The 115,343-nt window shown below is 64.9% G+C and carries 83 protein-coding genes, 2 tRNA genes and 2 pseudogenes (1 of these 87 running past the window's edge); 49 read left to right on the top strand and 38 right to left on the bottom strand.

Features of this window, described 5'->3' with window-relative positions:
- Positions 1-547: the 3' portion of a hypothetical protein gene (locus FRC96_RS09765; protein WP_146974306.1), read on the top strand. The gene continues 998 nt to the left of window position 1, outside the view; the window shows 547 of its 1,545 coding nt (coding positions 999-1,545); the start codon falls outside the window, past its left edge; it ends in the stop codon at positions 545-547.
- 114 nt (positions 548-661) lie between these two features.
- Here the strand turns inward: FRC96_RS09765 and FRC96_RS09760 are convergent, their stop codons facing one another.
- Positions 662-1,594, bottom strand: coding sequence for a hypothetical protein (locus FRC96_RS09760; protein ID WP_230470086.1), 933 nt, complete (start codon positions 1,592-1,594; stop codon positions 662-664).
- Positions 1,595-1,638: 44 nt separating this feature from the next.
- On the bottom strand, positions 1,639-2,793 hold the full coding sequence (locus tag FRC96_RS09755) for an LNS2 domain-containing protein (RefSeq protein ID WP_146974304.1): 1,155 nt from the start codon (positions 2,791-2,793) through the stop codon (positions 1,639-1,641).
- 185 nt (positions 2,794-2,978) lie between these two features.
- Between FRC96_RS09755 and FRC96_RS09750 the strand changes: the two genes are divergently transcribed.
- From FRC96_RS09750 to FRC96_RS09720, 7 genes are all read left to right on the top strand, one after another.
- Positions 2,979-5,000 (top strand): hybrid sensor histidine kinase/response regulator, encoded by a 2,022-nt coding sequence (locus tag FRC96_RS09750; protein WP_146974303.1) that lies wholly within the window; start codon positions 2,979-2,981, stop codon positions 4,998-5,000.
- Positions 5,001-5,098: 98 nt separating this feature from the next.
- Positions 5,099-5,449 carry an arsenate reductase (glutaredoxin) gene (gene arsC, locus FRC96_RS09745; RefSeq protein WP_146974302.1) on the top strand — a complete coding sequence of 117 codons (351 nt, stop codon included), beginning with the start codon at positions 5,099-5,101 and terminating at the stop codon, positions 5,447-5,449.
- 43 nt (positions 5,450-5,492) lie between these two features.
- A complete protein-coding gene (locus FRC96_RS09740; protein ID WP_146974301.1) occupies positions 5,493-6,110 on the top strand; it encodes an SRPBCC domain-containing protein in 618 nt (205 codons plus the stop codon).
- Positions 6,111-6,150: 40 nt separating this feature from the next.
- Positions 6,151-6,771, top strand: a complete 621-nt coding sequence (locus FRC96_RS09735; protein WP_146974300.1) for a hypothetical protein — start codon at positions 6,151-6,153, stop codon at positions 6,769-6,771.
- A gap of 102 nt (positions 6,772-6,873) precedes the next feature.
- On the top strand, positions 6,874-7,488 hold the full coding sequence (locus tag FRC96_RS09730; RefSeq protein ID WP_146974299.1) for an inorganic pyrophosphatase: 615 nt from the start codon (positions 6,874-6,876) through the stop codon (positions 7,486-7,488).
- A 39-nt stretch (positions 7,489-7,527) separates the two neighbouring features.
- Positions 7,528-10,902 carry a hypothetical protein gene (locus tag FRC96_RS09725; RefSeq protein WP_146974298.1) on the top strand — a complete coding sequence of 1,125 codons (3,375 nt, stop codon included), beginning with the start codon at positions 7,528-7,530 and terminating at the stop codon, positions 10,900-10,902.
- A gap of 50 nt (positions 10,903-10,952) precedes the next feature.
- The gene (locus FRC96_RS09720; protein ID WP_146974297.1) at positions 10,953-12,401 is read left to right on the top strand and encodes an HAD-IG family 5'-nucleotidase; all 1,449 of its coding nucleotides are present in this window, start codon (positions 10,953-10,955) and stop codon (positions 12,399-12,401) included.
- A gap of 9 nt (positions 12,402-12,410) precedes the next feature.
- On the opposite strand, the gene FRC96_RS09715 is transcribed toward FRC96_RS09720, so the two are convergent.
- Positions 12,411-13,235, bottom strand: coding sequence for an SDR family NAD(P)-dependent oxidoreductase (locus FRC96_RS09715; RefSeq protein WP_230470085.1), 825 nt, complete (start codon positions 13,233-13,235; stop codon positions 12,411-12,413).
- A gap of 94 nt (positions 13,236-13,329) precedes the next feature.
- Here FRC96_RS09715 and FRC96_RS09710 point away from each other — a divergent pair, with 94 nt between their 5' ends.
- The 3 genes from FRC96_RS09710 to FRC96_RS09700 all read left to right on the top strand — a co-directional run bounded on the left by FRC96_RS09710 (position 13,330) and on the right by FRC96_RS09700 (position 16,780).
- On the top strand, positions 13,330-14,718 hold the full coding sequence (locus tag FRC96_RS09710) for a hypothetical protein (RefSeq protein WP_146974295.1): 1,389 nt from the start codon (positions 13,330-13,332) through the stop codon (positions 14,716-14,718).
- A gap of 318 nt (positions 14,719-15,036) precedes the next feature.
- Positions 15,037-15,240 (top strand): hypothetical protein, encoded by a 204-nt coding sequence (locus tag FRC96_RS09705; RefSeq protein ID WP_146974294.1) that lies wholly within the window; start codon positions 15,037-15,039, stop codon positions 15,238-15,240.
- A 217-nt stretch (positions 15,241-15,457) separates the two neighbouring features.
- Positions 15,458-16,780: a hypothetical protein gene (locus FRC96_RS09700; RefSeq protein WP_146974293.1), complete on the top strand. Its 1,323-nt coding sequence runs from the start codon at positions 15,458-15,460 to the stop codon at positions 16,778-16,780.
- A gap of 15 nt (positions 16,781-16,795) precedes the next feature.
- Here the strand turns inward: FRC96_RS09700 and FRC96_RS09695 are convergent, their stop codons facing one another.
- From FRC96_RS09695 to FRC96_RS09665, 7 genes are all read right to left on the bottom strand, one after another.
- A complete protein-coding gene (locus FRC96_RS09695; RefSeq protein ID WP_146974292.1) occupies positions 16,796-17,413 on the bottom strand; it encodes an anthranilate synthase component II in 618 nt (205 codons plus the stop codon).
- Positions 17,413-18,144: an aminotransferase class IV gene (locus FRC96_RS09690; RefSeq protein ID WP_146974291.1), complete on the bottom strand. Its 732-nt coding sequence runs from the start codon at positions 18,142-18,144 to the stop codon at positions 17,413-17,415. The genes FRC96_RS09695 and FRC96_RS09690 overlap by 1 nt, the downstream gene beginning before the upstream one ends.
- Positions 18,134-19,564: an anthranilate synthase component I family protein gene (locus FRC96_RS09685; protein ID WP_146974290.1), complete on the bottom strand. Its 1,431-nt coding sequence runs from the start codon at positions 19,562-19,564 to the stop codon at positions 18,134-18,136. Before FRC96_RS09685 ends, FRC96_RS09690 begins: the two co-directional genes overlap by 11 nt.
- A gap of 8 nt (positions 19,565-19,572) precedes the next feature.
- Entirely contained in the window at positions 19,573-20,730 is a 1,158-nt protein-coding gene (locus tag FRC96_RS09680) for an OmpA family protein (RefSeq protein ID WP_230470084.1), read from the bottom strand.
- 126 nt (positions 20,731-20,856) lie between these two features.
- Positions 20,857-21,303 (bottom strand): hypothetical protein, encoded by a 447-nt coding sequence (locus tag FRC96_RS09675; RefSeq protein ID WP_146974288.1) that lies wholly within the window; start codon positions 21,301-21,303, stop codon positions 20,857-20,859.
- 45 nt (positions 21,304-21,348) lie between these two features.
- Positions 21,349-23,655, bottom strand: coding sequence for a PrkA family serine protein kinase (locus tag FRC96_RS09670; RefSeq protein ID WP_230470083.1), 2,307 nt, complete (start codon positions 23,653-23,655; stop codon positions 21,349-21,351).
- Positions 23,656-23,727: 72 nt separating this feature from the next.
- Positions 23,728-24,237, bottom strand: a complete 510-nt coding sequence (locus FRC96_RS09665; RefSeq protein ID WP_146974286.1) for a hypothetical protein — start codon at positions 24,235-24,237, stop codon at positions 23,728-23,730.
- A 409-nt stretch (positions 24,238-24,646) separates the two neighbouring features.
- Between FRC96_RS09665 and FRC96_RS09660 the strand changes: the two genes are divergently transcribed.
- Genes FRC96_RS09660 through FRC96_RS09650 form a run of 3 tightly spaced genes read left to right on the top strand, consistent with a single transcriptional unit; the run spans position 24,647 to position 28,615 of the window.
- Positions 24,647-27,310, top strand: a complete 2,664-nt coding sequence (locus tag FRC96_RS09660) for an HD family phosphohydrolase (RefSeq protein ID WP_230470082.1) — start codon at positions 24,647-24,649, stop codon at positions 27,308-27,310.
- Entirely contained in the window at positions 27,297-27,728 is a 432-nt protein-coding gene (ybeY, locus tag FRC96_RS09655) for an rRNA maturation RNase YbeY (RefSeq protein ID WP_230470081.1), read from the top strand. Before FRC96_RS09660 ends, ybeY begins: the two co-directional genes overlap by 14 nt.
- Positions 27,725-28,615: an ATP-binding protein gene (locus tag FRC96_RS09650; protein WP_146974283.1), complete on the top strand. Its 891-nt coding sequence runs from the start codon at positions 27,725-27,727 to the stop codon at positions 28,613-28,615. The genes ybeY and FRC96_RS09650 overlap by 4 nt, the downstream gene beginning before the upstream one ends.
- A gap of 97 nt (positions 28,616-28,712) precedes the next feature.
- Here the strand turns inward: FRC96_RS09650 and mnmG are convergent, their stop codons facing one another.
- On the bottom strand, positions 28,713-30,617 hold the full coding sequence (gene mnmG, locus FRC96_RS09645; RefSeq protein ID WP_146974282.1) for a tRNA uridine-5-carboxymethylaminomethyl(34) synthesis enzyme MnmG: 1,905 nt from the start codon (positions 30,615-30,617) through the stop codon (positions 28,713-28,715).
- Positions 30,618-31,156: 539 nt separating this feature from the next.
- Complete coding sequence (locus FRC96_RS09640) at positions 31,157-31,417, bottom strand: hypothetical protein (protein WP_146974281.1); 261 nt, start codon at positions 31,415-31,417, stop codon at positions 31,157-31,159.
- Positions 31,418-31,480: 63 nt separating this feature from the next.
- Between FRC96_RS09640 and FRC96_RS09635 the strand changes: the two genes are divergently transcribed.
- The 4 genes from FRC96_RS09635 to FRC96_RS09620 all read left to right on the top strand — a co-directional run bounded on the left by FRC96_RS09635 (position 31,481) and on the right by FRC96_RS09620 (position 37,481).
- Positions 31,481-33,526, top strand: coding sequence for an ATP-dependent helicase (locus FRC96_RS09635; protein WP_146974280.1), 2,046 nt, complete (start codon positions 31,481-31,483; stop codon positions 33,524-33,526).
- 304 nt (positions 33,527-33,830) lie between these two features.
- Entirely contained in the window at positions 33,831-34,478 is a 648-nt protein-coding gene (locus FRC96_RS09630) for a HEAT repeat domain-containing protein (protein ID WP_146974279.1), read from the top strand.
- Entirely contained in the window at positions 34,475-36,097 is a 1,623-nt protein-coding gene (locus FRC96_RS09625) for a hypothetical protein (protein WP_146974278.1), read from the top strand. Before FRC96_RS09630 ends, FRC96_RS09625 begins: the two co-directional genes overlap by 4 nt.
- A 613-nt stretch (positions 36,098-36,710) precedes the next feature.
- Entirely contained in the window at positions 36,711-37,481 is a 771-nt protein-coding gene (locus tag FRC96_RS09620; protein WP_146974277.1) for a DUF3825 domain-containing protein, read from the top strand.
- 107 nt (positions 37,482-37,588) lie between these two features.
- Here FRC96_RS09620 and FRC96_RS09615 read toward each other — a convergent pair whose 3' ends face one another.
- The 9 genes and pseudogenes from FRC96_RS09615 to FRC96_RS09570 all read right to left on the bottom strand — a co-directional run bounded on the left by FRC96_RS09615 (position 37,589) and on the right by FRC96_RS09570 (position 50,983).
- The gene (locus FRC96_RS09615; RefSeq protein ID WP_146974276.1) at positions 37,589-37,750 is read right to left on the bottom strand and encodes a YqaE/Pmp3 family membrane protein; all 162 of its coding nucleotides are present in this window, start codon (positions 37,748-37,750) and stop codon (positions 37,589-37,591) included.
- Positions 37,751-37,866: 116 nt separating this feature from the next.
- Positions 37,867-40,644, bottom strand: coding sequence for an excinuclease ABC subunit UvrA (gene uvrA, locus FRC96_RS09610; protein ID WP_146974275.1), 2,778 nt, complete (start codon positions 40,642-40,644; stop codon positions 37,867-37,869).
- Positions 40,645-40,717: 73 nt separating this feature from the next.
- A complete protein-coding gene (locus FRC96_RS09605) occupies positions 40,718-44,485 on the bottom strand; it encodes a hypothetical protein (protein ID WP_146974274.1) in 3,768 nt (1,255 codons plus the stop codon).
- A complete protein-coding gene (locus FRC96_RS09600; RefSeq protein WP_146974273.1) occupies positions 44,482-45,594 on the bottom strand; it encodes an ABC transporter ATP-binding protein in 1,113 nt (370 codons plus the stop codon). Before FRC96_RS09600 ends, FRC96_RS09605 begins: the two co-directional genes overlap by 4 nt.
- A complete protein-coding gene (locus FRC96_RS09595) occupies positions 45,594-46,724 on the bottom strand; it encodes an ABC transporter ATP-binding protein (RefSeq protein ID WP_146974272.1) in 1,131 nt (376 codons plus the stop codon). Before FRC96_RS09595 ends, FRC96_RS09600 begins: the two co-directional genes overlap by 1 nt.
- A gap of 1 nt (position 46,725) precedes the next feature.
- Positions 46,726-47,397: pseudogene (locus tag FRC96_RS22755) on the bottom strand (ABC transporter permease); the annotation flags it as partial.
- A gap of 348 nt (positions 47,398-47,745) precedes the next feature.
- Positions 47,746-48,126: pseudogene (locus FRC96_RS22750) on the bottom strand (hypothetical protein); the annotation flags it as partial.
- 10 nt (positions 48,127-48,136) lie between these two features.
- Positions 48,137-49,159 carry an ABC transporter permease gene (locus tag FRC96_RS09575; RefSeq protein ID WP_146974271.1) on the bottom strand — a complete coding sequence of 341 codons (1,023 nt, stop codon included), beginning with the start codon at positions 49,157-49,159 and terminating at the stop codon, positions 48,137-48,139.
- Positions 49,160-49,267: 108 nt separating this feature from the next.
- The gene (locus FRC96_RS09570; protein ID WP_230470098.1) at positions 49,268-50,983 is read right to left on the bottom strand and encodes a peptide ABC transporter substrate-binding protein; all 1,716 of its coding nucleotides are present in this window, start codon (positions 50,981-50,983) and stop codon (positions 49,268-49,270) included.
- A 257-nt stretch (positions 50,984-51,240) separates the two neighbouring features.
- Here FRC96_RS09570 and FRC96_RS09565 point away from each other — a divergent pair, with 257 nt between their 5' ends.
- The 7 genes from FRC96_RS09565 to galE all read left to right on the top strand — a co-directional run bounded on the left by FRC96_RS09565 (position 51,241) and on the right by galE (position 60,948).
- Positions 51,241-52,197 carry a hypothetical protein gene (locus FRC96_RS09565; RefSeq protein WP_146974269.1) on the top strand — a complete coding sequence of 319 codons (957 nt, stop codon included), beginning with the start codon at positions 51,241-51,243 and terminating at the stop codon, positions 52,195-52,197.
- A 235-nt stretch (positions 52,198-52,432) separates the two neighbouring features.
- Positions 52,433-53,533 carry a hypothetical protein gene (locus FRC96_RS09560; protein ID WP_146974268.1) on the top strand — a complete coding sequence of 367 codons (1,101 nt, stop codon included), beginning with the start codon at positions 52,433-52,435 and terminating at the stop codon, positions 53,531-53,533.
- Positions 53,534-54,393: 860 nt separating this feature from the next.
- Entirely contained in the window at positions 54,394-55,908 is a 1,515-nt protein-coding gene (locus FRC96_RS09555; RefSeq protein WP_146974267.1) for a M16 family metallopeptidase, read from the top strand.
- A complete protein-coding gene (locus tag FRC96_RS09550) occupies positions 55,908-57,449 on the top strand; it encodes a M16 family metallopeptidase (RefSeq protein WP_146974266.1) in 1,542 nt (513 codons plus the stop codon). The genes FRC96_RS09555 and FRC96_RS09550 overlap by 1 nt, the downstream gene beginning before the upstream one ends.
- Positions 57,450-57,561: 112 nt before the next feature.
- Entirely contained in the window at positions 57,562-58,824 is a 1,263-nt protein-coding gene (locus FRC96_RS09545; RefSeq protein WP_230470079.1) for a glycosyltransferase family 4 protein, read from the top strand.
- Between the two features lie 10 nt (positions 58,825-58,834).
- Positions 58,835-59,974, top strand: a complete 1,140-nt coding sequence (locus tag FRC96_RS09540; RefSeq protein ID WP_146974264.1) for a hypothetical protein — start codon at positions 58,835-58,837, stop codon at positions 59,972-59,974.
- Positions 59,971-60,948: a UDP-glucose 4-epimerase GalE gene (gene galE, locus FRC96_RS09535; RefSeq protein WP_146974263.1), complete on the top strand. Its 978-nt coding sequence runs from the start codon at positions 59,971-59,973 to the stop codon at positions 60,946-60,948. The genes FRC96_RS09540 and galE overlap by 4 nt, the downstream gene beginning before the upstream one ends.
- Positions 60,949-61,032: 84 nt before the next feature.
- Here galE and FRC96_RS09530 read toward each other — a convergent pair whose 3' ends face one another.
- A complete protein-coding gene (locus FRC96_RS09530; RefSeq protein ID WP_146974262.1) occupies positions 61,033-62,268 on the bottom strand; it encodes a glycosyltransferase in 1,236 nt (411 codons plus the stop codon).
- A 283-nt stretch (positions 62,269-62,551) separates the two neighbouring features.
- Between FRC96_RS09530 and FRC96_RS09525 the strand changes: the two genes are divergently transcribed.
- The 9 genes from FRC96_RS09525 to FRC96_RS09485 all read left to right on the top strand — a co-directional run bounded on the left by FRC96_RS09525 (position 62,552) and on the right by FRC96_RS09485 (position 79,662).
- Entirely contained in the window at positions 62,552-63,169 is a 618-nt protein-coding gene (locus tag FRC96_RS09525; RefSeq protein ID WP_146974261.1) for a DNA recombination/repair protein RecA, read from the top strand.
- Positions 63,147-64,598 carry a DNA polymerase Y family protein gene (locus tag FRC96_RS09520; protein WP_146974260.1) on the top strand — a complete coding sequence of 484 codons (1,452 nt, stop codon included), beginning with the start codon at positions 63,147-63,149 and terminating at the stop codon, positions 64,596-64,598. Before FRC96_RS09525 ends, FRC96_RS09520 begins: the two co-directional genes overlap by 23 nt.
- A 14-nt stretch (positions 64,599-64,612) precedes the next feature.
- A complete protein-coding gene (locus FRC96_RS09515; protein ID WP_146974259.1) occupies positions 64,613-67,708 on the top strand; it encodes an error-prone DNA polymerase in 3,096 nt (1,031 codons plus the stop codon).
- A gap of 281 nt (positions 67,709-67,989) precedes the next feature.
- On the top strand, positions 67,990-71,646 hold the full coding sequence (locus tag FRC96_RS09510; protein WP_146974258.1) for an amidohydrolase family protein: 3,657 nt from the start codon (positions 67,990-67,992) through the stop codon (positions 71,644-71,646).
- Between the two features lie 208 nt (positions 71,647-71,854).
- Entirely contained in the window at positions 71,855-72,517 is a 663-nt protein-coding gene (locus tag FRC96_RS09505; protein ID WP_146974257.1) for a TetR/AcrR family transcriptional regulator, read from the top strand.
- 240 nt (positions 72,518-72,757) lie between these two features.
- A complete protein-coding gene (locus FRC96_RS09500) occupies positions 72,758-73,648 on the top strand; it encodes an acyl-CoA desaturase (RefSeq protein ID WP_230470078.1) in 891 nt (296 codons plus the stop codon).
- Between the two features lie 76 nt (positions 73,649-73,724).
- A complete protein-coding gene (locus FRC96_RS09495; protein WP_146974255.1) occupies positions 73,725-74,279 on the top strand; it encodes a hypothetical protein in 555 nt (184 codons plus the stop codon).
- A gap of 350 nt (positions 74,280-74,629) precedes the next feature.
- The gene (locus tag FRC96_RS09490; protein ID WP_230470077.1) at positions 74,630-77,434 is read left to right on the top strand and encodes a bifunctional diguanylate cyclase/phosphodiesterase; all 2,805 of its coding nucleotides are present in this window, start codon (positions 74,630-74,632) and stop codon (positions 77,432-77,434) included.
- Between the two features lie 248 nt (positions 77,435-77,682).
- Entirely contained in the window at positions 77,683-79,662 is a 1,980-nt protein-coding gene (locus FRC96_RS09485; RefSeq protein WP_230470076.1) for an Ig-like domain-containing protein, read from the top strand.
- Between the two features lie 113 nt (positions 79,663-79,775).
- On the opposite strand, the gene FRC96_RS09480 is transcribed toward FRC96_RS09485, so the two are convergent.
- The 9 genes from FRC96_RS09480 to FRC96_RS09440 form a co-directional block, all read right to left on the bottom strand.
- On the bottom strand, positions 79,776-79,991 hold the full coding sequence (locus FRC96_RS09480; protein WP_146974252.1) for an RNA polymerase sigma factor region1.1 domain-containing protein: 216 nt from the start codon (positions 79,989-79,991) through the stop codon (positions 79,776-79,778).
- 106 nt (positions 79,992-80,097) lie between these two features.
- Positions 80,098-81,354, bottom strand: coding sequence for a bifunctional folylpolyglutamate synthase/dihydrofolate synthase (locus FRC96_RS09475; RefSeq protein WP_146974251.1), 1,257 nt, complete (start codon positions 81,352-81,354; stop codon positions 80,098-80,100).
- Between the two features lie 35 nt (positions 81,355-81,389).
- Positions 81,390-82,022: a Crp/Fnr family transcriptional regulator gene (locus FRC96_RS09470; protein WP_283808915.1), complete on the bottom strand. Its 633-nt coding sequence runs from the start codon at positions 82,020-82,022 to the stop codon at positions 81,390-81,392.
- Positions 82,023-82,085: 63 nt separating this feature from the next.
- The gene (locus FRC96_RS09465; RefSeq protein ID WP_230470075.1) at positions 82,086-82,826 is read right to left on the bottom strand and encodes a TIGR04282 family arsenosugar biosynthesis glycosyltransferase; all 741 of its coding nucleotides are present in this window, start codon (positions 82,824-82,826) and stop codon (positions 82,086-82,088) included.
- Complete coding sequence (locus FRC96_RS09460; protein ID WP_230470074.1) at positions 82,819-83,628, bottom strand: glycosyltransferase family 2 protein; 810 nt, start codon at positions 83,626-83,628, stop codon at positions 82,819-82,821. The genes FRC96_RS09465 and FRC96_RS09460 overlap by 8 nt, the downstream gene beginning before the upstream one ends.
- A 125-nt stretch (positions 83,629-83,753) precedes the next feature.
- Positions 83,754-84,242: a hypothetical protein gene (locus FRC96_RS09455; RefSeq protein ID WP_146974248.1), complete on the bottom strand. Its 489-nt coding sequence runs from the start codon at positions 84,240-84,242 to the stop codon at positions 83,754-83,756.
- A gap of 411 nt (positions 84,243-84,653) precedes the next feature.
- Entirely contained in the window at positions 84,654-85,559 is a 906-nt protein-coding gene (locus tag FRC96_RS09450) for an energy transducer TonB (protein ID WP_146974247.1), read from the bottom strand.
- Positions 85,560-85,581: 22 nt separating this feature from the next.
- Complete coding sequence (locus tag FRC96_RS09445) at positions 85,582-86,013, bottom strand: ExbD/TolR family protein (RefSeq protein WP_146974246.1); 432 nt, start codon at positions 86,011-86,013, stop codon at positions 85,582-85,584.
- Between the two features lie 15 nt (positions 86,014-86,028).
- Positions 86,029-86,652 (bottom strand): MotA/TolQ/ExbB proton channel family protein, encoded by a 624-nt coding sequence (locus FRC96_RS09440; RefSeq protein WP_146974245.1) that lies wholly within the window; start codon positions 86,650-86,652, stop codon positions 86,029-86,031.
- Between the two features lie 165 nt (positions 86,653-86,817).
- On the opposite strand from FRC96_RS09440, the gene FRC96_RS09435 reads away from it, so the two are divergent.
- The 3 genes from FRC96_RS09435 to FRC96_RS09425 all read left to right on the top strand — a co-directional run bounded on the left by FRC96_RS09435 (position 86,818) and on the right by FRC96_RS09425 (position 88,129).
- On the top strand, positions 86,818-87,813 hold the full coding sequence (locus FRC96_RS09435; protein ID WP_146974244.1) for a hypothetical protein: 996 nt from the start codon (positions 86,818-86,820) through the stop codon (positions 87,811-87,813).
- A gap of 145 nt (positions 87,814-87,958) precedes the next feature.
- Positions 87,959-88,031, top strand: a tRNA-Ala gene (locus tag FRC96_RS09430).
- Positions 88,032-88,056: 25 nt separating this feature from the next.
- Positions 88,057-88,129 (top strand) — tRNA-Ala (locus FRC96_RS09425).
- A 174-nt stretch (positions 88,130-88,303) separates the two neighbouring features.
- On the opposite strand, the gene FRC96_RS09420 is transcribed toward FRC96_RS09425, so the two are convergent.
- The gene (locus FRC96_RS09420; RefSeq protein WP_230470073.1) at positions 88,304-89,023 is read right to left on the bottom strand and encodes a Bax inhibitor-1/YccA family protein; all 720 of its coding nucleotides are present in this window, start codon (positions 89,021-89,023) and stop codon (positions 88,304-88,306) included.
- Positions 89,024-89,265: 242 nt separating this feature from the next.
- Here FRC96_RS09420 and FRC96_RS09415 point away from each other — a divergent pair, with 242 nt between their 5' ends.
- The 10 genes from FRC96_RS09415 to FRC96_RS09370 all read left to right on the top strand — a co-directional run bounded on the left by FRC96_RS09415 (position 89,266) and on the right by FRC96_RS09370 (position 104,908).
- The gene (locus tag FRC96_RS09415; RefSeq protein WP_230470072.1) at positions 89,266-90,030 is read left to right on the top strand and encodes a DUF4159 domain-containing protein; all 765 of its coding nucleotides are present in this window, start codon (positions 89,266-89,268) and stop codon (positions 90,028-90,030) included.
- A gap of 24 nt (positions 90,031-90,054) precedes the next feature.
- Positions 90,055-92,388, top strand: coding sequence for a glutamine amidotransferase (locus FRC96_RS09410; RefSeq protein ID WP_146974241.1), 2,334 nt, complete (start codon positions 90,055-90,057; stop codon positions 92,386-92,388).
- 198 nt (positions 92,389-92,586) lie between these two features.
- Entirely contained in the window at positions 92,587-96,228 is a 3,642-nt protein-coding gene (locus FRC96_RS09405) for a hypothetical protein (protein ID WP_146974240.1), read from the top strand.
- A gap of 21 nt (positions 96,229-96,249) precedes the next feature.
- Positions 96,250-96,939, top strand: coding sequence for a hypothetical protein (locus FRC96_RS09400; protein WP_146974239.1), 690 nt, complete (start codon positions 96,250-96,252; stop codon positions 96,937-96,939).
- A 324-nt stretch (positions 96,940-97,263) separates the two neighbouring features.
- The gene (locus FRC96_RS09395; protein WP_146974238.1) at positions 97,264-97,725 is read left to right on the top strand and encodes a hypothetical protein; all 462 of its coding nucleotides are present in this window, start codon (positions 97,264-97,266) and stop codon (positions 97,723-97,725) included.
- Positions 97,726-97,767: 42 nt separating this feature from the next.
- Positions 97,768-97,947 (top strand): hypothetical protein, encoded by a 180-nt coding sequence (locus FRC96_RS09390; protein ID WP_146974237.1) that lies wholly within the window; start codon positions 97,768-97,770, stop codon positions 97,945-97,947.
- A gap of 355 nt (positions 97,948-98,302) precedes the next feature.
- On the top strand, positions 98,303-100,534 hold the full coding sequence (locus tag FRC96_RS09385; protein WP_146974236.1) for a hypothetical protein: 2,232 nt from the start codon (positions 98,303-98,305) through the stop codon (positions 100,532-100,534).
- Between the two features lie 139 nt (positions 100,535-100,673).
- On the top strand, positions 100,674-101,675 hold the full coding sequence (locus FRC96_RS09380) for a galactose-1-phosphate uridylyltransferase (RefSeq protein ID WP_146974235.1): 1,002 nt from the start codon (positions 100,674-100,676) through the stop codon (positions 101,673-101,675).
- Between the two features lie 11 nt (positions 101,676-101,686).
- Positions 101,687-103,222 (top strand): glycogen synthase GlgA, encoded by a 1,536-nt coding sequence (glgA, locus tag FRC96_RS09375; RefSeq protein WP_146974234.1) that lies wholly within the window; start codon positions 101,687-101,689, stop codon positions 103,220-103,222.
- A 135-nt stretch (positions 103,223-103,357) separates the two neighbouring features.
- A complete protein-coding gene (locus FRC96_RS09370; RefSeq protein WP_146974233.1) occupies positions 103,358-104,908 on the top strand; it encodes an acyl-CoA carboxylase subunit beta in 1,551 nt (516 codons plus the stop codon).
- Between the two features lie 212 nt (positions 104,909-105,120).
- Here FRC96_RS09370 and FRC96_RS09365 read toward each other — a convergent pair whose 3' ends face one another.
- Both FRC96_RS09365 and FRC96_RS09360 read right to left on the bottom strand, forming a co-directional pair.
- On the bottom strand, positions 105,121-106,386 hold the full coding sequence (locus tag FRC96_RS09365; RefSeq protein WP_146974232.1) for a citrate synthase: 1,266 nt from the start codon (positions 106,384-106,386) through the stop codon (positions 105,121-105,123).
- A gap of 204 nt (positions 106,387-106,590) precedes the next feature.
- Positions 106,591-108,888: an ArnT family glycosyltransferase gene (locus tag FRC96_RS09360; protein ID WP_146974231.1), complete on the bottom strand. Its 2,298-nt coding sequence runs from the start codon at positions 108,886-108,888 to the stop codon at positions 106,591-106,593.
- 275 nt (positions 108,889-109,163) lie between these two features.
- Here FRC96_RS09360 and FRC96_RS09355 point away from each other — a divergent pair, with 275 nt between their 5' ends.
- Both FRC96_RS09355 and pgsA read left to right on the top strand, forming a co-directional pair.
- Entirely contained in the window at positions 109,164-109,871 is a 708-nt protein-coding gene (locus FRC96_RS09355) for a lytic transglycosylase domain-containing protein (RefSeq protein ID WP_230470071.1), read from the top strand.
- On the top strand, positions 109,868-110,503 hold the full coding sequence (gene pgsA, locus FRC96_RS09350; RefSeq protein WP_146974229.1) for a CDP-diacylglycerol--glycerol-3-phosphate 3-phosphatidyltransferase: 636 nt from the start codon (positions 109,868-109,870) through the stop codon (positions 110,501-110,503). Before FRC96_RS09355 ends, pgsA begins: the two co-directional genes overlap by 4 nt.
- A gap of 28 nt (positions 110,504-110,531) precedes the next feature.
- Here pgsA and FRC96_RS09345 read toward each other — a convergent pair whose 3' ends face one another.
- The 4 genes from FRC96_RS09345 to FRC96_RS21995 form a co-directional block, all read right to left on the bottom strand.
- Positions 110,532-112,127 (bottom strand): DUF58 domain-containing protein, encoded by a 1,596-nt coding sequence (locus FRC96_RS09345; RefSeq protein WP_146974228.1) that lies wholly within the window; start codon positions 112,125-112,127, stop codon positions 110,532-110,534.
- 4 nt (positions 112,128-112,131) lie between these two features.
- Positions 112,132-113,190, bottom strand: a complete 1,059-nt coding sequence (locus tag FRC96_RS09340; RefSeq protein WP_146974227.1) for an AAA family ATPase — start codon at positions 113,188-113,190, stop codon at positions 112,132-112,134.
- Complete coding sequence (locus tag FRC96_RS09335) at positions 113,123-114,535, bottom strand: DUF4350 domain-containing protein (RefSeq protein ID WP_146974226.1); 1,413 nt, start codon at positions 114,533-114,535, stop codon at positions 113,123-113,125. The genes FRC96_RS09340 and FRC96_RS09335 overlap by 68 nt, the downstream gene beginning before the upstream one ends.
- Positions 114,532-115,343, bottom strand: an 812-nt coding sequence (locus tag FRC96_RS21995) for a hypothetical protein (RefSeq protein WP_230470070.1), incomplete at its 5' end; no start/stop codon positions are given. The genes FRC96_RS09335 and FRC96_RS21995, both read right to left, overlap by 4 nt.

The following is a 115,343-nucleotide window of genomic DNA, read 5'->3' as shown; positions in this document are numbered from 1 at the left end:
GCTCGGTGTGGTCTGGCGCCAGAACATCGACCCGGATGGCTACTCGCCGCGCACCTTCTTTCAGACATTTGACGCAGATCTTGATCCCCTCACCACCGAGCCCGTGCTGGTAGGCGACGGCACGATGCGCTCGCCAACACTCACCTGGACCGGCTCCCATTTTGCTGTCGCCGGAGATAACAACGGCTACCACGCCACGCGTCTCTACCAGGCAACCTACGATGCCAACGGCCAACCCGTGCGCGAGGCCGCAGAGATCACGTTCGTAGGTCACGAAGTTCACGGATTTAACGCACTCTGGAGCGGTCAGGACTACCTCTTCTTCTGGCGCAGCAGTCATATGATCCGGGGCCAACGCTTCAGCGAATTGGGAGTGGAGTACGACGCCTCCTTCGAGCTGATGGATTACGGCCGATTCCCCTGGCACCCCGCTTCCACATGGGACGGTGAGCGCGCCCTGGTCGTCTGGAATGTTGGCATCGGCGATGACGGCGAGGGCTATCCCGACCATTACCGCTTCGCGATGCGCACCTACTGCCCGGAGTAAGGGCGTCACGCACGTTCCACGACAAAAAAGCGCCGGCTCCCCCTGAGGGGACGCCGGCGCTCGTAGTGAACGGCATCCTCGGTGAGGCCGTCCTCCGTGTCATGCGTCGCGCGTCTACTTCAACAACCACTCATCAATGAGCATCACCGAGCCGTGATGGCGCTCATCACCGGCGTTATTCGCCACGAGCACCATGTACTCGCCAGGCTCCAGGTTGAGTACGGTGGGCTCGGGCGCCAGCTCCGGGTCCGACTCATCCCAGGTGCGAATGAAGGCAAAGGGCTCCTGGTTTTCGATCTTCGGAAGCTCATCGGTAGAGATCACAAACACGGTGTTCTTACCCCGAACCCCGCGCAAGACGTAAGCGTACCCCTCACGCGCCTCAAACGTCGCACCGCTGGCCTGCCCCGGCCCCAGAAAGCCCGTAAACTCTTCGATCGTCCCCTCATGGTCGGCGACCGTCGCCAGCATCCGCGGGGTCGACGCGATCTTCACCGCCAGATAGTTGTTCACATCGGTGCCTGACGCCCCTCCCAGGTTCTCCAGATAGGCATCGTAGCTCCCGCGCGGAAGCTCCTCGCGATCCCAGCCTGCCTCCGGCCCCACAAAGCTGGCGTCGTTAACGGTCATCACGACCCGCTCATTCTCGGTGTTCTGCACCTCGTTGAAGCCGCGCAGCTCCCGCACCACCAACAACTCCACCGGGGTGGAGAGCTCATCGAGTTCAAAGGGCGTACGCAGCGTCGTCCCCACCGGAAGCGACAACGCCACCCGGTGGAAGTCTTCATAAAACAGCTCGATTGGCGCATCTTCGCCGCCGTCGGGCGCATCGCCTCCGGCATCGGCGTCATCGCCGGCGTCCTCCTCCACATCCTCTTCAGGATCGCCCCCCACGTCCGGCTCCACACCACTGTCCTGATCCTGGCCACCTCCCGCATCATCGGGAATGTAGATCGGAACATCGCTCCCCTGCGGCTCGCCACACCCGGCGCACAACGCAGCTGCCAGCAGGACCGCCGGCAGACCACGGCGACTCACATTCATCATCCACATCATCGTCTCTCTCTCACTCCAGAATCCGAACCTTTAATTTAGGGTGTCCAGACAAAGGGTTGATCGGTCGGGGATTCGCCGCGCACCGCTTCCAGATGCTCGACATAATCTTCACCCAACGCCACGGTCCCCATTTCCCCACCGTGTTGCCCCAGGATGAAGGTCCGCTCCGCCGGGATGCCTGCCTCGGCATACGCGAAGATGTCGGTCGTCGCGTTGCCATACGCCATGACGATCTCGAAACCCAGCTCCTGCAAATAGGCCAGGTACGCCGCCTTATACGCGCCCACCCCGGTATTATTCGGAAGGGACTCGGCATTGGAGCCCGTCAGACGAAGATGGCCATGCGCCACCCCCTGATCTTCGAGCCACCCCCGACTCTGCTCGGTCAACCAGTAGGGCCGCCCGGTGATGTACACCAGCTGATACCCGTGCAGCTCATTGCGCACCCTGGTGATATCCACCGCCCCGGCACGCGCCTCCGGTACGAAGTCGCCGTCGAGCAAGGGCTCAAAGAGATCGTTGAAGATGTCCTGAAAGAGCTCACTGTCCGACGTCGTGAGCGTCGCATCAATGTCAAAGACGATCAGCCGCGTCTGCTGCGGAAACACCCGCAGGTAAGAGCGCACCGCCGTGTTATCGCCCATCACCCGCTGCACCAGCGCATAGGTCCCCACCGGCGGCAAGGCGTCCGGGGCCAGCGTCAACACCGCGCGGCCATCGCTATCGGTCAGCGCCTCCCCCACCCGCACGTACTCCCCGGAGCAATCGTCCATCCAGATCTCAATGCGTTCGCCCTGAAGATCCTTGCTCGTCGGCCCGTAGGTGAACTTCCCGGTGATCAGCGCTTCGCGCTCCGGATGCGTGATCACATCCTGCGCGCTATGCCAGGCGTCCAACGCCGCGATCGCGCCGCTGCCAAAACGCTCCCAATCCACCGTCTCCCCGAAGGTCGGCAGCGGCGCCTGGTTGCAGAACGCAAGCTCCGGCAACTCCTCCCCTCCCTCAACGTCCTCGATGGCCGCATCGGGCTGCGCTCCCGCATCCCCGACATCACTGACCTGCGCGTCCGCATCCGGCTGAGCGACATCGGGCGTCCAGGTCTCCGAGGTGCTGGCGGACGTCCCACAACCCATCAACAACGCGGCCAGCAGCGGCGCGCAGACAGCTCCAACTCGACAGGGGCTAGACATAGACTTCCTCCTTCATCCTGGATCGCTCGCAGAACTCGAACATCCTAACCGGGCATCTTCAGCGCACAGGCTGGCCAGAAGCACGCCGCTTTTCAAGTGCAAACTACCGACGCGTTTGGCGCGTCGGACATGGCGACCACATTTATCCCGCGGGTCACACACGTGCCTTTGCCCTCGGGACCACCATGCCTCGCGAACACGCGCCACAGCCCTTGACCTTCGATCCGAAGGTCCCCGGAGAGACCTTCTGGGCCTACTTCGACGCGACGCCTAACCCCATGAAGGTCCTCAATCTGGAGGGGCGCATCCTGCGCGCCAACCCGGCCTTCTACGCCTACCTGAAGTACGATCACCATCAGATCGTTGGAAAGACCATCTTTGAGTTCATGCACGACGAAAACGTGACCGAAGCCCGTGAGCACCTGCGCCAGCTTGTCTCAACCTCGCCGCCCCCTTTCATCACCTCGGCGCGCGGCAGCTACTACGCGCGGCAGTTCATTACCGAGCGACGCTACAAACGTGCCGACGGTGAACACGTCTGGGCCAACCTCTACCTGATGGTCCTCTGGAACCCCGACGGCTCCTTCCGCCACGTGCTGGGCGAGATGGTCGACATCACCGCACAAAAGCTCGCCGAGCAGTCCCTGCGAGACCGCCGCCGCGAGATTCGCGCCATCCTGGAGACCGCCAGCGACGCCATCATCACCTGCAACGCCCACGGAATCATCGAGATCTTTAACGACGCCGCCGAGACCATCTTTGGCATCACCGAAGAACGCGCCAGGGGCTGCCCTGTCATCACGCTTCTCGACGCCCCCATCGACCAGGCCCGCGCCACACTTCGCTCCATCGTTGACCGCCTCGATAAAGCAGGAGCGTCGGGCCGTGCCTCGATCCACCTTCAAACCCGTGCTCGTCGCTTCGATGGCAGCGCGTTTCCCGTCGACATCGGTGTGGTGCGCACGCGTATCGGCGAAGATCTTATCTTCACCATCATCGCCCGCGACCAGAGCGAGCAGCACCACCTCAAAGAGCGGGTTCGACGCACCGAACGCATGGAGGCCTTCGGACAGCTCGCCGGCGGTGTCGCTCACGACTTCAACAACGTGCTCACGATCGTGCGCAGTTATGCCCAGATCATCAAAGATCACACCTCCGCACACGACGAGCGCACCGAGCTCCTCGACAAGATCCTCGCCGCAGCTGACCGCGGCGCTCGTCTGACCCGTCAGCTCCTCGTCTTCAGCCCGGATCCCTCTAGCGAGCGCAGCCGCATCAACCTCAACGACGTCGTCGCCGCCCTCGACTCCCTCTTCCAGAGCGTGATCGAAGAGGACATCGACCTTAACGTCGACCTCGCCAACGAGCTGCACCCGATCGACGCCGACTTAAGCCAGATGGAGCAGATTATCCTCAACCTGGTCATCAACGCCCGAGATGCGATGCCCGATGGTGGCGCCCTCACCGTGCGCACCCGCAATGAACACATCAGCGAGGAGGACCGCATTGGCCCGGAGCGCCTGGATCCCGGAGACTATGTGGTGCTGGAGGTGGAAGACAGCGGAGAGGGCATGAAACAAAAGCTCGTCGATCGCATCTTCGAGCCCTTCTTCACCACCAAATCGGCCGGCACCGGGCTGGGGCTCTCCACCGTCTACGGCATCGTCAGAGGTCACGACGGCGTGATCCACGTCGACAGCACGCCGGGCCGGGGCACCCGCTTTACGATCCTCCTCCCCGCCTTCGATTCACCCCACACCGCCGAGTCCGATGTCGCGCCTTCTCCGGCCCCCGGTGAGGCCCCCGGCGCCGCGCCCCTTGCCGACGTTGCTCACCACACCATCCTGGTCGCCGAAGACGAGGTCGATATCCGCGACGCCTTAACCCGAAGCCTTCGCGACGAGGGATACACGGTACTCGAGGCCCGCGACGGCCGGGAGGCCCTCGAAATCGCCGGGAAGCTCGACGGCACCATCGATCTGCTCATCACCGACATCGTTATGCCTCACCTCAGCGGCTGGGAGCTCGCCGATACCATCTCGGAGATTCACCCCGATGCTCACGTGATCTTTGTCTCGGGCTACGCCGGCAAAACGCTCCAGCGAAAACGTCTGAGCAAACACGACGTTCGTTTCACCAAACCCTATGACCTCAGCGATCTCAAACGCGTGGTCGCCCGAATGCTCTCGGGGTCATCGCACTCATGAGCCGGCGCGACGACGCCCTGCTTGCCCCTCGGGCTGGATCTCGGGTAACGATCGGGCCTCCTGAACCGAGGCCCATACGATCTTTACGGGAGCACGCGATGACCACGACGATGACCATCTGGCACAACCCTCGCTGCAGCAAATCACGACAGACCCTGGCCCTGCTCGAAGAGCGTGGAGCCACAATCGACGTGCGGCGCTACCTCGACGACGCACCGTCAGCCAGCGAGATCCGTGACGTGCTGGGCAAGCTCGGGCTCAAGGCGGGCGAGCTTGTGCGCAAGAAAGAGTCCCTCTTCAAAGAGCTCAACCTCGCTGACGCCAACGACGAGGCTCTCATCGACGCGATGGCCGCCCATCCCAAACTTATCGAACGTCCGGTCGTGATCACCGGCGCCGACGCCGCGATCGGCCGGCCACCGGAAGATGTGCTGCGTCTGCTAAAGTGATGCCTCGCGCCTGACTCCCGACACACGCGCCCCGAGAGACGCCATGACTTCACCGAAGATGAGCGACGATGCGGTCCAGAAGGCCACCGGCCACGCCTGGAGCCACTGGTTTGACCGTCTTGACGCGCTGGATGCCACCTCAATGAGCCACAAAGACATCGCCCACCACCTGCATACCCGCGAAGGGGTCTCGGGCTGGTGGGCGCAGTCCATCACCGTGGCCTACGAGCGCGCCCGCGGGATGCGGGCAGTCGGAGAGACCACCCGCGGCTTTCAGATCAGCAAGCAAAAGACCTTCCTCCCCGACGCGTCCCGGGCCTGGGAGCTGCTGACCTCCGCCGAGGGGCTCGCTGCATGGCTGGGGGCGGGCGCGCCTCAATCCCTTAAGGAAGGGCAGGCCTTTGCGCTCGATAAGGGCCTGCGCGTCGAGGTCCGCCGTATCCGCCCCGGCGAGAGCATTCGGCTGGGCTGGAACCCACCACAACATGACCCAACACAGGTGGTCATCGCCTGGGTCCAGACCAGCAGCTCGGGCAAGGGAACGATCGCCTTTTCCCATGAGAACCTCCCCGACGCACAGGCGCGAGAAGAAGCCCGCTCACGCTGGGCCGACGCGCTCAAAGCGCTCCACACCATTGCTCGTGAGAGCCCATCGCGCTGAACCTCTTCGCCACATGACGTGCCGTTTCCGATGATGATGTATGCCTGAGCCCGGCCCCCAGACCGAGTCCGACTCGCCAGATCCTTCCGCGGAGCGCTCGTCGCGTCCGGCACGCACACGCAAGCAAGTCGCGATCTTCATCGTCGCGCTGCTCCTTGTGGTCGGTTGGACGCTCTTCTTCATCTACACCGAGCCCGAGGCCGTCATCGCGTGGATGGGCGTCGAGAACAGCTATCTGGTCGGCTTCTTGATCTCGGTCTTCGGCGCGCTGGGCTCCGTCACCCCCTTCTCCACCTACCCGGCGGTCTACGCCATGGCGACCACCGAGGTGAACCTCGTCATCCTGATCCCCCTGGTGGCTATCGGGTTGACCCTTGGCGACGCCCTCTTTTTCTATTTCGGCGTCACCGCCCAGAGCGTGATGCCCCGATGGTTGGAGAACTGGATGGAGCGCGTCTGGCAGTGGCTTCAAACCAAGCCGGAGATCTTCCTGCAGATCTTTATCTTCCTCTATGTCGGCTTCTCCCCCTTTGCCAACAACCTGCTGACCGCTCCGCTGGCCATGGCCGGCTACCGTTTCCGCAAGATCGTCGTCCCCCTGACCCTGGGCAACTGCTCACTCCCCATCGCGGCGAGCTACCTGGCGACCGTCAACGCCTGATTTGATGCGAAGATCCGCCCCGCAGACCTTGACACCTTTGAGGGAGGCGTCCACCATCGCCGCGCTCGAAATCGCGACGCAACCTGACTCTAGGATATCAGAATGAGCAAGCACCCCGACTTTCACCAGTTTCGTCCCCACCCCTGGCATGGTCTCACCGTGGGTGAGAACGCCCCCGAGGTCGTCAACGCCTACATCGAGCTGACCCCCTTTGATTCGGTCAAATACGAGATCGACAAAGAGACCGGCTACCTTCGGGTCGACCGTCCCCAGCGCTTCTCCTCGCAGCCGCCGACCCTCTACGGCTTCATCCCGCGCACCTACTGCGCCGACCGCGTGGGCGAGCTCTCGCTGACCACCGATGAAGGGGACCTCGATCCGCTCGACATCTGCGTGCTCAGCGAGCGCCCCATCACCCGCGTCGAGCTTCTGGTCAGCTGTCGCGTCATCGGTGGCCTGCATATGGTGGATCATGGCGAAGCCGACGATAAGATCGTGGCAGTCCTTGAGAACGACACCGTCTGGGCCGACGCCCGCGACATCGGCGATGTTCCCGAAGTTCTTATCGAGCGCTTGCGCCATTATTTCCTGACCTACAAGATGGTCCCTGGTGAGACGACATCCAACGTCCAGGTCGATACCATCTACGGCGCCGCCCACGCGCAAAAGCTGGTGCGTGCGGCCATGGCCGACTACCAGGAACACTTTGGCAAGTAAGCGCCGGGACGCTCCCGACGCGACACTCGGGAGAGAGACGTGCTTCGCACCCCTTCAACGCTACTCGCACTGGCCGCGCTCAGCCTGAGCGCGGCCTGCTGGCCCACCAACGCCCCCGTCCTGGGGCTGGGTGAGGCCAGCCCTTCGGGAGGCCCCCGGGTCGACTTCGACCTCGATGAGCGGCCCTTCCCCGATATCCCCTTCCCCAACGACCTGGCCACCCGCGCCGACGCCTCAAGCCCCACCGGCAAACGCCTCAACGTCTCCACGCTGGCAGCCAGCGCCGCCGAGGCCAAGGTCCGCAACGCCATCAACGAGCAGACAGGCTTCGCCGTCTTCGCGCCGATGCACGTCTCCTTCGACGCTCCCCTCGACGTCGCGAACCTCGTCACACGCCATCAACAGCTCACCCCCGACTTCGCCGACGACGCCGTCTATCTGGTCAACGTCGATCGCGACAGCGCCAACTTCGGCGAGGTGGTGCTGCTGGATATGGGCCTTGGGAACTTCCCCATTACCCTGGAGCGCGCCAACAACTACTTCTTACTCGACCCGCGCGCCGACGATCGCAACCTGCTCTTCGAGGAGACCGCCGAGCAGGCCACCGGCCCCGGTGGTGAGTTTACCTGGGAGGATGACACCGACGATGACGGTGAGCTTGACCGTCCCAACACCCGCACCCCGGAGGGCGACCCGCTCGCGTTTCGCGAAGTGCTGGACTTCTATGAGCGCGAGACGAACACGCTGATTCTTCGGCCGGTTAACCCGCTGGAGCCCGGCACCACCTACGCCGTCGTGCTCACCGACGCGCTCACCGGCGAAGACGGCCGCGCCATCGACAGCCCCTTTGAGAGCGTCAACCATCTCGACCAGAGCCAGGCGCTGGAGCCCCTGCGCGAGCTTCTCCCCGAGCGCTTCCCCGAACGCTTCGATGAGGATCTAAGCCAACTTCGCTTCGCCTGGAGCTTCACCACCCAGGTGCCCACCGAGGTTCTGGAGGGCGTGCGCGCCGGCCTTTATGGACACGGACCTCTGGCCTGGCTCTCAGAGCGCTTCCCCGCCGAGTTTCTGGCGGTTCACAATGTCAAATCCCCCGACGCGTCCGAGCCCATGACCTTTAAGCTCGACGCACTCCTCTCCTTCATCGTGCCTCTGGCCAGCGAGCAGCTCGGACCGGCCGGTACCCGCGCCATCGAAGAAGCCTTCGAGGACGTCGACTACGTCGTCAGCGGCACCTACCTCTCGCCGCACTTCCTGATCGATCCAAAAGGGCTCGCGCGGCAGGGCAATGAGGCCAACGACGACGCGCTCTTTCAGATCGACCTGGCGCGAGGCCGCGCCGAGGTTCGCCCGGCCGAAGTTCATTTCATCTGCACGGTGCCCACCTCTGAGGGCTCCCGGCAGGCCCCCTTCCCCGTGATCATCTACAGCCACGCCATCGGCTCGACGCGTTTTGAGATGTTGGCCTTCGCCGGCGCGATGGCGAAGTTTGGCTTCGCCACCTGCACCATCGACGCCGCCGGCCACGGCCTGGAGGTCCCCGCCGAATTCCGTGGACTTCTCGAGGGCGTTGGCGAGAGCGAAGGGCTCGACAACCTCGCCAGCGTCATCGGCCTGCACCGCGCGCGCGACATTAACAACGACGGCGCCACCGACTCCGGGGCCGACTACTTCTCGGCCGACGTGCTGCACTCCCGCGACATGATTCGCCAGACGACCATCGATCAAATGCAGCTCATCCGCATCCTGCGCAGCTTTGATGGCCAGCGCCGCTTTGAGGCCGCCGACCCCGAGAGCGACTTCGCCCGCCGCCTCCCCGAGCTCCTCGCCAGCCCGGACCAGGATGGCGACGGCAACATCGAACTTCTAGGTGACTTCAACGGCGACGGCACCGTCGACTTCGGCGGCGATCGCCCCTACGCCGCCTGGGGCACCTCCCTGGGGGGCATCCAGGCCACGGTGCTCTCCGGTATCGAGCCGACCATCGTCGCCGGCGCCTCCAACGCCGGCGGCGGTGGGCTTCTCGACATCGCCACCCGCACCACCATCGGCAATGTGCGCAATGGCGTGATTCTGCGCATGATGGGACCGCTGGTGATCGGCCGCCCGGTCGAAGACGGCGCCCGCACCCGGCTCGACTGGCTCTTTCCTCAGGGCGACAGCTCCGTCTCGTCACCCATCGCGCTTCTGCCAGCCCTCGAAGATGGCGACCGCGTGGTGGTGCGAAACCTCACCCGCGAGGCCAATCCCAACGTCCCCGACGACGAGGCCTACGCGCAGACCTACGTGCGCGAGGGAACCTTCCGCGTGGGCATCGCCGCCGACGCGCTCAGCGCCTCGGCCCGCCGCGCGCTCATCGGCTTCGACAACCAGATCGGCGTCTACGAAGACCTGATGGGGTGTAAAGAAGTTCAGACCTGCGGCCGCAACAACTGCGACGCCGGCCAATACTGCAGCGAAGACGACACCTGCGAGCCCCTCGCCGGCTGCTTCTCCGCCTTTGATCTTCAGCGCGTCTCTGAGAGCGACCCGGAGCGCGCCCGCCTCTTTGAGCACCGCGTCGTCGAGGATCCCACGCGCCTGGGCGACCCCATTGTCATCGAAGTCTATAGCGGCGACGGAGAGCTCAAGCACAGCATCGATAAGCTCGGCTACACCTACACCTCCCAGAACCTCTATTTCCCGGCGGGCGCACCTCTGGCCGCCCCGGCCGAGGGCTGGGGACTGCGCCGTCAGACCCCGCGTTTTCGCAGCTTCATGGGGCTCTCACAGATGCTCCTGGAGCAGGCCGACCCCGCCGTGTTCGCCTCCCATTTCGTCGGCAACGCGCTGCGCTACCCCTACGAGCGCGAAGCGTTTCAGTCGGGCGATACCAACTTCCTGACCATCGGAACCCTGGGTGACCAGGTCGTCCCCATCAACGCCGCGCTCGCCATCGCCCGCGCCAACGGCGTGCTCGAAACGCTCGCGGAAGATCCTCGCTACGGGATGCCCGAGAATCAGTTCCTCATTGAGAACTTCGTCTACGAGGGCATCGCCACACTCAACCGCTTCCCCTCCCACCCCGACACCCTCTTCGACCCGGACAACCTCGACGAGGGCAAGTGGCGACGCACCGACCAGCCCGATAACGACGATCCCAAGCCCGTCGCCGAAGAACCCCTCCGCGCGACCCTGCAGACCGACTCCGGCATCAGCGCGCTGCGCCTGGGCTACCTCGATCCCCGAGGCACCCACACCTTCAACGCGCCTAACCCCGACGCGGCGTTCGATATCCACACCTTCCTCACCAACCAGGTGGGGTGGTTCCTCGCCACCGGCGGTCAGAGCATCTCCGATGACCACTGCCTCGAAGAGATGTCGATGGCCGGCTGCGAGTTCTTTGATAAACAAGATTATGACAACCCCCTTTAACGGGCTGCGACGCCGGCCAACCCGCGCCGGCGCCTCCCGGGAGCACCCCTATGACTTTTGGTATCTTTGAAGCCTACCCCGACGTCGAACCTCAGCGCGGCGTCTTCTGCAACCGCACGCTCAACATGCGCTCGATCAAGGCCATCGGCTACGACATGGACTACACCCTGGTCCATTACCACGTCGACGCCTGGGAGGGCCGCGCCTACGAGCACATCAAGTTACGCCTGCTCGCCGCCGGCTGGCCCGTCGAAGATCTGCACTTCGACTCAAACTGGGTCAGCCGTGGCCTGGTCATCGACCTGAAGCTGGGTAACGTCGTCAAAGCCAACCGCTTCGGCTATGTCTGGCGCGCCGCCCACGGCACCGAGATCATCCCCTACGCCGAAATGCGCGAGGCCTACACCCGCACCCTGGTCGACCTTAACGATCACTCCCGCTGGGTCTTCCTCAACACCTTCTTCTCGATCTCGGCCGGGGTGATGTACGCCCAGCTCGTCGACCTGCTTGACCGCGGCGTGCTCCCGGAAGTGCTCGGCTACGCCGACCTCTACTGGCGCGTTCAGGAGGTCCTGGACGCCGCGCATATCGAGGGGGAGCTCAAGGCCGAGATCATGGCCAACCCCGAGGTCTACGTCGATCGCGACCCCGAGGTTCCCCTCACGCTGCTCGACCAACGAAACGCCGGCAAGAAGCTTGTGCTCATCACCAACTCGGAGTGGGCCTACACCCTCTTCATGCTCAACTACACCATCGACCCCTTCCTCCCCGATGGCGTGACCTGGCGCGAGATCTTTGACCTGGTGGTCGTCTCCGCGCGTAAGCCGGCGTTCTTCTCCGGCTCGGCCCCCATTTTCGAGGTGGTCAACGACGAGGGGCTGCTCAAGCCCTGGGTCGGCAAGCTCGAAGAAGGCCGCGCCTACCTCGGAGGCAGCGCCTCGGATGTCGAAGGCGCGCTGGGCATGTCCGGCGATGAGATCCTCTACGTGGGCGACCACCTCTTCGCCGACGTCAACGTCACCAAGAGCGTGCTGCGCTGGCGCACCGCCCTGGTGATGCGTGAGCTCGAACAGGAACTCTGCGCCATCGAGGCCGCCGCCGAGAACCAGGTCGAGATCCGCCGCATGATGCTCGAGAAGGTCAAACTCGAAGACGACTTCTCCACCCGCCGCCTGGCCCTGCAGCGCCTGCGACAGGGCTACGGTCCCCAGACCGACGCCGACCCGGAAGCCCTGGAAGCCGAGATGTCGCGCATCCGCGAGCAGCTCGTCGACCTCGACAGCAAGCTCGCCCCCCTGGTCATCGAAGACGGCGTCGCCTTTAACCCCACCTGGGGCTACCTGATGCGCACCGGCAACGATAAGAGTCACCTCACCCGCCAGGTGGAGCGCTACGCCGACATCTACACCTCCCGCGTCTCCAACCTGTTGCGCTACTCCCCTTTTATGTTCTTCCGCGCCCCCCGCGGCAGCGTGCCCCACGATCCGGGACATCCCTGAACAACCGGCTCAATCTTCGTGATGATGCTTCGGTCGCAACCGCTCCCCGGCCTTCGCCAGCACCGCCTGCGTGAGGCCGGGGGTGTGGTAGGCCAGAAACGTGGCGATCTTGCCATGACCGGTGATCACGGCCTCGCGTTTGCGCGCGGCGATCGCTTTCAGCATCTGACGCGCGGCCTTATCGGCAGGCCACATCAGCTGCGTTGGTCGGCGATCTTCCCAGTCCTCATGAACCTGGTTCTGGTTATCCACGCGGTTGATGTCGCTGTGCACAAACCCCGGCTGCAAGAGCGTGCAGCTTACGCCGGTGCCGGCGAGCTCGGCGCTGAGCGACTGGGCCATGCCACGGACGGCGAACTTCGAGGCGCAGTAGGCCGCGTTTCCCGGAATCCCCAACGTCCCGGCCACGCTGCCCATCAGCACCGCCCTTCCCGTGCTTGCGTGCAGATGCGGCAGGGCGTAGCGCAACGTCATCGCCGCCCCGGTCACGTTCGTATCAAACTGGCGGCGCCACTCACTGGCGTTGAGCGCCTCCAACCTCCCGCCCACCGAAAACCCCGCGTTGGCCACCGCCACATCCAGGCCGCCAAAGCGCTCGACGATGGCCTCCACGGTCGACTCCAGCTCGCCGACCTTTGTCACGTCACAACCGAGTGCCATCGCCTCTGCGCCCTGGCCGGCAAGCGCGGCGACCACCTCCTCCAGCGGGCCCATCCGGCGGCCGCTGACCACCACGCGGGCGCCCTGCCGGCCAAACTCCTGCGCCAGGGCCGCCCCGATGCCGCTCCCGCCCCCTGTGATCCATATGACCTTTGACTCGAAGACCTCAGCCATCATCGCATCCTTTTGTTCTTCGCGTTGACACGTTAAAACTCACGCTCTGCTGCGCGCCATGAGGCGCCACAAACCTTGTCTCTTGAGATGCGCCATGGTCACCGATCCTCGCCAGACCGTCAAAGATGCCTCCGTGCGCTCCTGGGAGTGGGTCAAACGCAAGACCTTTAACCCGCTGCCCTTCTACCGCCGCGCCTGGGAGATCTTAAAGCTCGACCCCTGGGTCTTCGCCTGGAAGATGCTCGCCGACCTCCTGGGGCGCGCCGCAAATCTGGCGCTCCTGGCTGTGGTCGCCGCGCTCGTGGCGCTCGACCTCCAGCGCTTCGCCGCCGGCGGGGGGGCGCTCTCACAGTGGCTGGATCGCTTCGGGGCCATCGCCTCCAGCCCGGCCTTCATCGCCGGCATCACCGGCGCGATCTTCTGTGTGGCCATCCTCGGCGCCGCGCTCGAAGCCCTGGTCACTGGCGGCATCTGGGGCATGCTGGCGGCCGGCCTGCGTGATGAACCCATCGAGAAGCTGCGCACCTTCGGTCGCGTCGCGCTGCGCCGCTTTCCGGACGTCTTCGCCCTCTTTCTGCTTCGCTTTGCCGTGCGACTGGTCACCATCTGCATCGCCGCAGCCGTGGCGATAGGCCTGGCCAACGCCTTTGCCTCCCCGGAGTTCGCAGCCCTGGGGACCTTCGGAAAAGCCCTGATCGTGGCGCTCCCTGTCAGCTTCATCATCAGCTGGTTCGCGCTCACTCGCCTGGTCCTCGAAGTCATCGGCGCGCCGATGATCATCGACGATCTGGGCCTGGGCGAAGCGGTGCTCGAGGCGGCGGCCTTCGTCCTTGAGAATTTCTGGGCGATGTACCGCCTCTTCATCTACGCGCTGGGCCTCTTGCTGGTCCCGCTGGGGCTCTACTGGGTCGTGCTGATGGTTCAGAACTTAGCCATCACCTGGCCTGCCCTCGCCGCCCCCCTGGCGCTCCTGCGTTTCGCTGGCGAGGTGCTGATGTGGGCGTCGATCAGCGTGCTGGGCGTCTTGTTCTACGGCGCGGTGTTCGCGTTCTACCGCAAAGACGACCAGTTCGTAGAGGAGGAGGAGCGGCGCAGCGGCGCGCACCTCGCGGTCGGCTCCCCGCAAGCGCCAGACGGCTCGACCCCGCCCACCTTTCACGAAGGGGTCACCCTGGCGGAACTTCTCCCCGAGGATGCACCGCATCGCTTCGCGATCGATGAACTGCTCCCCGACGAGCCATCGCCCACCCCGGATGCCACCGAACCCGAGCGCCCGTCCACCGAAGACGCGGCCACCGAAACGGGGCGCAGTACAGCTCAATCCGCTCAGGAACACCCCAGCGAAGCCCCTGGCGGCGACACCGCGTCGCAAGACGCATCTGGCGAGAGCTCCGACGCCTCCCCGGAGGAAGCACAGGGCAGCCAGGACGACGCGAGCCACGACGCCCGGTCCGAGGACGATCTGCCCTCGGACCCGCGCTAGCGCTGCGCCCAAAGCCCCCCTCAAAGCGCCTCTTCCCCCCTCGGTGTCACGTTTCTCTTCGTGACGCGCACCGAATTTCTTGGACGCAGGCGCGTCTCCTCCTATGCTGAAGCCCGCACCATACAAGGCTGAGCCCCTCTTCGGGCACTTTTCTCCGCCGGAGGGTTGGACTTTTATTACAGTCTCCTTAAAATGATTCAGGAAGACTGGAAGTCTCTCGCTCGTTAAGTCTGCGGAAAGGCAAGAGAAGAGGTGACGTTTCAGTACCGCCCGGCCCCCGGCCCGGGCAACCGTATCGAGCACCGAAGGAGTCGCGCCATGCTGTCGGATCAGATCATCTACGACGAACTCAAACGCCAACGCGAACACGACACCAGCTGGCAGCCGGAAGCTCTCCGACTGCCCCTCCACATCCCCCGGCACCACGATACCCCCGATGAGCATGACGAAGACGAGACCGAAGAGTCCTCGCGCGGCGTGATCATCATCGATATGAATGATGGCTACAGCATCATGACCTGAACGCGCTTGAGGAGCATGTCTAAACCGGACGCCCCCCTTACTGCTGGCGCCGGCGCGCTCCACCGATGTGTAAAGCCCCTCCGAAGCTTCGGAGGGGCTCTTTTTTTGCCCGGAGCGCGCCCTGCTCCCCAAAAGTTTGAAGCCCCGGCTTGCCCCGCACCCGATCGCGACGCATACATAATGGCGAGTCCAACACCGCATGCGCCACGAGGAAGAGATGGGAGAGTCGATCAGCGCCACCTGGAACGAAGTCTTTGAGAGCCGTGGGATGGAACTCCACCCGGCCCCGGCCCCGCCGGGCTCAACGCCTGGCACCTCCTGGCACCAGGGCCTCGCGGCCTTTGAAAAGCATAGCTTTGTTCGACTTCTGATCAGCGAGGACGGTGAGCAAGCCACGGCCTTCGTCGAGCTCGCCGCCGGCCCTCCCGAGGGGCAGGAGACCCGCCTGGCCAACGCCGCCTGTCAGTGGCTCAGCCGCGCAACCCCGGCGTCGTGGGAGCTCGTCTCGGCGGAGATGCCCGCGAACCTGCGCGCGACGCTCGCGAATGCCGACGCGCTTTACGCCTCGCTCGACGCGCTGCTCGCGTTTATGGCGCGGGCCTCCGAGGTGAATAGCGCCAACGGGTGGCTCACCTTCTTCGGTGCTTCTGGCGTGCCTCCGAGCGCGTCCGTCGAGGAACAACCCTCCGCTGCAGCAACGTCCGGCTCGCCCTTTGAGACCATTGGACAGGGTGACACCACCCCTCCGAGTACCGACGGCGCCACCGCCAACGCGGCGGGCGCTCAGCGTCTGGAGGTGATCGACAGCGGACAGGGAGCGCTGACGTTGAACGTTCATCTCAGCCATGTGCTGGGTAGCGCCGAGTCGCAGCGGCTGGTCCACGCGCTCTCCCATTTCCTGCACGCGCGCTACGATGTTCAAGCGCAGCAGGCCGCCGATCAATCATCGCCCCACACGCTCTCGCTGGCCATCGAGCCCGAGCGCTACCTGGGCAGCAGGCGGGAGCTCGCCAGCGATCTGGAGCGCTTCTGCAAGCGCCTGGGCGACTACATCGCCGCCGGTGGCGACCTTCAAGACTATCTGGGCATCAATGAGGTCGTGCTCCCCTCGCCGCGACCCACCACGTCCTCGGCCTCTCGACCTGCCCCGGTGCTCGACACCGCGTCGCCCTCCCACCATCGAGCGTCCGAGAGCGCCGACAGCGGTGTGGTCTTCGACCTGAGCAGCGCCAGCGCCTCCACCGCCCGAGAGCTTGTTCAGGGTGACTTCACCGACAGCCGCCTCAAACGCGACGACGCGCAGACCGCCCTGGTCGACCTCGTCTTACGCCACCCTGGCTACTCCGAGCGACGCATCAACCAGGTGCTCACCATCCTCCTCTCCATCGACTACGCCGCCGCCGAGCGGCTCGCCGAGAGCGCGCCCTGCGTCATCGCCTGGGGACTCTCCCGCGATCGCGCCCTCTCCTTCAAAGACGTGCTGCAAAGCGCCGGTGGCAAGGCCCTGCTCGTCGAGCCGGGAACCTTTGGCGAGTCTTGAGTTGTAGCGGCGCTCTCAGCCGGAGATGAGCGCCAGAACGTTGCGCAGCATGGCCAGGCCCGCCGGGCTCAGGATCGACTCGGGGTGAAACTGAACCCCGTGCGTCGGGTGGGCCTCGTGCCGGAGGCCCATCACAAACCCGTCTGCCCAGGCGTTCGCCACCAGCGGCGACGCAAGTGGCGCGCGCGCCACCAGGCTGTGATAGCGCGCCATCGGCAACACCTCATCCATCCCTTTAAAGATCCCACTGCCATCATGGGTAATGGCGCTGGCCATACCGTGGCGCGGCTTTTCGCTGCGCACCACCGGCGTGCCGAAGACACGCGCGATCGCCTGGTGGCCGAGGCACACCCCCAGGATGGGCACCTGACCGGAGAGGGCCTCGATCGCCGCCTCGCTGACGCCCGCATCCCGCGGATGCCCTGGACCCGGTGACACCACAAGCGCTGAAGGGCGGGCCTCCAGCAGCGCAGAGAGCGTGATCGCGTCGCTACGCACCACCGCCGGCGTCACCCCGGCTCGCACCAGCCGGTCGGCCAGGTTGAACACAAACGAGTCCCTGTTATCCAACAGCACCACCTGCCCCGGGGCGCGGAGGGCCCAGTCATTTGGGTCGCGTCGCGTCCAGCGCATCACAAATCCTCAAGTAGCACTTTAATCTTGGCAATCTGCCCCAACGCGAGTTCTCGCCCGTCGATCGACCGCGCCTCCTGCACGCCAACCCCTGTCGATACAAGCGCGATCGCCCTGGCACGGCTCAGATCTTCATGTGTTACTTCAACTTCCTCAACCCTGCGTCCGCGTTGTGACGAACACTCCAGTAGCACCTCACGGGTGACGCCAGGCAAGATCCCCCGGACTGGAGGCGTGACCCACTGGTCCTCAAGAAGCACCAGAAGGTTGGCCGCGCTGCACTCCCCGACGCGCCCATCCGCACTCACACCCACACCATCGTCAGCGCCGAGGAGCTGGGCGCGGCGACGCAGCTCCACCGATCGCAGCCAGCTTGTCGTCTTATGTTCCGCGAGCGCGTCGTCGGGCAGGTAAAACCCGGGCATCGTGACCAACGTGACCGGCTTCGCCACAGGCAAACCGGGCCGCCACCGACCGCAGACCTGCCCGCTTCCCCCAAACGCAATCCCAGGGTCACGACGGCTCACCGTCACCCTCCAGAGGCCCTCTCGCCCCTCTGGCCTGGCAAGCAGCGCGCAGGCTTCCTCAATCTGCGCGGCGTTAAACCCCAGCGCGGCGCCCGAGCGTCGCAGCCGGGCGCAATGACGCGTCAGAAAACGAACCTCCGACGCCTCCACTCGCACCGTCTCAAAAAGTCCGTCGCCGTACAGAAAGCTGCGATCATCCCTCATCGTCCACCTCTTCGGCGACCGCTGCGCGGTCGGCCGGGCTTCCCCCTCCTTCCACGAGGATGCCAAGCGCGTTGAACAAGGGGCGAGCTTTCCAGCGGGCCTCCTCCCACTCGCCGGCCGGGTCGGAGTCGGCGACCACCGCACCGCCGGCGCCGTAACGCACCCGATGCCCGGTCAGCGTAGCGGTGCGGATCAACACGTTGCTGTCGAAGTTGCCGTCGGCAGACCAGTAAAACATTGAGCCCGTATACGGACCGCGGGCGCTGGCCTCATTCGCGGCGATCCACTCCATGGCGCGCAGTCGCGGCGCGCCGGTGATGCTCCCTGCGGGAAAACACGCGGTCAGCACATCGAGCGCATCGGCACCTGACGCGAGCCGCCCTTCGACCGTCGAGATCAGATGATGCACCGAAGCGAAGCTGTGCAGGCCACAGAGCTCGCTGACCTCCACGCTCCCGGGCTCGCACACCCGGGTGAGATCGTTGCGCATCAGATCGACGATCATCACATTCTCAGCCCGATCTTTGGCGCTGGCGCAGAGCTCTGCGGCCAGCTTAGCATCCTCCTCGGATGACGCGCCGCGGGGGCGCGTCCCTTTGATGGGCCGCGTCTGCACCCTCCCGCCTTGCCGAACCTCAACGAACTGCTCGGGGCTCACCGACGCGATCGTGGTCGCCCCGGCTCGTACCAGGCCGCCGTAAGGTCCGGGCGCCGCGTCGCGCAGGCGTCGGTAGAGCTCCCAACCGCCGGCCTTCCACGTCGCGCCCCACCGCTCGCTGTAGTTGACCTCAAAGAGCTCCCCCTCAAAGATCGCCTCCACGCCCGCCCGCACCCCGCGCCGGTACACCTCCCCCTCGACCTCGTGGATCGCCACGGGCCGACGCTCGGCCACGTCGATCACCTCGGGCTCAGAAGCCTCCCCCGCCCCCTGCGCATCGAGCCACGCCATCGCCCCCTCAATCCACGCCGGGGTCCCGCTTGCCCACCAGTCGCCCTCGTGATGGTCGAAGATCAACGCGCCCTCAAACGCTCCGACCCAGAGCAATGGCGAGTCATCGCGCGGCAGCTCCGCTCGAAGATCATCGAGGTAGGCGCCGCACTCGTAGCCCCAAAACCCGGCGAGCCCTCCGCAGAACGGAAGCCCGACGGACGCCGTGGAGGCGGTGTCCTGCCCGTGCGCCTGACGCATCCAAGCCGGCACATCCTCCACCACACGCCCGGAGGGGCGCTCGACGATTCGCCCGGAGCCCACCGGCGACTCTTCCAGCCAGCAGCCCGGATCCCACATCAGCATCGACCAGCGAGCATGCGCCGACGCGGTGATCTGCGAATCAAAAAAAAGCACGTCCCCGTCGACACTGGCGAGCACGAGGCGCGCAAGGTCCACTGGGGACGTGCTCAGGTTGAGACGACGCGACATGGCCACACTCAGTTGCCGCTATGCCTCAGGATGATCTCCACGCGATCGTTATTTTCAGCGTCATCGCTGAAACGCACGCGCTCCTGGCCAAAGCCCTCGGTGGAGATGCGGGAGGCGTCGACGCCCCGCTCCACCAAAAAGTCGCGCACGCGGTGAGCGCGCAGCTGCGAGGTGGCCAGGTTCTCGGTCACGTTACCTCGGCGCTGGGTATACCCCTCGATCTGAATCGAGAACTCCTCGTACTCATTGGTCAGGCGCGCGAGCACGTCGAGCATCGCGTCGGTGTTCGGGCGGAAGTTCGCCTCCTGCGGCACGAACATACGTGCCATCACGATACGAATGCCCTGGTACTCTTCTTCGGTGTAGGGGCCGCCGAAGTTGTCGCGGGCCTTCTGCCGCAGCACCGAGATGCGGTTCTCGGGACGCATCTTCTCGACCATCTCCTCGTGGATGGGGCGCGCTGTGGATTCCGCCTCTTCAAAGAGCTGCACCGCGAAGTTGACCTGCTGCAGGATGGTGCCGGCCGCGCCGGGCTGGCTCTGCAGAAGGGAACGCGCGTTGCTCAGCTGAGACTCGGCCCGATTGAAGACCGCGCGGCTGCGCTCGTACGCGTCGGCCTTGTACTCCAGCGCGGCTGCACGCGCGGCCTCGGCGGCCTCAATGCGCGCGTTGACCTGCTGAAGATTCTCCGAGGTCGTGTCCGTGCTGGCCGCCTGGGCAGCCTCAAAGGTGCTCTCGCGGCGAGAAGCATCCGCTCGCCGGCGGGCTTCCTGCTCCCGCACCGCCGCGCGAATATCACTGTCGAGCTGTTGAATATCCCGGGCCAGCGCGTTGCGGCTCTCGTTGGTCGCGCGCAGCTCCGGGTTCACCTCTTCAATCTTTGCGTTGGCCGCTTTAAGGCGCTCTGCGGCCTCGAACTGCGACGCCACCGCCACCGCGGTGCGGTAGCGCAGCGTGCCCAGGATGGCGTACTCCCGAGAGAGCTCGTCACGGCGCTCCTCACGGGCCTCCTCGGCGACGCGCCGCAGCTGACGGGCCTCCTGATGGTAGCGCGCCGCGTTGGGAATCTCGCGCAGCTCCTGAGCCGCCGGGTCCTGAAGCATACGCTCCAGCTCCACGAGCTCATCGGACTTCGGGCTCGGGGAGCACCCTGTGGCCAGCATCATGCTGGCTGCCCCCGCCGCCCCCAGGGCGATTATCTTCCCAAACCTGTTCTTAAGACTGCCTGACATCTGACTTCTCCCGGGCTGAATCGTTCGGGTCGTTTCTCAAGGTCGAAGGGACTCGCGCTATCACCGCGAGACGCGGTTAAGCTCTTCCTGGAGCTCCGCCTTACGCCGCTCCAACGCGCTGATCTCCGACTGCAACTCTTCGATCTCGGCGCGCGCCTGATGGTAGCGCTCCTCCTGACTCTCGGCGCTGGCGTCAATGTTGCCGGCCTGCACAAGCGCCCGGACCATATCCAGCCCGTACTCCACCCGCCGCATGCGCATCGTCACCGCCTCCTGCTGACCATTAGCCAGCAGCACCTCGGCCTCCTGGAGCCAGCCTTCGATCATCTCGACGTCGCGCGTGGCGACCTCTTTACGATCGCTGGACTCCAACTCTTCGAGCTGCGCGCGAAACTCCCCGATCTGCTGACGGCTGCGCTCCGGATTGTTGGCAAACCCGAGCTGGGCGACCAGCGTCACCGCCGCAAGAACGGCCACCCAGAGCATCTTCTGCCCCACTGCTCTCATCTCGCTCTCCTCGTACACGTCGTGTCGTTGGGATTCCGTGATCCTTCAGCTCTTATACCGATTCGACAGCAAGAAGGCTACCGCCTCCCGGGCGCTCTCATCGCAGTACCCGTAGCGTGACTTCAGGTTGTTGAGCGTCGTCTCCACGCTCTGGCGCTCCGAGCTGCTCAGCGCGCCATCTTCACTCTCGAAGTAGGTGAGCAGGTTCTCTTCGATGCGCTGAATCTGACGCTGGCGCTCCTCGAAGAAGGCCTCCTGGAGCGCCTCGAAGAACATCGGAAAGATCTGCTGGTAGTCGACCTTCATGCCCGGGTTATCGATCGAGAACGCCGCGATCGACGTGATAAGCCCGCGGCGGAAGTCTTCCGGATCTTCCTCGTGGTTGATGGTCTCCTCCATCTCGGCCATCAGCTCCTCATCGGGCTTCTCGTACTTGCCGGTGATGCGGTTGTAGACCTTCTCGCCCTTGAGCCACTGGCTGACGTGGTCGATGTAACGCGTAAAGAACTCGCCATACTGCTCTTCTTCGACGAGGCCCATCGCGCTGCGGATCTCGAGGTCGATGATGTCCAGGTAACGCTCCCGCACCACATCGATGAACTGATCGTGGCGGTAGTAGGGGCCATCGGGCTTCATCTGCAAAAAAGGGAAGACGCTGGGATCGCGCACCAGCTTGCCCATCTCCTCAAACACCGCCAGCGGTGAGAGTGTGGGGAAGCGCTCGTTCTGGCTGGCGTTGAGCAAGATCATCTTCATCTCGCGGGGGCTCGCACCGTAGCGCCCTTCATAATCGGCGCTCCCCTCCCCCTCGGCCATCAGGCGAGGCACGATCGACTTGAGCTCCCGCGCGCGCTCCGGCCCGATGTTGGAGGGGACGCGGCCGTGGGCGTAAAGGTCGGCCTTCTCCAAAGGGGAGAGCCTGCCGACGATGTCGCGAATCGTGGCGCTGTACTGATCGGCCTGCGGACGCTTCAGCCGCGTGAGCACCGCCCACAACGCCGCCACAAAGGTCGTGTGCGGCGCGATGCGCTTGGTGAAATTCACGCTGGCGATCTGCTCGCGGTAGATGATCTCCTCGACGGTGTAGTCGAGCAGATACGGCACCCGCACAAGCTCCACCCGACCCTTAAAGGAGGAGTAGTCGGCGGTTTGCTTGTAGGCGTCGAGGTAGTCCTCGTTGGCCGTCGCCATCATCACCGTGTCCAGGTGAAGAATGCGGTTCTCCAGCGACACGGTGGCTTTCTCGCTGGTGGCCAGCAGGTATTTGTTGAAATCGGGGTGACGCTTAAAGAGGTCGTCGTACTCGATGATGCCGCGGTTGGCGTCGACGAGATCGCCGAAAGGCTCGAAGATCGTCTGGTTCTGCAGGCTCGCCGGAAGCGCCGAGAGGCTGCGATCGACGGTGAGCTGCCTGAGCCCGGCGTCCACCCGCATCTGTGGCTCGACCGTGACGGCCCCGGCGCGGTAGCGGCGGCTGATATAAAAGCGTTCCACCTGCACATGCTTCATCACCCGGGCGAAGTCGCCTCGGTATGCCGTCAGGAGCGCGTCGAAGATCTGGCGGTTGGTGTGGCTGAGATCCCCGCGGAGGATCGTGTCGCTGAAGGTAAAGGGAGCCTCCCCCTCCTCCTCGCTCTCCCCGTCGAGCCGCTCGCGCAGCGCGTCGCTGTCGTTGTTGTCGCTGGGGATGATCCACTCGTCCACGAACTCCTGAAGCAGCGCCTGGCGCTGCTTGAGCGGGATCAAAAGCAGCGGGTGATCTTTAAGATCGCTGGAGATCTTCGCGTCGATGTCCTCCTCGTCGAGAAACGCGAAGCTCTCCAGGGTGGACGCATCGACGGTGCGGGTCTGGTAGCCCCCGAACCCGATGGAGCTGCCGCGCGCGAGCTTCTCGGTGGGGAAGATCCAGTTGAAGCGGTAGAGCGCGCCCTCCTCAGTGTGGGAGTAGTGCTCCATCGCGCGCATCACCGTATCGACAAAGGTGCTCTTGGCACTACCGTTGGGGCCGTGAAGCAGGATCAACTTGTTGACCTTGCCCTCGCGCACGAAGTTCTCGAGCAGCTTAAAGACCTGCTCCTGGGTGCGCTCCTGCCCGACCAGGCGGTTACGCCCCTGATCAAAAGGCGTGTTGAAGAGGCCAAAATGCGTCACCTCGCCCCAGAACTGCGGCTTGGTCTCGCGGCCGAAAAACTCAAAACAATCGCGCACATACTGCGCGCTGCTGCGAGCGTGGCGCCGAGGGTGCTGCGCAAAGGCTTCCATAAACTGCGGGAAGCTCATGATGCGGTGGTTGTCCTGAAAGTCGTCCTGGACCTCGGAGGCCACGCGCTCTAGCAGATCGTTGCTCGCCATCATGATGTCCTTTGCCTCAGATCAATAATCTGGCCCCACACCCAACCGCCTCTCTCGCCCGAACACGCGGCGTCAGGAGGCCTGGTCGGCCTGCTGGACCTTCACCGTAAATTGAAGCGCTTCGTCGCGCAGAATGTCACATCGGTCGTCGTTGCACACGCTGAAGTTCCCCACCGCGTTGAGCGTGTAGTCGCCCGGTTGCTCGGCGGTAACCTCCAGCGGAATCGTGGCGCGCGCCTCGCTGAGCTGCAACGCCTCGCGATTCAGAACTGTGGTCCCAAGGCGCAAACCTTCAACCTCTTCAAACGTGATCTTCCAGGGATACTCCAGGTTGATCTTGAGGTTGGCCCCGGGCACCACCCCGAGGTCCACCTGCGAGGCGGTGCCGGCGACGATCGCCTCGGAGGGCGACTCCACCCGGTAATTGGAGGCCCGTGTCCGCGAGCCAGATGAGGCCTGCGCAGACGCCCCCGCCAGAGGTTCCGGCGAGAGAGGTTCAGCTTGCTGTGGCTCACAGCCCATCATAGTGGCGCTGGTTACAAGGGTGAGCGCCACCGCGCTCTTTGCCAGAGAGATTTGCATCATCATCCTCAATGAAGTTTCGCGTCTGCCGCCCCGAAAGCGAGGCGGATTGTTCAGGGGAAGGTCCGGCGCAGGCGCCCGTCCAGGCGGAACGAGCCGCACACCTCGGGCCATTCCATGTGTTGTGGCGCGAGCCCCTCTTCGCGACTCGCCAGATGAGACAGCACACCCGGCGCCACGCTTGTTCCCGGGGTAACGCTTGTTCCCGGGGGTCACGCCGCTTCATGCGGGAAATTCGCGCCCGCGCCCCCCTGTTATCTGCGCTCCGGGGGTTCTCTGGCAAGCCCCTGCGCTTGCGCCGGGCGGCTGTGGGCTGCATGCTGAAGAGCGATTCACCCGCTTGCCACCTCACCTTCTCCATCGCGAAGCCATTATGGCCCAAGAGTCACGTCGACAAACCCGGTCGTTTATGACGCCGGCATCACGCGCCCTTCGGGAAAAGCGGCTGCGAAAACTCTTCGACAACGCCCTCTTCCAATACGGCGCGTTCGCCATCTTTGTGGCGGCCGTCGTCGCCATCATGAGCGGCGGTATGGAGAGCCGCGATCGCAGCATCACCGAGGACATGATCGGGCAGGTGGCGCCGGTCACGGTGCAGGCCACGCGCGACTTCCCCTTTGTGGAGCGCGACGTCGTGGCCTCGGAGCGCCTTCGCGAGGAGGTCGCGCTGGCGGTCCCCTCGGTCTTCGACTGGCAGGAGGGGCTGGGCGACGCGTTGCGCGATCAGGTGAGCACGGCGTTTAGCGAGATGCGCGCCCATCTGGCCGAGGTCGCCCGCGCCCGCATGCTCCGCGAGGACCCCGAGCGACTGGAGCAACTTCAGAGCAGCGCGTCGACGCCGGCGTTGCTGGAGCGCCGTTTGATCAGCACCCTCTCAACGTCGGAGCGCGTGCGTGCGGCCTTCGAGGCGCGCGACGAACACTTTGAGACCCACCTCAACACGCGCGTGCCCGAGCAAGACTTCGAGGTGCTCGCCAGGCAGGGCTTCCCCCTGGACGCGGAGAACGCCATCGCGGCGATCGTCGCCGAGGTGATGTCGCGATGGATCGTGAACAACCCGCTGCGTATCGAGCGCGAGCGGGATAACGGCGTGTACCTGCGTCGTCTCCGTGGCGAGCAGTTCATTCTCGAGTACCACGTCACCGATCTCGATGGTCGCTTCATCGGGCTGGAGGCCATTCCCCGTCAGGTCGAGGAGGCCGCGCGACGGGATCTTATCGGCATCAGCGACCAGGAGCTTCGTCAGGCCATTTTAACGACGGCCTCGGCGCTGGTACGGCCTAATACCACCTACAACGAAGCCAAAACGCTGGAGAAGCGACGCGCGGCTCGCGACTCGGTGGCCGACCAGGTCATCAGCGAGGAGTTTCGGCGCGGGCAGATCCTCATCGACCGCGGGCACATCATCACCGAGCGGCACTACCGCATCGTGCAGGAGATGCTGGAAGGCGACGACTCCTTTCAGGCCACCCAGGTGCTCACGGGCGTGGCGATCTTCAGCCTGCTTTTGCTCCTCGTCTTCTACGGCTTCGGCCGCCGCAACATCCGCAAGTTCCGCCCGCAGCCGCGCGATATCGTGTTTATGGGTACGACGCTGCTGGTGATGCTCCTGATCACCCGCGTGGGCGTCGCGCTGAGCGCGGCGCTCGCCGAGCAGATCGCCGTGATCCCGGCGGAGGCCTGGTATTTTGCGCTGCCGGTGGCCGCCGGCGGCATGCTCATTCGCCTGGTGCTCGATAGCGAGCACGCCGTGATCTTCACGCTCTTGTTCAGCGTGCTGGTCGGCGTGATCGCCGACAACTCCCTCTTTCTGGCCGCCTTTACGGCCATGGGCACCCTGGTGGGCGTGACCACCGTGCAGCAGGTCAAGCACCGCATGGCCCTGATGTGGTCCGGTCTGGCGGTGGGCGTGGTCAACGCCTCGGCGATCATCGCCTTTTTGCTCCTTCAGGGCGAGCTGCTGCAGGTCTCGGCGATCTCGCATATTGTGCTGGGGTTTGCCGGAGGCGTGGCCTCGGGCTTCTTCATCTCGGCGGTGCTCCCGCTCTTTGAGGCGGTGTTTGGCTACACCACCGACATCAAACTTTTGGAGTTGGCCAACCTCAACCACCCGCTGCTGCGCGAGCTGGTGCTGCGCGCGCCGGGCTCCTACCACCACAGCATGATGGTCGGCTCGCTCTGCGAGGCGGCCGCCGAAGAGATCGGCGCCAACTCGCTGCTCTGCCGCGTCGGCGCCTCCTACCACGACATCGGCAAGGCCAAGAATCCGCAGTATTTTGCCGAGAACCAGAAGCTGGGCGAAAACCCCCACGATAAGCTCAAGCCCAACATGAGCGCGCTGATCATCAAGGCGCACGTCAAAGACGGCCTGGATATGGCCCGCCAGCACCGCCTGCCGGTCGAGATTCAGGACTTCATCGTCCAGCATCACGGCACGAGCCTCATCGCGTACTTCTACCATAAGGCCAAGCAGGCCGAAGATCCGGACATCCCGGAGGTCGATGAGAAGGACTTCCGCTACCCCGGCCCGCGCCCCCAGAGCCGGGAGACGGCCATCTGCCTGCTCGCTGACGGCATCGAGGCCGCCAGCCGCGCGATGCCCAACCCCAGCCCGGCGCGGCTCAAGGGCCTTGTGCAGACGATGATCAACAAGGCCTTTACCGACGGGCAGCTTGACGAATGTGACCTGACGCTGCAGGACCTCAACAAGATCGCGCGCGCCTTCACCCGAATTCTCACCGGGATCTACCACCATCGCCCCGAGTATCCGGGGGGCAACAAGCGCGAGAGCGACAAATCCACCGACACCGGCGAACGCGGTCGTAAGACCCGCACCACCCGGCCCAACGAATCCCGACCGGCCGAGCGCAACAAGACGCCCACGCCGGCCGCCGACGCAAGCTCCGAGGTCTGGGAGATCGACGAGGATGCCCGGCCTCAGGACCCAAAGGACGACGATGCCCGTCGAGATCATGACCATGGGAAGCGCACAGGATCATCCCCAGGCCGAGGCGATCGCTCAGACGATAACTCGCGCCCTCGCGACGACCTACCGCGCCTTGGAACTTCGTGACCCGGAGCTCTCGGTGGTGCTCACCGATGATGAGGAGATCCGCCAGCTCAACCGCCAGTGGCGCGGCGAAGACCACGCCACCGACGTGCTCTCCTTCCCTCTCTATGAGGCCGACGAGATCCCCGATGATCCGATGGCGCTGGGCGACATCATCATCAGCCTGCCCTACGCCGAGCGCCTGGTCGCATCCGAAGAGCACCGCCGGCGCCTGGCTGAGGCCGCCGGTGTGGCGCCGCAGGAGCTTCGCTGGACGCTTATTGACGAGGTCGCCTTCCTCTTCGTGCATGGCCTCCTCCACCTCATCGGCCACGATCACGCCGAGCCGGAGGAAGAAGCCGAGATGCGCGCCGAAGAGCGCCGCGTCTTCGCGCTGATGCTCCCGATGCTTGAGTCCTCCCCTGCCCCCTCCTCCCCATGATTCAGTACCTCGACGATTACACCGCCGCCTGCCCCGCATGCGACCGCGCCCGCTACACCATCGGCGCGCGTGGCGAGGTCGCCCACGCCGAGATCTGCCAGGATTGTTTTAAGGTCTGTCCGGCCTGTCAGGGCCAGGAGTACACCTACGAGGTCAACGAGAAGGGCTACGAGGTCGCGCGCCAGTGCACGGTCTGTGGCGCGCTCAAGCGCCGCATTCAGGCCTTTAACGACGCGCGCGTGCCCTACCTCCACCGCCGCGCCACACTGGAAGGCTTCCGTACGCACCGCGCACGCCAGGGTGACGCCGGCGCCGGCGACGCCATCGGAAACCTGCCTCGGGTGCGCCTGCGCCTCTTTCACTGGGCCAAAAACTTCACCCCCGGCGAGCGAGGCTACCTGCTTCATGGCAGCGTCGGCACCGGCAAAACGCATCTTCTGGCCGGCACCATCCGCCACCTGACCCTGGAGAAAGGCATCAACGCGCGTTTTATCGAGTTCACCCACCTCTTGAGCGCCATCAAAGAGGGCTTTGACCAGGGCCGCGGCGAGACCAGCATCCTGGGCCCCCTCTCCGAGGTCCCCGTGCTGGCCATCGATGAGCTGGGCAAGGGACGTAACACCGAGTGGCAGCTCTCGATCATCGATGAGATCATCTCCAAGCGCTACAACGCCGGGCTGACCACGCTCTTTACGACGAACTACGACGTCCGCGAGAGCGCCTCGAACACCCTCGATGTGGGGAGCCCCGATTTTCGAAAGATGGCCACCGCCGCGACGCTCTCCGAGCGCGTGGGCGACCGTGTCTTCAGCCGACTTCATGAGATGGCCGACTTCGTGCACGTCGACGCACCGGACTACCGGCGCGCCGAGGCCCAGCGTCGCTAAAGACCCGTGATGTGATGGTTGGAACGACAAAACGCCCCGGCACGTCCGTGCCGGGGCGTTTTTACGACCGCATCAACGATTCAACCTCGACCAGCGCTCAACTCGCCGCGCGCAGGTGCACGAGCAACGCCGAGATCGCCGCCGGGGTGACCCCGATGATGCGCGAGGCCTGCCCGACGCTGCGCGGGCGCACCTGGGTGAGCTTCTCGCGCACCTCAGTGGAGAGCCCGTGCACCGCCTCGTAGTCGAGCTCGGCCGGGAGCTCCTGCGTCTCAAGCTCGCGGTGGCGCGCAACCTGCTCGAGCTGCCGGTCGATGTAGCCCTGGTATTTGACCTGAATCTCCAGCGCCTCGCTGGCGATATCATCCAGGCGCTCCAGCTCGGCGGTGAGCTGCGGGGCGAGCTGCGCGCTGAGGCGCTGGACCATCTCCAGGGTGACCTCGGGGCGGCGTAGAAGTTCTTCGAGCGTCGCGCCATTTCCGAGGCTGCCAATGCCCACCTCCGAGGCCAGGCGCTGGTTCTCGGCCGAGGCCCCCACCATCTGCCGCTTCATCCCCTCCAGGCTGGCCTCCATCGCGTCGCGCTTGGCGCAGAATTTTGCCCAGGCCGCGTCGTCCAGAAGCCCCAGCTCGCGGGCGTGGCCGGAGAGGCGCAAATCGGCGTTATCCTCGCGAAGAAGCAGGCGATACTCCGCGCGGCTCGTAAACATCCGGTAGGGCTCATCGACCCCGCGGGTGACCAGGTCGTCGATCAGCACCCCGATGTAGGCCTCGTCCCGACCAAGCACGAAGGGGCCTTCGCCGCGCAGCTTACGCGAGGCATTGATCGCCGCCATCAGCCCCTGGGCCGCAGCCTCTTCGTAGCCGGAGGTCCCGTTGATCTGCCCGGCCAAAAAGAGCCCCTCAACCGCGCGAAGCTCCAGGGTGTGGTCGAGCTGCACCGGGTTCACAAAGTCGTACTCCACCGCGTAGCCCGGGCGCACGATCTCGGCGCGCTCCAGACCGGGCACGGTCTTCAAGAAGGCCATCTGCACGTCAAGCGGCAGGCTGGTGGAGAGCCCGTTGGGGTAGACCTCGACCGTGTCGAGCCCCTGCGGCTCCAGAAAGACCTGGTGGGAGGTTTTGTCGGCAAAACGCACCACCTTATCTTCCAGGCTCGGGCAGTAGCGCGGCCCCACCCCTTCGATCACCCCGGTAAAGAGCGGAGAGCGGTCAATCGCCGCCTCAATCACCCGGTGGGTCTCGGCGTTGGTCTGGGTGATGTAGCAGTCGACCTGCTCCATCATCTCGCGCTCATGGTAGAAGCTGAAGCGGCGAGGCACGGCGTCGCCGGGCTGCGTCTCGAGCGAGGCCCAGTCGATGGTACGGGCGTCGAGGCGCGGGCAGGTCCCCGTTTTGAGGCGCCCCATCTCCAGGTTGAGATGCCCCAGGGTCTCGCTCAAGCCGTAGGCGGCCTGATCGCCGGCGCGGCCGGCCTTAAAGTTGTCGAGCCCCACATGGCACAGGCCCTTGAGGAAGGTGCCCGTGGTCACGATCACGGCGTCGGCCTCGTAGAGCACGTTGAGCCTGGAGACCACCCCGGTCACCCGCGGACGACCGCCCACGTCGACCACCTGAAGGTCCTCGACGCTGCCCTGCTTGATGTCGAGGTTCTCGGTGTTCATCAGCTTCCACTGCATATGCTTGCGGTAGGCCGCCATATCGCATTGCGCACGGCTGGAGCGCACCGCAGGCCCCTTGCTCGTGTTAAGCCGCTTGTAGTGAATCGCCGACGCATCGGCGATCTCACCCATCACCCCGCCGAGCGCGTCGACCTCCCGGGCCAGATGCCCCTTGGCCACTCCGCCGATGGCCGGGTTGCAGCTCATCTGCCCGATGGTGTCCACGTTCATCGTGATCAAGAGCGTGGCGTGGCCGCGTTTGGCCAGCGCATGCGCGGCCTCCGAGCCGGCGTGGCCGCCGCCAATGACAATCGCGTCGTAGCGTTTGGGATTTTTCAACATCGGGTGCTCTCGTTGCAAAAAGGGGGGGCGTCTCTGGCGTGGGCGCGCAAGGATTTCGCAGGCGACCAGCAGGCCAACCTATAAGGAATCGCAGGCATTTCTACAAGCGCGCCGATTCCTTCGGGCGTCTGCATCTTCCACGCCCAGGCCCCTCCCGACAGCGGCCGAGCCTGACCTCGAGTTCTCGCTATCCCGATCGTCAACTCAGCCCCCTTACCTCCGCTTTTCGCTATCCAGATCGCCAGCTCAGCCTTCTTAGCTCCGCTTTTCGCTATCCAGATCGCCAACTCAGCCCCCTTACCTCCGCCACTCGCCATCCGAGAACGCCAGCTCAGCCTCCTTACCTCCGCTTCTCGCTATCCAGATCGCCAACTCAGCCCCCTTACCTCCGACTCTCGCTGTCCAGATCGACAACTCAGCCTGCTGACCTCCGCCTCTCGCCACCCGAGAGCGCCAACTCAGCCTCCTTACCTCCGCTTCTCGCTATCCAGATCGCCAATTCAGCCCCCTTACCTCCGACTCTCGCCATCCAAGAACGGCTACTCAGCCTCCTTAGCGCCGCTTCTCGCTATCCAGATCGCCAGCTCAGCCCCCTTACCTCCGCCACTCGCTATCCAGATCGCCAACTCGGCCCCCTTACCTCCGCTTCTCGCTATCCAGATCGCCAGCTCAGCCTCCTTGGCGCCGCTTCTGGCTATCCAGAACGCCCACTCAGCCTCCTTAGCGCCGCTTCTCGCTATCCAGATCACCCACTCGGCCTGCAGGGCTTCCCACATCTGAAGATCGAGAACGTTGGACAAAAAACCCCGCGCTGACTTAGCTTGCGACCAGTATCGCTGTGCGCCTTTGAAGTGAGCGAAGTTATGGATCTGCAACTCCACCTGCTGAACCCCCAACAACGTCAGGCCGTCGAGCATATCGGGGGGCCGCTGCTGATCCTGGCCGGCGCCGGCAGCGGCAAGACCCGGGTGATCATCCACCGCATCGGGTATCTGCTGCAGCAGGGCATCGCGCCCGGGCATATCCTGGCGGTGAGCTTTACCAACAAAGCCGCCCAGGAGATGCAGGAGCGCGTCGCGCACCTTGTGGGCCCGGGGGCGCGCGAGATTTACCTGTCGACCTTCCACAGCCTGGGCGCCGACATCCTGCGCCAGGACATCGACGTCATCGGCTACAAAAAGCCCTTTACCATCCTCGACCAGGGCGACCAGCTGGCCGTCGTCAAAGACGCGATGGCCGAGCTCCAGCTCGACCCGAAGATGGTCGACCCGCGCAACGTGCTGGCGCTGATCAGCCGCGCGAAGATGGCGTTCTGCGATCCGGAAGAGGTCGAGGAGCTGCGCACCAATCCGCTCCTTCCCTTCGCGCAGCGTATCTTCCACCGTTACCAGAGCGCGCTCCGGGGCCTGAACGCGGTCGACTTCGACGACCTGATCTGCCTGCCGGTGCGTGTCTTTCAGGCCAGCGAGGAGACGCGGCTGAAATGGTCGCAGCGCTTTCATTTCGTGATGGTCGACGAGTACCAGGACACCAACCACACCCAGCTCCTCTTTCTCGATGAGCTGGTGCGCGACCACCAGAACATCGTGGTCGTGGGCGACGACGATCAGTCCATTTACGGGTTTCGCGGCGCGGTAGCCGAGAACATTTTGGAGTTTGAGCACCAGTTCAAGAAGTGCCGGGTCATCAAGCTCGAGCAGAACTACCGCTCCACCAACACCATCCTCAAGGCGGCCAACGAGCTCATTGCCAACAACTCCGTGCGCAAAGAGAAGGCGCTGTGGAGCGCCAACGGCGATGGCGAGCCTATTTTGTATGTGGAGTGCGCCCACGAGCGGGAGGAGGCGGAGTTTGTGGGCGCGGAGATCGAGCGCGTCAAACTCAACCTGGGCCTTGAGTACGACGACTTTGCCATCCTCTACCGCGTCAACCCGCAGGCGCGGCTCTTTGAGGAGGCGCTGCGCGGCTTTCGCATCCCCTACACGCTGGTCGGCGGCACGGAGTTCTTTGATCGTAAGGAGGTCAAAGACTTCCTGGGCTACCTTAAGGCAGCGCTCAACCCCAACGACGAGATCAACGTGCGGCGCATCGTCAACGTGCCGCCCCGCGGCATTGGCCCCACCCTGCTGGAGCGTATCAGCGACCTTGCGCATGAGCGCGAGTGGGGCTTTGCCCAGGCGCTGGAAGAGGTCGCCGGCGATCCGGATCTGGTTCACGGCATCGGGCCGACCAGCGCCTCGCACCTGAGCGAGCTTGTGCAGATGCTCAAGTCCTACCGGGCGCGTTTTCGTCAGGCGGAGAAAGACGGCACCTCGCTCACCGAGGTCGGCCGCGCCTTTCTCAAGCGCACCAAACTCATCGAGCACGTGCGCAACACCGAGAAAAACCCCAAGATCGCGCGCCGCAGAGTCGATAACCTCGAAGACCTCCTGGGCTCCATCGCCACCTTTGAGGAGCGCGAGGGGGGCACGCTGGAGGGGTATCTCAACCGCATCTCGCTGGACCGCACCTACGACAACGGGGAGGAGGAGAAGGCGCGCGGCGTGAAGATGATGACGCTGCACTCCTCCAAAGGTCTGGAGTTCAAAGTCGTCTTCTTTGTGGGACTCGAAGAGGGCTACATGCCGCACGAGCGCAGCAAGACCAGCGAGGACGGCATCGCTGAGGAGCGACGCCTGGCCTACGTCGGGCTCACCCGCGCCAAAGAGGTGCTCTATTTGACCTCGGCCGCCGAGCGCACCCGTTTTGGCCAGAAAGAAGAGCGCGAACCCAGCCGCTTTCTCGACGAGATTCCGCTCAAGCTACTCAAGACCGTCAGCGCGGCAGGGGCGAGTTCGCTGAGCGCGAAGCGCGAGGACCAGAACATGCGTTATCTGGCAGCGTTGCGCTCGGCGATCTTTGACGATTGATTCTGCCAGCCGCCTTGCAGAATTCGCGCAGGGCAATCGCAAAGTGGGTCCCCACCACCCGCCACCGTAGGGGGACCCCTTGTGGGTCCCCGCCCTGGGAGTTAGGGAGGGGCACAAGACCCCTCCCTACTTTGCGGTTGTCCTGAGAATTCACACCCGAGCCCTTTCACCTGCCCCGGCCATCCGCTAGTCTTTCGGCCGCGACTGCCCCGCCCACAAACTCCGCCTGAGCGAGGCCCGTCGCGCCTACTCTGTGTGAACGTTGATGCGACGTCGGGCCCTCGCCCGACTTAAGAGGTACATCATGATCCGGCGCCTTTCTCCCTCCCCCCTTCTTCTCGCCATGGCGCTCGCTCTTGCGGCGTGCCAGGACTCTCAGACGCGCCCCGACCAGGCCACTGCCAGCGCGCCGGTCAGCGAGGAGCCCGGCCAGGGCGCAACAGGCAAGGAGGAGCCTCGCAACCTGCACGCCGAGCTCCGCGCGCTTTTTGGGGGGTACGAGTACGTCCCCACCCGCGAAGACCTCATGCAGGTGGGCCCGGCCGAAGAGGTGGTGCCGGTGCTCCTGGAGCTCTACCGCTCCGAGAAGGTCAGCCCGCACCAGCAGCATCACGCGCTGCGCGCGCTGCAGTTCTACCCGGAGCACCCACAGGTCGCGCGCACCTACGAAGAGGTGATTCGCGGCGAGGAAAGCAGCGACCAGGAGCGCCGCGTGGCGGTGCGCGCCTACGGCCGCGCCTTTGGCGACCAGGGCCTGGAGCTGCTCGGCTTTGCTCTGGCGCACCCCGACTACCACACCCGCGCCTCGGCGATTGCCGCGCTGGAGCTCACCGGCAGCGAGCGCTCGCTGGAGCTGCTTCAGGCCCGCCTGAACGAGGAACCCGAGACTGAGTTGCAGGCCGAGATCAAACGCATCCTCGACGACGCCGGCAAAAGCGAGGCCACCCGATGAATCGCGCTAATCTGCCCCGACTTATAGCGCTGCTCGCCACGATGGCCTCGGCCACCGCCCTGAGCGCCTGCGTGCCCCAGGAGCCCGCGGACGAGCAGCCCCTGATCGTCGTCGATGATGATCCCGATCCGACGGACACCGACGCCGGTGGTGACGAAGACACCTCCCCGCAACCCGACGTCGACGAGGAGCCCGAGACCGTCTGCACCAACGCCTGCTCCAGCGCCAACGACGGCCAGTGTGACGACGGCGGCACCGGCGCCCTCTTTGAGAGCTGCGCCTACGGCACGGACTGCGCCGACTGCGGAGAGCGTCCGGTCATCGAGGAGCCGGACCCCGATCCCGATCCGGAGCCCGACCCCGAGCCCATCTGCACCGACAGCTGCCAGTACGCCAACGACGGCGAATGCGACGATGGCGGCCCCGCTGCGCAGTACGACGTCTGCACCTACGGGACCGACTGCGGCGACTGCGGCTCGCGTGACGCCCGTCGCAGCTGCAACTCCAACGCCGAGTGCAGCGAGGGGCGCGTGTGCAACGCGACCGGCCAGTGCGTGAGCAGCCAGGGAGCGTCGTCGATCGAGTTTGTGACGCTCACCGATTTTCAGGCCACCGCCCAGGATGTGTGGGACTCGGAGTTTGAGGTCGGCGGCGATGTGCGCTCGGTCTCCTTGATTGTGGAGATGATGACCCCCTCGGCCACCGCCTACATCTGGGAGGTGGGCACTCCGCAGAACACACTGCTCTACGACATTGAGCGCTCCGAGCAGTCCTTGATGAAGCTCAACCCGGTGACCTACGGCGGGCAGATGGGCATCCTGCTGCCCAACTCGCCACAGTATGCGCTGAGCGCCGGCACCTACCGGGTGCGCCTCTGGACCGAAGACACCTCCCGGGTGCGCGTGCATGCGCTGATCAAACGCGGCCCGCTTAACCCTCAGGGCGGCACCCTGCCGGTGACCTTCTGGTTTACCGACCAGGACTACATGGACGCCTCCGAGGCCCAGCGCAGCACAGCGTTCCAGGAAGGCCTGGAGGTCTTTCGCCAGATCTACGCCAACATCGGCATCGCCATCGGCCCGGTACGCTACCGCGACGTTGAGGGCACCCTGGGCCGCCAGCTCGCGGTTCCCCAGGACGAGGTCGTCTTGTGCGAGGGCATCCGCCAGGTGGCCACCGAGGCGGACCTCTCGGGCATCAATCTCTTCATGATCGACCAGGCCGCCGACCAGAGCTTTTTAGGTATCTCCTGCGGGTTGCCCGGGGCCTCCACGCGACCCGGTGTGGCGCGCGCCGGCGCGGCGATCGCGCTGGCCTACCTGGACTTCTCCCCGGAGATCTTCGGGGAGACGGTAGCCCACGAAGCCGGTCACTACCTGGGGCTCTTTCATACCACCGAGCGCGACGGCGCCAGCCATGACCCGCTGGATGACACCCCCGAGTGCCCGAGCAGTCGCGATAGCAACGGCGATGACTTCGTCAGCCCGGAGGAGTGCATCAACCTGAGCGCGGACAACACGATGTTCTGGACCTCGTTTAGCCAGGGCGGTCGCCAGACCACGCTGACGCCCCATCAGCGTTTTGTGCTGATGAACAACGCGCTCATCGAGACCTACTGAGCCTAAAAGGCCGACGGGCGCTTCCTCTCCGGGGAGCGCCCGTTTTTCTGGCCAGGGCAATCGCAAAGTGGGTCCCCGCCTCCTGCCACCGTAGGGGGACCCCTTGTGGGTCCCCGCCACCCGCCACCGTAGGGGGACCCCTTGTGGGTCCCCGCCACCCACCACCGTAGGGGGACCCCTTGTGGGTCCCCGCCACCCGCCACCGTAGGGGGACCCCTGGTGGGTCCCCGCCACCCACCACCGTAGGGGGACCCCTTGTGGGTCCCCGCCACCCGCCACCGTAGGGGGACCCCTTGTGGGTCCCCGCCACCCACCACCGTAGGGGGACCCCTTGTGGGTCCCCGCCCTGGGAGTTCGGGAGGGGCACAAGCCCCCTCCCTACGGATTGGGTGGGTTCTCCATAAAAAGTCTTGTGAGACGTTGCGATTGCCCTGTTTTCCTGGCCTGCCTGGCTTGACAAGAGGCGCGCTGGCCCCGAAAGTTCCCCGCCACCCGAGCACCCGCCCGCGAGCTAAGTCGTGGCGCCCGAGGTGTTTCTCACTACAGTTTTGTTCCGGCGCGCTGTCCGGGGGGCCATCTCAGTGCGCCTCCCTTACCCTTCCCCGGATCATGTATGTACGACGCGACACTTCCTCCCCTCAAACAATTTGCGTTTCTGCCCGACTTTCCCGACCACCTGGCCGAGCTCGAGGAGCTGGCTGAGGCCGAGGATTGGGAGTATCGCTTCACCGACAGCGACTTTCCGCGTCCCATCCTCTACTCCTACATCATTCACACCTTCAATCGCATCGAAGAGGAAGGCAAAGTCGTCACCACCGACGACAACACCGGCGCCTGCTTTGATACCGGCCTTGTGACCGAGCACCAGGAGCCCATCTACGCGATCTTTGGCGACAACAAGATCCCGGATCGCCAGCCCTGGTACTTTCAGGGCTTTGTGCGCAAGGGCGACACGCGCATGAACCGCTTTCCCACCCTGCCCGACATCGCCAGCTATTTTGAAGATCCCACCGACGTGGTCTTCGATCCGCGCATGGAAGTGCGCAAAAACATTGAACATATCATCGCCGAGAACCGCGAGCGCCTCCCCGAGGAGTTCGATGGCATGGGCGACTTCCAGCTGCAGACCCTGCTCACCGGCGGCTTTGAGAACGCGCTGGGTCGCGTGCGTCGCAACTACCGCATCGCAGTGCCGCAGTACCATCGGGGACGCATTCAGCTGCTCCTGCCCCTGTGCTTGAGCCGCCCCTCCGAGGCCGACCTGGCCGCGGTGGTGGAGCGTCGCGAAGGCTACTACCGCGTGGCCACCTGCCTGACTTTGGATCAGGCCTACTCCAACGCCCGGCTCATCGGGCGGCTGGATGATAACTGGCTGCGCACCTGATGGCGCACCAGCAGGCTTGAAAACGACGAAGGCCACCTCCATCCAGAGGTGGCCTTCGTCGTTTTGAATCGTAAAACAGGTTGGCGTTTCAGACCGTTCCTGAGTCTTTAGTCCGCCTTGGCGATCACCCAGACGGCGTGAACGATGCCCGGCAAAACGCCCAGAATCGTCAGGATGATGTTTATCCAGAAGGCCTTGCCGAACCCGACGGTCAGAAAGACGCCCAGGGGCGGGAGAAAGATGGCGGCGATAAGTCGGATTAAGGACATCTACAGCTCCTTGTCGCGGGTGCGAAACACAGAGGTGGTTTGCGCCGGCGCGGTGCGCCAGACATGGCGCAAAGGTAGGCGCGCAATCCGCAGATGCAATGATTCATGATTAAAGCTCAGCCCGCCTTCTTGCCCACCCCGTCAAAAAGCTCGCGCAGGTAGCGCCCGGTCACGCTCTTCTCCACCCGGGCGACCTCCCGGGGGCTTCCGCTGGCCACGAGTTCGCCGCCGCGCGGGCCGGCCTCCGGGCCTAAGTCGATGACGTGGTCGCAGCGCGCGATGAAGTCGATGTTATGCTCGACCGCGATCACCGTGTGACCGAGCTCGACGAGTTTGCGCAGCGCCACCAGCAGCACGGCCACATCTTTGAGGTGCAGGCCGACGGTGGGTTCATCGAAGATAAAGAGCACCGGGTCGGTCTCGCCACGCTTTCTTCCATCGGCAATGTAGGTCGCGAGCTTGAGACGCTGGGCCTCGCCACCGGAGTAGGTGGCCGTGGTCTGCCCCAGACGCAGATACCCCAGCCCGACCTCCAACAGGGGCTTGAGCTTGCGTTGGAGCGCGGCGTGGCCCTCGAAGAAGTCGACAGCTTCGAGCACGGTCATCTCAAAGATCTGATCGATGGTCTTGCCGCGGTAGTACACGCCGAGGACTTTGGGGCCAAAACGCTTTCCGCCGCAGTCGTCGCAGGGCACCTCCACGTCGGCCATAAAGTGCATCTCGACGGTGACCGTGCCGGTGCCCTGGCAGACCTCACAGCGCCCGCCGGAGGTGTTGAAGGAAAAATCGCCCATCGTCAGCCCCAGCCGGCGCGCGTCGTGGGTACCGCTGAAGATCTTGCGAATGTCGTCGTAGGCCTTGGTGTAGCTCATGGCGTTGGAGCGCGAGGAGCGGCCGATGGCAGACTGGTCCATCATCTCGACCTCGGCAAAGCCCTCCAGGCCCTCCAGCGCGTCGAAGTGGCCGGCTTCGACCCCGCCCTGCCCGCGCAGGCGTCGCCAGCCGTTGAAGAGCACGTCTTCCATCAGGGTGCTCTTGCCGGAGCCGCTCACGCCGGTGATGGCCGTGATGCGCTCATGGGGGATGTCGACGGTGAGGTCTTTGAGGTTGTGATGGCGCGCGCCGATGATGCGCACAAAACCGGGGATGTCGGCGGTGGTCTGCGGCGTCATCGCTTCACAGGCCGAAAAATCCACGCGCGCATCGAGATCAAAGCCTGTGAGCGGGCCTTCGTAGGTCAGCTGCCCGCCGCCCTCCCCGCCCACCGGTCCGATCTCAAGCACGTGGTCGGCGCCCAGGATGATCTCGGGGTCGTGCTCGACCACGACCACGGTGTTGCCCAGGTCGCGCAGCCCCCGCAGCACCTCGAGCAACTTCTCCGAGTCGCGGGCGTGCAGCCCGGCGGTGGGCTCGTCGAGCACATAGAGCGTGTCGGTGAGCGCGCGGCCCAGGCTTGAGGTCAGGTGAATGCGCTGCATCTCGCCACCACTCAAAGTGCGGGACTGGCGGCCGAGCTCCAGGTAGCCCAGGCCCACCTCGTGCAGGTAGAGCAGGCGGTGGGTGATCTCAGCGAGCAGAGGCTCAATGCGGGCGCGCACGTGGGGGGCGAGCTCGACGATGTCGAAGAAGGCCAGGGCCTGCTCGATGCGCATCTCCCAAAAATCGCTGATGAGGCGGCCGGCAAAGCGCACGTTGCGCGCGTCGGGGTGAAGGCGCGTGCCCTCGCAATCCTCGCAGGTGTCGTAGCCGCGGTACCTGGCGAGCATGATGCGCACGTCGGTGCGGTGCTGCTTCTTCTGCAGGGCCTTGAAGAACTTTGCGATGCCCGGGTAGCCCTTGCCGCCAAAGCGCACAAAACGCTTATGCTCCTCGGCCAGGTCACCGTAGGGGATGTCGATGGGGATGCCCGCGTTGCGGCAGGCTTCCATCATCTTTTTATGCTGGGTTTTGTACTTCGGGGTCTGAAAACAGGCCACCGCGCCGTCTTCCAGGGTCACCCGGGGGTTGGGGATGACGCGGGCGTAGTCTACGCCCATCGTTTTGCCAAACCCGGTGCAGGTCGGGCAGGCGCCCACCGAGCTGTTGAAGCTAAAGAGCGCCGGCTGGGGCTCGACCATATCGCGCCCGCAGCTGTTGCAGCGAAAGGCCTGGTCGAAGACCCGCGGCGCCTCCTCAGTGCGATGTTCAAAGACCTCAACGCGCCCGCGGCCAAGCCCCATCGCGGCTTCGACGGCCTCGGCGATGCGCATGCGCTCGTCGGCGCGAAGCACCAGGCGGTCCACGACCACCGGGAACGCCTCCATATCGAGGAGGTTCTCGACCCCGCTCTCGGTCACGTCGATGGTCTCGTGGTCGATGTAGAGGCGGCGGTAGCCCTGGCCAACGAGGTGCTCCAGCAGGAGCGCGCGCTGGGAGGCTTCTTCAGGGGCGACACGGGCCACCAGGATGAGGCGCGTGCCCTCCTCCAGCTCATTGAGCAGGCGGTCGACGACCTCGGCCGGGTTGTCGCGGCTGACCTCAACCCCGCAATCCGGGCAGCTGGTGACGCCGACGTGGGTGTAAATCAGGTGAAGGTGATCGTCGATCTCGGTGACCGTGCCCACGGTGGAGCGGGCGTTGCTCACCTCGTTCTTCTGACGCAGCGCGATGGCCGGCGGCACGTTGCTGATGGCGTCGATCGGCGGACGAGGAAGACGCTGCAGGAACTGTCGCGCGTAGGTAGAGAGCGACTCGGTGTAGCGGCGTTGTCCCTCGGCGTAGAGGGTGTCAAAGGCCAGGCTGCTCTTCCCCGAACCGCTCACCCCGGTGACCACGGTGAGGCGGTTATGCGGGATGGTGCAGCTGATGTGCTTGAGGTTATGGGTGCGAACACCTTTGAGACGGACGGCGTCCATAGACTGCGCTCACGGGTACGGAAGGGAATTCTGACGAGGCACGTCCGGCACTCGGGCGCGCTGATACGGGCGGCTAACGGCTCAGGTCGGTCACAGATTCCAGCGTCTGACGCTCGGTGGCGAGTTCCACCGAATCTCCGCCCTTGGCAGCGGCCTCTTTAAGCTCAGCGCGAGCCTGAAGAGGCTGGCCGAGCTGAATGCGAGCGTGAGCCAGCAGGAGGTGCGCGCGGGCCTGCGCCACCGGATCGCTGGAGGGCGCTTCAGCCAGGGCGCGCGAGGCGTAGGCCAGCGCCTCAAAGGGGCGCGCCTGGGTGACGAGCGCGCGCAGGCGAAGCTGCACCAGGCGCGCCGGCCCATCGACGACCTCGTCCTGGTAAAAGGCCGAGGCCTCCGACTGCAGGAGGCGCTCCAGCTCTTCGAAGTGGCCCACGTTGAGCAGGTAGTCGCCCAGACGGACCAGCACCTCCAGACGCTCCACCGGGCCGGGGGCAGCCGTGAGCTCTTCGCGCAGCGCGGCTTCCTGCTCGGGAGCCGGCGTGGCCAGCGATGTGGCGAGCTCGTTGATCAGGCGCAGCCGGCCCTGCTCAAAAGGCGCGAGCTCCGCCGCGTGGTTTTGCAGCAGATGGTTGGCGAGGCTGGCGCGGTAGGCCAGTGAGGCCTCCGGGTTGCTCAGCGCCATAACCAGAAGTCCGCGTGTGGCCTGGGCTTCAAAGGCATCAGACTGGGCGCAGCGCTCCAGGTGGTAGCGGGCCGCTGGCGTGTCCCCGGCGTAGGCCGCGACCTCACCGGTGAGGCAGTGGGAGCGGTCACGGAAGCCAAAGAGCGCGTCGCCGCGAGCGTGCACGCGTTGCAACACGTCGATGGCGCGGGAGGTCTCATTGAGCGTGAGCAAGAGCGGCGTGAGGCGGCGCGCGATCTCGCGGGCCGCCTGCCGATCGTCGCCCCGCGAGCTCTGCGCAAAGAGCGCGTCGAGCGTGTCGACGTGGCTCTCGAGCTCCTCAAGGGTCCCGGCCTGACGGGCGGCGACCTCCAGCACTTCGGCGCGGACCATCGGGGCGACCTCGCTGGCGAGCTCCTCGAAGATCGCGAGCGCGCGGGCGGTCATGCGCCGCGCCTCATCCGGCACCCCCGCTCCCAGGTGGGCGCGGGCGGTGAGCGCGAGCGTTCGCGCGGTCAACACGCGCCCTCCCTCACTGATCGCGATCGTCGTCGGCAGATCATCGAGGTCGCGGCCAATCCGCTCACCGAGCTCCTGTGCCACCGCGAACTCACCACGGGTCAGCGCGAGCTCCAGAGCGAGGAGTTTGACCGAGATACGCTGCAGCTCACCGAAGTCTTCGGCCTGCTCCAGGGCCTGGACCTGAAGATCGGAGCCGAGCCGGGAGTTGCCCCGCATGACCTCGGCGTGGGCGCGGTAGAGGTTGACGCGCGCGGCGTGCAGCGGGCTCTCGGGGGGCTCGAGCATGGCGAGCGCCTCGAAGCGGCGCGCCTGATAGAGACGTTTCGCGAGCGCCAGGGAGGCGTCAAAGCCGGTGGTGCGCTGGTACTGCTGGCGCGCCGCGCTCAAAGCGCTCTCGCCGAGCGAGATGGCGAGGCGATCGAAGCCCCGCAGGTCAAAGGAGTCGGCCAGCTGCAGGAGCACCGCCGGCGCGTAGCCCCGCTCCAGCGAGGCGTTGAGCAGCTTAAACGCCTCATCGAGTTGGGCGGCGACGTCTTCGGGTCGATCGGACTCCACGTCGATGGCCGCGCCCAGCAGGAGCGCCTGGCCGTGGGTGATGCGCCAGGGGCCGGTGCGCGGCGCACGCGTCTGGATAAAGTCGAGCGCCTGGCGGGCACGACTGAGCTCGCCGCGTTGCAGAAAACGGTAGGCCGCCCGAAAGAGCGGCTCCACGCTGGCCGGCTCGGCGAAGTAGCGCCCGGCGACGCTCTCGCAGAGGTGGGCGAGCTCGGAGGCGGTGCCCTCCTCGCCAGCAAAGAGGGTCTCGGCGCAGATGCCCGAGAGCGCGCCATCGATGCGATCATCGAGCAGCGCCAGGGAGCTGCGGGCGCTGGCGCGCAGCACCGTCTCGCCAAGCTCCACGACCTCGCGGCCGCCGTAGGGGCGCGCCTGGTAGCGCTCCAGCGCAGCGAGCAGCAGGGCATCCCAGGCACGCAGGGCGCCGGCGCGGGCCTGCACATCGGCCCAGGCGCGCTCCCCAGGGGTCGGTGCGCCTTGCAGCTTCAGAACCATCTGCAGGGCGCGGGCCATCATCTCCTGCTCGGGTCGGCGAAGCGCCTGATGATCGCGCTCCCAGCGGCGGTACGCCCGGAGCGCGGCGTCGTTGGCCCCGTTCACATAAAACGCGTAGGCCGCGTCGAGGGCGAGCTTGCTCTCCAGGCGCTGGCTGCCGGCGTCGGCAAAGCCCTGGCGCGCAAGCTCCATGAGCTCTTCGGCCTGCTGAACCTCGCCATATTTCAGGGCGATCAGAGCGCGGATGCGAGCGATCTCACCGGCGCGCAGGGGATCTTCGATGCGCTGGACCTCGACATAGGCGCGGGCCATACGGGCCTGCGCTCGCTTGAGCCCGCCCTCGCGCCCGGCCCAGATCGAGGCCAGCGCGCCGAGCTGGTAGGCGCGCGCCCGGCCAAGTTCGCGTTGGGGAGAGGGCCAGCGACCAAAGAACGACGCGGCACGCTCGGCATAGATCACCACCGCGTCCCATTGCCCTTCATAGGCATAGGCGCGAGCGATAGCGAGCGCGGCGTCGGCGCCAAACCCCTCCACTCCGAGAGCGGTCTGGCGGCGAGCCCAGGCGCCGTAGCCCGCGGCGGCCTCCAGGTCGCGCAGCCGAAGCTCGGCGCCGCGCGCCGATCCGTCGACATTAAGCCCGGGGATCTGCCGCAGCATGTAGGCCGCCTTCAGCGGGTGGCCCTGGTACAGCGCCACCAGCGCCTGCAACGCCAGCCGACGGTGGGCGAGCGTGGCGTTTGCGCCGATCCGAAACCCGGACTCAGCAAAGGCCGGACGTTGGGAGGCCGGTCCAAATCCGGGCGCCAGCGCCCCGGAGCTCAGCCCGAGCATCAGGTCGTCGCCGGCGTCGGCGATCAGCAGCTCCGCGCCGCGCCCTGCCCCGACCTCTCGCAGCTCGGCCATGGTGCGCACGTTGTGTGTGCCACCGCTCTCCACCGCCTCCAGAAGCCCCTCGGTGGGGATGCCCATCGCGGTGTAGGTCGCCACCCGGGGCCGCGCGTCGCTTACAGGCCCCTCGACCAGCACCAGGTAAGGCCCCTGCCCGGCGTCAAAACGTTGCGTGGCCTTATGCACACCGCGAGCGTCCACCTCCAGGGTGCCCACGATGCGCTCGGCCAGGCTGGCTTGAGCGTCGTGGCCGGCTGCGCGCAGGACCACCGCGCTCTCGACGCCCTCCGGGAGCGGCCCCACCCAGCGGATCTCTTCGCTCTGACCGCCGGCCCACAGTCCGACCGTGCTCGCCAGGAGCTCATCGTCGAGGCTCTCGGCAAAGCGCACCTCGGGGTCGCCGACCATCGCCAGGTTAAACCAGGCCACGGGCACCTCGGTCAGCGCCAGCAGCTCGCCACTGCGCTCCCCGGTGGGGACCACCTCAAAGGCGTGCACCACCTGGTGATGCGTCACCAGCGCGTAGCGCTGCAGGGGCTGGCCCTGTGCGGCGACCACAAACCAGCGCCCCGAAGGGTCTTTGGTCAGCGAGGCGGTGGCCTCTTTAAAAGGCGCTGCGGCCAGCTCGCCCTCCACGCGCACCACGTCACGGCAGCCGCCGAGCAAAGAGACGGCGACCACGCCGCAGAGCGCGGCGCGAGAGAGGCGCGCAAGCCAGCTCATGCCGAGACCTCCTCGCTGCGCTCGGCATCGGGGGGCGGCGAGGCCGGCGATGAGGACGGGGTCGCGGGGCTGGCAGCCTTCTCGGAGGTCGCGCCGGCTTTGGCCCCTTTGACGCGCTCGCGCCGCATCGGCTCGTCGATCAGGTGGCAGGCCACATAGTGGCCCGGCTCGGCCTGCTCAAAGCGGGGCACCTCCATCGCACAGCGCTCCCAGGCGTAGGGGCAGCGCGTGTGGAACACACAGCCCGAGGGCGGATTCAGCGGGCTGGGTACATCACCCTCAAGCACGATGCGCTGGCGGGTCTTTTCCACCTCCGGGTCGGGGATGGGCACCGCCGAAATCAACGCCTCGGTGTAGGGGTGAAGCGGGTTGTCGTAGATCTGCCGCCCGTCGGCCAGCTCCGCCATCTTGCCCAGATACATCACCGCGATCCGGTCGGAGATGTGCCGCACCGCCGCCAGATCGTGAGCGATGAAGAGGTAGGTCAGGTTGAACTCGTTTTGCAGATCCTCCATCAGGTTCATGATCTGCGCCTGAATCGAGACATCGAGCGCGCTGATGGGCTCGTCGCACACGATAAAGCGCGGCTCACAGGCCAGCGCGCGCGCAATCCCGATGCGCTGGCGCTGCCCGCCGGAGAACTCATGGGGGTAGCGGCGGATAAAGCGCGGGTCGAGCCCGACGATCTCCATCAGCTCCTGGACCCGCTCTCGCGCCGCCTTGCCGCTGGCGAGCTTATGGACCTTGAGCGGCTCGGCGATGATATCGCCCACGGTCATCCGCGGGTTCAAGGAGCCGTAGGGGTCCTGGAAGATCATCTGCAGGTCGCGGCGCAGCGGGTGCAGCTCGTTCTCCGGCAGATCGCAGAGGTTCTTGCCGTCAAAGACGACCTTGCCCTCGGTGGGCCGGTAGAGCTGGATGATGGAGCGACCCGTCGTCGACTTCCCGCACCCCGACTCCCCGACCAACCCCAGGGTCTCGCCTTCATAGATATCGAAGCTGAGCCCGTCGACGGCACGCACCCGGTTGACCTCCCGGCGCACCAGCGCGCCGCGGTAGACCGGAAAGTGCATCTTGAGATTTTCGATCGTTAAGAGCGTCTCTGCCATTACGACCTCCCTTCGGCGTCGAGCTCGGCCAGCATGGATTCGTTGATGGAGCCGCGTCCCGCGAGCTCCTCGACCCGGGTTACCCGGGCGGTGGTGGCCTTCGAGCCCAGGCGAGCCTGGTAGACCTCGGAGGCGCGCCAGCAGGCCGAGCGGTGGCCGGGGGCGACCTCAAAGAGCGGCGGCCGCTCGCGTGTGCATTTGGAGACCGCCCAGGCGCAACGCGGCGCAAAGGGGCAGCCGGGGATCGGTTTGGAGGTATCCGGCGGACGCCCTTCAATGGGAATCAGCCGCTCCTCGTGACCGCGATCCAGGCGCGGGACGCTCTTCAGAAGCCCCACGGTGTAGGGGTGCCCCGGGCTCTCAAAGAGCTTGTCGGCGGCGGTCACCTCCATCACGCGCCCGGCGTACATCACGATGATGCGGTCGGCCATCCCCGCCACCACGCCCAGGTCGTGGGTGATGACGATGACGCTCGTGCCCAGGTCGCGGCGCAGATCTTTGATGAGCTCCAGGATCTGCGCCTGAATCGTCACGTCGAGCGCGGTGGTGGGCTCGTCGGCGATCAAGAGCTTGGGCTCGCAGAGCAGCGCCATGGCGATCATCACGCGCTGGCGCATCCCGCCGGAAAACTGGTGGGGGTACTGGTCGATGCGCTCGCGCGGCCCCGGGATGCCCACCTTCTCGAGCATGGCGATGGCCTTCTCGCGGGCCTCCTCCTTGCTCAAGCCCTGGTGGGTCTGCAGGGGCTCAATGAGCTGGCGGGAGATCTTCAAGAAGGGGTTGAGGCTCGACATCGGGTCCTGCCAGATCATCGAGATCTCGTTGCCCCGGATGCTGCGCAGCTGCTTCTTGCTCGCCCCGAGCAGGTCGCGCCCGTCGAAGGTCACCTCGCCACCGGCGATGCGGCCCGGCGGTGAGGGGATCAGCCCCAGAATCGAGATCTGGCAGACGGACTTGCCCGAGCCGGACTCACCGACCACGCCCACGCACTCGCCGCGCTTAATCTCAAAGCTCACCCCGTCGACGGCGCGAACCTCACCATCGTCGGTATCGAAGTAGGTCTTTAAGTCGCGGACCTTTAAGAGCACGTCGTCGGCGTGCTCGGTCCGGCTGGTGTCGTCACTCTTCACGTCAGTCCTTACGCAACTGCGGGTCGAGCGCGTCACGCAGCCCGTCCCCTACGAAGTTCAAGCTCAAGAGGGTGATCGCCAGCGCCGCCCCCGGGTAAATGATCAGCCAGGGGGCCGTCTCCATCAGCTGACGCCCTTCGCTGGCCAACGCGCCCCAGGAGGTCATCGGCGCCTGCACGCCCAGCCCCAGGAAGGAGAGGAAGGCCTCTTCCAGCATGACCGCCGGCACCGTCAGCGTGGCGTACACGATGATGGGGCCCAGCGCGTTGGGGATCAGGTGGCGGAAGATGATGTTGAATTTGGAGACGCCGATGGTCTGGGCGGCCTCCACAAACTCCTGACCTTTGAGGCTGATGACCTGCCCGCGCACAATCCGCGCCATCGTCAGCCACTGCACCGCGCCCAGCGCGATGAAGAGCAGAAAGATGTTCTGGCCAAAGACGACCATCAAGAGGATGACCAGGAACATAAAGGGCAGCCCGTACATGATGTCGACGACGCGCATCATCAGGTTGTCGACTTTGCCGCCGACAAAGCCCGCGGTCGCCCCGTAGCTCACGCCGATCACAAAGGAGACGAAGGTCGCCAGAAGCCCCACCGCAAGCGAGATGCGCGCCCCGAAGAGCATGCGGCTAAGCAGGTCGCGGCCGAGCTGGTCGGTGCCCAGCCAGTTGCGCTGCGGCCGAGGAAGGCCCTCGAACTGCTCGGGGGTAATATAGCCCTGCCCTTCGGTGTCCATGCGCGCCAGGATGTCGCGGGCCTCCCCGCGGCTGACGATGTCGACCAGACGGCCGGCGTCTTCAAAGTGCAAAAGGCCCGCCTCGTCGGCGTCGCAGGCGAAGATGTCCGGGTGGTCGATCGGCGCCATATTGCGCTTGATCGAGGACCACTGTCGGCACGCCGGGATGAACTCGGTCGGCGAGGGCATCGAGAAGGGAGCCGCGGCATATTCGTCGTAGTTGAGCGCCCCGTCGCCGTCGCGGTCGATGCGCTCAAACTCCCAGGTCTTGTACGCCAGCTCGATCTCGTCGGCGTTGACCCGGCCGTCGCCGTTGGCGTCGATCTTCTCAAAGGACCAGACCTCTTTGCTCAGCCGCCCGTAGTGGGTCGAGGGCACGCTGTAGGAGCCCGGGGGGCGCGGCACCACGTAGCTGTGCTGCTCCTCCTGGGTAAAGCGTGTGCCGTACTTGACAAAGAGGGGGTAGAAGATGGCGAAGCTCGCCATGATCGCCACGATGATCAGCCCGCCCATCGCCGCGCGGTTCTTCTTGAGCCGGCGAAAGGCGTCTTTCCAGAGGCTGGTGCCCTCGACCAACTCGTCCTTCGGAGGGGTTGGCTCGGGGGCTGCGGAGGCAGGACGCACATCGCCGTCGCTGCCTGTGGGGGGAAGATTTGCCGTCATAATTGCTCTCTCAGTCGTCGTAGCTGACCCGCGGGTCGAGCACCGTGTAGAGGATGTCGACGACCAGGTTCAAAACCACCAGCAGCGAGGAGTAGAGGATGATCGTACCCAGCACCAGGTTGTAGTCCCGGTTGAGCGCCGAGCGCACAAAGTGGGTACCCACGCCGGGAAGGTTGAAGATCTCCTCGACCACCACCGAACCCGTCAGAAGTGCCGCAAAGGCCGGTCCCAGGTAGCTGACCACCGGTAACAGCGCGCCTTTGAGCGCGTGGCGCAAGACCACGATCTGCTCGGTCAGCCCCTTGGCCCGCGCGGTGCGAATATAATCCTTGCGGATCACCTCCAGCATGCCCCCGCGGGTCAGGCGCGCGATGTAGGCCGCGTAAAAGAGGCCGAGCGTGATCGAGGGCAACACGCTGTCCGACCAGCTCTCCCAGCCCACCGCCGTGAACCAGCCGAGCTTGAGTGAGAAGAGCATGATCAGAAGCGGCCCCAGCACAAAGTTCGGGATGCTCACCCCGACCATCGCCACGGTCATCACCCCGTAATCCGGCAGCGTGTTCTGCCGCAACCCGGCAATCAACCCGGCCGGCACCCCGATGAGCAGCGCGATCAAGAGCGCCTGAATACCCAGCTGAATCGTGTAGGGGAGCGCCGCGCCCAGGGTCTCAAGCACCGTGCGGTCGGTGACCATCGAGCCGCCCAGGCTGCCCTGGAGCAGCGTGGCCACGTAGATCACGTACTGCGTCTCGCTCCACTCCGAGAGGGGCAAGACCTCAATCGGGCCGAGCACCAGGCTTCCGGACGACTCCCAGTACTGGCAGCCCTCCAGAGGGGTGAGCGGCGGGGGGTTATGCACCGGAAAGATCGGGCGATCGAGCGCGTGCTCTTTGATGCAGGCGCAGGCGTTGGCCTCGCGCTCCTGCAGACAGGGGTTACTGGGGGCCTGGCGGGTAATCCACAGCGAGAGGGTGATGATGATCAGAATCACCACCACCGAGCTGAGGAGGCGCCGGATGATAAAGCGGGTCACTGCACTCTCCGCGTTCGTCCTGAGGGGGGAGCGCCCGACCAGGCCGGTCGGGCGCTCATAAAAGCGGGCCGCGTCGTGGAAGGGGCGCAACGCGCCCCTTCGGACGGGTTACTCGGAGGCTTCCGTGCCTTCGGCCGCCGGGGCCTCGGGCAGGCTCATGTATTTGAGGAGGTGGATGTCGCGGTTATGAGGCTCAAAGCCTTCGAGAAAGCGCGAAACCAGCACGTTGTTGGTGTAGTAGTAGACCGGAATCACCGGGCCGCGCTCCAGCACAATCGCCTCGGCCTGGGCCAGAAGTTTCATGCGCTGCGCCGGATCGCGCTCGGCACGGGCCTGGTTAAGCAGCGCGTCGTACTCCTCGTCGCTCCAGCCGGTGTTGTTGTTGCCGTTGCCCGTCTCCCACATGTCCAGAAAGGTCATCGGGTCGTTGTAGTCGCCGATCCAGCCGGCGCGGGCGATCTCGTAGTTCATCGAGGAGACGTCCTGCAGGTAGGTGCGCCACTCCTTGTTCACGAGCTGAATGTCGATGCCCAGGTTGCGCTTCCACATCGACTGCACGGCTTCGGCAATCAGCTTGTGGTTCTCATCGACGTTGTAGAGAAGCTGAATGCGCGGGAAGCCCTCCCCATCGGGGTAACCCGCCTCCGCCAGCAGCTCTTTGGCCCGGGCCACGTCATAGGTGATGCCCTCGCCAGGCGACTCGTAGCCGGGCAGGCCCTGGGGCACGAAGTGGTTGGCCACGGTGAAGAGGTTGTTCATCGTGTCTTCGACCAGCGAGCGGCTGTCCACCGACATCGCCAGCGCCTGGCGCACGCGGTTGTCGGTCAGCGGGCTCTCCTCGTCGGTGACGTTGATGCGGTAGTAGTAGGTGCCCAGCATCGGCTCCTGCATGTAGTCCGGGTGGGTCAGAAGCCCCGTGATCTGCGCCACCGGAAGGCTCGTCCCACTCCAGTGCAGCTCGCCGGTACGATACGCGTTCACCGCGGCGTTGGTGTCCTGGATGATGCGGATGCGCGCCTGATCGAGCGCCACGTTGGCCTTATCCCAGTAGTTCTCGCTCTTCTTGAGCAAGAGATCCTGCTGCTCGCGGTAGCTCTCCAGCTCGTAGGGGCCGTTGGTGATGATGTTCTCGGGGCGAGTCCAGTCGTTGCCTTTTTCTTCGACGAGATCCATGGGGACCGGGAAGAAGGTGTAGAAGGCCACGAGCTCCGGGAAGTAGGGGGTGGGCTGGGTGAGCGTCACCTCCAGGGTACGGTCGTCAATCACCTTGACGCCGACCTCGCTCCATTCCGTCACCTCGCCCTTCGAGAAGGCCTCGGCGTTCTGAATCACCCACATAAAGCTCTGGTAATCGCTGGGGAAGTCGGGGGTGAGCACCCGGCGCCAGGAGCGCTCAAAATCACTGGCGGTCACGGCCTTGCCGTTGGACCATTTGGCGTCGTCGCGCAGCTTAAAGGTGTAGGTGCGGCCGTCTTCGCTCAGTTCAAAGGACTCCGCCACACCCGGCACGACGAGCTCGCTGGCGTCGTCGAGATCTTCGGTGGTCGGGCCGGGCATCATCAGGCCCTCAAAGAGATTGAAGGCGATGCGCCCCTCCGGCGCGCCGCTCATCCGCCCGGGATCGAGGGTCTGGGGGTCGGCAGCCACCGCGAAGGTGAACATGTCGGCCTCGGAGCCGGCCACGAACTCGGCCTGGCCGCCTCTGGCCTCTCCCTGACCGCCGGCGGCGGGCTGCTTCTTGTCGCAGCCCCACACGCTCAGCGCCATCGCCCCCACCAGCGCGCCTGCCAGCGCGCGCTTGCCCATCGTCTTTGCGGAAATCATCACCATCGTCTCAACCTCGGCGCCGTTGCGATTTGACTGAATTTTCTCTCAGTTAAGCGGGCTTGGTTGTACTGGCAGCGGGCCTCGGGTGTCAATCCGGCGGTGTGGCTGGGTGTCGGAACACAGGGACTGTCGACGCGCGGACGTTTCGGGCATTGCTGGTGCCAATGCTCCATCGAGGTCTACGATGCCCCCTCCTGACACCCGACATCTCAGGGGTGACCCCTGGACCGACGCCCGACTCTCGAGAGTTTTTGATGATTTTGATGATTGTGATGATTGTGATGATGAAACCCAGACGCCTGCCCCACGCCTTATCCCGCACGATGGCGTGCCTCGCCATGACGCCGTGGCTGCTCGCCATGCTCGGCGCATGCGCCCACCCGGCGCCCCCTCCTGCCGGAGACGCCGCGGCCGAGTCAGAGTCCGCCGAGGAGCGCGTGGAAGACGCCCTGCTCTCACCGTGGGTGCTCTCACCGGATGTGCTGAGCGACCCGACGCGCCAGGGCCTGCTTGAGGCGCGCTGTCAGGATGGCGAGGTCACATCCTGCATCTACGCCGGTGCGCTCGCTGAACACTGGGAGTCGCTGCGCAGCTACTGCGCGATGGGCGCCCACGATGCGTGCGCCATCCTGGGCACCTACGCCCCCTACGACGCGACGATGGCCGACGCCCATGAGGCCGCCGCGGCGCATATCCTTTATCGCACGTTGACGCTGGCCAGACCCGCCGATGCGCCGGGGGAGTTGGACACTGACGTTCGGCAAGCGCTCTACGACGCCACGGTTCACACCGACGACCCGTTGATTCGCCGTCAGATGAACTTTTTTGGACATCGCGCCCTCCTCGGCCGCTGCCAGGCGGCGCTCGACCGGCTCGAAGTCGAGCCCGGCAATCAGGACGCTGCTGCGATGGCCGGAAACCTCTGCGGCTACGCGCTCGACGCCATGAACGCCACCTCCGTCATGGTTGAGGACGATGCGTTTACGGTGGCTGCCCTGGCCGAGACCTCTCGCATCTACGGACGCCTCGCCAGGGCCATCGACGCGATGCTGCCCGCCAACGCCGCCCGCGCCTCCGGTGAAGCGGCCGACGCCGATGAGCGGGTCGCGCAGTACTATGAAAACTCCGACGAGGCCTACGCACGCGCAGCAGAGGTCATGAAGGCGTGTAGGTGCGGGCACTGGGCGTTGATCGAGGATTTTGTTCGCTGAACACGATCCGAACATGTGGCCCGACGACTTGTCGCCTGAACGTGCCCCCCCACCCGAGGTGGGGTCGAGGCGATGCCTTATCAAAAAACACCCACCCGAGATGGCGTCGGGGTACTCTGGGAGAGCGCGAGCCTCCGGGGTGGTCACGGAGGCACCGCTCGCCATAAGATAAGGATCCCTGCCACACGACCTCATCCGCGCTTCGGATGTGCCCGCTCCCATGTCTCGAGATGCCATGATGATTTTGGAAAACCGCCTCACCCTGCCCTCCATTCGCACAGCCAATCGTATCGCTTTTGCGACACTCCTACTGACAACACTGGGTGCATGCTCCCATCCCACTCCGGCTCCAGATACTCCGTCCACGGCGAACACGTCGTCCCAGGCGATTCCGTCTGACGACCGCGTGGAACCCCAGGCGATTCCATCTGACGAGCGCGTAGAAGAAGTAGAAGAGGATATCCTGACCGCCTGGGTGCTCTCCCCCGACGCGTTGAGCACGCAAGCTCGGCAGACGCTTCTCAATACGCGCTGTGAGCAAGGAGACCCTCAGGCCTGTATCTACGCCGGCGCTCTCGCTGAAGACTGGGAGTCGCTGCGCAGCTATTGCGCTCAGGACCATCAGGACGCCTGCGCAATTCTCGGAACCTACGCGCCCTTCGATGACGCAATGGCCAACGCCCATCAGAAAGCCGACGCTTCAATCTTCTACCGTATGCTCACGGCCGCCTGTCCGGGTGACGCCAACTGCGAGGAGTATCGTGACGCCGTGCAGGCGCTCTATCGTGAGGCCCGTAGCGACGCCCCACCTGCCGACGCAGAGTCGTCAGAATTTTTGACTGCTTTGGAGGGAAACGCCTACGAGGAGTCCTTGTGGGCTGACGTTAATAATGACGTCCTGCGCCACATCACTTATTTCGATGCGCGCTCTGCCCGCGATCGCTGCCACGCAGCCCTCGACAACCTTGAGGCGGACCCAAACCACCGCGAAACCGCAGAGCAGGCTGAGCTTCTCTGCCGAGTCTCCCTCACTATCGCGGTCTCTGCAGTTTTAAATGCCACAGATGACGCCCTCGCCGTGGCAGAGTTCGCGACGGCGTCTCGCCAGCTGGGTCATCTCGCACGGGCGATGCGCGCCATGCGTCCCACTGAGGTTGCCGACATCTTCAACGATGAGTTTACGCTGCGCGGACTTGTCTACAATGAGCCAACAAAAACTGAGGGCTTAGCCGCCCAGTATGAGCTAGACGCCAACAAAACCTACGAACGTGCCCTGGAGGTCATGAAGGCGTGTGGGTGCGGGCACTGGGCGTTGATCGAGGATTTCGTTCGCTGAACACGATCCGAACACGTGGCTCGACGACTTTTCGCCTGAACGTGCCCCCCCCCGCCCGAGGTGGGGTCGAGGCGATGCCTTATCAAAATACACCCATCCGATGGGGGGTCGAGGCGGTGCTCGAGGCCTCCAGCTCTCATTTTATGCGAGCCGAAGGCCCCCCATTGTGCCAACCTGTCACACCCAGCCCCCCCCCGGGCTGATGCCTGGTCAAAAACACCCCATCTGGATGGGGGGCCAGGGCATTAGCTGTGCCAACCTGTCACACCCAGCCCCCCCTTTTCCGATGGCATGTCGCAAAATACCACATCCGATGGGGGGTCGAAGGCGATGCCTTATCGGAAAACACCCATCCGATGGGGGGTCGAGGTGGTGCTCGAGGCCTCCAGCTCTCATGTTACGCGAGCCTGAGGCCTCGACGATGCCAACCTGGCACACTCAGCCCCCCCTGTTGGCGAATTTTGGTGAAAAAGACCCCATCTGGATGGGGGGGGGCAGGGCATTAGCTGTGCCAACGTGGCACACTTGCCCCCCCCTTTTTCGATGGCATGTCGCAGAAAACCACAAGCAATGGGGGGTCGAGGCGATGCCCGATGTGTTTGCGTCACGTCTTGGCGGATTCGGGGGGGATGAGCAATGGCCTGCACCTGTGTTTCGAGGCGGGGAATCGTCAGAACGCTCTTGCCGCAGGATCTGGCGAGCCGAAGCTCTGGCGCGTCACTGCCCGCGAGGCGGCCCGGTTGGCAGCCCCCCTTCGGTGGTGATAGACCTGCAGCCCTGTTGGTAGTGCCCGATGATGCGCTTTGATGGCGCATGAGCGTTGACTCACATTTCTCGAATTTTTTGAAAACGGAGATGGCATGACCTCGTACTCGATGGCCTCCGCCCCCTGGCGCGCGGCGCTTGTGGCGGCCGGCGCGCTGGCGCTGAGCCTGACGCCCCCGGTGGCGTCCCCTGCCCTGGCGCAGGACTCGCCAGACCCCGGCACGTCGCAGACGGTGGAAGCCGGCGACCTGATGGAGAGCCGCACCCTGGAGAACGGTCTCGATGTGATCGTGATCCCCGACCCCACCCTGCCGATCGTCACGATCGAGCTGACGGTGAAGAACGGCGCCTACACCGAGACCGATGAGCTCAACGGGTTGAGCCACCTCTACGAGCATATGTTCTTTAAGGGGAACGCGGTCATCCCCAACCAGGAGGCGTACCTGGAGCGGATGCGCGAGTTGGGGATCGTGTTCAACGGCACGACCAGCAGCGAGCGGGTCAACTACTTCTTTACGCTCCCGGCGGCCAACCTCACCCCGGGCCTGCAGTTTATGTACGACGCCACCACCTCACCGAACTTCGATGAGGCGGAGTTTGAGCGGGAGAAGCAGGTCGTGCTTGGCGAGGCCGACCGGGCCGAGTCGAGCCCCTACTACTGGCTCAACCGCGGGGTGGAGCAGCTTTTGTGGCATACCTACCCGGCGCGCAAAGACCCGCTGGGCTCGCGTGAGGCGATCGTCAACGCCACCGTCGCGCAGATGCGGCGCATGAAAGAGCTCTACTACGTGCCCAACAACTCGGTGGTGATGGTCGCCGGCGATGTGGAGCCCGAGGAGGCGTTTGAGGCCGTCGAGGCGGTGTTCGGCCAGTGGGAGCGCGCCGAAGACCCCTTTACCATTGAGCCCGTCCCGCCCCACCCTCCTCTTGCCGACGATGGCTACGTGGTGGTGGAGCGCGAGGTGCAGGTGCCGGTCTTCCAGTTCAACTGGCATGGCCCCTCGGTCGGCGAAGATCCGGTGGGAACGCACGCCGCCGACGTGCTCAGCTACATTTTGAGCCAGCCCACCAGCCAGTTTTATAAGGCGCTGGTCGACAGCCAGCTCACCCTGGGCGCCTCAAAGAGCTACTACACCCAGGCGTTTACCGGACCGATCAGCCTGACGGCGCAGGCGCTGCCCGAGCAGTTCTACGCGGCGATGGAGGCCGCGCTCGTGGAGGTCTCGCGCTTTGCCGATCCGGACTATTTCACCGACGCGCAGCTGGAGGCGGCCAAGACCATCCTGGCCGTGCAGGAGATCTACGGTCGCGAGCAGACCAGCTCCTTTGCCCACACCGTGACTTTCTGGTGGGCGGTGGCCGGACTGGACTACTACCGCAGCTACATCGCCGATCTGGAGGCGGTGACCCGCGAGGATATCGCCAACTACGTGCGCACCTACATCCTGGACCAGCCCATGGTCGTGGGGGCGCTGGCCAGCCCGGAGCAGATCGAGAGCCTGGGGCTGAGCGAAGAGCGCCTCCAGGAGGTCGTCGAGGGCGTGCGCGCTCGACTGGAACATGAATCGAGCGACGCGAGCGATAGCGCTGCAATTGAAGGAGGCCAGTGATGATGAACGCTTCGAACCTTTGGATGCGCTCGTGTGTCGCGCTTGGCGCGGCGGCCGTCGTGGCGGCCTGCTCCGGTGGCGCCCCCACCCCGGATGAGACCCCGAGCGAGACGACACGCTCCATTGCCAACGCCGATCGCCCCATCCCCGAGCTGCGCGAGCTGAGCTTCATTGAGGGATCCCCGGAGATCACCGAGCTGGAGTCCAGCGAGACGGTGCGGGTCACGCAGGTGGGCGCGCTCAAGGTGATCCACCGCATCACACCGGCCAACCAGGTGGTGGTCGCGCGGCTGATCACCGAGGGCGGTCAGGCCGGCCTCACCGAGAGCATCGCCGGCATTGAGCGCCTGGCGCTGGGCGTTGCCGCCGGCGGCGGCACGATGTCCACGCCCAAAGACGCCTTCAACGCCCGGCTTGACGGCGTGGGGGCCTCGGTGGGCTCCTTTGCCGGCGCGGACTACTCCGGGATGTCGATGCGCTCGGTGGTGGAACATTTTGACGTAACCTGGGAGCTCTTCACCCAGGCCGTGCTCGAGCCGGCCTTCCCCGAGGAGGAGGTCGAGCTGCAGCGCACCCGTCAGATCGCGTCGATTGAGAGCATCAAAGACGATCCGGACGCGCTGGTCGGCGAGGCGGTGGGCAACCTGTATTTCCGCAACCATGCGTATGAAAATCGCCAGATCGGTACGGTGGACTCGGTCAGCGCGCTGACCACCGAGGAGCTCAAAGCCTGGCAGCGCGGGCTGCTTGAGCCCGAGCGTATGCTGCTGGTGGTCGTGGGCAACATCGACCACGATCTTCTGGTCGAGCGCGTCGCCGAAAGCTTTGGGCGTCTTTCGCCCATGGACAGCGAAGCGCCGGGGGTGGCTGAGGTCGAGCACACCGAGCCCGCGCTGGAGGTGATCGCGCAGGAACTTCCCACCAACTACATCATGGGCTACTTCGAGGCGCCGGCGCTCAACGAAGCCGATTATCCGGCGATGCTGCTCGCCACGCGTTATCTGCGCGATCGCCTCTTTGAGGAGGTCCGCACCCGTCGCAACCTCACCTACGCGGTGTCTGCGGGCATGGCCTCGCGCAAAGAGAATTTTGGTTACCTCTACGTGACCGCCACCGACCCGGCGGCCACCCTGCCGGTGATGTTTGCGGAGGTGGAGCGGTTGCAAGACGAGATGGTCAGCGACGCGGCCCTCGAGAAGATCCGCAACGTCTTTTTGACCGGCCACTACATGAGCCTGCAGACCAACGCGAGCCAGGCCGGCATGCTCGCCGACCACGAGCTTCTTGGCGGTGGTTGGCAGGAGGCCGACGCCTTCCTCGACGCCATCAACGCGGTGACCCCGGCCGATATCCAGCGTGTGGCGCAGGTCTATATGAACGACTACCAGTTTGCGGTGGTCGGCAACCCCGAGGCGGTCCCCGGGGAGCTCTTTGGCGTGGAGAGCGATGAGGTCGAAGCGGGCCAGACCGAGGAGGTGGTGGGCGAAGAGGCCGATACCTCTGACGAGTCCGCTCCTGCGGAGGCCGAGCCCGAGTCCTGATGTAACACTTTAAAAACAAGCGCCACCCCCGACGATGACGGGGGTGGCGTTTTTTGTTTTTTTTTCGCTTTTGTTTCATGCGCTTCGACGTCTCCCCCTCCCCCATCGTGCCATGCCTTTCTCACCCGCTCATGCCATCCGTCAGCGCGTTCCGCTGGGACTTGATTCGCCCTCATCGGCCGACGTGCTCATCGACGCCACCGCCCTGGACACCGGTCACCGCGACCGGGGCATCGGGCGTTACGTTCACGGCCTGGTTCAGGCCATGGGTGCGCTGGAGCCTTTGCCAGAAGCGGCGCTCCTGAGACTGCACCCCGACGCTTCTCCTCGGCTTTTGAAAACCAGCAACAACGCTCAGGGGCCTTCCGACGGCGATCTTGCCACGCCGTTTCCAACCTGGACGCTGCGCCGCCCCCGCACCACCCACCTCGGGCGTTTTCTGGCCAACGAGCTCCGGCTGGCCCGGGAGCTGCGCCGCTCGGGCGCGAGGCTCTACCACGCCACCGAGCCCTGGTCGGCACCGGTGGGCGCAGGCTTTAAGACCGTGATCACCTGCCATGATCTGATCCCCCTGCAGTTTCCCGAGCATTATATGGGCAAGGGGCATCGCTACTGGCAGGTGTATCACCGCTACATGAGGCTTCGGGATCGCTGGCGGCAGCTCGACCATATCATCGCGATCAGCGAGGCGACGGCCAGTGAGTTAAAGCAACGCCTTAAGGTTTCTCCGGAGCGCATCACGGTGGTGCCCAATGGCATCGATCACGCCCATTTTAAGCCGGCAACGCCCGACGCCATCGAAGATCTGAAGCAACGCTTTAATTTAAGCGGACCGCTGGCTCTCTACCTGGGCGGCTACGATTTTCGCAAAAACACCGCGCTTTTGATCCGCGCGCTGGCCGAGCTCCCCTCCTCCACCGAGCTCACGCTGGTGCTGGCCGGGGGGGGCAACGAGGAGACGCGTGCGTCCCATGATGCGCTGGCCAGAAAGCTCGGCCAGGCACATCGATTGCGCTGGCCGGGCTTTGTCGATGATCGCGACCTTCCGGCGCTCTACGGCGCGGCTGATTTTTTCGTATACCCCTCCCTGGCCGAAGGGTTTGGGCTGCAGGCGCTGGAGGCGATGGCGTGTGGCTGCCCGGTCATCGCCAGCAACCGCTCCAGCCTGCCGGAGGTGGTGGGCGATGCGGCGCTTTTGGCCAACCCGGGCTCGGCCTACGGGTGGGGGGTGTCGATGAGCGCGCTCTTGAAAGACCAGGCACTTCGCGCGAGGCTGCGCGAGGCCGGGCTCCAGCGCGCGCAGAGCTTTTCCTGGGAGCGCTGCGCCCGAGAGACCGCCGCGCTCTATGAGCGCCTGCTCTCCTCCCAACCCTGAGCTGTAGACGATGACTTCTTCAACGATGGGGCTTCCTCCCGGGGCCCGGGTGGCCTTTGTGGCCGACCAGTTCGCCGACGCCCCGCGCACCCCCGATGAGCCCTACCCCGGCGGCGCCGAGCTCACCGACGCCGCCGCGCTGGAGGCTGCGCCGGTGGCCGTGAGCTGCCTGCGCAGCGCCGAGCTTGAGCCGGAGCAGGTTGGCGAGTTTGATCTTTTGATCCTGGGAAACACCGAGGCTCTGGGGGCAAAGCAGGTGCAGGCGCTGGCCGCCCACGGCCGCCACGTGCTCTTTGAGCATGACCTGCGCCTGTGCCGCTGGCGTGGCAATTTTCCATCCGCCCCCGACCGGATGCACCGGCTGGGCGCGACCTGCACCTGTCCGCACCCGGTGGCGCACGCCCTCTTTGACTCGGCGCTGGGCGCGATCTTTTTGACCGAGAGCCAGCGCCGTCACTACGCCAGAAACCCTTATTATAAAGGTGTGCCCTACGCCGTGCTGGGGAGCTCGCTGATGAACCGCGCGTTTTTCAGCGAGGTAGACCGCCTGCACGCAGAGGCCAAAGAAAAACAAGAGCGCCGGGAGCATCGCACCACGGTCTGTTATTCGGGCTCGGCGTCGAAGGGTTTTGAGGAGGCGCGGGCCTTCTGCCGGGAGCATGGCGAAGACCCCTTTGTGATCCGCCATCTTCGCCCCGAGGAGGTGCTGGAGGTCCTGGCTCACTCCAGAAACTTTGTGTACCTGCCCCAATCCTTTGAGGCGGCCGGGCGCATGCCCCTGGAGGCGCGTTTTCTGGGAGCACACGTGATCACCAACCGGGTCACGGGCATCGCGCAGGAGCCCTGGTGGCAGCTCGACGATGAGGCGGCGCTGGAGCATGTGCGCCGCGCCCCGGAGCGCTTCTGGCAACACGTGGCGCGTTTCTACCAGCGTCCAGCGCGCGCCGGGCGGCCGGCAGAGACGCTGGCCGCACTCACCATAAAAAGCGCGGCGCGCCGCCCCCTGGCCAGCGCGCTCGCGGCAGGTCGTGCCGCCCTGGAAGCCTCCCCCCTCTACCCCAACCTCGGCCTGGCCGCGCAGACCCTGGAGCGCGCTATGGCGCACCATGAGCGCGCGCTGGCCCCCCTGAATTCTCTGGAGCTTTTATGACCATGCTCGTCACCGGCGGCGCCGGCTATATCGGAAGTCATGTGGCCTGGGCGCTGATCGACGCCGGCCATCAGGTCGTCATCCTCGACAACCTCTCCACCGGCGTGCGCGAGAACATCCCGCCAGCAGCCGAGCTCATGGAGGGCGATGTGGGCGACGCGGCCCTGCTCCGGAAGATCTTTTCGGAGCACAGCATCGAGGCGATCCTGCATTTTGCGGGCAGCATCGTGGTGCCCGAGTCGGTCGAAAATCCGCTCAAGTATTACGATAACAACACCGCCCGCACCCGCACGCTGATCGAGGAGGCGGTGCGCGCTGAGGTGCCCCGCTTTATCTTCTCGTCGACCGCGGCGGTCTACGGCTCCCCCGACGAGCTCCCGGTGACCGAGGACACCCCGGCGCAGCCCATCAACCCCTACGGGCGCTCCAAACTGATGACGGAGTGGATGCTCAAAGACGTCAGCCAGGCCCACCCCCTGAACTTCGTAGCGCTGCGCTATTTCAATGTGGCCGGGGCCGATCCGGCCGGGCGCACCGGGCAGTCCACCCCGCAGGCCACGCATCTGATCAAGGTGACCTGCCAGCTGGCCACCAGGCAGCGCGAGTCGATGGCGATCTTTGGCACCGACTACCCCACCGCCGACGGCACCTGCATCCGCGACTACATCCACGTCAGCGATCTGGCCGACGCCCACCTGCGCGCGCTCGATTATCTGGCCGAGGGCAACTCCAGCGCGATCTTCAACTGCGGCTACGGCCACGGCTACTCGGTGCGCGAGGTGATCGAGGCGGTGGAGAAGGTCGCCGGCACCTCGCTCAACGTCCGCGAAGAGGGCCGCCGCGCCGGGGACCCCGCCGAGCTCATCTCGGACCCCGCGCGGCTTCGGGAGGCCACCGGCTGGATGCCCCGCCACGACGACCTGGAGGGCATCGTGAAAAGCGCCCTGGCCTGGGAAGCCAAAACCTCCCCCTGATCTTTTCAACCAGAAAACACGAGCGAAGCTGTGGTGGGGAGGGGGTCTGGGGCTTTTTGCTCAAACACGCACCTCCCCACGATCTCAGCGGGTCGCAAGAGCGTCGAGACGTTCCTTTAAGCGATCGTTGAGCTTTTCAATCGAGAACTCCGCCTCGACGATCGCGCGTCCTTGCTGGCCGAGCGTCTGCCACAGACCAGGATCTTCAAGCAGCGCTTCAAGGTTTTGAGCCAGCCCCTCCACGTCGCGCTCCTCGGCGATGAGGCCGGATTCCTGATGGCGTACAAGCTCCGGGATGCCGCTGTGGCGCGTGCTCAAGACGGGCATCCCCGTGGCCAGCCCCTCCATCAGCACGACCGGCAGGCCCTCTTTATCACCGTTTTTCGCGGTGACGCTGGGGGTGAGCAGGATGTGGTGATCGAACAGAAGCTCAATAATCTCATCCTGATGTTTCCAGCCTAAAAACTGCACCGAGTCGCCCAGCCCCAGCGCGTGCGCACGGGCTTTGAGCTCGTCGCTTAAGGGCCCGTCGCCGGCGATATGGTAGCGCGCGTCCGGAAAACGCTCGCGGACCCGGGCGAAGGCCTCCAGCCCGTAGGCGATGCCCTTCTTTTCGACCAGGCGCCCGATAGTCAGCAGGCGCACCTCGCCATCGGCCTCGGGCCGGCGCACCTTGAACTCAAAACGCGTCGTGTCGATGCCCATCCGGTGCACGGCGATCTTCTCGGGGGGCGCGCCCAGCTCAATAAGCCGCTCTTGCCAGTGCTCGCTGATCGGCAAGAGAAGCTCCGCGCCCTTAAAAAGCTCGCGGTAGACGCCGGGGCCGCGCTCGATAGGAAAGACGCTCATGTCGTAGCCGTGAAAAAAGACGGCCAGTTTGCCGCGCAGCGCGCCCATCTCCCTCAAGATCTGGCACTCGCGGCCCAGGTTGCCGAAGTGGCAGAGCACCACATCAAAGGGCTCCAGTCTGCTTAAGTGCGCGGCCTTGACCATCAGCGAGGCCGAGAGGCTCTCGTCGTGGCGGCGAGCGGCGTCGATGCCTTTGAAGAGCCCCGGGAGCAGGCGGCGTTTTGAGGTGTGCAGGAGCGCGCGCGCGCCGTCGAGAGCCTGCTCTGTTGCCGGGCGCCCGTGGCGTGTCCAGTAGACGGTGCGCTCCAGCAGGCCGTAGCGCGCCACATCCGGGTGCACCTTCTCGGCGCGCGCGGGCGGATCGGCCAGGATCGTCACCTCGCAGCCCCGATCGATAAGGCCGGTGATCTGGTTGAGCACAAAGGTCTGACTTAAGGCCGGGAACTGCCCGGTAACGATGGCAACGCGCATACAGCCTCCTGGGTGAATCGCCAGCGCCTACCTACCAACCCGACCGTCGGTCGCAAAGCCCAAAGCGGGGGCTTTTGAGAGATCCGGCGATCGCCGCAGCAGCAAAGGGCGAGCCTGCAGAGGGGGAACTTTTTGCGAAAAAGACGTTGCCAGGCAACTGAAAAGACCTACAGTTACTGAACACCTGTAGCGCGCCTGCAGGTGATGCGGGGTGGCCTGATAAGGCATGCCCGATGTCGTGTTTTTCTGCTGATGGAACACCTTAAATGAATGGGGTCGTGTGATGGCCAGCCTGATATCGCTTCCACATATTCAACGCGCCACCGATCTGGAGCGCCCCGAGCATGAAGCACGCTGGGAGCTGAGCACGCTGAAGGGAAAGCTCAGCGAGCTGAGCGGACAGAGCGCCGCCGGGGTCTCGGTGGCGCTGCGCCTGATCGCCCAGACGCAGCAAGGCGGCGAGCCTGCGGCGTGGATAGGGTCGACCTCGCGCTTGTTTTATCCGCCGGATGCGGTGGGCTGGGGCATCGACTGGGAGGCTTTGCCGATCATCGGGCTGGGCGACGCAAGGCAGGCGGCGCGCGCCGCCGATAAGTTGCTGCGCAGCGGGGCGTTCGGGCTGGTCATCGTCGATCTTCCCCCTCGCGCCTTTGTGCCCGCCCCTCTTCTGGGTCGGCTGATGCACCTGGCCGAGACCCACACCAGCGCGCTGCTCTTTCTGACCCAAAAATCCCCCACCGAAGACTCGTTAAGCTCGCTTATCGCGCTGCGCGCCCAGGCCAGCTGGGCGAGCGTTGACGCGCGTCGGCTGCGCGCACGGCTCGACATCATCAAAGACAAGCGTCGCGGCCCCGGCCACCAGCACCTTGAGGATTATCATGGACCGCTGGGCCTGCATTAACGCCGCCGACTTTGCGTTGCAGGTGCTCTTACGCGCGCATCCGGACTGGCGCGAGGAGCCGGCCGCGCTTCTGGATCGCGATCACCCGCAGGGGAAGCTCGTGGGGCTGAACCTGGCCGCGCGTCAGGCCGGGCTGCGCTCCGGGATGCGCTACGGGGAGGCGCTGGCGCTGATCCCGGCGCTGCGCGCCGGCACCATCGCCACCGAGGAGGTCGAGGCGGTGGCCGAGGCCATCGCCCGGGCGCTCTGCGACTACGCCCCCCAGGTGGAGCGCCACGAGGAGATCGCCGGGCTCTTCTGGCTCAACGCTTCGGGGCTGAGCAAGCTCTACCCGAGCTGGCGACTGTGGGCCGAGCCCCTGCGCGACCGTTTGATGGAACGCTTTGAGATCCGGGTTACCCTGGTGGTGGGCTTTCGCAGAGCGCTGACGTATGTGATCGCGCGGACATCGCGAAGCTCCGGGGCCTTTGATACGCCGGAGGCTGAGGCTCGGGCCGCGGGGAAGGCCCCCTTGAGCGAGCTCGACTTAAGCCGCTCCGACCGCGATCTTCTGGCACACCTGAACCTGCGCACCCTCACCGATCTTCTGGCGCTCCCCGCCCGCGGGCTGGAGCGGCGCTTGAGCCCGGCGCTGGTGGAGCTCTACCACCAGGCCCGCGGCGATCGAGAGCTTCCCATCCGCCCCTTTCGCATCGAGGAGCCCACGCAGAGCTCGCAGCATCTCGACTACGCCGAGCGCGACACCCACCGCCTGCTCTTTTTGATCAAGGGGCACCTCCACCCGCTGCTGCAACGTCTGGAGGCGGCTAACGACAAGCTCATCGCGCTCGATCTGCATTTTGAGCTGGAGCGCCACCCCGCGATCACCGAGCGGGTTGAGCCGGCCCAGCCCACCCTCGACGCGCTCACGCTCTCGGACCTGATACGCCTGCAGCTGGAACGTCTGGAGCTTCCGGGCGGGGTCACCCAGATCACATTGACCGCGCATAGCGAGAAGACGCGCAGCGAGCAGCTTCGTCTTTTTCTGGGGGGTGACGAGCCGCCTGCGCGTGACATGGAGGCTGCCAATCGCGCGCTGGCCCGCCTGCGCGCGCAGTTTGGCGTGGAGGCGGTCCAGCGCGTGCGGCTGCGGCAGGCCCACCTGCCGGAGGGGCGCTTTCTCCTTGAACCTTTTGACGCGCTGCCCCTCCCCGCCCCCTCCTCGCGCTCGAACGCATCGCACGCGGTGCGCCGCTTCTACCCCACCCCGCTGCGGCTGCGCGGGCTCCCCCCCGCCCGCGATCGCGAAGGCCCCCACACCATCTGCGGCGGCTGGTGGGTCCGCGAGCTCCACCGCGACTACCACCTCATCGCCACCCACGATCATCGCCTGATCTGGGTCTTCTACGACCACCGCCGCCACCGCTGGTACGTGCACGCCGAGTTCTAAACTTGCCACTGGCTATGACCTACGTCCCCCTCTTCAACAAATCCAACGGATCCTTCCTCGAAGGAGCAAGCCACCCCGAGGAGCTCGTCGATCAATGCGCCGAGCTCGGCCTCCCGGCGCTGGCGATCTGCGACCGCGACGGGGTCTACGGAGCGGTGCGCGCCTTTCAGCGCGCCCGGCAGCTCGACCTCAAGCTGATTGTCGGCTCGCAAATCACCCTCGACGACGGCACCACCATCATCCTTCTGGCCCAGACGCGCCGGGGCTACGCCAACCTCGGCGCGCTGATCACCCGGGGGCGGCTCCGCTGCGAGAAAGGCAAAAGCCAGGTCCGCTGGCAGGAGGTCGCCGAGCACGCCGACGACCTCCTCGCCCTGTGGGGCGGCCCGGAGAGCCTGCTCTGGAAAAGCGAGCGCCCCGACCACGTCGCGTCTCTGCTTGGCGAGGCCTTTGGAGATCGCCTCTACGCCCTGATCACCCGCCACCAGACCGAAGATGAGCAGACCCGCGAACCCCTTATCTTCGCCAGGGCGGAGCGCTACGGCCTGAGCTGCGTCGGAGCCACCGAGGTGCTCTACCACCGCCCCGAGCGCCGCCCTCTCCAGGACATCCTGACCTGCATCCGCCACACGACCGAGCTCTCCAAGGCCGGCAACCTACTGCGGCCCAACGATCTTTATACCTTGACCCCTCCAGCCGATCTGGCGCGGCGCTTCGCCGACCGCCCCGACCTCCTTGAGCGCACCCTGGAGGTCGCCAGCCGCTGCACCTTCAGCATGGGTGAGCTGCGCTACTCCTACCCGATCGAAGCGCTCCCCGAAGGTCACACCCCCGACTCCTGGCTGCGCGCGCTCACCCTTAAAGGCGCACGCCAGCGCTACGACGGCATCATCCCCACAGAAGTCCTCGCCCAGGTCGAACGCGAGCTGGGCATCATCACGCAGCTCCAATACGCCGGCTACTTTCTGACGATGAAAGAGATCGTGGAGTTCTGCCGCGCCCAAAACATCCTCTGCCAGGGTCGCGGCTCAGCGGCCAACTCCGCGGTCTGCTTCTGCCTGGGCATCACCGCCGTCGACCCGGTGCGCATGGGACTTCTCTTTGAGCGCTTCATCTCCCCGGAGCGCGCCGAGCCCCCCGACATTGATCTGGACATCGCCCACGAGCGCCGCGAAGAGGTCATCCAACACGTCTACGCCCGCTACGGACGCCAGCGCGCGGCCATGGTCGCCAACGTCATCCGCTACCGTCCCCGCTCTGCGGTTCGCGATGTTGGCAAAGCCCTCGGACTGCCGGAGGCCCTCGTCGACAGGCTCGCCCGCCTTCTCGGCCACCGCGGCCAGCTCGGCGCCGAGACCTGGGAGCAGGCCGAGCTCGACCCCACCCTCCCGCTGCACCGCCACCTGGAGACGCTCACCAACGCCATCCTCGACTTCCCTCGCCACCTCTCCATTCACCCCGGCGGCTTCATCCTCGCCGAAGAGCGCGTCAGCGATCTTGTCCCGGTCGAAAACGCCTCGATGGAAAATCGCACCGTCATCCAGTGGGATAAATACGACGTCGAGGCCCTCGGCCTCTTTAAAGTCGACCTTCTCGGCCTGGGCGCGCTGACCATGATCGACCGCGCTTTCAGACTGCTGGAGCGCCACCACCAGCGCTACCTGGATCTCGCCAGCATCCCCACCGAAGATCCAGCCACCTTCGACATGATCTGCCGCGGCGACACCCTGGGCGTTTTCCAGATCGAGAGCCGCGCGCAGATGGCCATGCTCCCGCGCCTCAAGCCCCGCACCTACTACGATCTGGTCATCGAGATCAGCCTGGTGCGCCCCGGCCCCATCACCGGCGACATGGTCCACCCCTACCTGCGCCGCCGTCAGGGGCTTGAGCCCGTCGACTACCCCCACGAGAGCCTGGTCCCGGTGCTTGAGCGCACGCTCGGTATCCCCCTCTTTCAGGAACAGGTCATGAAGTTGGCTATCGTCGCCGCCGACTACACCCCTGGCGAAGCCGACCAGCTTCGCCGCGACATGGCCGCCTGGAAGCAACACGGCCGCATTGAGCGCCACCGCGAGCGCCTGATCACCCGCATGATCGAGAAGGGCATCGAGCCCGACTTCGCCGAACGCGTCTTTAGCCAGATCCAGGGCTTTGCCGACTACGGCTTCCCCGAGAGCCACGCCGCAAGTTTTGCGCTTTTGGCCTACGCCACCTCCTGGCTGCGCTGCCACCACCCGGTGGTCTTTGCCGCCGCCCTGCTTAACTCCCAGCCCATGGGCTTCTACAGCACCTCCACCATCGTCGAAGACGCGCGCCGCCGCGGCGTGGAGGTCCGCTCCATCGATGTGCACCTCTCCGAATGGGACTGCACCTTAGAGCCCACCGACACCCCACCCTTTGACTTCGCGCTGCGCATGGGACTTCGCCAGCTGCGCGGCTTCTCGCAGCAGGCTGCCGAACGCCTCATCGATGCCCGGCGAGACCGCCACTTCGAGAGCGTCGAAGACCTGATGCGCCGCGCCAACCTCGCCACCAACGACCACCAGCGCCTGGCCCGCGCCGGCGCCCTCTCCAGCATCGGGGTAACCCGCCGCCAGGCCCTCTGGGAGATCACCGGCCGCCCCACAGAGCTCGACGCCCTCTCACTGCCGATCGACGTCCGCGACCCCGCCCCCACCTTCCAAAAACTCAGCCGCCTGGAGGCGATTGAGTGGGATCACCGCACCTCCTTTCACAGCACCCGCGGACACCCCCTCCAGGAGCTCCGCCCTCTGCTCAAGGCTCAGGGCCTCCCCTGCGCCGAGCAGCTCAACGCCCTGGCTCATAAAACACGCGTGCATTTCGCTGCCCTGGTCATCTGCCGCCAGCGTCCCTCCACCGCCTCCGGCGTTGTCTTTATGACGCTCGAAGACGAGACCGGCCTGGCCAACATCGTCATCTACCCCCGCGTCTTCGAGCGCTTCGCCGTCCTCGCCAGAACCACACCCTTTATCGGCATCTCCGGCACCATCCAACACGAGCAGGGCGTCACTCACCTGATCGCCGACCAACTCTGGCGCCCTCGCCTGGAGAGCGGCCCTCCGAAGGTGCGCTCGCGTGACTTCCACTAAGTGCATCCCCCCTTCCATGCCCCCGGGGCCCTCCCCTTGATCCTTCGACCTCAACTCGCTACAAGTCACCCCGCAGGCTGCAGCCCGGCCTCCCTCCCACCCCTTCACCCCACCAAGTTCACACAGCCGTGACAGCAAAAGCTCCCCGCTTGCGCTACACACTCCCCGTTCACCCGCGAGCCAGTCGTGCTCCCTTGATATGAACTCCGACTGAGATTTCGCTACCTTATCACCAGCAAAACGCGTCGCCCTACGGAATGACTCACTTGAGGTATCTCCCCATGTCGCATGCCCGGTCCGTACGCTCACCGCTGCTCTTTCCTCTCACACTGCTGCTCGCAGCCTCACTGGCCCTTGGTGCCTGTGGCGACGATCCCGAACCCGAGGATCGTCCCGACGTCGAAAACGACGCTGGCCCCGATGCCGATGTCGGCCCTGACGCCGACGTCGATCCGGATCCCGACGCTGACGTCGACCCCGACCCGGACGTCGACGTCACCGACCCCACCGATCCCCCCGAAGACGCGATCGCCTGCGACGAGCGCATGCCCGCTCCCCCCACCGGTGAGCGCTGCATCGTCATCCCCGGCAGCTCCGACAACATCCTGATCCGCGGCACCATCCTGGCCGGCGGCGAAGTCTACCACGAGGGCTCCCTGCTCCTCGATGACCAGAGCCCCAACCGCCAGATCACCTGCTCCGGCTGCGGCTGCGCCGATGAGCCCGAGGCCCAGGACGCCACGATCATCTCGTGTCCCACCGGCGTCATCTCCCCCGGCCTCATCAACCCCCACGATCACATCACCTACTCCCTCTCTCGCCCGCAGCCCCATGGCGAAGAGCGCTTTGACCACCGCCACGACTGGCGCCGCGGCCTTCGCGGGCACGACCAGATCGACACCAGCCCCGGCTCCGACAACAGCCACGAGGGCATCCTCTATGGCGAGCTGCGCATGCTCTTTGGCGGCGCCACCAGCATCGTCGGCTCGGTGGGAAGCGGCGACGCCGACGGCATGCTGCGTAACCTCGACAACACCAGCTACACCGAAGGTTTGAGCGGCGTCGACGTCCTCTACCGCACCTTCCCCCTGGGCGACGTCAACGGCACCCTGCGCGCCTCCGGCTGCGACTACCCCGGCATCGACGACGAGAGCCGCCTGAGCGCCGGCACCTACCTGCCGCACGTCTCCGAGGGTATCGACCCCGAGGCCCAGAACGAGTTCCGCTGCCTCTCCGGCGCCTCCGGCAGTGACCTGATCCAGGACAACACCGCCATCATTCACGGCATCGGCCTCTCGGCCCGCGACGTCGCCCTGATGGCCCAGCGCGGCTCCACCCTTGTCTGGTCGGCTCGCACCAACATCGACCTCTACGGCAACACCGCCCAGGCGCCCCTCTTTAAGAAGTTCGGCGTCCCCATCACCCTCGGCACCGACTGGTCGGCCAGCGGTTCGATGAACATGCTCCGCGAGTTGCAATGCGCCGACTACCTCAACCGCCTCTACTTCGATGAGACCTTTACCGAGCAAGAACTCTGGGAGATGGTCACCGCCAACGCCGCCGACGCCATGGGCGCCGGCGACCAGATCGGCCGCCTTGAGAACGGCTACATCGGCGACATCACTATCTTCGACGGCACCGATCGCCTCCCCTACCGCGCGGTCATCGACGCCGAAATCGCCGACATCGTGCTTGTGATGCGCGGCGGCGAGCCCCTCTACGGCGACGCCTCGCTCATCGAAGATCTCGTCGAAAACGAAGAGCTGGCGGGCTGCGAGATGATCGACGTCTGCGAACGCGACCGTCGCCTCTGCGTCGAGCTCGACGCCGGCAAGTCCTTAAGCGACATCCGCTCCGCGGTCAGCTCCAGCGCCTACGAGCTCTTCTTCTGCGGTGAGCCCGAAGATGAGCCCAGCTGCATGCCCTTCCGCCCCAACGAGTACACCGGCCTGACCGACACCACCGACACCTCCGGTGACGGCATCCCCGATGCGGTCGACAACTGCCCGGCCTTCTTCAACCCCATCCGCCCCATGGACGGATCCACCCAGGCCGACACCAACGGCAACGGTCTCGGCGACATCTGCGACCCATGCCCCTTAAGCGAAGATCCGAGCTGCACCGGTGTCGACCCCGCCGATCTCGACGGCGACGGCGAAGCCAACGAGACCGACAACTGCCCGGTGCACTACAACCCCGGCCAGGAAAACACCTCCGGCGATGAGTTCGGCGACGCCTGCAGCCCCTGCCCCGAGACCTTCCTGGGCGACGGCGCGGCCTGCCCCATCTCCATCTACGATCTCAAAGACGGCACCGTCGCTCCCGGCGCCCGCGCCACCTTCGAGGGCGTCATCGTCACCGCCGTGGCCGAAGGCGTAAGCTTCTTCGTCCAGGTCGACCCCGCCTCCGACGACTACGAGCGCGCCCAGTACAGCGGCATCTACGTCTACAACGCCGGTGGCAGCGTGGAGCCCGAGGTCGGTGACCGCATCAACCTCACCGGCTCCACCTCGCTCTTCTTCGGCCAGATTCAGGTCGCCAACGTTGAAAATATCGAGATTCTTGAGAGCGACTACCCGCTGCCTGAGCCGGTTCTGGTGAACACCTCGGCCATCTCCAACGACGGTAGCCTTCAAGAAGCCCTCGAAGGGGTCCTCGTCCGCGTCGAAGACGTCATCGTAACCGACAACACTCCGGACCCCGGCCCCGGCCAGGGTGACAACGCCTTTGAGTTCGTGATCGACGACCAGGTGCGCGTCAACAACCTCATCTACACCATCGATCCCAGGCCCGAGGTCGGCGACGACTTCGCCAGCATCACCGGCGTGCTTCGCTGGGCCAACGAAAACTCCAAGATCGAGCCGCGTTCCGAGCTCGACATCGTCACCGGCCCGCCCTTCCTGGCCACCCTCGACCCCTCTCCCCTCTTCGTTTCGGCCGACGGCGGCACCACCACGCTGACCCTCGCGCTTAACCGCGAGGCCGAAGCCGACACCACCATCGACCTGAGCTACGCCCCCGAAGGCGTCGTCACCGGCCCGGCCAGCGTCGTCATCGACGCAGGCCAGCTCGCCGTCGATGTGGAGCTCAGCTCGGTGACCCCCGACGCCGAGACGACCCTCACCGCCACGCTCGATGACGTCACCCTCAGCGCGCCGATCTTCACGTACAACAGCGCGAGCGCCCGTCAGCTCGAGTCCTTCTCAGCCTCCACCCAGACGGCCTTCATCGGCGACCAGGTCCAGTTCGATCTCGCGCTCAACATCCCCGCAGGCGACGCTGGCGCGACGGCGAGCATCGAGGTGCTCCCGGTCGAAACCACCCTGACCTACCCGGCCAGCGTCACCATCAACGCCGGCGATCGCAGCGCCAGCTTCTCGCTGACCTTCGATGAGGGCGCCGGCGACTACACCGTCGAAGTCACCCTCGGTGGCGACACCCTCAGTGTTCCGGTCACGATCGCCGAGCCCCCCAGCGAGTTGGCCGAGTCGTTCACCAACTTCGACGGCCCGGGCAACACCTACGGCTCCGGCAGCTTCGAGGCCGACGCCGGGTTTACCTGGAACTACACCGGCGGACGTCTTGTCGACGGCAGCACCAACGCCGATTACGCCATCGACGGCACCGGCTTGATGTTCGGTGGTGGCGGCGACAAGTCGCTCATCGCCGAGGGCATCGAAGGCGGCATCAGCTCCATCCGCTTCGACATGATGAAAGCCTTCACCGGCGGCGCTAACCGTCAGGTCGAGGTCTTCGTCAACGGCGCCTCCATCGGCACGTCTCAGGTCTTCGGTAACGCCAGCGGCGCCGACCCCACCATCGTTGAGTTCTTCGTCGAAGACATCAACGTCTCGGGTGATTTTGACCTGGAGATTCGCTCGATTGCCGGTGGTCAGGTCACCATCGACAACCTCGTCTGGACGGCCTACCTCCCCTGAGGCGACCTGCCGGCCCGCCATTCCGGCGGGTCGGCACGACCCACAGATGAATGCTTCTTCAAAAAGGTCGCGCGAACATCGCGCGGCCTTTTTTTGTATTTTTGTACCTCAAAAACCATGAAACCATCTTGACAGCCCACCACATCATTGAACACGTTCATCTTTCCTGGCCCTACCCTCTCCTCCATCTTTTTACGCCGACTCTCCTATGTCCGAACTCACTCCCAAAGCCGAGGAGACCCGCCAACGCATCCTCGAAGCCGCGCTCTCCCTCTTCGAGGAGCAAAGTTTCGACACGACCACTCTGCGCCAGATCGCCGCCCGGGCTGATGTCAGCCTCGGACTCGTCTACCGCTACTTCGACGCCAAAGAGTCCTTCGTGCTCGCCCTCTACGAGCGCCTCTCGCACGCCTTCGAAGCCGCGGCTCGCGACCACATGCCTGAAGAGCGCTGGCCGGAGCGTTTTCTCTTCTGCCTGCGCACGAGCCTGCGTGTGCTCGGCCCGCATCGGGACACCCTCCGCAGCATCACCGGCATGTTGCTCAAAGATGCCAGAGATCTTTACCCCCCCGAGAACCCCTTCTCCCAGCAACACGTGCAATCGGTGTTTCGCGAGGCCGTACTCTATGCCCGCTTCGCTCCCGACGAGGCCCAGGCGACCCAGCTCGGTCGACATCTCTACCTGATTCACCTCGCGGTCGTGCTCTTCTGGCTCGTCGATCGCACCCCCGACCAGCAGGCCACCGCGCGCCTCCTCGACCAGATGCAGCGCTGGATGCCGATGCTCGCCATCGCCGCGACCACGCCGGTCTTCCGCGAACTCGCGGATGGCATCGCCGACGCTGTGCTTGGCCCAGAGCCAGAGATCTAACGCCACTCCGATCGTCCATCTGCCACTCCCAAGGGGGGAGCCGCCACCCCTGGCCACCGGTCTCACGCGTTTGACGTCACGAGCCACCAGGACACCCACGCCCGCAGGCAGTCCTCCCAGACCCTTTATCCATAAAAATCACACCAAACTCTTGACTTCCACGCCAAAAATGAACATGTTCACCCCCGTAAAGTGAACATGTTCATAAACAGTGCGCGACTCTTCCCCGGGAGGTCTCAGATGCCCGAACTTCACACCCCACACGGCCACACTCGCCACAGCTGGACGAAGATCGTCTGGCTCTACCTGATGCTCACCCCTTCCCTCCTGCTCGGGTGGCAGGTTCTCACGCTGGAGCGCGCCCTCATCGCAGCAGGCCTGGGCCTGCTGACCCTCTGCCTGGGCCACTCCGTCGGACTTCATCGCGGCATCATTCACCGAGCGTTTGAAACCTCTCGGGCCTTTCGCAACGTGCTGGTTACGCTCTTCATCCTGACCGGTCTCGGGGGTCCCCTCAGCTGGATCCGCCTCCATTACGTCCGGGACTACTGGCAAAACCAGCCCGACTGCCCGGACTACTTTGCCTACCGCCACGGCATCTTGCGCGACTTCTACTGGAATCTGCACCTGCGCTACGTCCCCACCCAGGCCGAGCTCGTCGAGATCCCGCGCGAACTCTCCGAGGACCCCTGGCTGCGTTTCTTTGAGCGCACCTGGCCCCTCTACACCCTTGTGCTGGCCGGTCTGCTCGCGCTCATCGGTGGGTGGGAGCTTGTGATTGTCGCGCTTTGCATGCGCATTAGCGCCGGCATCCTTGGCCACTGGTTCGTCGGCATCGTCGCCCATAAATGGGGATACATGCGCTACGCTATCGAGGGCGCCGCCGAAGAAGGCCGCAACACCTTTGTGCTCGGGCTGATTTCGTTCGGGGAGGGCTTTCACAACAACCACCACGCCTACCCGAGATCGGCGCGAATGGGCCACGCCTGGTGGGAGGTCGACCTGGGCTGGCTTGCCATTCGCGCCTTTGAGCGCCTCGGCCTTGTCTGGAAGGTACTGGCTCACGACCGCCCTGACTCCGGAGTCAAGCCCGCTGCGCGTCCAATGCCCACAGTCTGGCGCATGGGATGAGCGCAACGCCCATCACTATCGTCTCGCTCTTGTTAGTCTCCCGAGCAACGCTTCTTTGCCCTGCAATGAGGTTCACATGACACTCTTACTGATTCTCTTCATCGTCCTCGCGACGATCGGGGCCTTCGATGTCGGCTACTATCACATCCTCAAACTTCGCCTCTTCGAGCGCCCGGAATGCAAGCACGAGCAAATCGCACATACCTGCCGTGGCCTGCTCTTTACCGGGATGCTCGCTATGGTGGCCTTTGGGGCCCCGCGCGGCGGGTTTGCGACCGCGCTGCTGGTGCTCTTCGCGATTGACACGATCAACACCATCGTTGACACCTTCGTCGAGCAAGACTCCCGTGCCTCGCTCGGGGGCCTGGAGCGCGGAGAATACATGACCCACGTCATCGGGAGCGTCTGTATCGGCGCAGCAGCGATGTACGCCCTCGTGACGCTCTGGCCGCATCTGGGCGAACCCTCTGCGTTCGTGCCCTACTCCGGAACCACAGCTCAGCTGGCCCTCGGCGTTCAAGCGCTGCTCGTCCTTACCGCCGCTGTCGTAGCGCTGGAGTTGGCACTGCATATCCGCTCCCGGACCAGGCCCGCGCGTTCCAACAACGCACAGATTTTATTCCGGCATTGAGAAAGAAAGTTGCATCGCGCACCCTTCAGCGCTAAGACTCCACCGGCGGTCCGCTGTTTCCAAACTCGATGGGATATCCTCTCATGGCCATGACCTGAATTGCTCCCGACCGCTCTAATTTGCGATGGTGTTGACTGTGTAAACCCGGCCCTCGCCGGGTTTTTTTTGATCCACCATCCGCCCTCACAGCCTCTTGTGAGTTGACCGCACCGCGGATCCTCTTGCTATGCTCAGGAGGTCTTTTTGAGCCTACCTGCACAGGCCCCTCGCCGATGAACGCCAACGACCACGCGCGCCCTTCTGATCCGCGATCCTTACGCGATCCACGCGCTACCGGTCGCCTCAGCGCCTTGACGTCACCCTCCGACCTTGTCGGCCCTCCCCTTCCTCGTGAATCCTCCCGGACCTTCAATCGCCGCCTGGCACTCGCCTATATTCTGCTAGCGGCCCTCTGGATTCTCGTCAGCGACGCGCTGGTCAACGCTATCTTCACCGCCCCCGCCTCCCGCGAGCTCGCGCAGACGCTGAAAGGCCTCTTCTTTATCGTCGCCAGCGGACTGCTCCTCTACGTCTTATTGCGCCGTCACCTCGTCGCGCTTCACTCCGTCGAACGCCAGCTTGTCACCCGCGACGCTCACATCGGCCGCATCATCGACACCATGGCCAATGGCGTCGCGCTCCTCGACCTTCAGGGCGCGCTCGTCGACGTCAACCCCGCCCTCTGCCGACTTCTTCACCAACCCGCCGACACGCTCCTCGGCACCTCGCTGGGCCCGCTGAACCATCTCGACAGCCGCGACGCCATCTCGCTGAACCACGCCCTGGAGAGGTCTCGCTCCAACGGCAGCTTCGCCGCCGAGCTCGCCTACCCCATCCATCACGACCATCACGTCGAAGTTCACCTGACGCTCGCCCCCCTCTTTGACGACGACGGCCAGCTCACGGGCTACGTCGCCGACTTCCTCAACATCGGCGATGTCCGCCGCGCCGAGGCGCACCTCGAAGGCATCGGCGCCGTCACCGAAGAGCTCGCCAGCGAGAGCGACATCGCCACCCTCGGCGACAAGGCACTCCGCGCCGCCTCCGAGCTCACCGACTTCGAACTCGGCGAAGTAGCCCTCTTCACGCCCGAGACATCGACGTTGAGCGTGATCTGGAGCCGCGGACTACCCCGTGGGGACGACGATGCCTGCGACCTGACCTTCGCAACGCATCTCGTCGAGGCAGGCACCTTCGCCTCGCGCCAGCTCCCCGACATCGCAACCTACTACCGCAATCAGGGTGTCCGCCGCATCGCCGGCGTCCCCATTGTGCGCGACGAGAAGAGCTGCGGCGCACTCATCATCGCCACCCGCGACGAGCAACGCCAACTTACGCCACGCCACATCACGATGCTCAACGCCGTGGCCCGCCAGCTCGGCGTCGCTCTGCACCGCCACGCCCTCCTGCTGGAAGCCCGCACCTCCGAGGCCCGCTTCCGCGACGTCATCGACACCGTCCCGGACATCCTCTACCGCACAAGCCTCCCCGACTTCGCCACCACCTTCATCAGCCCGGCGACCGAGCGCCTGCTCGGCTACCCCGCCCGCGCCTTCTACGAAGACACTCAGCTCTGGCGTTCCCGCATCCACCCCGACGACCGCGAGGGCATCAGTCGCACCATTGAACACGCCATCGCCTGCGACGAGACCTACGTCGTGCGCTACCGCAGCATCCACCGCAACGATGAGCGCACCCGCTGGTTCGAAGACCGCGGCCACGTTGAACGCGACGCCGATCACAACCCGGTGGCCATCACCGGCGTGATCTCCGACATCACCGCGCAGAAGATCGCCCAGGACCGCCTCACCTTCCTCGCTTACAACGACAGCCTCACCACCCTCCCCAACCGGCACGGCCTCCTCGAAGCCATTGAGGCCCACATCGCCCAACACCCCGACGCCAGCGCCGCCCTCTTCTACGTCGACCTCGACCGCTTCCACCTCGTCAACGATATCCTGGGCCATGACGCCGGCGACGCGCTGCTCCTCGACGCCCGCGACCGCCTCCAGTCGCTGATGCCCCCCGACGCCATCCTCGCCCGCATCGGCGCGGATGAGTTCGTCGTCTTTATGCCCTCTCCAGAAAACGACTCCCTGGAGTCGCACGCCCACACGATTCAGAGCGCCTTCAGCCGCCCCTTCAGCATCAAAGGCCAGGACTCCTTCTTGAGCGCAAGCATCGGCATCGCCTCCTTCCCGCGCGACGCCACCGACGCCACCACCCTGCTCAAGCAGGCCCACCGCGCCCTCTCCCACGCCAAAGACACCGGCCCTGCCAACTTCTCACTCTACGCCGGCGAGCTCGCCGAGCGTCAGCAGCGCCGCCTCGCGCTGCAATCCCAACTTCATGGCGCCGTCGAACGCGGTGAGATTCGTGTGGCCTACCAGCCCATCATCGATCTTCACAGTGGCAGCATCACCGGTGCCGAAGCTCTGCTGCGCTGGACCAACGCCGAGGGACACAGCATCTCGCCGGCCGAATTCATCCCCGCTGCCGAAGAGTCCGGCCTGATCGTCCCGCTCGGCGACTGGGTCTTGGAGCGCGTCTGCCGGCAAATCGCCCTGTGGCAGGGCGCGGGCCTCGACGTCTCAGTCGCCGTCAATCTCTCCCCACTCCAGTTCCTGCGCAGCGATATCGTCGAGCGCATCCTCGCCGCGATCGCCAACGCCCACATCCCCGCCGACCGCCTCGCCCTGGAGCTCACCGAGTCCGCCATCCTCGCCGACCCTGAGCACACCGCCCGCGTCGTGCGCCAGCTCCGCGAGCATGGCCTGCGCGTCGCCATTGACGACTTCGGCACCGGCTACTCGTCACTGGAGCGTCTCAAGCAACTCCCGGTCCAGACCCTTAAGATCGACCGATCCTTTGTCAAAGACCTCCCCGGAGACGAGCGCGACGCCAGCATCGTGCGCTCCATCGTCACGCTCTCACAGAGCTTCGCGATGCATGCCCTGGCCGAGGGCATCGAGACCCGCGAGCAGTGGCGACTGCTCCGCACCATGGGCTGCCACTACGGCCAGGGATTCTATTTTAGCCCGGCCATCACTCCCGAGGCGCTCTTCCAGAAGGCCACCACCCCGCCGACCTGGATTCAGCAGACCGAGCCCGTCTAACGCACTCATTTTTAGAGTGATCCCCGGCTCAACAAGGTTTTACGCGAACCTCATCGCCGCCTTGACCACCGACACCCCCTCGGTATACTCACGGCTAACCTACAGTATAAGCTCAGCAGGCAGCGACGTTTTCTGCCCGCGCAATGCTTCGCTGCTGCACTTGCACCTGGATTTACGTTTGCGCGTCCTACGACGTGCCAATTCACCACGAACAACACGTCGCTCGCGGCGCGTTGCGGAGGAAAGAGATGATGGGAAGCTACACAACAAAGTTGCTCGCGTTGCTGGCCGCCGGCGGCCTCTCGCTGACAATGGCCTGCGGTGAGAGCACGGTAAACGTGCCCACCGACGAAGATCCTCGCGATCACGAGCAACCGGACATCCCCGGCACCAGCCGCCTGGAGCACGTTGAGCCCTGCGACGCCGCACAGCTCGCCTGCACCCGCACCCTGGCGGTCGAAGACTCGGCCACCATCTCGGTGCGCCTGGTCGACGCCGACGGAAACCCCATCCGCAACGCCATGGTGGGTTTTGCCCTTGAGACCGTGGTCGGCGCCCAGGGCGCGACCCTCTCGGCGGCCAACGACATCACCGATGACAACGGCATCGCCTCGACCACCGTGCGCACCGGCGGCGACCCCAACACCGCCACCGGCACCATCCGCGTCGAAGCCACCGTCGATCAGGAAGGCGTCAACGCCCTCGAATTCAACATGGGCATCAACGCCAAAGACTCCGCCTCCTACATCGTGGAGTACGAGCACGCCGGCTCGGCGGTGCTCGATTCCGTCGAGACCCTCTTCCTCCCGCCCACCGTCACCTGTGACGCGGCCGAGGAAGCCTTCAACCGTGATGGCCTCTGGCCCAGCGCCGACTTCGTGCGCAACGCCACCGTCAACGCCGACGGCTCCATCAACGACGTCATCCTGCCCTCGGTCGCCAACAACACCGCCTACACCATCATCGGCTCGGCGATTCAGAACGTCGGCACCCGCGAGGTCAGCGTCGCCGTTGGCTGCTCCGAGAACAACCCGCCCGTGCAAAACGGCGTGAGCACCGTCGTCGAGATCGAGCTCTTCGACTACTTCCCCACCATCGCCGGCACCTACCAGGTCACCCACGCCTTTGACCTGCGCAGCGGCCTTCCGCCTTCAGTACGCGAAGTCATCGACCTCATCGGCACGCTGGCAGAGAGCCCTGCTCGTTTTGTCCTGGGCTGCCCGGCCACCATCGACTACTGCGACGGCGGCACACGCGGCCTGCTCGACTTCCTGCTCGACTTCGCCGGTGACTCGCTGGGGAGTTTCGCGGACACCCTCCGTGACTTCCAGAGCAACGGCACCTTGATGGCGCTGGCCCTCGACTTCCTCGATGACGCGATCGAAGGCTTCCTGCCGCCGTGGGCCGTCGATGGCCAGCAAATCATCGGTGATGTCGTCAGCATGTTGGAGGCCTTCGTCGTCGAAGGGTCCATCATCATCGACGAGCAGCCCGTCATTGATCTGGCCAGCGGTCAGGCCACCGCGGTGCTTCTCCCCGAGAACAACCGCCAGCTCTGGAACGACATCGTCCTGACATGGAGCCGCGGCTGTGAAAATCAGTCCGCCTCCTGCTCCGAGGTCCGCATTCGCTCCTTCGACGTGGGCGAGAATGGCAGCGCCGTCTTCGGCAACTTCGGCGCGACCATGATCGGCGCCACCGCTCTGGAAATCGACAAGCACCCGCTCACCCTTCAGTACGGTAACCTCATCCTCGCCGTCATCGAGAGGGTCCTGCTCCCCCGCCTCTTCGCCGACGCCCCGACCCCCATCGACTCTCTGGAGGCCATGCTCGGAGAGCTCATCGACTGCGAAGGTCTGGCTGATGAAGTCTCCAATCCCGGCCAAACCCTCTACAACGCCGTCGTGCAGGCCTGCGAAGTGCTTCAGGACGAAGCGGCTGACACCGTCCGCGACTACGTCAACGACAGCCTGGTCGCCGACTCCAGCGACAACTTCCGCATCGGCACACCTACCGGCGAGCCCTGCGAGATCTACCAGCCTGCCGTCTACCCGCCCGGGGCCTCGGCCAACAGTGGCTGGCCTGGCTACCCGCTGCCCTTCATCCAGACCCTGGGCACCCCCGAGCTTCGCTGCAAGTGGGAAGCTGAGTTCCGCTTTAGCACCGAAAGCCAGCCCTCCATCCTGGACGGCACCTTCTACGGAAACCGCTCCGACAGCGGGAACTGAACGCATCACACCCACAACCTCCCTTTTCGGGAGGTTGTGGATCCAACAAAAAAGCCGGCCCTCTCGGGCCGGCTTTTTTGTTGGTGGTCATAAGATAGTTATGAACCTGGCGCTCAGCTCGGAGCGCCCTTAACCTCAATCCCCATCTGACGGCAGGTGAACAGAAAGACCTCCATCTCCACCTCACCAAGATGCTCCTGGGGAAGCGCCTCGAGGATCTCACTCCAGCTCAACTCGCCCTTTTCACGCCCGCGGCGCAGAAGCTCGCGTTTGTTATCGTGGTAGGCGGTTTTTTCGGGGTTCGACTCAAACTCGTTCTGCTCAACCATAGGACACTCCTTTAGGGCGAGCACTGCCTGCAGATCGTCATCTCGACAGCACTCCAACTGTGGACCTGGGCGAACATAATCACCGCCCCCCGACGTTCAATGTAGCTCAATCGCCCGGGGCCGCACGCTCGGTGACCATATCCGCCGCGCCCAGGCCCAGCGCCTCATAGAGCTCGCCCAGCAGGTAGATCGACCCGAAACACAGCACGAGCTTGTCCTCACCGCACGCGGCGATGGCCTGGCGCAAACACCACCCGGCATCCCCCACACCACGCAAGAGCCTCTCGGGCACATGCCGGCGCAGGCCCTCCTCACCGAGCGCGCGGGGCGTGTCGATCGCCGCCGCCCAGACCCCCACTCCCAGCTCCGAGAGCAACGCATTTAGGCCTTCCTGCTTCTTATCTTCGAGAGCCCCCCACACCACCGCCCCGACCTCCTCGGCACTTCCTCCATCAAGCTCCGCGCGCAGCGCCGCGATCCCCGCCGGGTTATGCGCCGCATCCAGCAGCAAACGCGTAAGGCGCCCATCCGCACCAACAACGTCGCGTCGCTCCATCCGCCCCGGCCACCTCCAGCGCCTCAACCCTCGTTGTGTGGCCGCGTCATCATGGTCATCGCCCAGGAACACACGCGCCGCACAGCGCGCCGCCACGTGATGCCGTCGCGCAACCCACGACTGCTCCGCCCCCGCGACATCGTCCTCCGCCGCAGCCAACCTCGGCGCGTAGCGCGGCCCCGCCGACGCCCGGGCCCACAACACCTCAAACGCCTCGACGTGCTCCTGCTCACCGATCACCACCGGCACCCCCGCGCGCATTACCCCGGCCTTCTCTCCGGCAATCGCCTCCAGGGTATCTCCCAGATACGCCTCATGGTCGCGATCGATGGTCGTAATAACGCTCAACGCCGGCTCGATCGCGTTGACCGCATCCAGACGCCCTCCCAGCCCCACCTCATAGATGGCGACGTCCACGCGCTGCGCCTCAAAAAGGCGTGCTGCCATCAGCGTCGTAAGCTCAAAGAAGGTCAGCGCTTCGTCCCCCACCCGCTCCACATCGCCGTAGCGCGCGTACACGTCTTCCAGCACCGGCAACACCTGCGCCGGCGTCAGCGGCACCCCGCCCACCCGAAATCGCTCCTCAAATCCCACCAGATGCGGGCTCGTATACAACCCCACCCGCAGGCCATGCGCCCCGAGAATTGCACTCAGCGATGACGCAACCGTACCTTTACCGTTGGTACCGGCCACCACGATCGCCGGCGCGCAACGCTCCGGATGCCCCTCGGCCTCCAGCGCCGCGCGCATGCGCTCCAACCCCAGCTTAATCGTAAAGCGATTCTGCTCAAAAAGTCGTCGCTTCAACGTCTCCCAGCGCTGCGAATCGTTCGTTGCATGACTCAATGGAACGCGAAGCGATCTTGCAGCTCCAGATAACGCAGGTAGCGGTCATACGCTTCGCCATCCAGAATCTCGAAATAACCGCGGCGGTCGATGAGGATCAGCTCGTCGCGCACAAGCTCATTGAGGATCTGCTTAACCTCTCCGATCTCCAGCGCGAGCACGTCGGCCAGGTTCGCCGGAATCGGCGCCGACTCCCCGGCCCCCTCCACGCGCTTGACCCGCTGGGTCTCCGCACGAAGCTGATGCAGCACCCGCGCCTTATTGGTGCGCAGCACCAGATTCGACACGCGGTACTGAGCCTGAGTCAGTCGCTGAGTCAGCTTCTTAAGCATCCGCAGAGCGATATCCGAGTTGCCCTTGATCATCTCCTCGAACTGCTCGGTGTCGACCTGAATCACCGACGCATCGTCGGTGACCACCGCACTCACCGGGCGGCGCGGTTCACCAAGCATCGCCAGCTCGCCGCAGAACTCGCCAGCGCCGAGATCTTCGACCACCACCTCGGTATCGTGAATCCGCTTGGTCAGGCGCACGCTCCCAGACTTGATCACGTACATCCGGTTGCCTTCCTCGCCTTCCCGAAACAAGACCATCCCTGCGGCGCACTGACGAACACCTTTTTCACTCACGAGCTACCCTGACCGATGAAGGAAGTTGAAAAGCCTGCGGATTCACGGGCACCGGCGCGCGTCTCAGCGCGCTAACCGTCCGCTATGACGCCACGTTAAAAGCACCTCGCGGGTATGTCGAGCCCCTTCAAACCCCTGGCTCTGCAAGTACTCCAGGAGATGAAATTCGAGCGTTTTGACGTCCTCGAAGGTGTCGACATCGTACCAGAAGCCCAACAAATCCGACAAGAGACCCGCCTCGCTGGCGCGCTCCCAACTCTGCGCGAGCACCGACTCTGTACTCCAGGCGACACCCTCAAAAATCACACCCTCCGCCCCCGGGCCCCCGGAGACACTCGGGGTGTTGACTCCCACCAGGTAGTACCCCCCGTCAAACGATGGTCCCCACACCACATCGCGACGCTGGAGCACGTCAAACGCCAGATCGAGATGCGCCTCCGAGAGCGTCGGTGAGTCTGTGCCAACTATCACAACTCGCCCCGCCCCCCGCGCTCGCGCCTCCTCGATCGCACGACGCATCCGCGCGCCGAGGTCGCCCTCTCCCTGCTCCACCCTCTGGATGTCGAGGCACTCAGCGGCCTGAAACGTCATCGCGTCATCGTTCCCACTCCAGGCCAGCGTCGCGCGGCGATGCTCCTCTTGAGCTGTCCACCCGCCAACCAACTCCAGCACATCGGCGACAAACGCCCGGTACAACACCACGCTCTCATCTTCGCTGAGCGCGGGCTGCAACCTCGTCTTCACCCGCCCGGCCACCGGCGCCTTCGCAAAGATCACGATCTCATCATGCGCATGCTCAGCCATCTGCTCCTCCTCTGCGACCGGGATCCGAGACCTCCAGAGCATACTGCGCAAAGAGCGTGTAGAGGATCTTATAGCTCGCCAGCGCGGTGCCCTTCAGCGTACCGGTGATCTTCGAGACCCCCACCCGCTTGCGATAACTCACCGGAACCTCCACCGCACCGATCCCCCGGCGAGCGGCTTTAATCTGCATCTCGACGGTCCAGCCAAAGTCCTCATCGCGCATCTTCAGCCCCTGCAGCGCCTGCCAGGTGATCGCGCGAAAAGGCCCCAGATCAGAGAATCGATAGCCGTACATGAGCTCCATCAACACACACGCCAGCTTGTTACCGACGACTGCCTGCACCAGCAGCGCCCCCTGCTCCTGCGCACCCAGAGTTCGACTGCCAATCACGAGCTCGGCCTCCCCTTTCAAGATAGGTTCAACGACCCGCGGAAGCTCGGAGGGAAAGTCGCTAAAATCCCCGTCGAGAAACACCACGACGTCGGGCGGGTCCTCAGCCAGATACCGAAGTCCGCGCAGGCACGCCGCTCCGTAGCCCCGCTGAGGCTCCACGACCACCTCGGCTCCCCGCTCGCGTGCACGCTCCGCGCTGCGATCCTCGCTGCCATTATCCACCACGACGACCCGGCGCACCCACGTCCTGGGGATGGCATCGAGTACCAGCGGCAGGCTCTCCTCTTCGTTGAGAACCGGGATCAGCACATCAATCGCTGGAACCTCCGTCGGAAGCTCCACCTCGCGATGCGGCCACCACACACCTCCCCGCCGCATCGCCCCTTTTCCTTCATCCTCGCGTCTCAACGCCTCACCTCGTCTCGGAGTCACCCGGCGCAGCTCCCTGCCGCAACCCGGCGCATCCTAGACGTGAGACGCCCCACCCTCAAGCCAGGTCGCGCTCCACCACGCGACCCGAAGACGCCTCGCCCTCACGCGACCGCATCGCGCTCGGCCAGCCGCGCCGTCAACGCGATGAGGCTCAACAGATCCACCCGAGCTCGACGCTGCCGACCCGCCCGCGACTCATCGGCCACCCCGCCTTCCCGCGTCACGCCCAGCACACCCTGCTCCAGCGCCTGCAGACGCGACGGGCTCACCTCGATGGCCAGGTCAGCAAGCGGCTCGCTGTCCCCCAACGTGCTTAAACCGACACTTCGTGAGCGCCCGGCCGAACGCGCCTGCCACCAGGTTTCCAGCGACTCGACGTCCCCCTCGACCCACTGCTCCACGGTGAGGAAGTAGTCTTCAAAACACCCCACCGTGACCACCTCTCCGAGCACCTCATCGCGCACCCGGCTGACAAAGATCGCCTGCTCCAGCCAACGCTCCCCCAGCGCGGTGTAGGCCTCACCAAGCGTCACCTCACCGTGGGTGTAGTCCGGCGGGAACTCCCACTTCCGGCGCTCCTCTCGCTTCATCTGACGCTCCAGGATTGCCCCCAGCGAACGTTTCGGTCGCGCGATCTCGGCTGCTCGCTCTTGATTCTCGGTCTGCATCTTGACGCCTCCATCCGTGGATTCACGAAGATACCGCTCACTCGCTCAGTACTGAACAAAGAATTACTGCACATATCCACAGAGTCAAACAAAATGTGGAACTTTTGTTCAGGTATCGCGGCGTACAGCGTCACAACACGCCAAAAACCTCCCCGCTTGCGTCGTTCAAGCACAGGTCGAGCCCTGCATCGAACGCGCATTCCAGACAACGGCGCAGCCGAGACCGCAACACGCGGCTCGACGACGTACAACCCCGGAAACTTCTTGAATAAGGCGACCTTAGCACCACCCTCGCGCGGAAGCAACGCACCCGGCAGGGGCTTCCGCGCGACGTCAGTACTCGGAGATCTCGAACTCATAGGCCACACGGCGTCGAGAACTCACAGGCTCGCAGTTGCGCGTCGCCGGCTCGAAGCGCCACTGGCGGATCGCCGCCTCGGCGGCTTCATCCAGGCCAAAACCCAGCCCGTCGACCAGCTCCACCGATGACGCGCGGCCATCACGGCCGATGGTCACCAGAAACACCACCTGCCCCTCTACGCCCCGACGTCTTGCGAGCACGGTGTAGTCCGCCTCGACCTGGTTGAGCACTTTGGCCTCGGTGTCCTCACACCCCTCCGACGAGGCCGTGCCATCGCCCATACCCGTCCCTCGCCCGTCGCCACGCGCGTCCGGACGCGTCTTAATCTCACCAAAACGGTTCGGGTCCACATAGCGGTTGGTGATCCGACCGGAGTCAATGCCCTGACCGATCTTCATCGCGGGCCCCTCTCCCCCTTCCACGGTCGACTCCATCGTCAACCCTTCCAGGTGCACCGGATCCATCGCGCCAGCGGCCTCGTCTTCAACGTCTTCGGCTTCCGCCTGCGGTTCCGCTTCAGGCTCAGGTTCAGGCTCAGGTTCAGGTTCAGGTTCAGGCTCAGGTTCAGGCTCGGGTTCAGGCTCAGGCTCAGGCTCGGGTTCAGGCTCAGGCTCGAGCTCGGGTTCAGGCTCGGGTTCAGGCTCGGGTTCCGGTTCAGGTTCCGGCTCAGGCTCGACGTAATCAAAGTCGACCTCGACGAGCTCGTCCTCGGGCTCCTCGGCAGCCGGCTTGACGTTGAGCAGGGGCGCAAAGGTCACCAGCCCGAAGCCTGCGGCCGCATGGGTCAACAGCGTCAGAATCACGCCGACAACAACGCGGCGAGTGCGCTGACCGGCACCCACCCTCGACTCCTGCAGAGGATCGGCGAGGTGGTGCATCGGCTGCGGTTTCCTCGACGTCTCAGCGCTCACCGTCTGCCTGCTCTTCTTTGCGGTCGATGTTCAGGGCGAACTTCGCGATCCCGTTCAGTTTGATCGTATCCACAAGGTCAATCACCTTGCCGTACTCCACCTTCTTATCGGCAGCGATCACGGCTCGAAGCTCGGCATCTTCGCCGGCCTGTGCACGCACCTGCTCGGCGATGGCATCCAGGCTCAAGAACTCCCCGTCCATGGCGTATTGCCCCTCGGAGGTGACCTGAAACGCCAGGGTGGTGCTGACCTCCGCCTGGCCCGAGGCCGCTTTGGGAAGGTCGATCGGGATCTGCGACTGCACGATATACGTGGCCGTGACCATAAAGATGATCAAAACGACCAGAATGATATCGACAAAAGGCGTGATGTTGATCGCCGAGATGACGTCGTCGTCATCGCCTCCAGACATGCCTGCCATGACCTCTCCTTAACCTCAGTCATTGCGGCGCAGGTGCGCCAGCAAGGTCCGCGACATCAACTCGGTCTGCGCCCCGCTCTTCTTCACGCGCTGGCGAAAGACGTTGAACATAATGACCGCCGGAATCGCCACCAGAAGGCCCACGCCGGTGGCGACGAGCGCCTCCGAGATCGCCGCCATAACTTCCTGGTTGGCCTCCTCAGTGGCCTCCCCAAGCGCGGCAAAGGCTCCAATAATCCCCAGCACCGTACCAAAGAGGCCGATAAAGGGTGCGTTATTGCCGGTGGTCGCAAGCAGGCTGATCAGACGCTCATAACGCGTCCGCTCCGAGGCCATCGCCCCGTTCATAAGATCTTCAACCGCCTCGGGTCCCCGGTCCAGCCCTCGCATCCCAAAGAGCACCACGCGCGCTTCCATCGCGTCGTTGCCTTCGAGCAACTTCGCCGCGGCGTCGAAGTCATCCGCGCGGAGACGCTCCTCAAACTTCAGGCGCAGCTCATGCACGTCGACTTTGCGCTGGTAGAAGAAGCGCAACTTCTCGATCACCACATAGATGTTTGCAAAGCTCAGCAAAATCAGCAGCCACAGCACCCACTCTGCGCCGATCAGCGCGAAGTCCAACAAGATCTCGGTTAACATAGTCCTCTCTCAACGCCTCGGGGCGACTTCTTCAAGGGAGACGATCCGCACACGCTTTCTTCTCTAAGGTGCCTCGGGATACCATAGTGCCACGCGGATCGAAATCCGCAGGGGTGAAGATTTATTCACCCACCTGGAGCTGTCGAACACATTTGTGGAGTTTTCATGCATTCCCCCAGACCCCCGGCCCCTCCCGCCATGTCGCCGGCGATCGCCGTTGCCCTGGCAGGCTGCGCGCTTCTCGTCATCGGCGCCCTGCTCTGGAAGGCCTTCGGTCCTCCCCCCGAACCTCAGTGGGCAGGTGACGACACCGCCCAGGTCAGGAGCGGCCTGGACTTCCCCCCCTTGATCATCGACGCCGAGGAGCTGCAGCGGGCGCGCCAGGTGCATGACGAAGAGGTGGAGCTCTCCGCAGAACATCAAGCGCAGCATGAGGCCCTTCTCAACGCGATCAAAGATGCCAACCGCGCGCAGTTCAGCGACGCCGACCCCATCGACGCCCGCGCGCTTCAGGCCCGAATCGACGAGCTCAGCGCCTCATTGGTGCCGGCCACCGGCCCGCGCGGCTTCGTCCCGCTCGGCTCGTCACTCTTCGATGCCTGCGCCACCTCGCTCGAAGAGCTCCTCGCCGCGGTCCGACGCGGCGCGCTCACCCTGGAAGACGCGTCGACCGCTCCCGCGCTGCCCCGTTTTGCCTCCTACCGCGAGCACTGCGGCAACGTCGTCCCGGTGCTGCGAGAGCATAACCTGCTCACCGACGACGCCGTCTGGAAGACGCCATCCAGCCGCCTGATCTTCGACATCCTGCAGCGCTACCGCTTCGCCGAAATCATCCACACCATTCAGCCCACCCGACTGCAGATGGCGCCCTACGAATACGAGATGCTCACGCGCTGGCGCATCGAGGACGCCGAAGCCTTTGATGTTCGCACTCGCCGCCGCTTTCTCTCGCGTGTGAGCCCCATCATCCCCGACTACGACGTCGCCCTGGCCCATGCCCGCCTCGACGTTCACGGCAAGAGCCCCGAAGAGGCCATCCCCCGCTTTCAGCAGCTGGCAAGCGAACATCCCGACTCCGCGCGCTACCGCGACATCCTCACCGAGCTCCGCCGCAGCGCCGGGTTGCCCGCCCGCTCTACCACCGCGCCGGGTTCGCCCTGACTCACTCCGAACGCACCCGGTCTTTCGGGGGGATGAGACCGGGGTTAGGAACGCCCGAAAAAACTCCTCAAAAACCCGTTGACACCCCGAACCCCCATCCGTATACATGCTCCCCGTTGGCGCACCGAGCCAACCATCCCTAACCGGGGCCGTAGCTCAGCTGGGAGAGCGCGTGACTGGCAGTCACGAGGTCGTGGGTTCGATCCCCATCGGCTCCATACAATTTAACACCTGTTCCAAAACGGGGCCGTAGCTCAGCTGGGAGAGCGCGTGACTGGCAGTCACGAGGTCGTGGGTTCGATCCCCATCGGCTCCATATAAAGCATCAAATATCAAGGCGTCTCGCATTCATGCGAGGCGCCTTTTTCGTTCCAAGCGTTTCGTTCATTGTGCTCGGCGTCTCCCGCCTCGACGTGACCCCAGAGAAAAGCCCCCCGACGCGCGATGCGCCGGGGGGCTTTTTAACGTCAACTCGCTCCCGCTTTCTGACCTAGTCGCGCGTAAACATCAAAATGCGCAGGATGTACCAGAAGAGCATCCCGATCGAGCTGAAGAGCGCCAGCGCCGCTGCCACATGCTGATCGGTCCGATAGACATGCACCATATTCGAGGTCTGGTACACGATCATCGCCGCCGAGAGCCCGACCATCGCGATCGAGAAGCCCAGCCCCAGGTTAAAATCAAAGATCGTGCCGGCCACAATCGCCCCCAGCGCGACCAGGCTCCCAACCGCCAGCCCCACGCGCAGGATCGAAAAGTCCTTGCCCGTCACAAAGACCACCGCCGTCATCCCGGCAAAAACCACCAGGGTCAAGAAGGCCGCTTGCATCAAGATCGCCCCGCCGATCTGATACTGCGCAATAAGGATCATCGGCGTCAGCAAGATCCCGTAGGCCGAGACCCCGATCGCAAGTCCCAGATACTGCAGCCCTCGCGACTTCACGTTCAGCGCCATCCAGTCACCGAGCCAACTCGCGCCGATGAACAGCCCCAGCACAATCAGCCAGTTCGACGAGATCATGAACTGAATCGCCGGCTCGGCGAAGGGTGACTTCAAGAAAAGCGCGATGAACGCGACACACCCGAAGATCGCGCCGGCCAGGTGCATGTAGGTGCGGCGCAAAAAGCTCTGGCGCTCCTCGGGCATCGCGTGGCTGACAAGGCTCGGACCGCCGCTTGATCCATCGTATCCAAAATCCTGACTCTGCATCATTGTCCTCCGTCGTATCGTTGATGGATGGCCGACCGCCACCCGAGATGGTTGTCCACGTGCCGAAGCTCGGCGCTCATCTGGCGCAGAACCGGGCCGTGCAGACACTTTATTTCGCTGCTATGACGAGTTTAGACAACGCATACCACGTGACCGTCTCCGAGGGGAATGCCCGCGCGCGGCTCCGACGTTGTCCTCGCCAGACGCAGCGCTCACGTAAGCCCTCATCAGGCAACGATCGCATGAACCGACGAACCTTTCTCCAACTTCTGGGCGCCACAGGCCTCAGCCTCATGATCTCGCCGGCGGCGCTGGCCCTCGACGATCAGCATCGCGTGGGGCTGGCGCGCCTGCGCTATCAGGGCGGCAACGACAACCCGCGCCCCGGTGCCCTGCGCCGCATGCTCCAGGAAGTGGGCCGTCACACCAGCGTCGAGGTGAACCCGGAAGTGGCGGCGATCTGGGGCGAGCGCGAAGAGCTCTTTCTGCACCCGATGATCGTACTCGCCGGCGACCGCGCCTTTGAACCGCTGCCCGAAGAGGTCATCGAGAACCTGCGTCTCTATCTGAGCTCCGGCGGCTTCCTCTACATCGACTCCGCCGAGGGGCTCACCGATGGGCCCTTCATGGCCTCGGTGCGACGGGAGCTTCAGCGTGTCTTCCCCGACCGCCCGCTTCGCACGGTGCCCCGCGAGCACACCGTGCACAAATCCTTCTACCTCATCGACCGCCCGATGGGGCGCCTGGACATCGCCGGCAACTTCGAGGGTATCTTTGATGAGGAGCGCGCCTGTGTGCTGGTCAACCCCAACGATCTTCTCGGCGCGCTGGCCCGCGATGCCTTCGGCGGCTGGGAACACCAGGTCAGCCCGGGCGGCGACCGCCAGCGTGATATGGCGCAACGCCTGGCCGTCAACATCGTGCTCTACGCGTTGACCATCGACTACAAAGCCGACCAGGTGCACATCCCCTTCATCCTGCGCCGGCGCCGATGGCGCGTCGACTAAGTCCCCCGAAGGCCGGAAGCCTGCATGCTTGAACTCTCCAACTACAACACCCGCGATCTGCTCTGGTTAGGTGACTGGAGCCTGGGCTGGATCATAGCGCTGGGACTGCTGGGCCTGGCGGTGCTGCTGTTTAGCGCCTACGACCTGCGCGATATGCGCATGCATCGGCGCCTGACGCTGCTGGGGTTGCGCGCGGCCGTCTTCTCCCTGGCCGTGCTCATGCTCCTGGAGCCCGCCCTCGATCTCAAGCAGGTCTCCCGCGTCAAGAATCACGTCGCGGTGCTCGTCGACACCAGCCAGACGATGAACCTCAACGTCGCAGGTGAACAACAACGCCGCATCGACCGCGCACGCAACGCCCTTGAGGAGCTTCGCCCCACCTTTGAAGCCAGAAACGAAGATCACCACTTCGACATCTTCACCTATGGTGAGGCCCTGACTCCCACCACCCTTGAGGCCGCCCTGACCACCGAGGCGGATGCCACCGAAGCCGATCTCAGCGCCGCGCTTCAGGCGCTTCCCGAACATTACCGCGGCAAAGATCTCGGCGGCGTCATCGTCTTAAGCGACGGCATCGACACCGGGGCGATCGGCCGACGTGTACGGCGAGGCGAAGACCTCGACGAGGCCTCAAAAGAGCTCCTGGCCAGCCTCAAAGCACCGGTACACACCCTGGCCGCCGACGCCGACGCCGGCATGCGCGACGCGGCGATCTCGCGGGTGCGTCACGACGACTTCGCCTTTGTGCATAACTCGATCACGGTCGAGGTCGACCTCTTCTTCAGCGGCATTGACCCCCAGCCGGTCCCGGTGACACTGCGACGCGATGGCGAGATTTTGCAGTCCCAGAGCGTGCAGATCGATCCGGAAGAGCGCCGCTACACCGTACAGTTCGAGTTCGTCCCGCGTCAGATCGGCAAAGAGGTCTACACCGTGGAGGTGCCCCATTTTGAGGATGAGGCGTTGCTGGAGAACAACACCGAACACTTCGTGCTGCGCGTGATCCGCGACAAGGTGCGCGTACTTCAAGTGGTCGGTCGCCCCAGCTGGGATCAGCGCTTTCTGCGCCAACTTCTCAAGCGCAACCCCAACGTCGACCTCATCAGTTTCTTCATCCTGCGCACGGATGACACCCCTCAGCTGGTGCCCCGCGACGAGATGAGCCTGATCCCCTTCCCCACCGATGAGCTCTTCAACAGTGAGCTGGGAAGTTTCGACCTCGTGATTTTCCAGAACTTCAACTTCGGTCCCTACAACATGGCGCGCTACCTGCCCGCCATCGCCGATTACGTCCGTCAGGGGGGCGCCTTCGCCATGCTCGGCGGCGACCTCTCCTTTGCCAGCGGCGGCTACGCCCGCACCCCCATTGAGTCGCTTCTGCCGGTGGAGCTCCCCCCGGCAGGCCCCGGCCAGACCATCACCCACAGCGAGCATTTTTCGCCGCAATTGACCGAGGCCGGGGACCGTCACCCCATCACCCAGCTGGCCTTCGATCCGGCGCAAAACCGCGAACTCTGGGAGGCGCTCCCCGAACTTCGAGGCACCAACATCGTCACCGGCCCCTCCGAGGGAGCTACCGTCCTCGCCACCCACCCCACGCTGACCTACGGCGGCCAGCCCATGCCCGTTATCGCCGTGGCGGAGCGCGGCGAGGGCCGAGTGCTGGCGGTCACCAGCGACTCCACCTGGCGCTGGGGCTTTGAGCATCTGGCCGACGGTGGCACCCCGCGCGAATATCAGATGTTCTGGAACAGCGCGATTCGCTGGCTCATCCAGGACCCGGAGCTCAAGCTGGTGCGACTCGATGTTCACGCCGACATCGCCGCCCCCGACGCCCCCATCGACGCCACCGTACGCGTCTTTAAGAGCGACTACAGCCCCGCTACAAACGCCTCGGGGAAGGTCCACGTCAGCCATCGCCCGCTTGCGCAGCGCGGTGACGACAGCGCGCCTACTCTCCCCTCACGCACCGTCGAGTTTCAGACCGACGCCTCCGGAGAGCACGCGCTCGACCTCAGCTTTGACGAGCCTGGCATGTATCATATGGAGGTCGAGGTGGAAGGCCCAGGCGGCGCGCTGCGCGATGAGAACCTGGTGCTTGTCACGCCCAATGTCGCCCAACTTCGCGACATCGTCCCTCGCAACGCCCTGCTCGAACGCATCGCCGAACACACTGAGGCCGAGCACACCCTCCTCCCCGAGCTCAACGCCGCCCGGCTCGACTTCAACCCACCTCGCTTCGTCGAGATTCATCAACGACGGGTCGTGCAGCTCTGGGACAGCGCCCTGCTCTTTCTCATCGTGCTGGGGCTGCTCGCTGCGGAGTGGTCTCTGCGCCGTCGCTGGGGCCGGCTCTAGACCATCGCCGCTCCCGACGATTTCATTGAGCACACCCCATACGTGGTGTAGAGTAGCGACGAGGTCGCGTCCCGACCGCAGCACAGCAGGACTGTGAGGCGGCCCGGCTCGACCTCACCAGCCGTACGCGAGTCCCGGGTGTTGGCCTTGTATCAGCCCGCCCGCCCCATCCCAATCTCCGCGCAGCAGGTACCGTTCATGGGAGAAACCACTCCCGACGCCGTTGAGCTCAAATGCCCTGGCTGTGAGACGTACTTCCGACTCACCCCCAAAAAAGGGCGCCTCCCCACCGGGGATGTCCCCTGTCCGAAATGCTTCACCGAGATCTCGGTCGAGGATGGCCGCAAGATCTACCGCTCAGACTCGAGCGGAGTGGCATCCGAGCAGACCCAACGCACCAGCTCGGCGCCGGGCTTCGGAGTGATGTCCAAACGCCCCTCCGGAGAGGCGCTCAACGATGAGTCCGAAGACGCCATCGAGCGGCTGACGCGGCTCGCCGGCGACCTTCCCGGAGGCTCCAAAGCGACGATGGCCGGTCTTCCCGGCGGGTTCGCCAACCCCTTCACCCGGGGCGGGGACCTCGACAAGACCGCGGCGGTCGACGCCTCGGTGCTCAGCGCCATTGCCGAGCAGAACGGCAACACCACAAAGGGGCCTTTCGATAACCCACCGGCCCCGGAGCCTCCGGCTGAAGACGGGCTCGCCGAGAGCACCGACGCCGGCGCATGGCGCCGCGCCCACGAGCACCAAACCTCTCCGGGGCTCGATGAAGTCTCCGATGTGCTGGCCGCCGAGAAGTCGGCCAACGAGATCCAGACGCGCAAAACCGTCGATCTTACCCGTCAGAGCCGCGCCAACCCCTCCCAGCTCCGAGAGACCGCCGAGAACAAACGCGTGCCCCGCTCCATGATCGGCCTGCGTTCCGGAAAGACCCCCGACGAAGACACCGTCGAGGGCGAAGTCGGTCTCTCGGACGCCGAACTCAAAAGCCAGGTGCTCGCGCGCATCAAGAAAAAGCGCATGCTCACGCAGCCCGGCGACACCCCCGGCGACAGCTCGAGCAAGGCATCAGGGAGCACCAAAAAGCTCAAGCTCGACAAACTTCGCCCCGCCCTCTCCGGCGCCTCCGCCGCCGAGGATGACGCCTCCTCGGACGACTCCGACGACGCCGCCAAACCCTCGCTGGCCCATCTCTTCAAGAAGGCCCAGAAACGACGCACGAGCCAGGTTGGCGGCACCCCCGACGATCTGCCCGCGCCGCGAAGTGAGAGCCCCGCGCTCCCGCAGCCTAAATCCGCGCCGCCTCCCCAACCGGAGGCCGACTCCGCAACCCCTGGCATCGACCTGCAGGACAGCGAAGCCCGCGAGCTCGCCGAGCTCCTTCGCGAGGTCCCCGATGACGCCGCGGCCGACTCCGGCGCTGAGCCCTCGCCAGACCACTCCGGGCTCTTTGACGGCTTCGGCGCCCCCGAAGGAGCGTCCGCCCCGGGACGAGCACCGCTGCCCGGAATCTCGCGCGAGCGAGGCCAGGCCACCAGCCAGTCGATGCTCGCCAGACTTCAAGCCCGCCGCCGCGGCCCCAACGTCGACCCGATCGAACTGGGCGCAGCCGGCGAGAGCCGTGGGAGCGGGTACATCCGCCTGCCGACCGCCGAGATTCAAGATGTGCTCGGCCGTGGTCAGTACCGTCTGCGTATCGAAGACGTCATCTATGAACCGGTCGACGAGGCGGGCCTCACTCAACTGATCAAAGGCGGCGTGCTGCTGGGCGCCGAGGAGCTCGCGGAGGCCGACGGCGACTGGATGCCGGTCTCCGAACACCCCGTCTTTGGCGAACTTCGTCGAAAGATGGCCGCCGAGGCCCACGACGTCCTCTCGCGCATCGGCACGCCCCGCCGTAAAGCGCCCGCCCGTGAGCCCGCCACGCCGGAGCCTCAGGACGAGCCCTTCTCGCCGCCCCTTCCCGTCGACGCTTCGTCCAACTCCCTGGACTTCAGTCTGCTCGACATGGAGCAGAAGCGCGCTGACGCCGACGAGGTTTCGGCTGACGCCGTTGCGCCTGCCGAAGCGTCCGCGCCTGAGCTCGATCCCTTCATGGCGCTGGAAACCCCGGAGCCCGAAGCCAAGCAGCCGCAAGACGACATCTCCAACGAAGTCAGCGTCAGCCAGATCATCGAGGAAGACGACGAAGCCGAACCCGCCACTTCCCTGGCCAACGCAGGTCAAGGCAGCCTGTCCGACGACGACGAGGACCTCGCGTTCACGCCGGAGTCTGGCGATCCGCTCGCGGCCGCGCCCGCCTCGGACCATCCGCGTCAGCCGGAAGATACGAAGCTGCCTACGGCAGCGCCGGCCAGCATCTCCGCGGAACTCGACGCAGCCCCCGCGCGCAAAAAGTCGCGTGGCGGGCTCGTTGCTGGCCTTGCGCTCGGCGCAGGCCTGCTGGCGCTGCTTGGCGCCGGCCTCACCGCCCCCGGCCAGGCGATGATCGAAGACGCCACCGGCTGGAACCCCGCCTCCCTCTGGGCGAACTCCCCGAGCGAAGAAGCCCCTGCCCGCGAAACGCCGCCGGCCACCGAAGACCTCGAAGTTGCCGAAGCCGAGAGCGCTGCACCGGCCCAGCCCGAGGAGCCCGAAGCGACCGAAAGCGCCGCGGCCGACACCGCCCCCTCGCCCGATGAGCGCTTCACCGAGCTGACACAGCGCTGGCGCGCTGGCGAGGCGTCGGTCGAAGAGCTCGCCGAACTCGTTGATCTCTCAAGCGCCGAGCAGCGATGGTCGCTGACACGTCAGGCCAGCCTCGCTGCGCTCGCAATGGCCCCCGAAGATGAACGTTTTCTCACCGCGCGCAAGCGCGCCGTCGAGCAAGACCCGGAGATGGGCCCCTATCAGCCCCAGGTGCTCGACGCGTCCGCCGGACTGAACTTCGCCGGCAACTACAACGTCGACACCCACCGCGGCTGGATTTTCAAACTTCCGGGCTCGGAGGATGAGGTGATCTTCAAGCCCTCACGTCAGGGCTGGGAGGATGGCTGGCAGATGGAGATCGCCTCGTGGCGCCTCTGCGAGCTCATCGCCTGCAACTTCGAGATCATCAAGGCCACCCCGGCGCTGCTTCATGAAGACGCGCTGATCGCCGCTCTCGATGCGGCATCGGGCGACCTCGACACCGCCCAGGCGCAACAACTTCGCGAACTTTCCAGCTGGCAGCCCGGCGAAGGCGACGGCGCGCCGCGCGTCGTCCGCGGAAGCCTGGAGCGGCTGCCCGCATCGTCGCGCGCCCCCTTCCCCATTGAGTATCGGCCGCTGTGGATCGACTGGCTCACCGCCACCTCGTCGCCAGCCCCCCTGGAGCGCCCGCTCTCCGAGGAGCTCAACAGCATCGCCTCCCTTGCGGACGGCAAATTTCAGCAACCCCTGGTCGACGCCATCGGTCAGCAACCCACCTCCGAGGTTGCCCGAGAAGTCTCCAGCCTGCTGCTCTTTGATTACCTGACCAACAACTGGGAGCGCTTCTCCACCCGCGCCGAGACCTACGGCATCAACAACCCGGTCATCGGCGGCGGCATCGTCTCGCGTCATAACGGCGACGCCTTCCAGCCGCGTGCCTCCCGACGGGTTCAAGGCCGATTTGAGTGGACGACCCGCTTTAGCCGCAGTACGGTCGCCACGATCCGCCTTCTGGAGCGCGACGCGCTCGAGGCGGTCCTCTTCCCCGAAGCCGGGCCCGTCGACCGCGCACGCCTCAATGTGCTCTGGTCGCAACGCGAAGACCTCCTCAAGCGTGTCGAGCAGCTCGTCGCCCAGCACGGTCGGGACGATGTCCTCTACTTCCCCTGATTCTCAGAGCACTTCTGGCTTATGACAAAGTTCTATTACGCCTGCGATCCAACCCCGGGAAACTGGGGAGACACCTTTGCCCTCTGCAACGCCGCGGAAGTCGATCTGGAGCGGCTGGAAAACGCCCCGAAGATCGCCACGTTGAACCGCTGGCGCGTCGACTCGCCCAAAGGGTTCGGCTTTGTGCTGCACGCTCCCTCGGCGGTTGGCGAGGCCCTGGTCGACGGGTACGAGCGTGACAACGCAGAGCTCAGCATCACGCTTCGTGACGCCTGGACCCACGCCACCGAGCAGGCTCACGCCCTCGCCGCCAAAGCGATCCTCTTTTCGACCCCCCTGGAGTTTCGACCCGGTAGCACCAGCCGGGCGCTGATCGCGGCGCTCGGTGACGAGCTGGCCGCCGGCGCTGGTCGCCCCGTCATCTGGCAGGCCGAGGGCATCTGGGACGTCGAGGCGACCAGCGCCTTTGCCCGCGATCACCACCTCAGCCTGGCCTTCGACCCCTACCTGGCCCTGCGCGACGAGGTCGCGCTCGGTATGGGCGACGGCGCCTTTATCCTCAATGAGCGCGCCGGCATGCGTCGGGAGTTCGACCGCTATGATCTCGAGGAGCTCCTCGGTGAGATGCGCTCCTTCAACCGCGTCTTCCTGCTGCTGCGCGGACGCTTCCAGCGCAAGCACGCCGAACTTCTGCGCGACATCCTCGGCTAACCCCCTCAACACATGCTCCCTGAACCTCAGACAGGCCGCCTCCCCTTGGAGCGCGGCCTGTTCGTTTTGGCGTACACCCCCTCGACCTCGGCCGTTCATGCTACCCTATTCGAGTTAACACTGAAGCGTGCTCTCAAAGCCCAATTCCGGAAACACAACTTAGCAACCTCGCTAAAACCCATCAAATCCGTTGGTTAACGTCGAAAAAATGAATCCTAAGCGGTTGACACTTAGTCTCATTGGATGCACATTCCGCCTTGGAGACGCTGCAAAGTGATAACTTCGCTGAACAAATGAATTCACCTTCGAACCCCGAGGATTGTAATGAGTGTAAACTTTGGCGACGAGCTTTCGAAGTTTGAAAAAGCGCTGACCGAGAAACGCCAGGAGCTTGAAGTGCTTCGCAAAAAACGCGATACCCACAGCCTGCAGACCACCGAGGCCCGCAACGCGATCGAGCATCTTCGCGCGGCGTTGCGCGGCGAGGCCCCTCCCGGACGTGGTCGTGGCCGCAAGAAGGTCCGCGGCGTCAGCTCGCTTCCCGTCGACCCCGAAACGCAGCGCCCGCCCCGCGGCGCGCGTCGCCAGCAAATCCTCGAGATCTGCCGTCAGCTGGGCACCAAACACGAACAGTTCCGCACCGCCGACGTCCTCAAGGCGCTCGGGCGCATCGAAGGCGAAGTCACCGACGGCATCCGCAGCTACACCTACAGCGTCGTCAACACCTTCGAGAAAGAAGGTCTGATGGAAAAAATCGGCCGCGGCCGCTGGAAGTGGAACGGTTAATCAACCCTGCCTCCACGCTCTTAACTTTAAGGAATGATCATCATGACCGAATCGAACGAGATCCTCGAATCCGCTCTGGCCAGCGCCGAAAAGAAACTGCGTGACCTTGAAGAGTCCCAGGCCAAGCTCGAAGAAGACATCGAGCGCACCCAGCGTGAGATCGCCAGCCTGGAGAACGCCATCAAAACGTTCAGCCAGCTGCAGACCCAGCTCGACGGCTGAGTCCCCGCTTCAGCGCTGCACCACCGACGCCCGGTGAGCCCACGCTCACCGGGCGTTCTTCGTTGAAGCCCTGCTGGCACCGCCACGTCCGCCCCCTCGAAGTCAGGCTGGCCGCTGGATTTTCCAACCTCTTCACATTATGATGCATTCAACTGGAGCATCATGACCGCACCGCCTTCGCCTTACTGGGACATCTTGACACACCGACCGGTTAGTCAGGCACCGTCTCAGCCCTCTCGGCGAGTGTGGCGCGGACCTTGCTTTTACAATCCATAACGTTTCCGGATCCCGGCCTCTTCGTCGGCTCTCTCCGAATTCAATGAACCTGTTGCCTGAAACGCCCTGGAGGTTCTCCATGCTTTTTCGCCCTTCGTCTCCCGGCAGTGTCCGCCATGCGCTCTGGCTGGTGGCGCTACTCGCCGCAGCCTCTCTGACGGCCGCCTGTGGGGAAGTCGAGCTCAGCCGTGGAACCATCGATGGTCAGACCGCCCCCGGCCAATCCTCGCCAGACGACGACGCCGGCCCCGGAGACTCCCCGGATGTGGGCGCCCCCGGCGACACAGGCAACCTGGAGCCCGACGACGATGGCGTCGTCATGGTCCCCTGGTCCCATGAGATCTCCAACGAGCTGCTGGCGCAGGCCACCCTGGCGGAGGGCTCGATTTCGTTCCCGCTGGAAGGCAACGATCTCCTGCTTGACGTCGCCATCGCCGACATCATCTACAATTTCGACAGCGTCGATCCCGAGCCTTTCATCTACCGGGTTGAAGCCATCGAAAACACCCCGGAGATCATCACCTTCTTCGTCACCGACGCACCGCTGACCGACCTGATCATCAACGCCAAGATCAACGTCGATGGCAGCTCCAATGACGCGTCGGATACCGCCAGCCGCTCCCAGGGCCTGCAGCCCGAGTCCGGCGCCATCGGCCAGCGACGCCAGCGCATCGACGAAGATCAGTTTGAGCCCATTCAGACAACCGTCAGCTTCCCCACGGTCGAGGCGCGGGTCTGCGACAACCACTCCGGCGTCTCGGTGGAGGTTGACCTTTCCGCGGACGCCATTGAAGGCACGCTCGGTTCGGTAGAGCCGGGCATCGGCATTGGCGTCGGCGAGGAATGCCCGTCCAACACCATTGGCGGCCGCATGAAAGCGACGCCGACTCTGACCATCGACATCTACGATGTGGACGCCGCCCTCGATATCGACACCTCATGGTTCGGAGAAGACTCCAACATCAACGAGAACCGGTGCGAGTGCTTCGCCAACAACTACCCCAACTACAGCGTCTGCGGCATCCCGGCGAGCATGGAGGATGAGTACAAGCGCGGCTGCAACGGGCGGCTCAAAGAATTCCGTTTCCTGGTCAACGCCAGCTTCGTCACCGCGCTCACGGATCTGCTTCTGGAGCTCTACTACGAGTTTGAGTTCGAGAAGACGCTCTTTGAGGTCAACCTGGTCAAGATTCCCTTCGCTCTCGGCCCCGTCCCGGTGACGGCCAACGTCGACTTCCTGATCAAGTTTACGGCGACCACCGACGGCGGGCTCAGCGCCTCCTGGGAAGGCAAAAACGCGCCGGGTTTCCAGATGGATACGATGTTCGGCATCGAATACGTCGGCAGCGATTTCCGCGAGATCGAGCAAGAGCCTCTCTCTGAGCCCTATGTGATCGACGACCCCGATTTGCTGGGGCAGGTCAACGCGTCGCTCAAGCTCTCCTCAGATATTAAGTTTTCCGGGCTGATTCTGAACTTTGCCGGCGTCAACGCCACCCTGCCCAGCGTCTACGCCAAACTTGAGGCTGGTTTTGAGCGCAACTTCTCGACAGGCGAATCCGAATGCACGCTGGAGCTCTCCATCGGTGCCGCGGTCAAAGTAGGCCTGGAAGCGGACGCGGGCTGGCTGGGTGACCTGATCGGCATCAACACGTCGGTTGACTGGACGCTCTTCGATACCTGTGACGAGCCGGAGGGCAGCTTCCTGCGCAACCTCTGCTTCTACCGCGACTTCAGCGAGAGTCTCGATTTCCTCTGCCCCGAGCCGATGCCGGCGCGCATCAACCGGGTGCGGCTGCGCGTCGATGACCCGGAGTATCCGCCCGGCCAGAACGCCCCGGGCAGCGTGCCGGTCGATGCCCTCTTTGTGCAACGCGTTCCGGTGAGCAGCGCGCCCTACTACATCGCGCCGACCCGGATCACCGTCGACGGTGTGGAGAGCGCCGAGGCCCTGGAGATGATCAACGAGATTCAGTACCTGGCCTGCGACCCGGAGCTCTGGGAGGAAAAAGTCATCCTCTTCGACGATGAGGTCGTTGTGGATTACGCCGATCCCTTTGAGGCCGGCGACCTCATCCGCGTGCACCGCCAGGGCTTTAACCCCGGCGACGCCGCCAGTAACCCCACCAACCCTGACGACCAGGGCAAGCTCTGCGTGCCCAACGGCAGCTTCCACATCGACGTGGGTCGCAGCGACAAAGAGCAGTGGGAGAACCTCATCCTCAACGTGCATAACTCCAGCGACCACCGCATCACCGAGAACTTCCTGGAGCTCTTCGCCGAAGACGATGCCGGTTCTGTGGGCAACTAAGACCAACACCGCGTGATACGCAGCGAACCGCCGCCCCCTTCCGGGGCGGCGGTTTTTTTGTTCGCCCTCCCCGATTGCTCCCATCGCCTCACTTCGATAGCGTCTGGCCACAGGCCCACCCGAGCCCCGAGCCCGCCCGATGCCCTCTTCGATTCGCACCAACATCGTCTCCGGCGACCGCGTCATCCTGGCCCCCGAGCGCGCCCGCCGCCCCCGCGACCACAAGCTCATTGAGCCGGACACCTCACCAGGCGCCGCGCGCTGCCCCTTTTGCCCGGCCGAGCCCTCGCGCATCCCCGAGCCCATCCGCACCCGACAAAGCCCGAGCTTCCCCGAGCACGAGCACGCGATCACCGTCGTGCCCAACCTCTATCCGGCGCTCACCCCCGACGACGCTGAGCGCGCCTTCGCGCTGGGCCCCTACGACGCCTTCGGCGGCGTGGGTGCCCACGAAGTCGTCATCGAGGCCCCTGAACACATCGAGCACTGGGGCGAGCTCGACGCCTCGCACATCACCGAGATCTTCGTGACCTGGCAGGAGCGTCTGCGCGATCTGCGTCAGGACCACCGCATTCACGACATCATCCCCTTCAAAAACGTCGGACCGCGCTCCGGGGCAACTCTGGCGCATGCCCACAGCCAGATCCTCGCGCTGCCCCAGGTGAGCCCTCGCCAGCAGCAGCTGCTCGAACGCGGCCAACGCCACTTCGACCTGCATCAGCGCTGCGCCCTATGCGACGCGCTGCACTTTGAACTTCAGGGCGGTGAGCGCGTCATTCTCCAGGACGACGCGATGGTCGCCTGGGCGCCCTTTGCCTCCCGCGCCTCCTTCGAAGTCTGGATCGCCCCCCGCCCCCACAGCGCCGACTTCGCTGCCGCCTCCCACTCCGAGCTCGCCGCGCTCGCCAGGCTGACCCGCCGCATCCTTGAGCTCTGGGAGCTGGCCATCGGCCGCGTCGATCATAACCTCGTCTTGCACAGCGCCCCCTTTGCGTTCGCCGACAAAGCGTACTATCACTGGCACCTGGAAATGCTCCCCCGATTGAGCACCCACGGAGGGTTTGAGTGGGGCTCGGGCGCCTACATCAACGCCACCGCCTCGGAGGTGGCCGCGCGCCACCTGCGCGAACTGAACAGCTGACGGAAAATACGATGGATTTGAGCCGCTACATCAAGACCAAAGACACCAACTCCCAGATGGGCCGACGTCGGCTCAATGTGCTCTTCGCCTCCAGCGAAGTTGCCCCCTTCTCCAAGACCGGGGGCCTTGCCGACGTCGCCGCCAGCCTTCCTCAGGCGCTGGCACGTCGCGGCCACAACGTCTCCATCGTCACCCCCCTCTACAAGCACCTCGACCCGGCGGCGATGCGGCTGAGCCGTCGCCTCAACCCGCTGGAAGTTCCGCGCAAGAGCAAGAACCAGTCCAAGCTCGAAGTCACCGTCTGGGAATCTCGCCTCGACAGCGGCGTGCGCGTCTTCTTCATCGACGCCCCCGAGTACTTCGACCGCGACGGGCTCTACGGCTACGACGACCAGAGCTTTGACGATAACGCCGAGCGCTTTGCCTTCTTCAGCCGCGCGGTCATTGAGCTCGCCATCAGCTCACCGATGGCCATCGACATCGTCCACTGCAACGACTGGCACACCGGCCTGGTGCCGATCTACGGTAAGCACTACTACGCCGACGAGCTCGCCCAGACCCGCTACGTGATGACGATTCATAACCTGGCCTTCCAGGGCAAATTCGATGCGAAGCAGTTCAAAGCCACCGGGCTGCCGCGGAAGTACAACAACGATGGCGAGCTCCTCGACGCCAATGGGGATCTGAACTACCTGGCCGGTGCGCTTCGCTACGCGGACCTGATCACTACGGTGAGCCCCACTTACGCCCGCGAGATTCAGACCGAGAAGGCCGGCTTTGGGCTTCATGAGGTGCTCCAGGCCCGCAAGGAGAGCGTGCAGGGGGTGCTCAACGGGGCCGATTATGGCGTGTGGTCGCCCGACATCGATCGTTTCATTGAGGTGCGCTACACCGTCGAGACCCTCAACGGCAAACGCCAGAACAAAGCGCATCTTCAGCACAGCCTCGGGCTGCCGGTACGCCCCACCCTGCCCCTGGTCGGCATGGTCAGCCGCCTCACCGAACAGAAGGGCGTCGACCTTGTGGTGCCGGCCATTCGCTCTCTGCTCTCCGAGCTTAAAGATGAGCGCGACGGCTTCCAGCTTGTGATCCTGGGCGACGGCCCCGACAAGGTGCTCCAAGAGCTCAAGCAGCTCGAAGAGGAATTTCCGCGCCGCGCCCGCATCCTGGGCGGCCACGACGAGGCGATGGCTCACCGCATTCAGGCCAGCGCCGACATGCTGCTCGTGCCCAGCCGCTTTGAGCCCTGCGGCCTCACGCAAATCTATGCGATGCGCTACGGCACCGTGCCCGTCGTGCACGCCACCGGCGGGCTTGCGGACACCGTCACCGATCTTCGGGAAGACCCCGAAAACGGCACCGGCTTTGTCTTCACCGAGCACAGCGCCGACGCGCTGGCCGGTGCCATCGAGCGCGCCGGCTCCGCCTACCGTAACTACCGAAAGTGGCGCCCCCTGATGGTGCGCGACATGGCCCGGGATTTCTCCTGGCGCGAGTCCGCGATTCGCTACGAGGAGCTCTTCCTCGATGCGATCACCGCTGACTGATCGTACCTCCAGGCTCCGCTCGCCAGCAGCTTCTGGCTCAGCCCCCTCACGGGCTGAGCGCGAGCGGGGCTCCCCTCTCTCCATCGAATCAACTCACGGCATCTGTCCACGTCTCTCTGATCCGAGGTTGTGCCCATGACCACCAAGTCCAACGCCGAACGTCTCCAGGAGCTTAACGACGCCGCCGAGCTCGGTGGCGGCCAGGCCCGCATCGATCGCCAGCACGAAGCCGGCAAGCTCACCGCGCGCGAGCGCATCGACCTGCTGCTTGACGCGGGGACCTTCGTGGAGCTCGACAAGTTTGTGACCAACCGCTGCAACGACTTCGGCATGGCCGACCAGAAGATCCCCGGCGACGGTGTGGTCACCGGCTACGGCAAGGTCGACGGTCGCCTGGTCTACGTCTTCGCCCAGGACTTCACCGTCTTCGGCGGAAGTTTGAGCGGCGCCTACGCCGAGAAGATCTGCAAAGTGATGGACCTGGCCACCAAATGCGGCGCGCCGGTCATCGGGCTCAACGACTCCGGCGGGGCGCGCATCCAGGAGGGGGTTGCCAGCCTGGCGGGCTACGCCGACATTTTCTACCGCAATGTGCGCGCCAGCGGCGTCGTCCCGCAGATCTCGGCGATTATGGGACCCTGCGCCGGCGGCGCCGTCTACAGCCCGGCCATCACCGACTTCATCTTCATGGTGCAGGACACCTCCTACATGTTCATCACCGGTCCGGAGGTCGTTAAAACGGTGACCAGTCAGGAGGTCACCAAGCAGGAGCTGGGCGGCGCGCACGTGCACAGTGAGACCAGCGGCGTCTCCCACTTCGAGACGCAGACCGAGGAGGAGTGCATCGCCAAGATCCGCGAACTCCTCTCCTTTGTGCCCTCCAACAACGCCGAAGACGCCCCCTTCGTGCCCACCGACGACGCGTTTGACCGCCGCGACACCGCGCTCGACACCCTGGTGCCGGAGAACCCCTCAAAACCCTACGACATCAAAGAGCTCATCGGGCATGTGGTCGATGATGGCTACTTCTTCGAGGTTCAGGAGGCTTTTGCCCGCAACATGGTCGTGGGCTTTGCGCGCCTGGGCGGCCGCTCGGTGGGCATCGTGGCCAATCAGCCCGCCCACCTGGCCGGGTGCCTCGACATCAACGCCAGCCTCAAGGGCGCGCGCTTTGTGCGCTTCTGCGACGCCTTTAACATCCCGATCGTGACCCTTGTGGACGTGCCCGGCTTCTTGCCGGGCGTTGACCAGGAGTACGGCGGCATCATCAAACACGGCGCCAAGCTGCTCTTCGCCTACGCCGAAGCCACTGTGCCTAAAGTTACCCTGATCACCCGCAAAGCCTACGGCGGCGCCTACGACGTGATGAGCTCCAAGCACATCGGCGCCGACATCAACTTCGCCTACCCCACCGGCGAGATCGCGGTGATGGGACCGGACGGCGCGGTGAACATTATTTTCCGTAAGGAGTTGGCCGAGGCCGACGACCCCGTCGCCCGCAAAGACGAGCTCGTCGCCGAGTACCGCGAGACCTTCGCCAACCCCTTCAAGGCCGCCGAGCTCGGGTACATCGACGAGATCATCTTTCCGCGCGACACCCGCCCTCGCCTGATTCAGGCCCTGGAGATGCTCGAGAATAAGCGCGCGGAGAACCTGCCCCGCAAGCACGGCAACATCCCGCTCTAAGGTTTCAACTTCGCTAAAGCGAAAGCCGCGACCCTGCAAAGGTTCGCGGCTTTTTTGTTGCTCTGTGGCGCTATCAACATCGACCGTTACGTTACTTCCCCACCCTGGCAATGCTCCCAGGCGGCAGCGCAACACCCAACCCATGATCAAAAAAACGGGCCCCGATGGTTCGGGGCCCGTTCGTGTGTTTCTACACCTGAATCACCGGCGACTTAGCGCTCGGCGATCGGGGTGACGGCGCGCTCGGTGGCGCCGGTGTAGATCTGACGCGGGCGGTGGATGCGACCGGTCGGGTCGTTACGCATCTCGTGCCACTGCGCGATCCAGCCCGGCACGCGACCCAGCGCGAACATCACGGTGAACATCTCGGTGGGGATGTTCAGCGCGCGGTAGATGATGCCGCTGTAGAAGTCGACGTTGGGGTAGAGCTTACGCTTGACGAAGAACTCATCTTCGAGCGCGACCTTCTCGAGCTTCTTGGCGATGTCGAGGAGGGGATCGTCAACGCCCAGTGAGTCGAGCACGTCGTCACAGGCGGCCTTAAGGATCTTGGCGCGCGGATCGAAGTTCTTGTAGACGCGGTGACCAAAGCCCATCAGGCGGAAGCCCGACTCTTTGTCTTTGGCCAGACCGACGTACTTCTCAAAATCGCCACCGTCGTTCTGGATCTCTTCGAGCATCTCGAGCACAGCCTGGTTGGCGCCGCCGTGCAGCGGGCCGGAGAGCGCGCCGACGCCGGCCGAGATGGAGGCGTAGAGCGAGGCGTGGGCGCTACCCACCATGCGCACCGTCGAGGCGCTGCAGTTCTGCTCGTGGTCGGCGTGAAGGATCAAGAGCTTGTTGAGCGCCTGCTCGACCGCCGAGTTGATCTTCGGCTCACCGGTGGGCTCGCCCCACATCTGGTGAAGGAACTGGCCGGAGTAGCTCAGGCCCTTGGCCGGGTAGACGTAGGGAAGACCACGACGGTAGCGGTAGATGTAGGCCGCCAGCGAGTTCATCCCGGCGATGATGCGCAGGATGTCTTCCTCGGAGTCGCCGGTGGTCTCCACGAAGGAGCCAAAGGCGGCCATCACGGCACCGAGCATCGCCATCGGGTGCGCGGTGCGGGGGAAGCCCGAGAGGATGGTTTTGACGCCCTCATCGACGATGGCGTACTCCTCCAGACGCGCGGTGAAGCTCTTCAGCTCTTCGGCGTTGGGCAGTTCGCCCCAGATCACCAGATAGGCGACCTCTTCAAAGGAGACCTTCTCGGCCAGCTCCTCGATGGAGTAGCCGCGGTAGCGAAGGATGCCCTTCTCGCCATCGATGAACGTGATCTCGCTCTTGCAAGAACCCGTGTTGCCGTAGCCGCTGTCCAGGGTCACCGCCCCGGTGGTGCCCCGCAGCTTGGCGATCTCGATCGCGACCTCACCTTCACTGCCCACGAAGGTGGGAAGTTCGTACTCGTTGCCGTTCAGGGTCAACTTCGCTGTGCTCATTGACTATCTCCGTCGAAGACTTTGTCACTAAAACCAACAGTTATGCTTGCTTGCGCGGGCCCAAGGATAGGGACCAATTTTGGGTGCGCCAGGGCGCGCAGAGCGTAACAGCAATGCCCCCGATTGGGAAGGCGCCCTAAGCTGTTGAAACCATTGACATCGCCGCGTTGAACGCGGCGCGTCATTTTTGAAAACACGAGCGATTTAACGCTCCGCGTCACTCTCCTTCTCGGTGGCGTCCACGCGCGCCGGGTCGTCGGGCGCGCAGGGGATCTTGGCCAGCACAAACTTCAGGTTCTCGTTGTGCACCAGACAGGCCTTGCCCTTCCAGCGTTCGGGCAGCTTACGCTGAAACTCCCCGCGGTAGCGCACGTTCTGCATGATGGCGTAGATCGGCCCTTCGGTCTGCTCCTTCTTGTACTTCTCCCAGTCTTCATCGCTGCGGATAGGGATGACCAGGTTCTGGGTGTGGTAGACCTCGCCACGCCAGTTGAGGCGGTAGGCGATCACCGGCTCCTCACAGTAGGTCTTGCGGGTATCGGCCCCGGGCGGCGGCTCCACCTCGGTGCAGAGCTCGTAGTAGCGGTCCCAGAGCTGCTTCTGGCTCATCGTCGAGCTGATGGTCGGCATGTAGATGTTCAGGCAAAAGAACGCCATCGCCAGCGCGCCGACACCGGTTATGCCCAGCGCGACTTTGCGCACGCGTTCAGTTCGGGCAAGCCCCATCCCCAGCGCGCCCACCACGCAGAGGGTCACAATCGGCTTGAGCCAGGTCTGGAAGTAAGGGTCCCACTCCTCGTGGTTCCACTCACGCTCGTAGCGGTACGAGAAGAGGTTTTTGATCTGCTGGGGGTCGAGCACAAACTCCACCGCGATCACCGCCGCGATCACCGCGCCTACTCCGAAGAGCGCGCCGCCCAGGGGAAGGTCGCCGTCGAGAAGATCATCGATGGCCAGCGCCACGAGCATCGCCAGCGCCGGCACCACCGGGAAGATGTAGTGGTGGAACTTCGTGCTCGAGAGCGTAAAGAGCGTAAAGGCCACCAGCGCCCACATCAGCAGCATCAGGCTGGCGCGGCCCTCATCGCTGTTGAGTCGCACCTTATGGCCACCAAAAAAGCGGGCGATGGCCGCCGGCACAAAACCCACCCAGGGGAAGAGCCCGTAGCCCAGCCAGCGCAAAAAGTGCTCAAAAGATCCCGTGGTCAGCTGGTGCACGCCGCTTGTGAGACGCTTGAAGTGGTCGTGAACAAAGAAGCGGTTCCAGAAGCCCGGGTGGTGACGAATGAGCATCGCCGCGTACCAGGGGAAGGCCACCGCGATAAACACCAGCACGCCGCGCCAGAACTCCACCCGCTTCATCAGCGACCACTCCCGGGTGGTCAGAATGTAGAGGAAGAGCACCGCGCCCGGCAGCATGAAGCCCAGCAGGCCCTTGGCCAGAGTCGCAAGCCCGATGAAGGCATAAAAGGTGAGCATGTAGATGCGGCCGCGGCGCACCGTGGGACGCTCCAGCGTCAGGTAGAGCACGCCGAGCACACACGAGGCGTAGAGCGCAGCCTGAGTTGGCCCCCATACAAACCAGCCAAGAAGCGCGCGGGGGCGATCTTCGGAGGTGATCAGCACGCCGAGCAAGGTCGCAAAGAGCGGCGCCCAGGTCAGCAGCACCCCGACCAGCGCGATCTTCTTTCGGCGAGTGTGGTTCCAGACGAGCCCGGCGACGATGAGGAGGGCGCTGAGGATGAAGATCACGCCGAAGACGATCACCACCAGGTTGACCGAGTCGCCGAGCGCGTCCATCAACGCGTTCTGCGGGCCTCGCCAGCGCGAGAGGCCGATGAGCACGAGCGAGATCTGCGGGATGGTCAGCGCGCCGATCCAGCCCAGCCCCAGCGCATAGCTGAACTTGCTGGCCGGCAGGTCGCGATCTTTGCCAAAGGCCCCCATCATGAAGAAGCACATGCCCACGGTCATCATGCCCACAAAAGGCATATCGGTCTGGGCCTGCCGCCCGAGCATGAACCAGAAGGGGGAGCTCGCGAGCACCAGCGCCATCAACGCGCCGACACGGCGCTTAAAGACCGTGGCGCCAAACGCGTAGACCGAGATGATGCCCAGCGCGCCGATCAGCGCCACGCCCAGGCGCACGGCGAAGGCGTTTACGCCGAAAAGCTCCATGCCGATGGCCATCATCCACATCAGGAGGATGGGCTTGGAGTAGAAGTACGAGCCCTCGGTGCCGCCCTTGGAGTCGACCCAGTGGCTTCCCCACCAGGTGCTGATCCAGTCGTTTCGTTCGGTGATCTGGCGGCCCACCTCCCCGTAGTGGGTCTCCCAGGGGTCCCAGAGCCCGAAGCTGCCGACAAAGGGCAGCACCACGGCGATGGCCAGCAGAAAGACCCAGCCGTGGGTTTTGAGAAAGTCGGTCGGGCGTTGTACGAAGCCATCGAGCTCTCGCCACCAGGTTCGGGCGGGGGTGGCGTCGGGGGCGCTCTCACTCATCGGTGTGTCCGTCGCTGATATGCGTTGCAAGAAGCGCCCCAATTTTCGCCGGGCGCGAAGCCTGCGGAGTGTAGGGAAGCGGTCGAGGCGGTGTCAATCACGCCCGCCTGCCGGCCACGGGTCGTGAAGATTCGCCGATTCGCTTGCCATACCACCGCGCCGCTGCCTTTTCTTGCCCGGGAAGAGAAGCTGGCCTCTAATGCATTCTGCGTGGGCCGCCCGGATGCGGTGTCCCCGCAGGTTTACGCCAGATGTCTACGTCAGGGAGCAACACGATGGTCGGACGAATCTTCACAGCGATGAGCGCCATAGCGATGGTGGCGTTGAGTGCCTCGCCGGCCGCCGCGCAGCTCTACTCCTACGAGACGCCCAGCGGGGAGGTGCTCATCACCAGCGAGCGTCACCCGGAGTACAAACTTCTGGAGGTTCTCAGTGAGGGGCCCTCATCGCGTCGCCAGGCCCGCGCGTCATCGGGCACCAGCGCGTCGAGCAGCTCGACGCAGGCCAGCGAGGAGGATGCGCCGGAGGTCTCCCGCGCCCGGGAGCAGGCCCGACGCGGACTTCCCGGATCGTTCTCGGAACGCGAGGCCTATTTCGACGACCTCATCGAGGAGGCCGCGCTCGCCTATGACTTGCCTTTTGGATTTATCAAGGCTGTCATCCGGGTGGAGAGCGCGTTCCAGCCCCACGTGGTCAGCCACGCCGGGGCGATGGGCCTGATGCAGCTGATGCCGCGCACCGCCGAGTCGCTCGGTGTGACCAACGCCTTTGACGCTCGACAGAACGTCTTCGGGGGCGCAAAGTTCCTGCGCATCTTGATCGAGCGCTACGATGGGGATATCAACCTCATTCTCGCCGCCTATAACGCGGGCGATGTGGCCGTGCGTCGCTATGACGGCATCCCCTACCCGCAGACCCGCGAGTACGTCGCGTCGGTCTATTACTGGTATCAGATTTACTCAGCCCAAGCGGAGACGCCGTGAGCGCCTCAACCATTCGTCAAGACATCGTCAACATCCCCAACGTGTTGACGTTGATGCGCATCGCGCTGATTCCAATCGTGGCGATGTTCATCTATTACGGCGACCCGCTCAGCTGCGTGATCGCGGTGGTGCTCTTCGGGGTCGCCTCCTTTACCGACTGGGTGGATGGCTACCTGGCGCGCAAACTCAACCTGGTGAGCATGACCGGGAAGTTTCTCGACCCGCTCGCCGACAAGCTCCTGGTGATGACCGCGCTGGTGATGCTGATCCCGCTGGGGAGGCTCCCGGCCTGGATTGTGATCGTGATCGTGGCGCGCGAGATTTCCATCTCGTCTCTGCGTAGCCTGGCCGCCGGCGAGGGCTTGATTATTGCGGCGGGCGAAGGCGGAAAGTTCAAGACGGCGTTCCAGATGCTGGGGCTTGTGTTTTTGATCCTGCACTTCACCTACGAGGTGAACTACGGGATGGGCCCGGTGATGTTGAACTTCCACGCCATCGGCTTCTGGCTTCTGGCCATCTCGGTCTTCTTCAGCCTCTGGAGCGCCTGGGAGTACTTCTGGGGCTTTTTGAAGGCGATTGGCGCCCGCGCCGACGACGCCGCCCCGGCCGACTCCCGGGAACTCGCGCTTTAAGCGCACCGGACAGGCCCGGCGCCTCCACTCACAACACACCTTCTCCGCGCAGCGCGTCGGGCCCGACCAGGGCGACCGGCACGCCGAGCGCCTCGACCCTCGACGCGATGAGGGCGCGGTCGTCGGCCTCGGCGATCGAGAAGATCTCGCGGACACGCTCGTAATGCGCCTCAAAGGGGATGTCTTCGACGCCAAAGGCCGGTGTGAAGGGCGCGACCACGCGTGCGTCCACGCCTCGGCGCCGCGCCAGACGCACGTAGCGCTCCAGGGCGTCGACCTCATTGAGGCCGCACAGATCGCTGTAAATCACCAGCTGGAGCGGGCCGCGCCCCATCTTGAGCGCCTCTTCGAAGACGGCCTGAAGGCCGGAGACTTTGGTGCCGGCGCGCATCTCCGAGGGCGGTGGCAGCTCCAGGCCACGCAAGCGGGCGAAACGGCGCGCGTCACTGACCTGGGAGGCGATCACGCCGTGAGACTCCGCATCACTGGCCCAGCGGGCCAACTCCCAGGGCAGCTGGGCGCGGAGCCAGCGCCTTAGAAGGCGCGTATCGACCGCGGCCTCCAGCCCCTGCTGGCGCCGAAAATCCAGGCGCTCCTGAATCAGCAGATAGTCGGCGATGAAACGCTCCACGGCGGCCTCGTCCCAGGCGGTGCGCCCGGCATCAACGATGGAGCGCAGGCCCACGAGATGGCGCAGCATGCGCTGCAGGTGAGGCGCGCCCGAGCCGGCGTCAACGCGACCGAAGATGGCGTGATCGAAGGTCAACAGCGCCACCTCATCGCCGCGCTCAAGCGCATCGCGCGCCTGCTCGACCACGTGGTGAATCACCTCATCAAATTTGCGTCCCGGAGGCGTGCCCGAGCGCATCGACGTGGAGATGTCGAGGGCGAAGAGACGCCGGTGGGTGCGCTCGTCGTCGAACTCCCTGGAGATCAACCGTCGCTGGCGCACCGTCGCTTTCCAGGCGACGGTGCGCAGCGGGTCGCCCGGCTGGTAGTCGCGAAGCTCGCGCAGATCGGTGCCCGAGGCCGCCGATAAAGCCACCGCGCGCCGGGGCCGGGCCGCGCTGGCGAGGCGCGCCCGCGCGCGGCGCTGCGCGCCGCGCATCAACTTCGGAAAGACCTCCAAAACCTGAACACAGGGCAGATAGTCGCGCGTCTCCACAAGCCCCAGCCGCCCCCGGAGCACCACCTCAAAGCCCTGGAGGCTGGCGCGTCCGACATGTTGCGTGGTGAGCACCACCGGCACGCTGACCTTATGCCCGGGTGCCAGCCCACCGAGCGTCGGACCGCGCTGAACCAGGATGCCGCCGCTGGTGACCGGCTCCAGGGCCAACGCCCCCAGCCGATCGCCGGAGGCGTTGGAGACGCTGATAGGGAGCGTGTGCCGCTGACCGTAGCGGATGCGCAGCGGCCCCGGCGCCCCGTCGACGCCGAGCACCACCTGGCGGCGCTGCAGCGCTCTCGATTGTGTCAGGATCAGCATCATCGCCCCGAGCAACACCCACCAGGGCACCTGCCCCAGCAGCACGAGCACCGGCTCGCGCGCCAGCGCGCCGAAGATCGTAAAGAGCGCGCCGCTGGCAAAAAGCCACTTCCCCGAAGGTGTCAGATAGGGGCTCATCGGCTTATCCGTATCGCACGGCTTTCAGGGCGCTCTCCACCAGGTCCTGCCCGCGGGTTCCATCGAGCTCGGCGTCGGGATGAAGCACAATACGGTGAGCCAGCACGGCGACCGCCATGGCCTGGATGTCGTCCGGCAGCACGTAGCCTCGCCCCCGGATCAACGCGCGTGCCTGCGCGGCTTTGAGCAGCGCCAGGGAGGCGCGCGGTGAGGCCCCCAGGAGCGCGCGCGTGTCGGTGCGCGTCTGCCGCACGATGCCCAGAATGTAGCGCATCAGCTCATGGCTGATATGGACCTGCTCGACCAACCCGATGATCGCCTCGGCCTGCTCGGCGCTGATGACGGCTTCTACCGGCGCCCTGCTCTGCCGGTGCGTCTTGAGTACCTCAAGCTCCTGATCGGGTGTGGGGTAGCCAATGGTCAACTTCAGCAGAAAGCGGTCCAGCTGCGCCTCCGGCAACATGTAGACCCCCTCCTGCTCAATGGGGTTCTGGGTGGCCAGCACCACAAAGGGCGAGGGCAGCGTGTGGGTGACGCCCTCGATGGTAACCTGGCGCTCCTGCATCGCCTCAAGCATCGCTGACTGGGTCTTTGCAGGCGCGCGGTTGATCTCATCGCCCAGGAGCACGTTGGTAAAGACCGGCCCACGGCGCAGCTCAAAGGCGTTGGTGCTCAGGTTGGGCACGTAGGTGCCGGTGATGTCGGAGGGGAGCAGGTCCGGCGTAAACTGCACGCGCCGGAAGGTCGCGTCGATGGTGCGCGCGAAGGCCCGGCACAACGTCGTCTTGGCCACCCCGGGCACCCCTTCAAGCAGGATGTGGCCGCGGGCAAAGAGCGCCACGAGAAGCGCGTCGACCACCTCGGGCGGACCGATGAAGGTGGCGCTTACCTGCGCTCGCATCGCATCGCAGATCGCCCGAACCTCTTTGAGCCGCTCCTCCGCGATCGAGGCCGCGGCCCCATCCGGGGTCTGAACCTGCGGAAGGGTGGCCCCCTCAGCGGGAGACGTCGCCTGCGGGGCGCTCGAAGCGGGGGCGGCGGTGTTGGCGGGTGCGTCGCTCATAGTCGGCCTCTTTGCCCATCCAACCTAAGATCTCATGGGCATGTCGATGAAGTCGCGCCAGATCGCGGGCGCTGTAGTTGGCGTCATTCTCTAAAAAAACACGGTGGCGGGTCGGCGCGGTGGCCAGATGACTCAAGAGATCCTGAACAGCCTGCCGGCGCCGATCGCGTTCGGCCGGGGCCTGCCGCGCGCAGAATTGTTGCTCAAACCGTCGCGCCAGCTCGTCGATCGGCGGTCGGTGCTTGCTGGTCGAGGGCCACAGCCCCAGGGCATCCAGAAAGATCTCTTCAAAGACCTCTTTAAGGATCGCGACCGGCAGGGCGTAATTGACGCCGCGCGTGCCGCGGGAGAAACGCGCGAGGTTCCAGTCAAATTCAGTCTGCGGCGGCGCGAGCTCACTGCGCTCGCGCTGCACAAACTCACTGAGCCGGCGCGAGCGCTGCCAGGGAAGCACCGTCGCCAGGTAGGCCGCGCTCCCCAGAGCCAGCAAGAGCCCCAGAAAATAGAGAAGCTCCGTCTTCGCAAGCTCATCGAGGACCTCCCGCACCCGTTCGTTAAACGCATCGACCCGAGAGACCAGATCGTCGCCGGTGAGCCCCTGCGAAGACGGCGCGTCGTAGCGACCGATCTGGGTAAATGCGCCGTGAACCAGCCAGACCCGGCATCCATCGTCGGCGGGCTCGCACAGGTACTCGATGGTGTTGGCGAGCAGACGCTCGTTGTCGGCGATGGGCACCATGCCGTTGATCATCACGCTGGGGTCCGAGAGGACGATTGCCCTGCCCTCGCCAAGCGTCATATCGTAGACCAGCCCCCCGCCCTCATCAAAGCTCAGGACCGGGCCGCCCTCGTTGAGCAGGACCGCCGGTACGTTTGAGACCACCTCATTGACGCCTTCGAGCAGCGGATGTCGACCACGCGCGCTGTGGCGCGGCCAGTCGGCCTGACCATCCACGAAGCGTTGATGGGGAAGCGCCCCCACCCCTGGCGCGATGCGCCTCAACGAGAGCCGCTCCATCAGCGCGGCCCCCCCTCCAAAGTCGTCGGCGAGCAAGAGTCGCCCGCCATCGATGACAAAGGAGGCGAAAGACTCCGGGCTGAGCGTCTCCTCGGGGTAGACCACAACGATGACGTCGTCGGCCTCAACCTCGTCCCAGGCCAGCGTATCGGTGATGCGCAGGTCTGCCCCCTGCGCCTGGGTCAGCGCCACGAAACGCGAGAGGCCCTGCCAGTCGGTCGAGCCGGGTTCATAGTCCTGAGCCGCAGCGGTCGCGTCGAACGCGCACAGAGCCAGTAGCAGCACTGCGAGCCCTGCCGCGCGACGATGTCTCGTAGCGAGGCTCATGAGTCCCCCTGATGCAACGCGCCGCGCTCCGAGGCCACGAGCCGGTCGAGCTCCAGGACGATCTCGCGCACGCGATGCCAGATCGCCACATCGTAGTCATGCCCGCTGAAGTTGGTCTCCTCCACCGCGGCGGTAAGAAGCTTCAAAAGCTCCGCGGGGCGATCTTCGGCACGAAGCTGCGTCCACCGCTCCAGCGCATCGTGCCAGTCGAGGACGTGGTCGGCCGGCGATGCCTCGTGGCGGGAGAGCGCGTTGGCGATCTGCGCCGGTGTGAGGCTTCCCCAGAGGTCTTCGCCATGCGCGCGCTGAACAAGCCAGCGGTAGAGCTCGCGGATCTTCAGCGGGACGGGGCTCATCTTCAGGCGCAGGCGCCCTGCCCGACCGCGCTCCAGAGTGGCGCGTGCCTCGACAAAGCCTGCAGCGGTGGCGCTCAGCGTGGCGGGCGTGTTGCGAGTCAGGGCGAGCGCGTAGGCGCCGCCTCCCAACTCACGGGCGGGCGTGGTGGTCCCGTCGGTGTCCGTCAGGATGAGCGTCGCCCCTTCGATGCCGCGGTCGCGCCAGCGATCCCAGACCTCGACCACCAGGGTGGACGAGCCCGCTTCGCCCTCGCCGTTGTCCTCGCTGCGAACCTCGAGCTCGATCTCCTCGAGTCCGCGCGCCACATCTCGGGCCATCTCGTCGTCTACAGCGCGCGCCCGGGCGCGCCTGGCGCGCACACGCTCCCACCACGCCCGCACCACCACGCCAGCCCGCCGCGCCACGCCACGCCCGACCCACAACAGCGCAAGACACACCGCGACCATCGCCG

Origin of the sequence: Lujinxingia vulgaris (assembly GCF_007997005.1) — a bacterium.
Taxonomy (GTDB): Bacteria; Myxococcota_A; Bradymonadia; order Bradymonadales; family Bradymonadaceae; genus Lujinxingia.
This window is presented reverse-complemented; position numbering and strand designations above follow the sequence as displayed.

Excerpts from the sequence above, each read along its gene's own strand:
- FRC96_RS09760 (WP_230470086.1), bottom strand. The coding sequence starts at position 1,594 with ATGATGAATGTGAGTCGCCGTGGTCTGCCGGCGGTCCTGCTGGCAGCT.
- FRC96_RS09755 (WP_146974304.1), bottom strand. The coding sequence starts at position 2,793 with ATGTCTAGCCCCTGTCGAGTTGGAGCTGTCTGCGCGCCGCTGCTGGCC.
- FRC96_RS09750 (WP_146974303.1), top strand. The coding sequence starts at position 2,979 with ATGCCTCGCGAACACGCGCCACAGCCCTTGACCTTCGATCCGAAGGTC.
- arsC (WP_146974302.1), top strand. The coding sequence starts at position 5,099 with ATGACCACGACGATGACCATCTGGCACAACCCTCGCTGCAGCAAATCA.
- FRC96_RS09740 (WP_146974301.1), top strand. The coding sequence starts at position 5,493 with ATGACTTCACCGAAGATGAGCGACGATGCGGTCCAGAAGGCCACCGGC.
- FRC96_RS09735 (WP_146974300.1), top strand. The coding sequence starts at position 6,151 with ATGCCTGAGCCCGGCCCCCAGACCGAGTCCGACTCGCCAGATCCTTCC.
- FRC96_RS09730 (WP_146974299.1), top strand. The coding sequence starts at position 6,874 with ATGAGCAAGCACCCCGACTTTCACCAGTTTCGTCCCCACCCCTGGCAT.
- FRC96_RS09720 (WP_146974297.1), top strand. The coding sequence starts at position 10,953 with ATGACTTTTGGTATCTTTGAAGCCTACCCCGACGTCGAACCTCAGCGC.
- FRC96_RS09715 (WP_230470085.1), bottom strand. The coding sequence starts at position 13,235 with ATGGCTGAGGTCTTCGAGTCAAAGGTCATATGGATCACAGGGGGCGGG.
- FRC96_RS09710 (WP_146974295.1), top strand. The coding sequence starts at position 13,330 with ATGGTCACCGATCCTCGCCAGACCGTCAAAGATGCCTCCGTGCGCTCC.
- FRC96_RS09705 (WP_146974294.1), top strand. The coding sequence starts at position 15,037 with ATGCTGTCGGATCAGATCATCTACGACGAACTCAAACGCCAACGCGAA.
- FRC96_RS09700 (WP_146974293.1), top strand. The coding sequence starts at position 15,458 with ATGGGAGAGTCGATCAGCGCCACCTGGAACGAAGTCTTTGAGAGCCGT.
- FRC96_RS09695 (WP_146974292.1), bottom strand. The coding sequence starts at position 17,413 with ATGCGCTGGACGCGACGCGACCCAAATGACTGGGCCCTCCGCGCCCCG.
- FRC96_RS09690 (WP_146974291.1), bottom strand. The coding sequence starts at position 18,144 with ATGAGGGATGATCGCAGCTTTCTGTACGGCGACGGACTTTTTGAGACG.
- FRC96_RS09685 (WP_146974290.1), bottom strand. The coding sequence starts at position 19,564 with ATGTCGCGTCGTCTCAACCTGAGCACGTCCCCAGTGGACCTTGCGCGC.
- FRC96_RS09680 (WP_230470084.1), bottom strand. The coding sequence starts at position 20,730 with ATGATGCTGGCCACAGGGTGCTCCCCGAGCCCGAAGTCCGATGAGCTC.
- FRC96_RS09675 (WP_146974288.1), bottom strand. The coding sequence starts at position 21,303 with ATGAGAGCAGTGGGGCAGAAGATGCTCTGGGTGGCCGTTCTTGCGGCG.
- FRC96_RS09670 (WP_230470083.1), bottom strand. The coding sequence starts at position 23,655 with ATGGCGAGCAACGATCTGCTAGAGCGCGTGGCCTCCGAGGTCCAGGAC.
- FRC96_RS09665 (WP_146974286.1), bottom strand. The coding sequence starts at position 24,237 with ATGCAAATCTCTCTGGCAAAGAGCGCGGTGGCGCTCACCCTTGTAACC.
- FRC96_RS09660 (WP_230470082.1), top strand. The coding sequence starts at position 24,647 with ATGACGCCGGCATCACGCGCCCTTCGGGAAAAGCGGCTGCGAAAACTC.
- FRC96_RS09650 (WP_146974283.1), top strand. The coding sequence starts at position 27,725 with ATGATTCAGTACCTCGACGATTACACCGCCGCCTGCCCCGCATGCGAC.
- mnmG (WP_146974282.1), bottom strand. The coding sequence starts at position 30,617 with ATGTTGAAAAATCCCAAACGCTACGACGCGATTGTCATTGGCGGCGGC.
- FRC96_RS09635 (WP_146974280.1), top strand. The coding sequence starts at position 31,481 with ATGGATCTGCAACTCCACCTGCTGAACCCCCAACAACGTCAGGCCGTC.
- FRC96_RS09630 (WP_146974279.1), top strand. The coding sequence starts at position 33,831 with ATGATCCGGCGCCTTTCTCCCTCCCCCCTTCTTCTCGCCATGGCGCTC.
- FRC96_RS09625 (WP_146974278.1), top strand. The coding sequence starts at position 34,475 with ATGAATCGCGCTAATCTGCCCCGACTTATAGCGCTGCTCGCCACGATG.
- FRC96_RS09620 (WP_146974277.1), top strand. The coding sequence starts at position 36,711 with ATGTACGACGCGACACTTCCTCCCCTCAAACAATTTGCGTTTCTGCCC.
- FRC96_RS09615 (WP_146974276.1), bottom strand. The coding sequence starts at position 37,750 with ATGTCCTTAATCCGACTTATCGCCGCCATCTTTCTCCCGCCCCTGGGC.
- uvrA (WP_146974275.1), bottom strand. The coding sequence starts at position 40,644 with ATGGACGCCGTCCGTCTCAAAGGTGTTCGCACCCATAACCTCAAGCAC.
- FRC96_RS09605 (WP_146974274.1), bottom strand. The coding sequence starts at position 44,485 with ATGAGCTGGCTTGCGCGCCTCTCTCGCGCCGCGCTCTGCGGCGTGGTC.
- FRC96_RS09600 (WP_146974273.1), bottom strand. The coding sequence starts at position 45,594 with ATGGCAGAGACGCTCTTAACGATCGAAAATCTCAAGATGCACTTTCCG.
- FRC96_RS09570 (WP_230470098.1), bottom strand. The coding sequence starts at position 50,983 with ATGATTTCCGCAAAGACGATGGGCAAGCGCGCGCTGGCAGGCGCGCTG.
- FRC96_RS09565 (WP_146974269.1), top strand. The coding sequence starts at position 51,241 with ATGATTTTGATGATTGTGATGATTGTGATGATGAAACCCAGACGCCTG.
- FRC96_RS09560 (WP_146974268.1), top strand. The coding sequence starts at position 52,433 with ATGATGATTTTGGAAAACCGCCTCACCCTGCCCTCCATTCGCACAGCC.
- FRC96_RS09555 (WP_146974267.1), top strand. The coding sequence starts at position 54,394 with ATGACCTCGTACTCGATGGCCTCCGCCCCCTGGCGCGCGGCGCTTGTG.
- FRC96_RS09550 (WP_146974266.1), top strand. The coding sequence starts at position 55,908 with ATGATGAACGCTTCGAACCTTTGGATGCGCTCGTGTGTCGCGCTTGGC.
- FRC96_RS09545 (WP_230470079.1), top strand. The coding sequence starts at position 57,562 with ATGCCTTTCTCACCCGCTCATGCCATCCGTCAGCGCGTTCCGCTGGGA.
- FRC96_RS09540 (WP_146974264.1), top strand. The coding sequence starts at position 58,835 with ATGACTTCTTCAACGATGGGGCTTCCTCCCGGGGCCCGGGTGGCCTTT.
- galE (WP_146974263.1), top strand. The coding sequence starts at position 59,971 with ATGACCATGCTCGTCACCGGCGGCGCCGGCTATATCGGAAGTCATGTG.
- FRC96_RS09530 (WP_146974262.1), bottom strand. The coding sequence starts at position 62,268 with ATGCGCGTTGCCATCGTTACCGGGCAGTTCCCGGCCTTAAGTCAGACC.
- FRC96_RS09525 (WP_146974261.1), top strand. The coding sequence starts at position 62,552 with ATGGCCAGCCTGATATCGCTTCCACATATTCAACGCGCCACCGATCTG.
- FRC96_RS09520 (WP_146974260.1), top strand. The coding sequence starts at position 63,147 with ATGGACCGCTGGGCCTGCATTAACGCCGCCGACTTTGCGTTGCAGGTG.
- FRC96_RS09515 (WP_146974259.1), top strand. The coding sequence starts at position 64,613 with ATGACCTACGTCCCCCTCTTCAACAAATCCAACGGATCCTTCCTCGAA.
- FRC96_RS09510 (WP_146974258.1), top strand. The coding sequence starts at position 67,990 with ATGTCGCATGCCCGGTCCGTACGCTCACCGCTGCTCTTTCCTCTCACA.
- FRC96_RS09505 (WP_146974257.1), top strand. The coding sequence starts at position 71,855 with ATGTCCGAACTCACTCCCAAAGCCGAGGAGACCCGCCAACGCATCCTC.
- FRC96_RS09500 (WP_230470078.1), top strand. The coding sequence starts at position 72,758 with ATGCCCGAACTTCACACCCCACACGGCCACACTCGCCACAGCTGGACG.
- FRC96_RS09495 (WP_146974255.1), top strand. The coding sequence starts at position 73,725 with ATGACACTCTTACTGATTCTCTTCATCGTCCTCGCGACGATCGGGGCC.
- FRC96_RS09485 (WP_230470076.1), top strand. The coding sequence starts at position 77,683 with ATGATGGGAAGCTACACAACAAAGTTGCTCGCGTTGCTGGCCGCCGGC.
- FRC96_RS09480 (WP_146974252.1), bottom strand. The coding sequence starts at position 79,991 with ATGGTTGAGCAGAACGAGTTTGAGTCGAACCCCGAAAAAACCGCCTAC.
- FRC96_RS09465 (WP_230470075.1), bottom strand. The coding sequence starts at position 82,826 with ATGGCTGAGCATGCGCATGATGAGATCGTGATCTTTGCGAAGGCGCCG.
- FRC96_RS09455 (WP_146974248.1), bottom strand. The coding sequence starts at position 84,242 with ATGAAGCGAGAGGAGCGCCGGAAGTGGGAGTTCCCGCCGGACTACACC.
- FRC96_RS09450 (WP_146974247.1), bottom strand. The coding sequence starts at position 85,559 with ATGCACCACCTCGCCGATCCTCTGCAGGAGTCGAGGGTGGGTGCCGGT.
- FRC96_RS09445 (WP_146974246.1), bottom strand. The coding sequence starts at position 86,013 with ATGGCAGGCATGTCTGGAGGCGATGACGACGACGTCATCTCGGCGATC.
- FRC96_RS09440 (WP_146974245.1), bottom strand. The coding sequence starts at position 86,652 with ATGTTAACCGAGATCTTGTTGGACTTCGCGCTGATCGGCGCAGAGTGG.
- FRC96_RS09435 (WP_146974244.1), top strand. The coding sequence starts at position 86,818 with ATGCATTCCCCCAGACCCCCGGCCCCTCCCGCCATGTCGCCGGCGATC.
- FRC96_RS09420 (WP_230470073.1), bottom strand. The coding sequence starts at position 89,023 with ATGCAGAGTCAGGATTTTGGATACGATGGATCAAGCGGCGGTCCGAGC.
- FRC96_RS09415 (WP_230470072.1), top strand. The coding sequence starts at position 89,266 with ATGAACCGACGAACCTTTCTCCAACTTCTGGGCGCCACAGGCCTCAGC.
- FRC96_RS09410 (WP_146974241.1), top strand. The coding sequence starts at position 90,055 with ATGCTTGAACTCTCCAACTACAACACCCGCGATCTGCTCTGGTTAGGT.
- FRC96_RS09405 (WP_146974240.1), top strand. The coding sequence starts at position 92,587 with ATGGGAGAAACCACTCCCGACGCCGTTGAGCTCAAATGCCCTGGCTGT.
- FRC96_RS09400 (WP_146974239.1), top strand. The coding sequence starts at position 96,250 with ATGACAAAGTTCTATTACGCCTGCGATCCAACCCCGGGAAACTGGGGA.
- FRC96_RS09395 (WP_146974238.1), top strand. The coding sequence starts at position 97,264 with ATGAGTGTAAACTTTGGCGACGAGCTTTCGAAGTTTGAAAAAGCGCTG.
- FRC96_RS09390 (WP_146974237.1), top strand. The coding sequence starts at position 97,768 with ATGACCGAATCGAACGAGATCCTCGAATCCGCTCTGGCCAGCGCCGAA.
- FRC96_RS09385 (WP_146974236.1), top strand. The coding sequence starts at position 98,303 with ATGCTTTTTCGCCCTTCGTCTCCCGGCAGTGTCCGCCATGCGCTCTGG.
- FRC96_RS09380 (WP_146974235.1), top strand. The coding sequence starts at position 100,674 with ATGCCCTCTTCGATTCGCACCAACATCGTCTCCGGCGACCGCGTCATC.
- glgA (WP_146974234.1), top strand. The coding sequence starts at position 101,687 with ATGGATTTGAGCCGCTACATCAAGACCAAAGACACCAACTCCCAGATG.
- FRC96_RS09370 (WP_146974233.1), top strand. The coding sequence starts at position 103,358 with ATGACCACCAAGTCCAACGCCGAACGTCTCCAGGAGCTTAACGACGCC.
- FRC96_RS09365 (WP_146974232.1), bottom strand. The coding sequence starts at position 106,386 with ATGAGCACAGCGAAGTTGACCCTGAACGGCAACGAGTACGAACTTCCC.
- FRC96_RS09360 (WP_146974231.1), bottom strand. The coding sequence starts at position 108,888 with ATGAGTGAGAGCGCCCCCGACGCCACCCCCGCCCGAACCTGGTGGCGA.
- FRC96_RS09355 (WP_230470071.1), top strand. The coding sequence starts at position 109,164 with ATGGTCGGACGAATCTTCACAGCGATGAGCGCCATAGCGATGGTGGCG.
- FRC96_RS09345 (WP_146974228.1), bottom strand. The coding sequence starts at position 112,127 with ATGAGCCCCTATCTGACACCTTCGGGGAAGTGGCTTTTTGCCAGCGGC.
- FRC96_RS09340 (WP_146974227.1), bottom strand. The coding sequence starts at position 113,190 with ATGAGCGACGCACCCGCCAACACCGCCGCCCCCGCTTCGAGCGCCCCG.
- FRC96_RS09335 (WP_146974226.1), bottom strand. The coding sequence starts at position 114,535 with ATGAGCCTCGCTACGAGACATCGTCGCGCGGCAGGGCTCGCAGTGCTG.